Consider the following 114,547-nt stretch of genomic DNA (forward strand, 5'->3'; position numbering starts at 1 on the left):
GTCGATCGTGATGACGTCGTGCCCGGCCCAGGCCAGCCCGCCGAGCATCGCCACGAAGAGCGCGACCACCGAGCCCGCGCGTGCGAGGAGTTCGGCCGGGGCGATCACAACTGCGCCCGCCCGCAGGGACCGTAGGAAGAAGTACGACAGAAGCAGTGCGCCCACCAGGCTCACGCCCAACGGCGTGATCGTCACGGCCGTGGTCGCCTGGGCGCCGGTCAGGCCGAAGGCGGAGACGTCGCCGTTCGGAGTGACCGAACCGCCCGCGCCGAGCGCCACCACCGCCGCGGTCATCGGGCCGAGCGAGCCCGTCGCGTCGGCGCCGAGCAGGTGCAGGCCGAGCGCCGCGGTGCCCGCCATCCCTATCAACGCCCAACTCACCGCGGCGATCGCGGACAGCAGGACGTCACTCCAGGGCACCCTCGTGTCGTAGTGCGCCGTCCTGACACTCGTCGCTGAGTTCATGGGCAGACCCCCCGATCCGCGGCACGGCGTGGTGCGGACACCACGCATGTCCCCCCTCGCGTGGATTACCACTCTCCGGGTCGGTTTCCACCCCGTCAACGGAACCGTCGAACGCGGAACGGCGTGCTCTTCACAAGGCCCGACTTTCGGTCAGGGGGTGCAGCCTGAAATAGTTCCCGACGATGTTCGACATCCCTAGACTCCCTGTGATGGGGGTAACTCGGGGGACTACTCAGTGGGGCATGGAGTGCCGGAACTCGTACTGGAATTGAATGGACAAACCTGGACGCTCGACGCGTCCAGGACCTACACCCTCGGACGTGATCCGCAGGGGGACGTCGTGGTCGACGACGCCAGGGTCTCCTGGCGGCACGCCACGATCAGCTGGAGCGGCCGGAGTTGGGTCATCGACGACCACGGCAGCACCAACGGCACGTTCGTGCAGGGCCAGCGCATCCATCAGATGGAGATCGGCCCCGGCTCGTCCGTGCACCTGGGCAACGCGACCGACGGCCCGCAGCTGGTCCTGTCCGGCGCCGCCGCCTCGGTGGCGAGCCCGCAGGCCCAGCCGCAGCAACAGCCGTACGCGGCACAGGGCGCGGGCCCCGGCTGGGCCCAGCAGGCGCCGCCGCAGCAGACGCCCGAGCAGCAGCGTTTCCAGCCGCCGGCCGCCGCGCAGATTCCGCAGCAGCCGGGACCCGGTGTCGGCGCGGGGGCGCCGCCGGTCTACGGCGACCGCAGCCCGACCACGTTCCACCAGTTCTCGCTGGACCGCGTGATGCGCATCGGCCGCGCGCTGGAGAACGAGTTGGTGGTCTCCGACCTCCAGGTCTCGCGCCACCACGCCGAGTTCCACGCGACACTCGACGGCCGCTTCGAGATCCGCGACCTCGGCTCGCACAACGGGACGTACGTCAACGGTCAGCCGATCGCCAAGGGCGGCTCGGCGCTGCTCGGCCCGAACGACATCGTGGGCGTCGGCCACTCGACGTTCCGGCTGGTCGGGGACCGGCTCGAGGAGTTCGTCGACACCGGTGAAGTCTCCTTCTCCGCCCGGCACTTGACGGTGACGGTCGACGGCGGCAAGCAGATCCTCAAGGACGTCTCCTTCGGCGTACCGGAGAAGTCGCTGATCGCGGTCATCGGCCCGTCGGGCTCCGGAAAGTCGACCCTGCTCAAGGCGCTCACCGGCTACCGGCCCGCCAACCAGGGCGACGTCCTCTACGACAACCGCAACCTGTACAAGCAGTTCGCCGAGCTGCGCCAGCGCATCGGTCTGGTCCCGCAGGACGACATCCTGCACAAGGAGCTGACCGTCAAGAAGGCCCTCAAGTACGCGGCCAAGCTGCGCTTTCCCGCCGACACCACCGGCGACGAGCGCGAGGCCCGCATCGACGAGGTGCTGCGCGAGCTGAAGCTCGACATCCACAAGGAGAAGAAGATCACTTCTCTCTCCGGCGGCCAGCGCAAGCGTGTCTCGGTGGCCCTGGAGCTCCTCACCAAGCCCTCGCTGATCTTCCTGGACGAGCCCACCTCGGGCCTCGACCCGGGCATGGACCGCGATGTCATGCAGCTGCTGCGCGGCCTCGCCGACGACGGCCGCACGGTCCTCGTCGTCACCCACTCCGTGGCCGAACTGGCGATCTGCGACAAGCTGTTGGTGATGGCTCCGGGCGGTGCCGTCGCCTACTTCGGCCCGCCCGAGGAGGCGCTGAACTTCTTCGGCTACGACACCTGGGCCGATGTCTTCTCCGCCTTCGAGAACTACCGCGACTACGACTGGGCCGGCCGCTGGAAGGGCTCGCAGCACTACCAGATGTACGCCGCCGACATCGACGCGATTGCTCCGCAGTCCGTACAGATGCCGCCGATGCAGGCCATGAAACCGCCGAAGCCACAGGGCTGGATGTCGCAGTTCGTCACGCTGGTGCGCCGCTACGTCACGGTGATCGCCTCCGACAAGGGCTTCCTGGCCCTGATGGTGATCCTGCCGGGTGTGCTGGGTGCGGTGAGCCTGCTCATCGACTCGGGCAACAGCCTGCTGCCCAACCCGGCCAGGGCGAACGGCACCATCATCCCGAACGGCACGGCCACCACCGTCCTGCTGATCCTCGCGGTCGGCGCGTGCTTCGCCGGCGCGGCCAACTCCGTCCGTGAGCTGATCAAGGAACGGGTCATCTACGAACGGGAGCGCGCGACGGGCCTGTCCCGCTCCGCGTACCTGATGTCCAAGGTGTTCGTGCTCGGTGTGATCACCGCGCTCCAGGGCCTGATGGTCGGTGTCATCGGCTTCTCCAGCCGGGAGATCCCGAAGCAGGGCCTGGTCCTCGGCAGCCAGACCATGTTCGAGCTGTGCATCCCGATCATGGGCCTCGGCTTCACCGCGATGATGTTCGGCCTGATCATCTCCTCGCTGGTGAAGACGGCCGAGAAGACCATGCCGCTGCTGGTGATGTTCGCGATCATCCAGGTCGTGTTCACCGGCTGCCTGTTCACGCTGAACGGCGCGATCGGCGTCAACCAGTTCTCGTACCTGATGCCCTCGCGCTGGGCGGTCGGCGCCGCGGGCGCCACGCTGGACTTCAACAAGATCAGCCCGCCCAAGCCCGGCGACAGCAACGACCCGCTGTGGGAGCACACCGTCGGCGCGTGGGGCATGGACATGGCCGCCCTGATCGCCCTCGGCATCATCTGCGGCTTCTTCGTGTCCCGCTTCCTGCGCCGCCACGAGCCCGAGGTCATGCGCAAGTAGCAGTGCCCGTACGACGCCGAAGGGCGGCACCCCTCACACGGGTGCCGCCCTTCGGCGTCGGTACCGAGACCCAGAGGTCCGCCGGAGGTCTCAGTACACGTCTCAGTACGCGCTGTTGACGTTGTCGATCGAGCCGTACCGCGCGGCGGCGTAGTTGGCCGCGGCGGTGATGTTGGCGACCGGGTCGTAGATGTTCGTCGAGGTACCGGAGACGTGGTACGCGTTGAACGTCGGCTGGATGACCTGGAGCAGACCGATCGACGGGGTGCCGTTGACCGCGTTGACGTCCCAGCCGTTGACGGCGCTCGGGTTGCCCGAGGACTCCCGCATGATGTTCTTGTACAGGCCGTAGTACGAGCCCGGGATGCCCTTCTGCTTCATGATCGCCAGGGCGTGGTTGATCCAGCCGTTGAGGTTGTTGGCGTACGTCGTCGCGGCGACGGGCTGGAGCTTGACGCGCTGGCTGGAGCGGCTCGCGGCCTTCTTGGCCTTGCGCGCGGCCTCCGCCTTCTTCTTGGCGGCGGCTTCGGCGGCCTTCTTCTTCGCGGCTGCGTCCGCCTTGGCCTTCGCGGCCTTCGCCTTGGCGTCGGCCTTCGCCTGGATCGCCTCGGTCTTGAGGCTGGCACCGGCGAGCTGGTCGGTGACGCTGGCCTTGACGCCCTTGATGGGCTCCGTGCTGTACGTGACCTTCGCCGTGGACGCGGCGTCGGTGGTGGTCGTCCCCGCGTCGCTGGGCACCGCGGAGAAGGCGAGGGCGGCGGCGCCGAGCGTGGCGACACCGGCGAGCGCGATCCTGTGCTGCTTCGTCAGCTTGGCCAGGCGACTGCGACCGGGAGTGTTCGTGTTCTCGGGCATGGCGGATGGACCTCTTCGAATCGTGCGGAGGTCGCTCACCGTCCGGCGGGGACGCGGGTGCTTCCGGCACAAACGCCGCGGACGGGATCCGCGGCGCTGAGCGACGGCTGCAATTCTTAGCGGTCGCAAAAACCTGTGGCAAAGGTGTGACGTACGATCCCCGGTAGTGGACCAGGGAAGGGCAAAACGGGACAGACGGGACCTTCTGTCCCGCTCAAGCGGGTCGGGTTTATCTCCTATGTGTCCTAGTACGTGATCTGCGCCCTATGTGCGGGCTCACATCGGCGGCGCGACAACCTCACTCGCAGTTGCTCGCGCAACGCACAGTGTGAGGATCCTCCTCCGAGAGGATGAGGTGCACGTCCCCGAACTCGTGCCACAGGTAGAGCCCGCGCAGCGCCTCCTCATAACTGCGGTCGACGGCGGCCCGCCCGGCGACCGCCTCCAGCATCAGCAGATGCGAGGCCTCCGGCTCGTGCAGCCCCGTCAGCAGCCCGTCCACCACCCGCACCCCACGCTCCGGGGTGACGACGAGATCCGTCCACCCCGCACGCGCGCGTACGACCCCCTCACTCCCGGCGGCGGACTCGACGGCCCGCACCGCCGTGGTCCCCACCGCGATCACCCGCCCGTCCCCCGCGCGGGCGGCATTGATCAACCGGGCCGACGCCTCCGGCACCGCGAACCGCTCCGGATACGGCGGCTCGTGCACCTCGGCCGACGCGACCCCGGTGTGCAGGGTGACCGGCGCGAACTGCACCCCCCGGCTCACCAGCTCCGCCACCATCCGCGCGGTGAAGGGCCGCGCGGCACTCGGCATCTCCGCACTGCCGGTCCCGTCCTCCGACGGCAACGAGAACACCGTCTGGTAGACGGACAACGGCTGATCCCGCTCCGTATAGGAGTAGCGAATGGGGCGCCCGTGCTCACGCAACAGCGCGAGCACGCCCGCTCCCGACACCTCCGGGTCCGACGTCTCCGGCTCCGGCACCTTTGGACGCGACGCGTCGGGCGCCAGGACTCCCGTCCCGGGCACGGGCCTCGGTGTTCCCGGCCGTGTGACCCCGCGCTCCGGTGCCGAGGCCTCGGGCGTTCCTGGGCCCGCCCCTCCAGCCGATGGCAGCCCGATCCCGGACCCGCCCACTCCTACCCGTTCCACCCCGGACACCCGCGCCCACCACAACCGCTCACCCCGCGCGCTCAGGGGCTCCTCCAGGGTCAGCCGCGTGTCCCCGGGCAGCCGAACCTCCGTCCCCGCCGGGCCGCCCGCACGCGCGCGTGAGGTGCCCTTCCCGTCCGGCTCCCGCAGCTCGACCGCCCACCGGCCGTCATCGCCCCGCGTCGAGAAATGCACCACCACGCGCGCGTGCCCGACCCACCCGTCCACCGCGGCGGCCAGCGTCGGCGACGTGTTCACGACCAGCAGATCCCCGGCCCGCAGCAGCCGCGGCAACTCCCCGAACCCGTGATGCGACACCTCGGTACCCCGCGACACCAGCAGCCGTACGGCATCCCGGTCGAGTCCGGGCCCGCGCTGCTCGGCCGGAATGCGCGCGGACAGCTCCTCGGGTACGCGCACGGCCACCGTCATCGCTCCTCCAGCAGCGCCGGGGCGCCGTAGCGCCCGCTCGCCGGCCGCTCGTCCAGGAGCCGTAGGAAGGCGGGCACCACAGAAGCGGGCTTCGGCCGTGGATCGTCGTCGTCCGGTACGGCCGCCGCGTACAGGTCCGTGGCCATGTCCCCGGGGTCGACCGCCCACACCCGCAGCCCGGGCTCCTCCGCGCCGAGCACCGCCGCGAGCTGGTCGAGGGCCGCCTTGGACGCCCCGTAGCCGCCCCACGTCTCGTACGCCTCGGCCCCCGCGTCCGAACTGACCGCGATCACCGCACCGGCCCGCGAGGCCCGCAGCAGCGGCAGCGCCTCCTGGACCAGCCCGAGGGCGGCCACCACGTTCACCTCCAGCGCCCGCCGCAGCCCGTCCAGGGGCAGCTCGTCGAGCCGTACGAGCGGCTCGGCGCCCAGCGCGCTCGCGTTGCTCACCACCAGGTCGACGCCGCCCAGCTTCCCCGCCGCGGCCACCAGCTCGGCCCGGTGTCCGGCGTCCGTGACATCCCCCGGGACGGCCTCCACGCGCGTGCCGTACGCACCGACGGCCACCGCGGCCTCCCCGAGCGCGCCCTCGGTCCTGGCGTCCAGCACCAGGTCCCAGCCCCGCGCGGCCAGCGCCTCGGCGAGCGCCCGCCCCAGCCCCTTCGACGCCCCCGTGATGATCGCTACCGACATGACACACGTCCCCTCGTCCACTACGCCTCCGTCGGCGTGCCCCCAACGTAGGAACGGGACCGCCCCCGCCGCGTCGGACGCCGGCCGCAGTCCACCGGGGCCCTTCGCCCTAGGCCTTCCGGACCAGACGAGAGCCGTCACCGGCCCGATCCGCGTTGTCACACCCCGCCGGTACCGTGAGGACATGAGTCAAGGTCCACGGTCCGGCCTCGCGGCGGTGAGTTCCGCGCTGCTGGCCATGAGCAGGCACCTGGAGGTGCGCGACGTCCTCAAGACGATCGTCGCCTCGGCCCGCGAGCTGCTCGACGCCCAGTACGCCGCCCTCGGCGTCCCGGACGACCACGGGGGCTTCGCCCAGTTCGTGGTCGACGGCGTCAGCGACGCCCAGTGGAAGGCCATCGGCCCGCTCCCGCGCCAGCACGGCATCCTCGCCGCGATGCTGCACGAGGCCAAGGCCGAGCGCCTCGCGGACGTGCGCAAGGACCCGCGCTTCGAGGGCTGGCCCTCGGCCCACCCCGACATGTCCGACTTCCTGGGCCTGCCCATCCGCGACGACGACGAGGTCATCGGCGCCCTGTTCCTCGCGAACAAGAACTGCCCCAAGAGGGACGGCACTTGCGGCTTCACCGAGGAGGACGAGGAACTGCTCTCGATCCTCGCCCAGCACGCCGCCATCGCCCTCACCAACGCCCGCCTCTACGAGCGCAGCCGCGAGCTGACCATCGCCGAGGAGCGCTCCCGGCTCGCCCACGAACTGCACGACGCGGTGGCCCAGAAGCTGTTCTCGCTGCGCCTCACCGCACAGGCCGCCGCCACCCTCGTGGACCGCGACCCCTCCCGCGCCAAGGGCGAACTCCAGCAGGTGGCCGCGCTCGCCGCCGAGGCCGCCGACGAACTGCGCGCCGCAGTCGTCGAGTTGCGCCCCGCCGCCCTCGACGAGGACGGACTGAGCGCCACCCTGCGCACCCAGATCCAGGTCCTCGACCGCGCCCACACCGCGCGCGTGACCTTCACCGGCCGCGGCTTCCGCGCCCTGCCCGCCGCCCAGGAGGAGGCCATGCTGCGCGTCGCCCAGGAGGCCCTGCACAACGCGCTGCGGCACTCCGGCGCGGAGCATGTCGCCGTGACCCTGGAGCGGCACGGCTCCGGAGCGGTCCTACGGATCACCGACGACGGCCGCGGCTTCGAACCCCAGTCGATCCGCCGCGCGGGACGCCACCTCGGCCTGGTCTCGATGCGCGACCGGACGAACGGCGTCGGCGGCACGCTCACCGTGGAATCGGCGCCCGGAAAGGGCACCACGATCGAGATGGAGGTCCCCGGTGGCTGACGCAATCAAGGTGCTGATCGTCGACGACCACCAGGTCGTCCGCCGGGGCCTGCGCACCTTCCTGGAGGTGCAGGACGACATCGAGGTCGTCGGCGAGGCGGCCGACGGCGCCGAAGGGGTCGCCCGCACCGAGGAGTTGAAGCCCGACGTCGTCCTCATGGACGTCAAGATGCCGGGCATGGACGGCATCGACGCGCTGCGCAGACTCCGCGAACTCGACCACCCCGCGCGCGTGCTGATCGTCACCAGCTTCACCGAACAGCGCACGGTGATCCCGGCCCTGCGCGCGGGCGCCGCCGGCTACGTCTACAAGGACGTGGACCCGGACGCCCTGGCCGGCGCCATCCGCTCCGTCCACGCCGGCCACATCCTGCTCCAACCCGAGGTCGCCGGCGTCCTGTTGTCCCAGGAGGAGTCCAACTCCGGGCAGGGGAGAGGCGGTTCGCTCACGGAGCGGGAGCGCGAGGTGCTCGGCCTGATCGCGGACGGCCGCTCCAACCGCGAGATAGCCCGCGCCCTGGTGCTCTCCGAGAAGACGGTCAAGACCCATGTCTCGAACATCCTGATGAAGCTCGACCTGGCGGACCGCACGCAGGCGGCCCTGTTCGCCGTACGCCACGGTCTGACGCGATAGGAGTGGTCGCGGCGGCAACCTGGAACGTCCCCTTCCGGGCCGAGATTCATACCGTCGTGGGAATGTCCCCCGGATGGCGCATCCTTCGTGGATCTCCACCGTTCTCCCATGCGTGCCGCGGCGCCTGCCGCGGTGATCGCTAGGAGGGCTCAGAAGTGAAGAACCTGAAGAAGGCAGCGGCCGTGACGATGGTGGCCGGCGGGCTGGTAGCCGCCGGTGCCGGGCTGGCCTCCGCCGACAGCCTGGCGAACGGCCAGGCCGTCGGTTCGCCCGGCGTCGGCTCGGGCAACGTCGTCCAGGTCCCGGTGCACGTCCCGGTGAACGCGGTGGGCAACAGCGTGAACGTCATCGGCGTCCTGAACCCCGCCTTCGGCAACCTGGGCGTCAACCACTGACGCACGTCGCTCCGCGACAGTGACCTCCGGCCTCCCGGGCGCTCCCGGGAGGCCGGTCTGCTCGTCCGCTGGTCACCTCGTCGGCTTGTCGCGCCAATGATCCGAACGGGCAGTCAAACGCGCATTCCCGTGCCGTTTCCGGCACCACCTGCGTTGTTCAGCGCACGACCCGCGGCCGGGTCGGTCACGCAATCGCAGGAGGAACGCTTCTCATGAACATCGCCAAGAAGGCCGCCGTGGCCCTCACCGTCGCCGGTATCGCCGCTGGCGCCTCCGCCGGTGCCGCTGTCGCCGACGCGGGTGCCGACGGCGCGGCCGTGAAGTCGCCGGGTGTCGGTTCCGGCAACGTCGTCCAGGTCCCGGTCCACGTCCCCGTCAACGTCGTCGGCGACAGCGTCAACGTCATCGGCCTGCTGAACCCCACGTTCGGCAACAAGGGCATCAACGGCTGACACCCACAGCTGTAAAGAAAGGGCCCCGAGAGTCAACGACGACTCACGGGGCCCCTTCTGTGTTTTCAGCCCGCCCGGTGCCTTCAACGTGGGCCCGCACAATCAGCCCCGTCCGGCGTTTGAGGACGAGGCCCCTTCAAGGCCGACGGGGGCCTGGGGGCGGAGCCCCCGGACGCCCACACCAACACCGGACACCACACAAGCCGACGCTCACCGCACCCCCTTCTCCCGCTCCTCCACAACGGAGTTGTACGCCGCGACCTGCGCCCGCCGAGCCGTCCGCTCCACCGGCCGCAACGCCTCCGCCCGCACCGCCATCTCGGACGCGCTCACCGCACCCCCGTGCCCGCTCTCCCGGGCCAGGGACACCAGCAGCCCCACCCGCTGCGCCAGCTCCAACACCCGCACCGCGCGCGGCGGATACCCCGGCGCCAACACCTCCCGCCCCCGCTCCGCCCGCGCGCGATACGCGTCGAGCGCCGCCTCCGCGACCGGCCCCGACCCGGCCACGTCCAGCCGCGACAACACCGCCGTAGCGTCCCGCAGCGCCTCCGCGAGCTCCCGCTCGGCCTCCCCGAGCGAGGGCACATCGGCGGGCGGCGCCTCCCGCACCGGCAGGCAGTGCCAGACGACCTCGACATGCACATCGCCGGCGGGACCGGCCTCGTACACCTCGGGAACGAGGCCGAGCGCGGCGCCGTAGCAGATCACCGCCTCCTCGGCCTCCAGGGCCCGCGCGTTGAACGCGGGCGGGCCGCTCAGCCCCAGCGGGTGTCCCGAGGTGGGCAGCGCGACCCGGAGTCCGGTCACCCCGAGGGTGCGCAGTCGTCCCAGCGCGAGTGTGAGTCCGACGGGCGCCGACTCGCCCGGCAGCCCTTCCACCCGGTGCACGGCGTCCTCGCCCACGATGGCGAGTACGGCGTCGTCCGGTGAGACAAGACCGGCCAAAAGGGCGTTTCCCCAGGCGGCGAGGCGTCCTGATCGTGGTTCCGAAAGCATGCCCCCCACCCTAAGGACCGGACCGATGGGATGGACCGCCCGGCCGGTGGCGTAGATTTCTTCGAGGGCTGCGCCTACCGGCGCACGCGACAGCCGAGACAGGCCGACGATGCAATGGGAGACAGCGCGCTCATGAGCGATGTTCTGGAGCTGGAGGACGTAACCGTGGTCCGGGAGGGCCGGGCTCTGGTGGACCAGGTCTCCTGGTCGGTCAAGGAGGGCGAGCGCTGGGTCATCCTCGGCCCGAACGGCGCCGGCAAGACCACCCTCCTGAATGTCGCGTCCAGCTACCTGTTCCCCAGCAGCGGCACCGCCACCATCCTCGGCGAGACCCTCGGCAAGGTCGACGTCTTCGAACTGCGCCCCCGCATCGGCGTCGCCGGTATCGCCATGGCCGAGAAGCTCCCCAAGCGCCAGACCGTCCTCCAGACCGTGCTGACCGCCGCCTACGGCATGACCGCCGGGTGGAACGAGGACTACGAGGACATCGACGAGCAGCGCGCCCGCGCCTTCCTCGACCGCCTCGGCATGAGCGACTACCTGGACCGCCGCTTCGGCACCCTCTCCGAGGGAGAGCGCAAGCGCACCCTCATCGCCCGCGCCCTGATGACCGACCCCGAGCTGCTCCTCCTCGACGAGCCCGCCGCCGGCCTCGACCTCGGCGGACGCGAGGACCTCGTACGCCGCCTCGGCCGCCTCGCCCGCGACCCGATCGCCCCCTCCATGATCATGGTCACCCACCATGTAGAGGAGATCGCCCCCGGCTTCACCCACGTCCTGATGATCCGTCAGGGCAAGGTCCTCGCCGCTGGCCCCCTTGAGCTCGAACTCACCGCGCGCAACCTCTCCCTCTGCTTCGGCCTCCCGCTGATCGTCGAGCAGGTCGGCGACCGCTGGACCGCACACGGTCTCCCCATGTCCTGACCGAACTCCCCTGAAAAATACGGGTCGTACGGGCATATGCGCCCTGTCCGCGACCCGACCCGCCGCCCTACCATGACCTTGTGAACGACATCGGCGCATGGGTGTGGTGGCTCGTCGGCGCGGCGGCACTCGGGATCCCGCTCGTGGTGACCGCCATGCCCGAGTTCGGCATGCTCGCCGTGGGCGCGGGCGCCGCCGCGGCCACCTCCGGGCTTGGCGGGGACCCCGTCGTCCAGGTCCTCGTCTTCGCCGTCGTATCGGTGGCCCTCATCGCCGTCGTACGGCCCATCGCGAACCGGCACCGCTCCCAACGCCCCCAACTCGCCACGGGAGTGGACGCGTTGAAGGGTAAACAAGCGGTCGTCCTGGAGCGTGTGGACGGCTCGGGCCACGGCCGGATCAAGCTCGCCGGCGAGGTCTGGTCGGCCCGCGCGCTCGACACCGACCGCGCCTACGAACCGGGCCAGGAGGTGGACGTCGTGGAGATCGAGGGAGCCACCGCGATCGTCATCTGACCTCGCAGGACTCAACTGAACCGAACAGCACACGAGTTGCGTGACGGTCTGACAGACTCGACCAGCAAGATCTTCAACAACCATAAGATCTTCCGAAAGCGCCGAGGCGGAGAAGGGTACGGGGAGCACGATGGAACCGGTCATCATCGTCTTGATCATCCTGGTGGTGTTGGTCTTCATCGCTTTGATCAAGACGATCCAGGTCATCCCGCAGGCAAGTGCCGCGATCGTGGAGCGGTTCGGCCGCTACACACGGACACTCAACGCGGGACTCAACATCGTCGTCCCGTTCATAGACACGATCCGAAACCGCATCGACCTGCGCGAACAGGTCGTACCGTTCCCGCCGCAGCCGGTGATCACCCAGGACAACCTGGTCGTCAACATCGACACGGTCATCTACTACCAGGTGACGGACGCGCGGGCCGCGACCTACGAAGTGGCCAGCTACATCCAGGCAATCGAGCAGCTCACGGTCACCACGCTCCGCAACATCATCGGCGGCATGGACCTGGAGCGGACGCTGACCTCCCGCGAGGAGATCAACGCGGCCCTGCGCGGAGTCCTCGACGAGGCGACGGGCAAGTGGGGCATCCGCGTAAACCGCGTCGAACTCAAGGCGATTGAGCCCCCGACCTCCATCCAGGACTCGATGGAGAAGCAGATGCGCGCCGACCGTGACAAGCGCGCCGCGATCCTCACCGCGGAGGGCACCCGCCAGGCGGCCATCCTCACCGCGGAGGGCGAGAAGCAGTCCCAGATCCTGCGCGCCGAAGGTGAGGCCAAGGCGGCCGCCCTGCGGGCCGAGGGCGAGGCCCAGGCCGTCCGTACGGTCTTCGAGGCCATCCACGCCGGAGACGCCGACCAGAAGCTCCTGAGCTACCAGTACCTCCAGATGCTCCCGAAGATCGCCGAAGGCGACGCCAACAAGCTCTGGATCGTCCCCAGCGAAATCGGCGACGCCCTCAAGGGCTTGTCCGGCGCGATGGGCAACATGGGCCCGTTCGGCAGCGGTTCGGGAGGCGGCGGAGGCAACTCCGGCAACTCGGACGGCAATTCGGAACGCAGGGAGAAGCCGTCCATCGACTGACGGACCTGTTCTACGACACTGGGGCCCACCTCCCGCAGGAGGTGGGCCCCAGTTCAGTTCACGCGCCCTACGCCGCGGGCTGCACCAGCCACTCCGGCAAGGCGTCGAAGTCCTCGGTCCCCAGCGCCAGCAGCATCGCGTCAGCCGGCGTCGGCTCGAACGGACGCCGCAGCAACGGCATCCCGGCCTGCTCCGGAGTCCGGGCCGCCTTGCGGTGGTTGTCCTCCGCGCACGAGGCCACCGTGTTCAGCCAGGAGTCCTGACCACCCTGCGCCCTGGGCACCACATGGTCGACCGTCGTCGCCCGCCTGCCGCAGTACGCGCACCGGTGCCGGTCCCGGACCAGCACACCGCGCCTCGACCACGGAGCTTGTCTTCGGAACGGCACCCTCACATACCTGCACAACCGGATCACCCGGGGGGCCGGTATATCAACTGCGGCTCCGCGCATACGCAGTTCGGGGTGGGCCTGCTCGACGACAGCCTTGTCCTGGAGCACCAGAACGACGGCTCGATTCAACGACACCGTCGACAGCGGCTCGAAGCTCGCGTTCAGCACCAGCGTGTCCCGCATCCAGCCCACCTCCCGTGTGCAATCGGCCCACCGCCTGGCGGGCTTGGATCAACTCTGGCCGGGCACGCCGAGATGGACAACGCAATAAAAACTGCCCGCCTCTGATCAATTCCATGACCAGAGGCGGGCAAACGTTCAATGAACGTCAGTCTTCGACGGGCGCTTCGTACTCACCGATCAGCTGGGCACGTGCCAGAGCGTGGAACCGCAGGTTGAATCCGACGACCGCCGGAGAAACGTCCGAGTCCGGACCGAGCTTCTCCGAGTCCACGGCGTACACCGTGAACACATAGCGGTGCGACCCGTCCCCCGGCGGCGGAGCGGCCCCACCGAAGTCCTTCGACCCGTAGTCGTTCCGCACCTGTACGGCGCCCTCGGGCAGTCCCTCGAACTTGCCGCTGCCCGCACCCGTCGGCAGCTCGGTCACCGAGGCCGGGATGTCGAACACCGTCCAGTGCCAGAACCCGCTCCCCGTAGGGGCGTCCGGGTCGTAGCAGGTCACGGCGAAACTCTTGGTCTCGGCCGGGAAGCCCTCCCACCGCAGCTGCGGCGAGGTGTTGCCGGCCGCGTAGACCTGAGCGTCCTTGAGCGTCGCCCCCGGCTCGACGTCCTCACTCGTCACCGTGAACGACGGCACGGGCGGATGGAAGTCATGGGGGAGAGGTCGCCGCTTCGGCTCGGTCACCTTGGTACCTCCTGATCGGAATCTTCAGTACGTCCCGAGCCTAGAACCAGTTGCGCTTGCTGCCGACCTCGGAGATCCACTGGTTGAGGTACGCGGCCCAGTCGGTCCCGTGGAAGTCGTGCTGGCCCACCTGGAAGGAGCGGAAGGTGTCACTGCCCTCGCTGAACAGGCCCGGCTTCTTGTCCATCTCCAGGATGACGTCCATCGCGTTCTCGTCGGCGACGAAGGTCAGCTCGACCTGGTTCAGCCCCCGGTACTGCGACGGCGGGTGGAACTCGATCTCCTGGTAGAACGGCAGCTTCTGCCGCGTCCCACGGATGTGACCGCGCTCCATGTCCGCGTTCTTGAAGCGGAAGCCCAGCTGGATGAAGGCGTCCAGGATCGCCTTCTGCGCGGGCAGCGGGTGCACGTTGACCGGGTCCAGGTCACTGGAGTCCACGGCCCGCGCGATGGCCAGCTCGGTGCTCACCCCGATGTGCATCCCGCGCAGCGCCTGACCGTCGATCATCGTGACCGGCGTCTCCCAGGGGATCTCCAGACCGAACGGCACGGTGTGCGCGGCCCCCGCCTGCAACTCGAAGGCACCACCCAACCGCACCTTCGTGAACTCGATGTCCTGCTTGTACTCCTGGTCGCCGCTCTCGACCTCGACCTTGGCCTGAAGTCCGACCGAGAGCCCCTGGATCTCCTGGTTCACGGACCCGCCCTGGATCCGCACCTCGCCCTGGACCACACCACCAGGAACGACGTTGACCTCGGTCAGCACCGTCTCCACCGAAGCCCCGCCGGCCCCCAGGCTCGCGAGCAGCTTCTTGAACGCCATGACTCTCCCTTTACGAATGGACCCTTGATCCCTACAAACGCGATCCGACCGCGACCGGTTCCGCGCCACACCCTGGCAAGCGGACCGAACCTTGACCACCCCTTGGCACAAGCGCGTCTGGACTACGCTCGGACGCCATGATCGCGCCCCCGGACCGTAAGCCACTCCCCAGAGAGTTCTTCGACCGCCCTGTACTGGAGGTCGCCCCCGACCTCCTGGGCCGCCTACTCGTCCGCACCACCCCCGACGGTCCGATCATCCTGCGCATCACAGAGGTCGAGGCCTACGACGGCGGAAACGATCCCGCCTCCCACGCCTATCGCGGCCCGACCGCGCGCAACGGCGTGATGTTCGGCCCACCCGGGTACGTGTACGTCTACTTCACCTACGGCATGTGGCACTGCATGAACCTGGTGTGCGGCCCCGAGGGCACGGCAAGGGCGATCCTGCTCCGGGCCGGCGAGATCGTCGAGGGCGCCGAACTGGCCCGCAAACGTCGACTCTCGGCCCGAAATGACAAAGAACTGGCCAAAGGCCCCGCCCGCCTGGCCACCGCCCTGGACGTCGACCGCTCCCTGGACGGCACGGACGCGTGCACCACGGGCGAGACACCCTTGCGCGTCCTGGCCGGTACCTCCGTGCCGTCCCATCAGGTAAGCAACGGCCCTCGCACCGGAGTGTCCGGAGAGGGCGCGGTCCACCCGTGGCGGTTCTGGATCACCAACGACCCTACGGTGAGCCCTTATCGGGCCCATACGCCAAGGCGTCGGTCAAGTTGACGCGCCGTGGCGGGGTGCGTAACGTAGCCCGAGCCGCTTGACCCGGGTACGGCATTCGCCTGCAGCCGGAAGCGGCCAACCCACTACCTACGACTCCCTCTCAGCAGGGGCGCGTTCAGCATGCCCGCATGCCTGAATTCGAACTTGCGGAACTCGATTATGAGCTGGCGAGGGAATCGGCTAACGTAGTGAATGTCGAAAGGCCGACAGGCGAAAGCCCAAAGCGTTTTGACAATCCCAACCGACAGGGAATCGGGACCGGAAACGGTCTGATAGAGTCGGAAACGCAAGACCGAAGGGAAGCCCGGAGGAAAGCCCGAGAGGGTGAGTACAAAGGAAGCGTCCGTTCCTTGAGAACTCAACAGCGTGCCAAAAATCAACGCCAGATATGTTGATACCCCGTCTCGGGCCGTCGATAGTGATGGTTGGAGCGAGGTTCCTTTGAAGAAAACATACAGCGAGGACGCTGTGAACCGTCGGGCCTATTCCGCCCGGGGGTTCCGCTCTCGTGTGTGTGCACCGGATAACCGGTAAACATTCACGGAGAGTTTGATCCTGGCTCAGGACGAACGCTGGCGGCGTGCTTAACACATGCAAGTCGAACGATGAACCACTTCGGTGGGGATTAGTGGCGAACGGGTGAGTAACACGTGGGCAATCTGCCCTGCACTCTGGGACAAGCCCTGGAAACGGGGTCTAATACCGGATAATACTCCCGTACTCATGTGCGGGTGTTGAAAGCTCCGGCGGTGCAGGATGAGCCCGCGGCCTATCAGCTTGTTGGTGAGGTAATGGCTCACCAAGGCGACGACGGGTAGCCGGCCTGAGAGGGCGACCGGCCACACTGGGACTGAGACACGGCCCAGACTCCTACGGGAGGCAGCAGTGGGGAATATTGCACAATGGGCGGAAGCCTGATGCAGCGACGCCGCGTGAGGGATGACGGCCTTCGGGTTGTAAACCTCTTTCAGCAGGGAAGAAGCGCAAGTGACGGTACCTGCAGAAGAAGCGCCGGCTAACTACGTGCCAGCAGCCGCGGTAATACGTAGGGCGCAAGCGTTGTCCGGAATTATTGGGCGTAAAGAGCTCGTAGGCGGCTTGTCACGTCGGGTGTGAAAGCCCGGGGCTTAACCCCGGGTCTGCATTCGATACGGGCTAGCTAGAGTGTGGTAGGGGAGATCGGAATTCCTGGTGTAGCGGTGAAATGCGCAGATATCAGGAGGAACACCGGTGGCGAAGGCGGATCTCTGGGCCATTACTGACGCTGAGGAGCGAAAGCGTGGGGAGCGAACAGGATTAGATACCCTGGTAGTCCACGCCGTAAACGGTGGGAACTAGGTGTTGGCGACATTCCACGTCGTCGGTGCCGCAGCTAACGCATTAAGTTCCCCGCCTGGGGAGTACGGCCGCAAGGCTAAAACTCAAAGGAATTGACGGGGGCCCGCACAAGCAGCGGAGCATGTGGCTTAATTCGACGCAACGCGAAGAACCTTACCAAGGCTTGACATACACCGGAAAGCATTAGAGATAGTGCCCCCCTTGTGGTCGGTGTACAGGTGGTGCATGGCTGTCGTCAGCTCGTGTCGTGAGATGTTGGGTTAAGTCCCGCAACGAGCGCAACCCTTGTCCTGTGTTGCCAGCGTGCCCTTCGGGGTGACGGGGACTCACAGGAGACCGCCGGGGTCAACTCGGAGGAAGGTGGGGACGACGTCAAGTCATCATGCCCCTTATGTCTTGGGCTGCACACGTGCTACAATGGCCGGTACAATGAGCTGCGATACCGTGAGGTGGAGCGAATCTCAAAAAGCCGGTCTCAGTTCGGATTGGGGTCTGCAACTCGACCCCATGAAGTCGGAGTTGCTAGTAATCGCAGATCAGCATTGCTGCGGTGAATACGTTCCCGGGCCTTGTACACACCGCCCGTCACGTCACGAAAGTCGGTAACACCCGAAGCCGGTGGCCCAACCCCTTGTGGGAGGGAGCTGTCGAAGGTGGGACTGGCGATTGGGACGAAGTCGTAACAAGGTAGCCGTACCGGAAGGTGCGGCTGGATCACCTCCTTTCTAAGGAGCACTTCTTACCGATCCCTCCGGGGTGAGGTCAGAGGCCAGTTCATCGGCGAACGTCCGGTGCTGGTTGCTCAAGGGTGGAACGTTGATTATTCGGCCAGGGTCTGGGTCACAGGCTTGCGAGTACTGCTCTTCGGGGCGTGGAAAGCATGACCTGCGGACAGGGACTGGCCGGGCACGCTGTTGGGTGTCTGAGGGTACGGCCGTGAGGTCGCCTTCAGTGCCGGCCCCAGTGAACTCCGGTGGTAGCCGGGGGTGATGGGTGGTTGGTCGTTGTTTGAGAACTGCACAGTGGACGCGAGCATCTGTGGCCAAGTTTTTAAGGGCGCACGGTGGATGCCTTGGCACCAGGAACCGATGAAGGACGTGGGAGGCCACGATAGTCCCCGGGGAGTCGTCAACCAGGCTTTGATCCGGGGGTTTCCGAATGGGGAAACCCGGCAGTCGTCATGGGCTGTCACCCATACCTGAACACATAGGGTATGTGGAGGGAACGCGGGGAAGTGAAACATCTCAGTACCCGCAGGAAGAGAAAACAACCGTGATTCCGGGAGTAGTGGCGAGCGAAACCGGATGAGGCCAAACCGTATGCGTGTGAGACCCGGCAGGGGTTGCGTATACGGGGTTGTGGGATCTCTCTTTCACAGTCTGCCGGCTGTGAGGCGAGTCAGAAACCGTTGATGTAGGCGAAGGACATGCGAAAGGTCCGGCGTAGAGGGTAAGACCCCCGTAGTCGAAACATCAGCGGCTCGTTTGAGAGACACCCAAGTAGCACGGGGCCCGAGAAATCCCGTGTGAATCTGGCGGGACCACCCGCTAAGCCTAAATATTCCCTGGTGACCGATAGCGGATAGTACCGTGAGGGAATGGTGAAAAGTACCGCGGGAGCGGAGTGAAATAGTACCTGAAACCGTGTGCCTACAAGCCGTGGGAGCGTCGCGCATCAAGTTTACTTGGTGCGTCGTGACTGCGTGCCTTTTGAAGAATGAGCCTGCGAGTTTGCGGTGTGTTGCGAGGTTAACCCGTGTGGGGAAGCCGTAGCGAAAGCGAGTCCGAACAGGGCGGTTTAGTAGCGCGCTCAAGACCCGAAGCGGAGTGATCTAGCCATGGGCAGGTTGAAGCGGAGGTAAGACTTCGTGGAGGACCGAACCCACCAGGGTTGAAAACCTGGGGGATGACCTGTGGTTAGGGGTGAAAGGCCAATCAAACTCCGTGATAGCTGGTTCTCCCCGAAATGCATTTAGGTGCAGCGTCGTGTGTTTCTTGCCGGAGGTAGAGCACTGGATAGGCGATGGGCCCTACCGGGTTACTGACCTTAGCCAAACTCCGAATGCCGGTAAGTGAGAGCGCGGCAGTGAGACTGTGGGGGATAAGCTCCATGGTCGAGAGGGAAACAGCCCAGAGCATCGACTAAGGCCCCTAAGCGTACGCTAAGTGGGAAAGGATGTGGAGTCGCAGAGACAACCAGGAGGTTGGCTTAGAAGCAGCCACCCTTGAAAGAGTGCGTAATAGCTCACTGGTCTAGTGATTCCGCGCCGACAATGTAGCGGGGCTCAAGCGTACCGCCGAAGTCGTGTCATTCCAGCACATACGCCCAACGGCGGCTGGGATGGGTAGGGGAGCGTCGTGTGCCGGGTGAAGCCGCAGCGGAAGCTAGTGGTGGACGGTTCACGAGTGAGAATGCAGGCATGAGTAGCGATACACACGTGAGAAACGTGTGCGCCGATTGACTAAGGGTTCCTGGGTCAAGCTGATCTGCCCAGGGTAAGTCGGGACCTAAGGCGAGGCCGACAGGCGTAGTCGATGGATAACCGGTTGATATTCCGGTACCCGCTGTGAAGCGTCAAACATCGAGCATCGTGATGCTAAGGCCGTGAAGCCGTTCCGGACCCTTCGGGGAATGGAAAGTGGTGGAGCCGCCGGTCCAAGCGGTTAGTAGGTGAGTGATGGGGTGACGCAGGAAGGTAGTCCATCCCGGGCGGTGGTTGTCCCGGGGTAAGGGTGTAGCCCGTCATCTAGGCAAATCCGGATGACATGAGGGTGAGACCTGATGCCGAGCCGATTGTGGTGAAGTGGATGATCCTATGCTGTCGAGAAAAGCCTCTAGCGAGTTTCATGGCGGCCCGTACCCTAAACCGACTCAGGTGGTCAGGTAGAGAATACCGAGGCGTTCGGGTGAACTATGGTTAAGGAACTCGGCAAAATGCCCCCGTAACTTCGGGAGAAGGGGGGCCATCACCGGTGATCCGTTTTACACGGTGAGCTGGGGGTGGCCGCAGAGACCAGCGAGAAGCGACTGTTTACTAAAAACACAGGTCCGTGCGAAGCCGTAAGGCGATGTATACGGACTGACGCCTGCCCGGTGCTGGAACGTTAAGGGGACCGGTTAGTCACTCTTCGGGGTGGCGAAGCTGAGAACTTAAGCGCCAGTAAACGGCGGTGGTAACTATAACCATCCTAAGGTAGCGAAATTCCTTGTCGGGTAAGTTCCGACCTGCACGAATGGCGTAACGACTTCTCGACTGTCTCAACCATAGGCCCGGTGAAATTGCACTACGAGTAAAGATGCTCGTTTCGCGCAGCAGGACGGAAAGACCCCGGGACCTTTACTACAGTTTGATATTGGTGTTCGGTTCGGCTTGTGTAGGATAGCTGGGAGACTGTGAAGCCTGGACGCCAGTTCGGGTGGAGTCGTCGTTGAAATACCAGTCTGGTCGTGCTGGATGTCTAACCTGGGTCCGTGATCCGGATCAGGGACAGTGTCTGATGGGTAGTTTAACTGGGGCGGTTGCCTCCTAAAGAGTAACGGAGGCGCCCAAAGGTTCCCTCAGCCTGGTTGGCAATCAGGTGTTGAGTGTAAGTGCACAAGGGAGCTTGACTGTGAGACCGACGGGTCGAGCAGGGACGAAAGTCGGGACTAGTGATCCGGCGGTGGCTTGTGGAAGCGCCGTCGCTCAACGGATAAAAGGTACCCCGGGGATAACAGGCTGATCTTCCCCAAGAGTCCATATCGACGGGATGGTTTGGCACCTCGATGTCGGCTCGTCGCATCCTGGGGCTGGAGTCGGTCCCAAGGGTTGGGCTGTTCGCCCATTAAAGCGGTACGCGAGCTGGGTTTAGAACGTCGTGAGACAGTTCGGTCCCTATCCGCTGCGCGCGCAGGAACATTGAGAAGGGCTGTCCCTAGTACGAGAGGACCGGGACGGACGAACCTCTGGTGTGCCAGTTGTTCTGCCAAGGGCATGGCTGGTTGGCTACGTTCGGGAGGGATAACCGCTGAAAGCATCTAAGCGGGAAGCCTGCTTCGAGATGAGTGTTCCCACCCACTAGATGGGTTAAGGCTCCCAGTAGACGACTGGGTTGATAGGCCGGATCTGGAAGCCCAGTAATGGGTGGAGGTGACCGGTACTAATAGGCCGAGGGCTTGTCCTCAGTTGCTCGCGTCCACTGTGTTAGTTCTGAGACAACGAACAGTTGTCGGCTAGAGCTTGAACCACACAAAAGAAAAGTGTGCTTGTTCGCTCGAAACCATTAGGGTTTCGGTGGTCATAGCGTGAGGGAAACGCCCGGTTACATTCCGAACCCGGAAGCTAAGCCTTACAGCGCCGATGGTACTGCAGGGGGGACCCTGTGGGAGAGTAGGACGCCGCCGAACAATCTTTGGAGGACCCCTGGTCCCAGCGTTCACGCTGGGACCAGGGGTCCTTTTCTTTTTCTCGTTTTGAGCACAGGCACAGCCCGGAGCGCGCCGAGTACCTGGCTGCGCGAGAATGACTTGCGGTACCGAAGACAGGAGTCACCGATGTCCACCAACTCTCCCGAGGACCGACCGGAGCGCGACGAGCGGCGACGGGACAGTGGTGACCGCGGCGACCGTGGCGGGTACCGCGGAGGCCCGAGCCGTAGCAACGATCGTGGCAACGACAACCGTGGCAGCTACCCCCGCCGTGACGACCGTGGCGGCAGCGGTGGCGGTGGCGATCGCGGTGGGTACCGCGGGCGCGACGACCGTTCCGCCGGCCCGCGTCGCGATGACCGTTCCGCGGCTCCTCGTCGTGATGACCGGCCCTCCGGTCCCCGTCGTGATGACCGCGGCGGCGAGCGCGGCGGGCGTCCCGGTGGCTTCCGTCGTGACGACAGCCGTGGTGAGCGTCCGCCGTTCCGGCGCGACGACCGCAGCGACAGCCGAAGCGACAACAGGGGCGGCGAGCGTCGCGACGACAACCGTGGCGATCGCGGTGGCTTCCGGCGCGATGACAGCCGTGGTGAGCGTCCGCCGTTCCGTCGTGACGACAACCGCGGTGGCGGTGGTGGCGGTTTCCGTCGTGACGACAGTCGCGGTGAGCGTCCGCCGTTCCGGCGCGACGACCGTGACAACCGGGGCGAGCGTCCCGCCTTCCGGCGTGACGACGACCGCGGTGACCGTGGCAGCTACCCCCGCCGTGACGACCGTGGCGGCAGCGGTGGCGGTGGCGATCGCGGTGGGTACCGCGGTCGCGACGACCGTTCCGCCGGCCCGCGCCGTGACGACCGTCCGGCCGGTCCCCGTCGTGATGACCGCGGCGGCGAGCGCGGCGGGCGTCCCGGTGGTTTCCGTCGTGACGACAGCCGTGGTGAGCGTCCGCCGTTCCGCCGCGACGACCGCAGCGACAGCCGAAGCGACAACAGGGGCGGCGAGCGTCCTCCCTTCCGTCGTGACGACCGGCGTGACGACCGGCGTGACGACCGTAGGGACGACCGCCGTGACGGTGACCGTCCCGCTTTCCGGCGCGATGACGACCGCGGTGACCGTGGCAGCTACCCCCGCCGCGACGACCGTCCGTCCGGCCCGCGTCGTGATGACCGTGGTGAGCGTCCGGCCTTCCGTCGTGACGACAGTCGCGGTGAGCGTCCGCCGTTCAGGCGCGACGACCGTGACAACCGGGGCGAGCGTCCCGCCTTCCGGCGCGACGACGACCGTGGCGAGCGCGGCAGTTACCCCCGTCGTGACGACCGTTCTGCGGGCCCGCGTCGCGACGACCGTCCGGCCGGCCCCCGCCGGGATGACCGCGGCGGCGAGCGCGGAAGCCGTCCCGGTGGTTTCCGCCGTGACGACAGCCGTGGTGACCGTCCCGCGTTCCGCCGTGACGACGACCGCGGTGGCTACCCCCGCCGCGACGACCGTCGGGGCGACGACAGGCGCGGTGGCGGCCGGTTCCGGGACGACCGGGAGCGTGACCGCGACCGTGAGCCGATCAAGCGGCTGCCGATCCCCGAGGACGTCACGGGCGAGGAGATCGACAAGGACGTACGCCAGGAGCTGCTGAGCCTGCCGAAGGGGCTCGCGGAGGACGTGTCGAAGAACCTGGTGATGGTCGCCCGGCTCATCGACGAGGACCCCGAGGGCGCCTACGCCTACTCCAAGATCGCGCTGCGGCTGGCGTCGCGTGTCGCCGCCGTGCGTGAGGCGGCCGGGTTCGCCGCGTACGCGAACCAGAAGTACAGCGAGGCGCTGGCCGAGTTCCGGGCTGCGCGGCGGATGACCGGCAGTGTGGACCTGTGGCCCGTGATGGCCGACTGCGAGCGTGGGCTCGGGCGGCCGGAGAAGGCGCTGGAGATGGCCGGGGCCCCCGAGGTCCACAAGCTCGACAAGGCGGGCCAGGTCGAGATGCGGCTCGTCGCGGCCGGCGCCCGGCGTGACATGGATCAGCTCGACGCGGCCATCGTCACGCTCCAGAGCCCCGAGCTGGCCTCGAACACCGTGCAGCCGTGGACCGCGCGACTGCGGTACGCCTACGCCGACGCCCTGCTCGCCGCCGGGCGTGAGGACGAGGCGCGGGAGTGGTTCGCCAAGGCCGTGGAGTCCGACAAGGACGGCAGCACGGACGCGTCGGACCGGCTCGCCGAGATGGACGGTGTCGAGTTCGTCGACGCGTTCGTCGAGGACGAGGCGGACGAGGACGAGGACGTCACCGACGGCGAGACCGAGACCGAGATCGAGATCGACGACGAGGTCGAGCTCCAGGCCGAGGCCTCCGTAGCCGACGAAGTGGATGTCGACGACGAGGACGACGACCTCGAGGACGATGAGGACGACGACGAGGCCGAGCCCGTGGCCGAGCCGACCGTCGCCGTCGAGGCCAAGGACGCCGACAAGGACTGACGGCAGCGCACGTCGGCAGCAGTGACGAAAAGGGCGGGACCCCACACCGGGGTCCCGCCCTTTCGCGTTCCCGGAGTCTCAGGGCTCCAGCGCCCGCAGCACCAGCCCCGACGCCGGCTTCGGGCCGAAGGACGTCGACTTGCGGGGCATGGTGACGCCCTGGAGGGCCAGGTCGCGTACGACCTCCTCGCGGACGGGGTGCATCAACACGGCCGTACCGCCGTCGCGTTCGGCCTTGCGGACGGTGGCGGCGGTGTCGTGGATGTAGGCGATGCGGGTCGGGTCGTCCTCGGGGATGAGCCAGACGTGGTCCAGGAGGGTGGAGTGCAGGACCGTGGCGTCCAGGGTGCGCCAGGCGGCGGGGCGGTCGGCGGGGACCGTACGGGCCAGGAGGTCCGGGTCCGGATGGTCTACCAGGTGGAAGGCGCCGTCACCGGCGAGGAGGAAGGCGTTGCCCGCGCAGGCCGCGTCGGCGAGGGCCTCCAGGGCCTCCGGGAGGGGCACTTCCAGGTGCTGGACGCGGAACAGGCCGTCCAGGGCGGCCAGGGCGTCGGCGACCGGGACGCCGTGCAGGAGGCGGTGGATCGCGCGGACGCGGAGCGGGTAGCGGGCGGTGTCGACGAGGAGGACGAGGCCGTAGTCCCAGGGGCTGGGGGAGGGGTGCTCCGCGCGTAGACGTCGGTAGGTCGCCCAGCGGTGGTGGCCGTCGGCGATGAGGGCCTGGTGGTGGGACAGGTCGGTCTGGATGCGGGTCAGCTCGGCGGGGTCGGTGACCGACCAGAGGCGGTGGCTGTAGCCGTCCTCCGTGGTCGTCGAGAGCAGCGGGGGGTCCTCGGCGACGCGCTCGACGACCGTGGTCGTGTCGGACGGGGAGCCGTTGCCCCGGTAGGTCAGGAGCAGGGGTTCGAGGTTGGCGGAGGTGGCCCGCATGAGGGCCGCGCGGTCCGCGATCACGTGCGGCATGACGTCCTCGTGCGGCAGGACCACGCCCTCCGAGGGGTCCGTCAGGCGCAGGGCGCCGATGATGCCGCGCTGCAACAAGCCGTTGCCGTCGTGCTGTTCGTAGACGTACAGACCGGGCTCGGGGTCGGTGGTGAGGACTCCCTCGGAGAGCCAGCGGTGCAGGGTGTCGGCGGCCTGTTCGTTGCGGGCACTGGGGGTGACGGCCTGCGGGAGGATCAGCCGGACGATGTTGTGCGGGTCGGAGTCCTGGAGGTGGTGCAGACCGTCGGGGCGTACGACGACGTCGTACGGTGGGGACGTCACGGCGGCCAGGCTGCCGACCAGGTCGGGGTCGTAGCGAAGGCCTCGGAACGGGGTGAGTTCCAGGCCTCGGCGCTCCGTTGCTTCCGAGTGACCTGCGGTGTTCATCCCGGCATCGTACGTGTGTCAGTGGCGTGCGGGATGATCGGGCGAAAGCGATCGAACGAGGAGCGATGTGGAATGAGCCAGAGCGTCAGGACGAGTCCCGAGGGCAGTGGCCGGGCCCTGAGCGAGGCGTACGACACGGCGCTGCTCGACCTCGACGGGGTGGTGTACGCGGGGGGCAACGCGATCGCCCATGCTGTCGACTCGCTCGCCACCGCCCGCGCGGGCGGGATGCGGCTGGCCTACGTCACCAACAACGCGCTGCGGACGCCGGACGCGGTGGCCGAGCATCTCACCGAGCTGGGGATACCGACGGGGGCCGATGACGTCATCACCTCCGCGCAGGCCGTCGCCCGGCTGATCAGCGAGCAGGTGCCGGCCGGCTCCCGCGTGCTGGTGATCGGCGGGGAGGGGCTGCGGGTCGCGCTGCGCGAGCGCGGGCTGGAGCCCGTCGACTCGGCCGACGACGATCCGGTGGCGGTCGTGCAGGGCTACGGCGGCCCGGACCTGGTGTGGTCCCGGTTCGCGGAGGCCTGTTACGCGATCGCGCGCGGGGTGCCGTGGTTCGCGTCCAACACCGACCTGACGATCCCGAGCGCGCGCGGCATCGCGCCGGGCAACGGCGCGGCGGTGGAGGTCGTACGGATAGCGACCGGCGCCGAGCCGCAGGTGGCGGGGAAGCCGTTGCCGCCGATGCACAAGGAGACGATCCTGCGGACCGGCGCGGAGCGGCCGTTGGTGGTGGGGGACCGGCTGGACACGGACATCGAGGGGGCGTTCAACGGGGAGGTCGACTCGCTGCTCGTCCTGACCGGCGTGACCGACGGAGCGCAGCTCCTCGCCGCGCCGCCGCAGCACCGGCCGACGTACGTCGACGCCGATCTGCGGGGCATGCTCACCGGGCAGCCCGAGGTCACGGAGGCGGGAGACGGCTTCCGGTGCGGGAGTTGGACGGCGACGGCGGGGCGGGAGCGGCTGGAACTCGACGGTGAGGGCGAGCCCCTGGACGGGCTGCGGGCGCTCTGCGCGGCGGCCTGGACGGCGGCGGGGGACGGCTCCTGCACGCTGGACGCGGAGAAGGCGCTGGCGCGACTGGGGCTGTGAACAGGGCGCTCGGGAGCACACCTTCCGGGCGGGATGCGAGGGTAGGCTAACCTAACCTCGTGTTGGTCGACAGTCCCCCAGAACAGCGCGCGGAGACCGCCCCCGCGCCCCCAACCCGCCGGGCGGTACGAGTCCTTGGGCTCTTCATCTCGGTGGCGCTCCTGCTGCTCGTCGCCCTGGCGAGCATCGCGATCGGCGCGAAATCGCTGCCGTTGGGGGATGTGTGGCACGGCCTGTTCCATGACACGGGGACGTACGCGGACATCGTGGTCGACGACCGCATCTCCCGTACGGTCCTCGGACTGCTCGCCGGTGCCGCGCTCGGCCTCTCCGGAGCCGTGCTCCAGGCGCTCACCCGCAACCCGCTCGCGGACCCGGGGCTGCTCGGCATCAACGCCGGCGCCTCGGCCGCGGTCGTCACCGCCATCACCTACTTCGGTGTCACCTCGCTGAGCGGCTACGTCTGGTTCGCCTTCGCGGGCGCGGCGGTGGTCGGCGCGCTGGTCTGGTTCCTCGGCGGCAGCCGGGGTGCCACCCCCGTGCGCCTCGCCCTCGCCGGCACCGCGATCAGCGCCGCGCTCTACGGCTATCTCCAGGCCGTCATGATCACGGACGACGCGGCGCTCTCCAAGATGCGCTTCTGGACGGTCGGTTCACTGGCCTCGGCCACCGGATCGACCATCACCCAGGTCGCGCCGTTCCTCGCGGTCGGCACGGTCGTCTCGCTGCTGCTGGCCCGGCCGCTGAACGCGGTGGCGATGGGCGACGACACCGCCCGGGCCCTCGGCGCAAACCTCAACCGCACCCGGGCGCTCGCCATGCTCTCCGCGACCGTGCTGTGCGGGGCCGCGACCGCCGCCTGCGGGCCGATCGTGTTCGTCGGCCTGATGGTGCCGCACGTCGTGCGCTCCTTCACCGGCCCCGACCTCCGCTGGATCCTGCCGTACGCCACGATCCTGTCGCCCGTGCTGCTGCTCGGCGCCGACGTGCTGGGCCGGCTGATCGCGCGGCCCGCGGAGTTGCAGGTCGGCATCGTGACCGCGGTCCTCGGCGGTCCGGTCTTCATCTTCCTCGTGCGGCGCCGAAGGACGGCCCAGCTGTGAATCTCTCTCGTACGACGGCGGAGGACGGCCCAGCCGTGAAGGCCGCACCCACCCGAGTGCTCCGTACGAAGGCCGTGCGTGCCGGCGGTCTCTCGCTCCGCCTCGATCTCCGTGCCCTCGCGGTCGTCGTCCTTCTCCTGGTCTGCGCACTCGCCGCGAGTGTCGTGCTGATCGGTACCGGCGACTTCCCGATCCCGGCCGGTGACGTCCTCAAGACGCTGTTCGGGGGCGGTGACGCGGGCCAGGAGTTCATCGTCAATGAACTGCGGCTGCCACGGGTTCTCGTCGGGCTGCTGGTCGGGGCCTCGCTCGGGCTCGGCGGTGCGCTGTTCCAGTCCATCTCCCGCAATCCGTTGGGCAGTCCGGACGTCCTCGGCCTCTCGCAGGGGTCGACGGCCGGGGCGCTCGTCGTGATCGTGCTGTTTTCCGGCAGCGCGACCGCCGTCACCCTCGGGGCGCTGGTCGGCGGTCTGGTGACCGGGCTCGCGATCTATGTGCTGGCCTGGAAGCAGGGGGTGCACGGATACCGGCTCGTCCTGGTCGGCATCGGCGTCTCCGCCGTCGTCACGGCGGTCAACGGCTATCTGCTCACCAAGGCAGACCTCGTCGACGCGGCCCGCGCGGTCGTGTGGATGACCGGGTCCCTCAACGGCCGCGACTGGACCCAGGTCTGGCCACTGCTCGGCCTGTGCGCCGTGCTGCTGCCGCTCGTCCTCGCCAACGCGCGCGGGCTGCGGATGACGGAGATGGGCGACGACGTGTCGTACGCCCTCGGAGTGCGGGTCGAGCGGGTACGGCTGTTGCTGATGGTGGCCGCCGTGCTGCTCACCGCCGCCGCGACCGCCGCCGCGGGACCCGTCGGCTTCGTCGCGCTCACGGCGCCGCAGCTCGCCCGGCGGCTGACCCGCTCGCCGGGCCCGAACCTGGTGCCCTCGCTGTGCATGGGCGCCGCGCTCCTGGTCACCGCCGACTGGGTCTCCCAACGGGCGTTCGGCGCCGACCAGTTGCCCGTGGGCGTGGTCACCGGAGTCCTCGGCGGGGTCTACCTGCTGTGGCTCCTGGTCACCGAGCGCAAGGCGGGCCGGATATGAACCCGTCGACGAAACCAGCGACGAACGCCTCGGCGAACGAGAACGACCAAAGGAGCACAGTGAACCGCCTGTCCGCCGAGAACGTCACCCTCGCCTACGACCAGCGCGTCATCGCACGCGAGCTGTCGGTGGAGATCCCCGACAACTCCTTCACGGTGATCGTCGGCCCGAACGCGTGCGGCAAGTCCACGCTGCTGCGGGCCCTTTCACGGATGCTGAAGCCGAGCGAGGGCCGGGTGCTGCTCGACGGGCAGGTCATCCAGTCGATGCCCGCGAAGAAGGTCGCGCGGACCCTCGGCCTGCTGCCGCAGTCGTCCATCGCGCCCGACGGGATCACCGTCGGCGACCTCGTGGGCCGCGGCCGGTACCCGCACCAGGGCATCCTGCGCCAGTGGTCCCAGGAGGACGAGCGGGTCGTGCAGGAGTCGATGGCGCAGACCGGGGTCGCCGAGCTCGCCGACCGCTATGTCGACGAACTCTCCGGCGGGCAGCGGCAGCGCGTGTGGATCGCGATGGCGCTCGCCCAGCAGACGCCCCTGCTGCTGCTCGACGAGCCGACCACCTACCTGGACATCCAGCACCAGATCGACGTCCTCGACCTCTGCGCCGAACTGCACGAGGAGCAGGGCCGCACACTGGTCGCGGTACTGCACGACCTCAACCACGCGGCGCGGTACGCCACTCACCTCATCGCCCTCAAGGAGGGCGCGGTCATCGCACAGGGAGCGCCGAACGACATCGTCACGGCCGAACTGGTCGAGGAGGTCTTCGGGCTGCGCTGCCAGGTCATCGACGACCCGGAGACGGGGACGCCACTGGTGGTGCCGGCGGCGCGCAAGGCACGCGCGCGTGCGGTCACCGCAGTAGTTACAGAAGCTTCCTGAGCCGGAACAGATCGAACACGTTGGCCTCCAGCTTCACCCGGCCCGAGCCCCAGGCCTTCGCGAAGTTCAGGCCGCCGTCGACCATGGCCACCAGGTCGTCGCCGGCCATGGTCAGCCTGATCTGGGCCTTCTCCGGCGGAAGGCCCTCCACGGTCTCGTCCACCACGATCCGGCCGCCGGTCAGCCGCCCGACGAAGGTGACGTCGAGATCGGTGATCCGGCAGCTGACCGAACGGTCCATGGCCGCGGCGGCGCGGACATTCCCGTCGGCCTTCTGCATGTTGTCCGAGAGCTTTTCGAGTGCGGCGCGGCACTCCTCGATCGTTGCCATCGTGATCGACGGTACCCCAGGCCTTCGGGGTAGCGTCTGGGCATGAGCGACTCAGTTCCCGAGGCCGAGACAGAGGCAGCGCCGGAGGCCGTACCGGAGGCGGAGCCCGCGTACGACCCGGCCGCCCCCGCGCCCCTGAACGTGGACCGCGCCCCGAGCGGCAACGCGGACGTCGACGCCCAGCTCGGGCGCCTCGCCGACACCGACCACCTCGCCACGGACGGCCATGTCGAGGTGTACGAGGATGTACACCGGGGGCTGCGCGACGCGCTCACCGCGCTCGACGCCCGCCCGGGACCTCCGGCGCCCCCATCGACGTATGGCACTAGGAGCTGAACCGAACGTGGCAGGAGTGGCACGCCGCCGTCTCGACGCCGAGCTGGTGCGGCGGAAGCTCGCGCGCTCGCGGGAGCACGCGAGCCAGTTGATCGCCGCAGGGCGGGTCACCGTGGGCAGGACCGTCGCGACCAAGCCCGCCACCCAGGTGGAGACCGCGGCGGCCATCGTCGTCGTGGCGGACGACGGCGACCCCGACTACGTGTCGCGGGGCGGCCACAAGCTCGCGGGCGCGCTGGAGGTCTTCGTGCCGCAGGGGCTCGCGGTCGGGGGGCGGCGGGCGCTGGACGCCGGCGCGTCCACCGGAGGCTTCACCGATGTGCTGCTGCGGGCGGGCGCCGCGCAGGTCGTGGCGGTCGACGTCGGGTACGGACAACTCGCGTGGTCTCTGCAGAGCGATGAACGCGTCACCGTCAAGGACCGTACGAACGTACGCGAGTTGACGCTTGAAGCGATCGATGGGGAGCCTGTGGATCTTGTCGTGGGGGATCTGTCCTTCATCCCGCTCGGCCTTGTGCTGCCCGCCCTGGTGCGGTGCACGAAGCCGGACGCGGACCTGGTGATGATGGTCAAGCCCCAGTTCGAGGTGGGGAAGGAACGGCTGGGGAGCGGCGGTGTCGTCCGCAGCCCGGAACTACGGGCCGAGGCCGTGCGCGGAGTCGCCCGGCGGGCCGCCGAGCTGGGCCTCGGGGTGCAGGGTGTGACCGCCAGCCCGCTGCCCGGGCCCTCCGGGAATGTCGAGTACTTTCTGTGGCTGCGGGCCGGCGCACCCGAACTGGACCCGGCCGATGTTGACCGTGCAGTGGCGGAGGGGCCGCGTTGACACAGAACCGAGCTCGTACTGTTTTCCTGCTCGCGCACACGGGCCGCCCAGCGGCCATCCGGAGTGCCGAACTGGTCGTCAAGGGGCTGCTCCAGTCCGGTATCGGAGTGCGCGTCCTGGAGTACGAGGCACGCGACCTGCCGCTCCCGGACGAGGTGGAGACGGTCACCGAGGCCACCCCGCAGTGCCTTGAGGGCTGCGAGCTGCTCATCGTCCTCGGCGGCGACGGCACGCTGCTGCGCGGCGCGGAGTTCGCGCGGGCGTCCGGGGTGCCGATGCTCGGCGTCAACCTCGGCAGCGTGGGGTTCCTCGCGGAGGCCGAGCGGGACGATCTCGACAAGGTCGTGGACCGGGTGGTCACCCGGGCCTACGAGGTCGAGGAGCGGATGACCGTCGACGTCGTCGTGCACAAGAACGGCAACATCGTGCACACGGACTGGGCGCTGAACGAGGCGGCGGTGCAGAAGGCCGGCGCCGAGAAGCTGCTGGAAGTCGTGCTGGAGATCGACGGGCGCCCGGTGACCGGGTTCGGGTGCGACGGGATCGTCTGTGCGACGCCCACCGGGTCGACTGCCTACGCCTTCTCTGCCGGTGGGCCCGTGGTGTGGCCCGAGGTGGAGGCGTTGTTGATGGTGCCGATCAGTGCGCACGCGCTGTTCGCGAAGCCGTTGGTGACCTCGCCGGATTCCGTGCTGGCCGTAGAGGTGTTGCCGCACATCCCTCCGGGGGTGTTGTGGTGTGACGGGCGGCGGACCGTCGAACTGCCTGCCGGGGCCCGGGTCGAGGTGCGTAGAGGCGCTGTGCCGGTGCGGCTGGCCCGGCTGCACCACGCGTCGTTCACCGATCGGCTTGTCGCGAAGTTCGCGTTGCCTGTTTCGGGGTGGCGGGGGGCGCCCCACTAGCACGATCGCGCGGGGACACTCCCCCGGGTGACAGGGTGCCTCGCGCTTCTCCCGCCCTACCTCGTAAGGTCTTCACCGTGCTGGAAGAGATGCGGATACGGTCGCTCGGAGTCATCGACGACGCTGTCGTCGAGCTGTCGCCGGGGTTCACCGCTGTCACGGGTGAGACGGGTGCGGGCAAGACCATGGTCGTCACCAGCCTCGGGTTGTTGCTCGGGGGCCGGGCGGACCCGGCGCTGGTGCGGATCGGGGCGAAGAACGCGGTCGTGGAGGGGCGGATCTCCGTCCCTCCGGGCGGCTCCGCCGTGCTGCGGGCCGAGGAGGCCGGTGCCGAACTGGAGGACGGGACGCTGCTCATCAGCCGTACCGTTTCCGCCGAGGGGCGCTCCCGGGCGCACCTGGGCGGGCGTTCCGTGCCGGTGGGCGTGCTCGCGGAGCTGGCCGACGAGCTGGTCGCCGTGCACGGGCAGACCGATCAGCAGGGGCTGTTGAAGCAGTCCCGGCAGCGGCAGGCGCTCGACCGGTACGCCGGGGACGCCGTCACCGGGCCGCTCGCGAAATACGCGGAGGCGTACCGGCGGCTGCGGGCCGTCGCCGTGGAGCTGGACGAGATCACTACGCGCGCGCGGGAGCGGGCCCAGGAAGCCGACATGCTGCGCTACGGCCTCGACGAGATCGCGGGCGTGGAACCGCGGGCCGGCGAGGACGTGGAACTGGCCGCAGAGGCCGAGCGGCTCGGGCACGCGGAGGCGCTGGCGTCCGCCGCGACGGTCGCGCACGCCGCGCTCGCCGGCAACCCCGAGGACCCCGAGGGCATCGACGCGGCGACCCTCGTCGCGGGTGCGCAGCGGGCCCTGGAGGCCGTCCGGTCGCACGACTCGGCGCTGGCCTCGCTCACCGACCGGATCGGTGAGATCGGCATCCTGCTGGGCGATGTGGCGGGGGAGCTGGCGGGCTACGCCGACGACCTGGACGCCGATCCGCTGCGGCTGGCGGCCGTGGAGGAGCGGCGGGCCGCCCTCAACGCGCTCACGCGGAAGTACGGCCAGGACATCGCGGCCGTGCTCGCGTACGCCGAGCAGGGGGCCGCGCGGCTCACCGAACTCGACGGCGACGACGAGCGGATCGACGAGCTGACCGCCGAGCGGGACGCGCTGCGGGCCGAACTGGGCGGTCTCGCGCAGGCGTTGACCGACGCCCGGACGGAGGCCGCCGAGCGGTTCGCCGCGGCCGTCACCGCCGAGCTGGCGTCCCTCGCGATGCCGCACGCGCGCGTGTCGTTCGAGATCCGGCAGACCGAGGACCCGGAGGGCGTCGAGGTCGGCGGGCGCGCGGTCGCCTACGGCCCGTCGGGTGTCGACGAGGTCGAGCTGCTGCTCGCCCCGCATCCCGGTGCTCCGCCGCGGCCCATCGCCAAGGGCGCGTCCGGCGGTGAGCTGTCGCGCGTGATGCTGGCCGTGGAGGTCGTGTTCGCGGGGACGGACCCCGTGCCGACGTATCTCTTCGACGAGGTCGACGCCGGTGTCGGCGGCAAGGCGGCGGTCGAGATCGGCCGGCGGCTCGCGAAGCTCGCGAAGACCGCGCAGGTCGTGGTCGTCACGCACCTGCCGCAGGTCGCGGCCTTCGCCGACCGGCAGCTGCTGGTCGAGAAGACCAACGACGGGTCCGTGACCCGCTCGGGCGTGAAGGTCCTCGAAGGCGAGGACCGCGTACGGGAGTTGTCCCGGATGCTGGCCGGCCAGGAGGACTCGGAGACGGCCCGCGCCCACGCGGAGGAGCTGCTGGCGACGGCGAGGGCGGACGGCTAGGGCGGGCTCGTCGTTCAGGAGGCGCGCGCTCCTCACTCGTACGGGTGACATCCCCGCCCGTGTTGCCCTCTCGTACGGCCTCCGGGCTTTTCTACGTTGTCGGAACACCCGTACGTACTGGCATCCTTGAGTTGGAACGCGTAGGAAGCGTGCGGTACACCCCCACCGCGCGATCCTTCTGTACTTTCTTCGTGACCGCCCGTCGCCGAACCAGGAGCCCCGGCCACGTGACCCCCGTGAGCAGCCACTCACCGCACGGCCAGTCGCCGCTGCGCACCGTGCAGGTGCTCGGCGGGGGCAACGCCGCGAGCAGCGCGCACGTGCGCTCCCTGGCCTCCGGGCTCGTCGCGCGGGGCGTGCGGGTCACGGTGTGCGCCCCCGTCGAGGCCGATCACACCTACGACTTCACGGGCGCCGGCGCCGAACACGTGCACGTCCCGCGCAGCAGCGACCCGTCCTCCGTGGCCGCGCTCCGGGCCGCCTGCGCGGACGCCGACCTGGTGCACGCGCACGGACTGCACGCCTCCTTCCGCGCCGTCCTCGCGCTCAGCGGCCGTCGGACACCCCTCGTGGTCACCTGGCACGACCGCGCACACGTCGAAGGAGCGCGCGCCCATCTGCTGCGGCTGCTGGAGCGGCGGGTCGTGAAGGCCGCCGTCGTGGTGCTCGGAGCCACGTCCGATCTCGTCGACCGGGCACGCCGGACCGGCGCCCGGGACGCGCGGCTCGCCGCCGTCGCGCTGCCGGGACCGCGCAAGGCCGTCGAGCACGAGGATCCCGACCGGCTGCGCCCCAAGTTCCGCGCCGAACTCGGCGCCACCGACCGCCCGTTGCTCGTCGCCGTCGGCTCGCTCGACCGGCAGCGCGGCTACGACACCCTCCTGGACGCCTCGCGCGGCTGGTGCCGTCTCGATCCGGCCCCGCTGCTCGTGATCGCGGGGGAGGGGCCGCTGCGGGCCGAGTTGCAGCGCCGGATCGAGGACGAGGAGCTGCCGGTCCGGCTCGTCGGGCGCCGCGACGACGTGGGCGAACTGCTCGCCGCCGCCGACCTCGCGCTCCTGCCCAGCAGTTGGGAGTCCCGCTCGGTGATCGCCCAGGAGGCACTGCACGCCCGCGTCCCGCTCGTCGCCACCGCCGTCGGCGGCATCCCCGAACTCGTCGGAGACGCCGCCGAACTCGTGCCCTACGGCGACGCGAAGGCCCTCGCCGACGCGGTCACCCGGCTGCTGCGCGACCCCGAACGCCGGGAACTGCTCCGGGAGAAGGGCACCCGGCAGGCGGCCACCTGGCCCACCGAGGACGAGACCGTCGCCCAAGTGCTGAGTGTCTACGACGAGTTGACCCAGCCGCTCCCGCTGACCTGAAAATTCCTACGGCACCAGCCTGCGGGCGCGCAGCGCGAGGCTCAACGCCAGTACCGTCTGCGGGTCTTCGAGGTCCGTGCCCAGCAACTCCCCGATGCGGGCGAGGCGGTTGTAGAGGGTCTGCCGGTTGAGATGCAGTTCGCGGGCGGTCTCCGCCTTGCGGCCCGCGTGCGCCAAGTACGTTTCCAGCGTGGGGAGCAGCGGCGGCTTGGAGCGGTTGTCGTGGTCGCGGAGCGGGCCGATCGCGCGGTCCACGAAGGCCGCCAGGTCGGGATGGTCGCGCAGCCGCCACAGCAGCAGCTCGATGTCCAGGCGCCGCGCGTCGTACCAGGGGCGGTCCGACAGGCCCTGTGCCGCCGTCGCCGTCTCGGCCGCGTGGCGCAGCCCCGCCGACGCCGCCGCCCAGCCGCCGGCCACCCCGACGACCACGATCGGCGGCTGTGCGCCCGGGCGTTGCATCCCGGCCCGCTCCACGCCCGCGCGCAGTGCCGCCGCGACCCGGTCCGCGACGGCCGACCGCTCCGACTCCGAGCGCAGGCCGAGCAGGAGCGGGACCCGGCCCTCGACCGGTCGTACGCCCAGCAGGACCGGGACCCCCACCGAGGCCAGCTCCTCGGCGACCGCGCGGGCCAGGACCGCCCAGCCGCCGCCGGGCGCGGCCAGCGCGTCGCCGAGGCGCATCACCACGGGCAGCAGCGGGCTGGTGCCGGGCTTGAAGCCCAGTACCCGGGCCTGGGCCGGGGCGTCCTCGGCGGCGATACGGCCCTCGGCGAGGTCGGTGAGGAAGTCGCCGCGTCCGCGGGCGGCCAGCTCCTCCTCCTGGCGGGCCTGCATCAGGACCACGGCGAGGATGCCGGCGGCCCGTTCGGCGGCGATGCGGTGCACGGGGGAGAGCGGCGCCCGTACCGGGAGCAGCACGATCCGCGCGCGGACCGAACCCGTGCCGGGACCGCCCCCGGGCACGTCCACCAGCACCGAACCGGCGGGCGGCGAGCCGTCCTTGTGCTGGCCGCGGAGCCCCTCCCACACCTGGAGCGGGTCGGCGCCCTCGGGCCCGGAGCCCGCCGCGTAGAGGAGTTGGCCGTCCGGGGTCTCCAGGAAGACCGGGTTGCCGCTGAAGTCGGCCAGGATGCCCAGGACTTGGGGGATTCCGCCGCCGCCGAGCAGAGCCTCCGTACAGCGGCGGTGGACCTCCTCGGCCTGCTGGAGCAGCGCGTAGTGGCCGTTGACGATCTCGGTGTGGATCTCCTCGGTGACCGCGACGAACGGCACCTCGCGGTGAAGCTGGACCAGCGGGAGACCGGTCGCGCGGGCCGTCTCGACGAGGGTGGCGGGCAGCCGGGTGAACCGCGGGCCGAGCTCGACGACCAGGGCCGCGATGCCCCGCTCGGCCAGCGTACGGACGAAGGCGCGCTGTTCCGCCGGGCGGGTACCGAGGCCGTAGCCCGTGGTCAGGAGCAGTTCGCCGCCCTTGAGGAGGGAGGCGATGTTCGGGACCTCGCCCGCGTGCACCCAGCGCACGGTCCGCTGGAGCCGGTCGGCGCCCGCCAGGATCTCCGGCAGCCCGCTGCGCAGCCCGGGCAGCTCCAGCGCCCGCTGAACGGTGATCCCGGCGCCCTGGCTGTCGAATGTGCTGTCCGTACGGCTGTCCATGCAGCGGACGCTACCTGCGCGGATGCCCTGCGCACACCTCGGCCTAGGCCGGTGCGATGTTGTGGTTGAAACGGAAAACGTTGTCGGGGTCGTACTCCCGCTTCACCGCCGCGAGCCGCCGGGTGTTCTCGGCGCCCAGGCCCGCCGTCACGCGGTCCGTGCCCTCGTCGCCGATGAAGTTGAGGTAGACCGCTCCGGTGCTCCAGGGCTGGACCTTGGCGCGGACGTCCTTGACCCAGGCGATGCAGCGTTCGTCGTCGGCCGGGTCCTCCCAGATACCGAAGGGGTGAACGGCCCAGGGCGCGTTCCGGTACGGCACCGGGAACTCGGCGGGGCCGGAGGCGATCGCGCCGCCCTGCGGGAACAGCACGTGCTGCGTGCCCGTGGGGACCGGGAGGCTCTCGCCGAGGGCGCAGAAGACGTCCGTGAACGCGTCGGGCGCGCCGGTCAGGTACTCGGCCGACCAGTAGTTCCGCAGGTTCGCCGGATCGTCGAACATCGTCTGGAACTGGGCGTAGGGCAGGGCGGTGACGATCTCCACCTCGTGCGGCAGGGCGAGCAGCGGCTGGGCGAGCTTGCGCATGTCCTCCTCGGCGCCGGCGTAGGTGATCAGCGCGCCGCACAGCCGCTGGCCGACCAGCTGCTCGGGGATGAACTCCTCGGGCGGCGCGGTGAGATAGATGACTCCGCCGCTCGCCTCCTGGGGGCCGGTCTCGATGATCTCGCGGTAGGTGCGGATGACGTCCTGGCCGTGCTCGGGCTGGTACATCACCAAGGCGATGGAGAACTCGGGCAGTTCGTGCAGTCGCAGGGTGAGCGCGGTGGCGATGCCGAAGTTTCCGCCGCCGCCGTGCAGGGCCCAGAAGAGTTCCGGGTTCTCCTCGGCGCTCGCGTGGACCACGGTCGCGTCGGCGGTCACCAGGTCGACGCCGAGCAGGTTGTCGACGGCGAGGCCGAAGGCGCGGTCCAGCCAGCCGGTGCCGCCACCCAGGACGAAGCCGCCGACCCCCGTGGTGGAGGCCCGGCCGCCGGTCGTGGCCAGACCGTGTTCCTGGGTCGCGCCGTCCAGTTCGCTCATCGTGGCCCCGCCGGCGATCCGTACCGCCCGGGCCGCGGGATGGACCGTCACCTCGCGCATATGGCGCAGGTCCACGACGAGCGCCCCGTCGCCCAGCGCCATGCCGGCGACGCTGTGACCGCCGCCGCGCACCGCGATCGGCAGATCCAGTTCGCGCCCGAAGCGCACGGCCCGTACGACATCGGCCTCGTCCACGCACTGGGCGATCACGGCCGGACGCCGGTCGATCATCGCGTTGAAGACGACACGGGCGTCGTCGTAACCCTGATCCCCCGGGGCGAACACGTCGCCGACCAGATCCTCGCGCAACGCGGTGAGAGCCGCGCCCGCCGTCGAGAGGGAGGCCATGGCCGCCCCCTTCCAGAAAAGGGTAAATGGGACGATTCCAGCGTAGGCGTGCTCGGCCCGGCAGTCGCGCTGTGGGTTCACCCAGCCGTCCCTGACATGCCACTGACAGCCCGGATTCGAAGGTCATATCGTTGGCCGGCGATCACGGGAATTTCTTATGGAGGGGGAACGTGATGTCACGTCAGGCGTACCGAAGAACGCCGTTCCGGACGGTGGGGGCCGTCCTGCTGGCCTTGCTGACACTGCTGGCCCTGGTGACGACGGCGGGCCGCGCACAGGCGGCGGGTGTCACCGCCGCCGGTTCGTTCTCCGAGTCCGAGCTGTGGGACTCGACCGACAACGATGCCTACGCGAGTTTCCACGTGCAGGGCCTCGGGGTGGTCCCCCAGGGAATCGTGCCGCCCGCGGGAGGCGCGGCCCTGCCCGCCGACGTGGTGCTCACGTTCACCGAGGGCCGCTTCACGGTGGGGGACGGCGGACCGAAGGACCTGCTCGTGCGCCGCAGCGTGGACGCCGGGGTCACCTGGTCCGCCAGTGCCGTCGTGGTCCCGGCGGACACGGTGCAGAGCTGGGGCGACCCCACGCCGGTGGTGGACGGGCAGACCGGCCGGGTCTCCCTGTTCTGGAAGGGTGACGGCTCGAACATCTACGTCAAGCACAGCGACGACGCCGGGGCCACCTGGTCGGCCACCGAGGACCTGACCCCGCTGTTCGCCTCGAACCCGTACGGCTGGACGCGCGACGCCCCGATCCCGGGCCACGGCATCCAGCTGAGCACAGGCCGGCTGCTGATGCCCGTCATGCACCGCGCCGCCAGCACCGCCACGGACGCCAACTACGGCATGGACATGCTGTACAGCGACGACCACGGCGCCACCTGGCACCGGGGCTCCCCGCTCATGGACGCCACCTATCCCATCAACGAGAGCCGTGTCTACGAACGCTCCGACGGAGCCGTCGTCCTCAACGGCCGCTGGGGCTCGGGCGGCACCCGCTACCGCATCACCTCGACCAGCACCGACGGGGGACTGACCTGGTCCGCACCGGCGATCGACGGCGCGACCGGCACCTTCGGCTCGGTCGACGCGGGCATGCTCAACTACACCACCGGCACGGTCGACCGGCTCCTCTTCTCCCGCCCGGACTCCTCCGCCCGCGAGAACATGACCGTCTCGATCTCCTACGACGACGGAGCGAGCTTCCGCTACAGCCGCGTGATCGACCCGGGCCCGTCCTACTACTCCGACCTCGCCCGCCTGTCCGACGGCACGATCCTGCTGGTCTACGGCCGCGACGGCACCGTCGCCACCTACCCCGAGCGCATCAGCGTCGCCCGCTTCGACCTCGCCTGGCTGACCAAGGGCCGGGACAGCCTCGCCACCGGCCCCGGGTTCACCCAGCAGACCTACGAGATGGCCACCGCGGACGCGCGCACGGACACCGGCGCCGCCGTGCCGATCCTCGCCGACGCCAACGCCGTCGGCGGCAAGGCCCTGCGCTACGGGGCCTCCGCCGTGGGCAACTACATCGACGTCCCGTTCACCGTCACACAAACGGGCGGCTACCAGGTCTCCGCGCGCTTCCATCGCAGCTTCGGCCAGGGGCAGATACGCGCGAGCATCGACGGCACCACACTCGGCCAGGGCCTGTTCGACCCGACGCTGACGTCCGGCTCCGACACCTACGACATCGACGGCTACCAGGTGTACGGACTGGGGTCGACGACCCTGGCCGCCGGACAGCACACCGTCCGCTTCACCCTGGCCGCCGTCGGCCGGGCCGGCGGAAAGGCCATCGCACCCGACCAGTTGACCCTCGTCTCGGGCAGCGAGCCCGCCGACGTGCCGAACACGGTGTCGGACAACGACTTCGTCCCGGGCTTCGACACCCTCGCCGGTACCTGGACCGACGTGAACTCGCTCAGCGGCGCCTACGGCGGCAGCCATGACACGCACGCCGCCGGCACCGGCACCGCCAGTGTGGAGTTCCGGCCCGATGTGCCGATGAACGGCGTGTACGAGGTCGCCGCCTGGTTCAAGTCGGCCTCGGGCCAGGCGTCCAACGCCTCCTACGTGATCAACCACGCCGACGGCCAGTCCGCGGTGACGGTCGACGAGTCGTCCGGCGGCGGGCGTTGGGTCCGGCTCGGCGAGTTCGCGTTCACCGGTGGCGGCGACGGCACGGTGACCCTGTCGGACAACGCCGACGGCACGGTCGTCGCCGACGCCGTCCGGCTCTCCTACCGGGGCGCCGTCACCGACAACGGCTCGTCCGGCTTCAGCACGGTCTCCGGCACCTGGAACGCCGGGACCAGTGTCACCGGGTACCAGGGAGCGAACTACCTCACCCACGCCGCGGGCACCGGCACCTCGGCCGTGCGCTGGGGGACCGACGTACCGGCGACCGGGACCTACGACGTGTCCGTCTGGTACACCGACAACGCCAACCGCGCGGACAACGCGCCCTACACCGTCACGGACGCCAACGGCTCCACGCTGGTGCGCGTCGACCAGACGGTGAACGGCGGCAGTTGGATCTCCTTGGGCAAGTACTCGTTCACCGCCGGAAGCAAGGCCGTCGTCCAACTCTCGGACGACGCCGATGGATACGTCGTCGCCGACGCCGTGCGGATCACGTCCCAGGGACTGGTCGCCGACAACGACGACGCCACCAAGTTCAGTACGGTCTCCGGCACTTGGAACCCGGCATCGGGCATCGAGGGCTTCTGGGGCGCGAGTTATCGCACCCACGCGGCGGGCACCGGGACCTCGGTCGTGCGCTGGCAGTCGGACGTGCCGGCGAGCGGGGTGTACGACGTGTCCGTCTGGTACACCGACTACGCCAACCGGGCGACCAACGCCCCCTACACCGTCAGATACGCCGGCGGCTCCGCCGTCGTCCGTGTCGACCAGACCGGACGCGGCAACCGCTGGGTGTCTTTGGGTAGCTTCCCGTTCACGGCCGGAACCCCGGCCGTCGTCGAACTGTCGGACGACGCCGACGGCTACGTCGTGGCAGACGCGGTCCGTCTCATCGGGTAACCCGGGACCAGGCGCAGTACGGGGCAGGGCCCGCCGGATCGTCTCCCGATCCGGCAGGCCCTGCCCTGTGTGGTGCCGCCCTGCGTCGGCGGTCCGTCAGCTCTTCGCGGTGTCGTCGCCCGCCTGTCCGGTGGCCTCGGCCGCGGCTGCCTTCTCGCGCATCTTGCGCACCAGCTCCGCCTTCAGGTCGGCCGCGCCCTTGCGGTCGAGGTTGCGGTGCGGACCGTGGTTCTGGCGTTCGGCGCGGGACTGCTTCTTGCGCTGGCCGCCGCCCTGGCCCACGGGGTTGTTGATGTTCTTGCTGACGGTCACGGTTCTCCCGGTGGTGATGTGGAGCGGGGGTCAGCCGCCGTAGGCCCCCGAAGCCGTCAGCCGCAGCGCCGTGTCGATCAGCGGGACGTGGCTGAAGGCCTGCGGGAAGTTGCCGACCTGGCGTTGCAGGCGCGGGTCCCACTCCTCGGCGAGGAGGCCCAGGTCGTTGCGGAGCGAGAGCAGCTTCTCGAAGAGCTTACGGGCCTCGTCCACGCGGCCGATCATCGCGAGGTCGTCCGCCATCCAGAACGAGCAGGCCAGGAACGCGCCCTCGTCACCGGGGAGGCCGTCGACGCCCTCGTCCTCGCCCGAGGTCGGGTAGCGCAGGATGAAGCCGTCCGGCGTGGACAGCTCGCGCTGGATCGCCTCGATCGTGCCGATCACGCGCTTGTCGTCGGGGGGCAGGAAGCCCATCTGCGGGATGAGCAGCAGCGAGGCGTCCAGCTCCTTCGAGCCGTACGACTGCGTGAAGGTGTTGCGCTCCTTGTCGTAGCCGCGCTCGCACACGTCCCGGTGGATGTCGTCGCGCAGTTCGCGCCACTGCTCCAGCGGGCCGTCCGCGTCGCCCGACTCGATCAGCTTGATCGTGCGGTCGACCGCGACCCAGGCCATCACCTTCGAGTGCACGAAGTGGCGGCGTGGGCCGCGCACCTCCCAGATGCCCTCGTCGGGCTCGTCCCAGTGCTTCTCCAAGTAGCGGATCAGCTTGAGCTGGAGCAGGGAGGCGTAGTCGTTACGGGCCAGGCCGGTCATGTGGGCCAGGTGCAGGGCCTCGGTGACCTCGCCGTAGACGTCGAGCTGGAGCTGGTGCGCGGCGCCGTTGCCGACGCGCACCGGGCCGGAGTTCTCGTAGCCCGGCAGCCAGTCCAGCTCCGCCTCGCCGAGCTCGCGCTCGCCGGCGATGCCGTACATGATCTGGAGGTTCTCCGGGTCGCCGGCGACGGCCCGCAGCAGCCACTCGCGCCAGGCGCGGGCCTCCTCGCGGTAGCCGGTGCGCAGGAGGGAGGAGAGGGTGATGGCCGCGTCGCGGAGCCAGGTGTAGCGGTAGTCCCAGTTGCGGACGCCGCCGATCTCCTCCGGGAGGGAGGTGGTCGGCGCGGCGACGATGCCGCCGGTCGGGGCGTACGTGAGGGCCTTGAGGGTGATCAGGGAGCGGACGACGGCCTCGCGGTAGGGGCCGTGGTACGTGCACTGGTCGACCCACTCGCGCCAGAAGTCCTCGGTCGCCTCCAGCGACTGCTCCGGCTCGGGCAGCGGGGGCGGCTGCTTGTGCGAGGGCTCCCAGGAGATGGTGAACGCGATGCGGTCACCCGGCGCGACGGTGAAGTCGGCGTAGGTCGTGAGCTGCTTGCCGTAGGTCTCCGCCAAGGTGTCGAACCACACCGAGTCGGGGCCCGCGACGGCGACCGTGCGGCCCTCGTGCTTGTGCACCCAGGGGACGACCCGGCCGTAGGAGAAACGCATCCGGAGGGCCGAGCGCATCGGGACGCGGCCGGAGATGCCCTCGACGATGCGGATCAACTGGGGGGCGCCGTCGCGAGGAGGCATGAAATCGGTCACGCGGACCGTGCCTCGCGGGGTGTCCCACTCGGACTCCAGGATCAGCGAGTCACCGCGGTAGCCGCGCCGGGCCGCGGTGGGCGGCGGCGCGTCGGAGGCGTGGGCCGGGCCCAGCCGCCAGAAGCCGTGTTCCTCGGTGCCGAGCAGACCGGCGAAGATGGCATGGGAGTCGAACCGGGGCAGGCACAGCCAGTCCACCGATCCGTCCCGGCAGACCAGGGCAGCGGTCTGCATGTCTCCGATGAGTGCGTAATCTTCGATGCGCCCGGCCACGTGCAACTCCAGTCGAACGGCCACGTCGCCCCAGGGAAAAGGGGCGGTCGCTGTGTGCGGTCAAGGGATCGTTTGTAGTGCGTCGTTGAGCCATGAAGCAAATGGGGGTCGTTGCCCAACGGGCCGACGAGCTCTCGTTGTTCCGGGATGTACGGGCGGGGGTGGTGCCGTGTTCCGGACCGGCTCGGCAGCGAGTGTCCGAGCAGGATACGACGCACGTAGATGATCTGTGTGCCGCTCTCGCCAACGGACCTGGGCCGAACGGGTGAGCAGCACGTGAGAAGCAGGTAACCAGGGCGCGTCTGTGTCGACGCGAGTCACCAGTGTGTCGACGCGGGTGCGGAGCGTGGCCGGAAGCCATCTCGTCCGGGCGCTGATACCCTGGTAGCCCGTGGACCGGTGGGCACAAAACCCCCGACGACCGCACCTCGAACCGCGACCACGGGAGCCCCCTCTTGGCCATGCCGCCCGCTGCTTTCCGAAACAGCACAGCCACGACGACCAAGCACATCTTCGTCACCGGGGGTGTCGCCTCCTCTCTCGGCAAGGGCCTCACCGCCTCCAGCCTCGGCATGCTCCTCAAGGCGCGGGGCCTGCGCGTCGTGATGCAGAAGCTCGACCCGTATCTGAACGTCGACCCCGGCACGATGAACCCCTTCCAGCACGGTGAGGTCTTCGTCACCAACGACGGTGCCGAGACCGACCTGGACATCGGCCACTACGAGCGTTTCCTCGACCGCGACCTGGACGGCAGCGCCAACGTCACCACCGGCCAGGTCTACTCGACGGTCATCGCCAAGGAGCGGCGCGGCGAGTACCTCGGCGACACCGTGCAGGTCATCCCGCACATCACCAACGAGATCAAGCACCGCATCCGCCGGATGGCGACCGACGAGGTCGACGTCGTCATCACCGAGGTCGGCGGCACGGTCGGCGACATCGAGTCGCTGCCGTTCCTGGAGACGGTCCGCCAGGTCCGCCACGAGGTCGGCCGGGACAACGTGTTCGTGGTCCACATCTCGCTCCTGCCGTACATCGGCCCCTCGGGAGAGCTGAAGACGAAGCCGACCCAGCACTCGGTTGCGGCGCTGCGGAACATCGGTATCCAGCCGGACGCGATCGTGCTGCGCTCCGACCGCGAGGTGCCGACCGCGATCAAGCGCAAGATCTCGCTGATGTGCGACGTCGACGAGGCCGCGGTGGTCGCCTGCCCCGACGCCCGCTCGATCTACGACATCCCCAAGACCGTGCACAGCGAGGGCCTGGACGCCTATGTCGTCCGCAAGCTGGACCTGCCGTTCCGCGATGTGGACTGGCGGACCTGGGACGACCTCCTCGACCGCGTCCACAACCCGCTGCACGAGATCAACCTCGCGCTGGTCGGCAAGTACATCGACCTGCCCGACGCCTATCTCTCGGTCACCGAGGCCCTGCGCGCCGGCGGCTTCGCCAACAAGGCCCGCGTGAAGATCAAATGGGTCACCTCGGACGACTGCAAGACCCCGGCCGGCGCCGCCAAGCAGCTCGGTGACGTCGACGCGATCTGCATCCCCGGCGGCTTCGGCGACCGCGGTGTCTCCGGCAAGGTCGGCGCCATCCAGTACGCCCGCGAGCACAAGATCCCGCTGCTCGGCCTGTGCCTGGGCCTCCAGTGCATCGTGATCGAGGCCGCGCGCAACCTGGCCGGCATCGAGGACGCCAACTCCACCGAGTTCGACGCGGCCACCGGCCACCCCGTCATCTCCACCATGGCCGAGCAGCTCGACATCGTCGCCGGCGAGGGCGACATGGGCGGCACCATGCGCCTGGGCATGTACCCCGCCAAGCTCGCCGAGGGCTCCATCGTGCGCGAGGTCTACGACGGCAAGGAGTACGTCGAGGAGCGCCACCGCCACCGCTACGAGGTCAACAACGCCTACCGCGCCGAACTGGAGAAGAAGGCCGGACTCCAGTTCTCCGGCACCTCCCCGGACGGCAAGCTCGTGGAGTACGTGGAGTACCCGCGCGAGGCGCACCCCTACCTCGTCGCCACCCAGGCCCACCCCGAGCTGCGCTCCCGCCCGACCCGGCCGCACCCGCTCTTCGCGGGCCTGGTCAAGGCGGCCGTGGCACGCAAGACGGGCAAGTAGTACGAGGGTTGTACGGTGACCGGGGTGCGCGCCTTCAAGAGGTGTGCACCCCGGCTTCTTTTGTCATGCAGGTCGTAATGCAGGTCTTTGCAATGCAGGCACGTGCGCGGGAGGACAGGGCATGACCATCAAGGACACCCCGGAGGAGTGGGAGGTCCGGGCGACCGCGACCCCCTTCGTCGGCAACAAGACCTCCGTGCGCACCGACGACGTGGTGATGCCCGGCGGCGCGGTCGTGCACCGCGACTACCAGGTCCACCCCGGCTCCGTGGCCGTCCTCGCCCTCGACGGGCAGGACCGGGTGCTGCTCATCAAGCAGTACCGCCACCCCGTGCGGCAGAAGCTGTGGGAGATCCCGGCCGGGCTCCTCGACATCCCCGGCGAGAACCCGCTGCACGCGGCCCAGCGCGAGCTGTACGAGGAGGCGCACGTCAAGGCCGAGGACTGGCGGGTGCTGACCGATGTCTACACCACGCCCGGCGGCTGCGACGAGGCCATCCGCATCTTCCTCGCCCGCGATCTCTCCGAGGCCGAGGGAGCGCGCTTCGAGGTCGAGGACGAGGAGGCCGACATGGAGCACGCGCGCGTGCCCCTCGACGACCTGGTCCGCGGGGTCCTCGCCGGCGAGCTGCACAACAACTGCCTCGTCGTCGGCGTCCTCTCCCTGGTCGCCGCCCGGCACGGCGACGGCGTCGACGCGCTGCGCCCCGCCGAGGCGCCGTGGCCCGCGCGTCCCTTCGAGTCCTGAACCCACCCCGCTCCCGGACTCGCGCCTCATCCTTTCCGCCTCTTTCGGCGTCTTCCGGTGTGACCATCGGCTGATCCGATCGGGGGATGTGCCCGCCGCGCTCCGCACGATTCGTCGCAGAGCGTGAACTAGGCTCTGGAATCACCCGATCCGGAGTCCCGGCGGGCTATGCGCGTGCAGTGGGACGGGAGTGTGGCCCGTGACGGATCAGGCGGTGGACACAGATGGCGTGAAGCTGTCCGAGGACACTTCTTCCGAGGGCCAATTCCTGGGCCGCGCAAGAGAGTTGAAGGAACTGCGGGCCGACATCGAGCGCGCCGGCCTCGACACCATCGCCGGCCGGAAAGCACCCCGCGCGCGCGTCCTCCTCATCGCGGGCAAGCCCGGCTCGGGCCGTACCGCCCTCGCCGGCGAACTCGTCCGGCAGGTCGCTGACCGTTACGACCACGGTGTGCTCCGGGCCCGGCTCAGCGAGCCCGACGGAACCCCCGTCCCCACCGAGCGCACCGCCCGCGAACTGCTCACCGCCCTGGAGCTGCCCACCCCGGCCGGCGCCTCCGAGGACGACCTCTCGGACATCCTGCGCGCCGCCCTCGCCGACCGGCGGGCCCTGCTCCTGCTCGACGACGCGGCCGACGCCGAACAGGTCGACGCGCTCCTTCCGGACACGCCCGACTGCCTGGTCGTCGCCGTCTCCGGCGGCCCGCTCACCGGCATCGCCGACGTCCGCCCCTGCACCCTGGGCGGCCTCGACACCAAGTCCGCGCTGGAACTCCTCACCCGCTACACCGGCGCGGTCCGCATCACCGTCGACCCCCTTGCGGCCGAGGGCCTGGTCGAGGTCTGCCGGGCCCAGCCCGCCGCGCTGACCCTGGCCGGCGGCTGGCTCGCCGCCCGCCCGCAGGCCGCCGTCGCCGACCTCGCCAAGCACCTGCACGCCGAGAGCGACGACGGCACCCCGCTGAGCCGCGTCTTCCGGCTCGTCTACGGCTCGCTGCCCAGCCCCGCCGCCCGGATACTGCGACTGCTCTCCCTCGCCCCGGCCGGCCAGGTCGATCCGCAGACCGCCTCCGCGCTCGCCGGCTGCTCCGTCAACGGCGCCCGCGCCGCCCTGGACGACTTCGTCACCGCGGGCCTGCTGCGCGCCCTGGACTCCCCGCTGCCGCAGTACGAGGTCCCCGGCTGCCTCCAGCCCCTGCTGCACGCCCTCGCCGAGGCCCAGGACCGCCCGGCCGAACTCCAGCTGGCCCGCGCCCGCATGCTGGAGCGGACCGTGCGACTGCTCCAGTCCTGCCGTGCCATCACCGAGACCGACAGCCCCCAGGCCCGCGAGAAACTCCTCGGCCTGCCCAGCTCGCTGCGCTTCCCGAACCCCCGGGCCGCCGCCGACTGGCTGCGCCTCAGCCGGCCCGCCCTGCTGGCCTCCGCCCGCCTCGCGGTCGCCGACGGCGAACTCGACACGCTGGCCCGCCGGTTGATGTCCCAGCTGGTGCGCGCGATGGTCGCCCACTTCGGCACCCAGGCCGCCGCCCCCGAGCTCTACGGCATCCACCGCCTCGTCCTGGACGTGGCCGAGCGGCGCGATCTGCCCCGCGAGAAGGCCGCCGCGCTGCTCAACCTCGCCGATCTGGACGCGCAGACCGGCCGTACGACCGAGGCACTGGCCCGCTATCGGGCGGCTCTGGACGCCGGACGGGAAGCAAATGACCCGTATGCGACCGGTCGCGCGATGGAATCCGTAGGCGGCGCGCACCAGGAGCTCGGGGACTACGACCGGGCCGCCGACTGGTTCGGCCGCGCGCTGGCCCAGCGGCTGGCCCGGGACGAGCGCGCGGAGGCCGCCCGGCTGTACGGCCGGATCGGCGCCGCGCACACCTACGCGGGCCGCTACGGCGAGGCGCTGCGGAACTGGCGGGCCGCCGTCGCCGGGTACCGCAAGGACGGCGATGTGCCCGCCCAGGCACGGGCGTTGAGCGAGCTGGCCCGGGTCCAGGAGTACGCGGGCCGCCCCGAGGAGTCGCTGCTCACCTGCCACGAGGCCGTCGAGTGGGCGCGCCGCGCGGAGGACGTACGGCTCCAGGCGGCGCTCCAGCTGCGGCTGGCCGACACCCTCGACCGGCTGGGCGATCCGGCGTCCGCCGCGCTGCACCGCGGCACGGCCGAACGGATGCTCGGTGAGGAGCTCCAGGAGGGTGATCCGGCCCCCGAATCCCTGGAACATGACGCTAACGCCTGCGAAATCCGTAGTACATCCGCTGAAGATTGATGCATTGAAAGGCTAGACACCGAGAACACCTTCATTAAACTGGCTCTGCCGCACCTTCTCCTGCGGTCTCCCGGTGCGCTCACGCATGTCCGGGTATGAGATGTATTGCCCCACATCCTCTGAGTCAAGGACCGTGATCCACGTGAAGGTCGGCATCCCCCGCGAGGTCAAGAACAACGAGTTCCGGGTGGCCATCACACCCGCCGGCGTGCACGAGCTGGTGCGCCACGGCCACCAGGTCGTCATCGAGCGGAACGCCGGCGTCGGCTCCTCGATCCCGGACGACGAGTACGTGGCGGCCGGCGCGAAGATCCTCGCCACCGCCGACGAGGTCTGGGCCACCGCCGACCTGCTGCTCAAGGTCAAGGAGCCCATTGCCGAGGAGTACCACCGCCTCCGCAAGGACCAGACGCTCTTCACCTACCTGCACCTGGCCGCCTCCAAGGAGTGCACCGACGCGCTCATCGAGTCCGGCACCACCGCGATCGCCTACGAGACCGTCGAGTTGCCCGGCCGCGCCCTCCCGCTGCTCGCCCCGATGTCCGAGGTCGCGGGCCGCCTCGCCCCGCAGGTCGGCGCCTACCACCTGATGCGCTCGGTCGGCGGCCGCGGTGTGCTCCCCGGCGGTGTCCCCGGCACCCAGCCCGCGCGGGCCGTCGTCATCGGCGGCGGGGTCTCCGGCTGGAACGCCACGCAGATCGCCGTCGGCATGGGCTTCCACGTCACGCTGCTCGACCGCGACATCAACAAGCTCCGCGAGGCCGACAAGGTCTTCGGCACCAAGGTCCGGGCGATCATGTCCAACTCCTTCGAGCTGGAGAAGGCCGTCCTGGACGCCGACCTCGTCATCGGCGCGGTGCTCATCCCGGGCGCCAAGGCCCCGAAGCTGGTCACCAACGAACTCGTGTCGCGGATGAAGCCCGGAAGTGTGCTTGTCGACATCGCGATCGACCAGGGCGGCTGCTTCGAGGACTCCCGTCCGACCACCCACGCCGAGCCGACCTTCCCGGTCCACGACTCGGTCTTCTACTGCGTCGCCAACATGCCCGGCGCGGTGCCCAACACGTCGACCTACGCGCTCACCAACGCCACGCTCCCGTACATCGTGGAGCTCGCGAACCGCGGCTGGGTCGAGGCGCTGCGACGTGATCCTGCTCTCGCCAAGGGTCTCAACACCCATGACGGCAAGGTGATTTACCGCGAGGTCGCGGAGGCGCACGGACTGGAGCACGTCGAGCTGGAGTCGCTGCTCAACTGACCTTCCGGGCACCCGTGTCGACTAAGTCACCGTTCAGCAAAAGGCGATACGTCAACACAGGTCGTCAACACCGCGCACCCGGCCGGACCTTGCTCGACAGGTCCGGCCGGAAGTGTGTGTATGGTCACTTTGCGGCGATCGGTCAACTCGCGCCGAACATAACCCTTGAACCGATTCGTGCACCGGTGAAACCTGCCGTGCGACGGCCGTACGCCCTTGACAGAGGGATGTTTCATTGCCGACACATCGGGCCGGGTCCGGCGGATTGTGTTGCTGCGAACACCCGACACGCCATAGAGTCGCCAACCGTCGGCATGGTGCCACGCTGACCTATCGAGAAGTTCCCTGGTCACCAAGGAGGTAAGACGACTTGTGAATGAGTCGACATTTTCTCCCGGGGGTGGTCAACCAGGAATGCCGGCAAGGGGCCAGGAGCCCGCGGGGTTCGAGGCTGTCGGCTCCGTCGCTGTGCGCACCTTCGCAGCCCACCAGGGTCACCACAAGCCAGGGGTGACCCAGCCAGCACACCAGAGCATGGATGGCCATCACGTGAACGCCATGGCCGGCGACGGAAGGGGCGCGCCCCACAACCATTTCGCCGACTACGACGAACTGCCCGACGGGCACTTCTACGACCCCGACGCCGAGTACGAGCCCGATCCCGAGTACGCGGCCACACTCGCGCCCGACGCGGCCCGCCAGCGCCGTGAGCGCGTGGGCCCGACCGGACGCCCGCTCCCGTACTTCCCGATCCCGGGCCCGCTGACCAGTCACGGCCCCGCGACGATCATCGCGATGTGCAACCAGAAGGGCGGCGTCGGCAAGACCACGTCGACCATCAACCTGGGTGCCGCGCTCGCGGAGTACGGACGACGCGTACTGCTCGTCGACTTCGACCCGCAGGGCGCGCTGTCGGTCGGACTGGGCGTCAATCCCATGGAGTTGGACCTCACCGTCTACAACCTGCTCATGGAGCGGGGCATGTCGGCCGACGAGGTGCTCCTCAAGACAGCGGTCCCGAACATGGACTTGCTGCCGAGCAACATCGACCTGTCCGCCGCCGAAGTGCAGTTGGTGAGCGAGGTCGCGCGCGAGTCCACCCTGCAAAGGGCGTTGAAGCCGCTGATGGCCGACTACGACTACATCGTGATCGACTGTCAGCCCTCCCTCGGCCTGCTCACCGTGAACGCCCTGACGGCGGCTCACAAGGTGATCGTGCCGCTGGAGTGCGAGTTCTTCGCGCTGCGCGGTGTCGCGCTGCTGACCGAGACGATCGAGAAGGTCCAGGAGCGGCTCAACCCCGAGCTGGAGCTCGACGGCATCCTCGCCACGATGTACGACTCCCGGACCGTGCACAGCCGTGAGGTGCTCGCCCGCGTCGTCGAGGCGTTCGACGATCACGTCTACCACACGGTCATCGGGCGCACGGTGCGCTTCCCGGAGACCACGGTCGCCGGCGAGCCGATCACCACGTACGCCTCCAACTCCGTCGGTGCCGCCGCCTATCGCCAGCTCGCCAGGGAGGTGCTCGCCCGGTGTCACGCCGAGTGAGTCTGCCGGGGGCCGACGAACTGTTCCGTACGACAGGGGGGATGGCGCTCCAGGCGTCCACCCCCAGGCGCCAGGCCAACGGAGAGGCACGGGTGCCGGCTCCGGCGGGGGAGAGCGACGGTGCCGCCGCCGGGGAGGACGCCCCGCAGTCCGTACCCGCACAGGGCGGTGACGGCGAGGGCGCGGAGCACGTGGCGGCCGACGCGGACGCGGGAGAATCCCGCAGCCGGGCCGCAGACGGCTCCGTACGGCGCCAGGAGGCGCAGGAAGGTTCTGCCTCCCCTCAGCCGCGCAAACGCGGCCGACAGCCCGCTCAGCGGCGTCCCAGCGGGCGGGAGCGGCACGACGAAAAGATCACCGTGTACGTCTCCGCCGAGGAACTGATGGACCTGGAGCACGCCCGGCTGGTGCTCCGGGGCGAGCACGGCCTCGCGATCGACCGCGGGCGGATCGTCCGCGAGGCGGTCGCCGTCGTCCTGGCCGATCTGGAGTCCCGGGGGGACGCGAGCATTCTCGTCCGCCGGCTTCGCGGGCGGTAGCGGTAGCCTGCGGGGGCCATGACCTCGAACGACGCTCCCGCCGCCGGCGCACCCGCCGGACGTCGGCGTGCGCTCGGGAAAGGGCCGGGTGCGGCTGCTCCGGAGTCGGAGCCCCAGCCCGAGGTGGCCGTAGAAGAAGCGGTTGTCGACGAAGTTGCTGAAGAACCCGACGACGGGGTCTTCAAGGTGCGGCTCGCGAACTTCGAGGGGCCTTTCGACCTTCTCCTCCAGCTGATCTCGAAGCACAAGCTCGATGTCACCGAGGTGGCGCTGTCCAAGGTCACCGACGAGTTCATGGCGCACATCAGGGCGATGGGGCCCGACTGGGACCTGGACCAGACGACCGAGTTCCTCGTCGTCGCGGCCACCCTGCTGGACCTGAAGGCGGCCCGGCTGCTGCCCGCCGCCGAGGTCGAGGACGAGGCCGACCTGGCGCTGCTGGAGGCCCGGGACCTGCTGTTCGCGCGGCTGCTCCAGTACCGGGCGTACAAGCAGATCGCCGAGATCTTCAACCGGCGCCTCGACGAGGAGGCCCGGCGCTATCCCCGTACCGTCGGACTCGAACCGCACCACGCCGAGCTGCTGCCCGAGGTGGTCATCAGGATCGGCCCGGAGGGCTTCGCCAGGCTCGCCGTGAAGGCGATGCAGCCCAGGCCCAGGCCGCAGGTCTACGTCGACCACATCCACGCGCCGCTGGTCAGCGTGCAGGAACAGGCCGGGATCGTGGTGGCGCGGCTGCGGGAGCTCGGCGAGGCCAGCTTCAGCGTGCTCGTCGACGACACCGACGACACCCTCACCGTCGTGGCGCGCTTCCTGGCGCTGCTGGAGCTGTACCGGGAGAAGGCCGTCGCCCTCGACCAGGAGACCGCGCTCGGTGATCTGATCGTGCGCTGGACGGGCGGGGAGGGGGAGGTCGAGCCCGTGGTCACGGACGAGTTCGACCGGCCGCCCGAGGTGCCCAAGGAGACCAAGGAGGAGTCGGCGTGAGCGAGGAGTCCACGGGAGTACCGGCGAGCCCGTCCGGCGTCGCGGAACTCGACCTCAAGCCCGCCCTGGAGGCCGTGCTCATGGTCGTGGACGAGCCCGCGACCGTGGAGCACCTCGCGAAAATACTCCAGCGGCCCAAGCGGCGGATCGCGGACGCGCTGCGCGAGCTGGCCGACGAGTACACGGTTCAGGGGCGCGGTTTCGAGCTGCGGCTGATCGCCGGGGGCTGGCGTTTCTACTCCCGCCCGGAGTTCGCGCCGGCCGTCGAGGGCTTCGTCCTGGACGGGCAGCAGGCCCGGCTCACCCAGGCGGCGCTGGAGACCCTGGCGGTCGTCGCGTACCGCCAGCCGGTCAGCCGCAGCAGGGTCTCGATGGTCCGCGGAGTCAACTGCGACGGTGTGATGCGCACCCTCTTGCAGCGGGGTCTGGTCGAGGAGGCGGGCACGGAACCCGAAACAGGTGCGATCCTGTACGTGACGACGAACTACTTTCTGGAGCGGATGGGCCTGCGAGGCCTGGACGAGCTCCCGGAGCTCGCGCCCTTTCTCCCTGAGGCCGAGGCGATCGAGGCGGAGACGCTGGAAGGGGTCCCGTCGTTCGATCCGGATGCACCGGATGCAGATGCAGATGCAGACGACACGACGACGACGGAACTTTGATGCGAAGCAGTGGCAGTGGCAGCAGTGGTGGCGGTAGGAGCGGCGGGCGCGGCAACCCCCGCGGGACCGGCGGGGGCGGCAGTCCCCGGGGTTCCGGTGGGGGCGGCGGCGGTCGTGGTTCCGGCGCGGGCAACTCCCGGGGTTCCGGCGGGGGCGGCTCCCAGCCGAGGGGCGCGGGAGGCCGCGACGACAAGCCGAAGCGCGCCGGAAAGCCGCGTCCCGAGGAGCGGCGCTACGACGTAGGCCCCACGGGGTCCCACGAAGGCCCCAAGACCGGGCGCGGTGCCTCCGCGCGCGGTGGTGCCAAGGGCGGCCCCAAGCAGGGCCAGAGCACGGGGCGCGGGCGCTGGGCGCCGGCGACCTCGCGTGAGTACGACGCCCGTGCCGAGGAGCGCAACCGGGAGCGTTACGCGGGCAAGAAGGACGTCAAGCTGCCCAAGACCTTCCCGGGCGCCGAGCAGGAGGGCGAGCGCCTCCAGAAGGTCCTCGCGCGCGCGGGCTACGGCTCCCGGCGCTCCTGCGAGGAGCTGATCGAGCAGTCCCGTGTCGAGGTCAACGGCGAGATCGTCGTCGAGCAGGGGCTGCGTGTCGACCCCGAGCACGACGAGATCAAGGTCGACGGGCTGACGGTGGCGACGCAGTCGTACCAGTTCTTCTCGTTGAACAAGCCCGCCGGTGTCGTCGCCACGATGGAGGACCCCGAGGGCCGGCAGTGCCTCGGCGACTACGTCACCAACCGGGAGACGCGTCTCTTCCACGTCGGCCGGCTCGACACCGAGACCGAGGGTGTGATCCTGCTCACCAACCACGGCGAGCTGGCGCACCGGCTGACCCACCCCAAGTACGGCGTGAAGAAGACCTACCTCGCGCACATCGTGGGCCCGATCCCGCGCGACCTGGGCAAGCAGCTGAAGGACGGCATCCAGCTGGAGGACGGGTACGCGCGTGCGGACCACTTCCGGGTCGTCGAGCAGACCGGCAAGAACTACCTGGTCGAGGTGACCCTCCACGAGGGCCGCAAGCACATCGTCCGCCGGATGCTCGCGGAGGCCGGCTTCCCGGTCGACAAGCTGGTGCGGGTCTCCTTCGGCCCGATCACCCTGGGCGACCAGAAGTCGGGCTGGCTGCGACGGCTGTCGAACACCGAGGTCGGCATGCTGATGCAGGAAGTCGATCTCTAGAAGCACGAGTTGGTGCGGCCGGTTCCGGGTTCTCCGGGGCCGGCCGTTTCGTTTTCGTCGGGTGCGGGGGGTTGCGCGGAGCAAGGGTCGCTCTTTATAGTCGAACTGACTATTAACGGGGTTGATCACCATGACCGCAACACCGGCCTACGACAAGTACGCCTTCGAACCTTTCGCCGTCACCGCCGACCTGGCCGTCCTCACCATCCGCGCGGGCGCCCTGCACGTCCTGCTCGTCGAGCGCGGACAGGAGCCCTACGCCGGACACTGGGCGCTGCCCGGTGGCTTCGTGGCGCCCGACGAGTCCGCCGAGAGCGCCGCCCGGCGTGAACTCGCCGAGGAGACCGGCCTGTCGGACGTCTCCGGGCTGCACCTGGAGCAGCTGCGCACCTACAGCGAACCCGACCGCGACCCCCGCATGCGGGTCGTCACCGTCGCCTTCGCCGCACTGCTCCCCGACCCGCCCGAGCCGCGCGCGGGCAGCGACGCGGCACAGGCCCGCTGGCTGCCCTGCGACGCGCTCGGGCCGCTCGCCTTCGACCACGACCGGATCCTGGCCGACGCGCACGAACGGGTGGGCGCCAAGCTGGAGTACAGCTCCCTCGCCACCGCCTTCTGCCCGGCCGAGTTCACGCTCGGGGAGCTGCAACAGGTCTACGAGACCGTGTGGGGCGCCGAGTTGGACCGCCCCAACTTCCGCCGCAAGGTGCTCGCCACGCCGGGTTTCGTCGAACCGGTGCCGGGCGCCGCGAAGTTGACCGGCGGTCGCGGCAAACCCGCCGCGCTGTACCGCGCCGGGACCGCCACCACCCTGTATCCGCCGCTGCTCCGCCCGACCCGGGAAGGAAGCCCCGCATGATCATGACCAGTGTCCGCAAGCGCGCCGCCACCGGAGCCCTGACGGGCCTCGCCCTCGGGGACGCGCTGGGCTTCCCGACCGAGTTCAACGCCGTGCCCGACATCCTCGCCAAGTTCGGTCCCTGGCGGGAGATGGAGCTGCCGAGGCCCGCGATCGTCACCGACGACACCCAGATGACCCTGGCGTTGGGGCGCGGGCTGCGAACCGCCATGGACCGGGGGCTGCTCGGTCCGAAGCGGATGGAACGGCCGGTGCGCGAGGAGTTCGTGGACTGGTACCAGTCGCCGGACAACAACCGTGCCCCCGGCCGGACCTGCCTCGTCGCCTGCAACCTGCTGAAGGCCGAGGACCGGCTCTGGCAGGACGCCAGCCAGATCGGCTCGAAGGGCTGCGGGGCCAACATGCGCGTCGCGCCGATCGGGCTCGTCCCGGGTCTGAGCGACGAACAGCGGTCCGGCGCCGCCCAGTTGCAGTCCGCGCTCACCCACGGCCACCCGACCGCGCTCGCCGCCTCCGACCTCACCGCGCACGCCGTACGGCTGCTCGCGCAGGGCGCCGAGCCGACCGGACTGGTCGGGCTGCTGCGGTCGTACGCCCTGGAGAACCGCACCCGCTACCACCACCGCTGGCTCGGCGACCTGTGGATCCGGAGCCAGGACCCCACGCCCGAGCACTTCATCGCGCGCGGCTGGGACGACTGCCTGGAGATCCTGGACCGCCTTCAGGACGCCGTCCGTGCCAACTCCCCGGAGACCGACCCCTGTCTGGCCACCGGCGCCGGCTGGATCGCCGAAGAGGCCCTGGCGACCGGCCTGTTGTGCTTCCTGCTGTTCGTGGAGGAGCCGGTGACCGCGCTGCGGCGCGCGGCCTGCACCTCGGGCGACTCGGACTCGATCGCCTGTCTCACGGGGGCCTTCGCGGGCGCGCACCTCGGCGCGGACGCCTGGCCCGGGGAGTGGGCGGAGCGGATCGAGTACCGGGGGGAGCTGCTGACGCTCGGGGCGCTCTGGGACGCCTGACGATTCGCGGTGGCGCATGACATCGGTGGTTGGTGTCATGCGCCAGGAGTATCGTGGCAGGCATGGGCGAAACGAAGCGCAGGCGAGTCCCGGCCCGAGAGCTGGCTCGGCACACGGCGGCTCTGCTGGACGCGGTGGCGGCGGGTGAGTCGATCGAGGTCACTCGGGACGGTGTACCGGTCGCCATACTGTCTCCGCTGGAGCCGGCCGAACGGGACATCCGTGCCGCGATCGCCATCGGCCTGCTCGACGCTGCGGTCATGGACGAGAGCCACGGCGCCGAGGCCGCGGACGCGCTGGAGCGGCTGCGCGCGGTCAGGCGGGACGCGGAGGGACGCGGCCCCACCGCGGAACTGCTCGCTCAGCGCGAGGAGGAGACGCGGTGACGCTGCTCTACCTCGATGCCTCGGCGATCGCCAAGCTGCTGCGGGCCGAGGCCGAGACGACCGCGCTGGAGCAGTGGATCGGGCGGCACGGCGGGATGCGTCGCGTGGTCACCTGCGACCTCGCGCAGACCGAAGTGCGGCGACTGCTGCACCGGCTCGGCGCGGACGAGGTCGAGCGATCGGCTGCGGACGCCCTGCTGAACGCCATCGCCCGTGTTCGTCTCACGCCTGAACTGATGCTGGAAGCGGGGGAGTTGGCGCCGGGCACCGCACTGCGGAGCCTCGACGCGATCCACACCGTGGCGGCCCTCAAGCTCGGTCACGGCGTCAGCTGGTTCGTGACGTACGACAAGCGGCAGGGCGAGGCCGCCGCCGACGCCGGACTGCCGGTGGCGTCACCCCGCTGACGCCCGCCGCACCCCGATCAGGAAGTCCTCCACGCGGGCGCGGTCCGGTTCCGCCGGGAGCGGCGTGCGGGTGGCCGCCTCGTCCGTGTCCGTTGCCAGGCGGGTCATCCACAACTCGACCTCCGGCCAGGGGACTTCGCCGCGTTTGACGGAGAGCAGGGGGTCGCGCCGGTCGCCCACGTCGATCGTCAGGGTGCCCGTGCGGAGGACGTCGCGGGCGCTCATCAGCAGGCGGAGCAGATGCATCGCGTGCTTCCAGCGGGGCGCTCCGTGCAGGCGGATGTCCGCCTCCAGCTTCTTGCGCTGGCCCAACGCGTAGCGCGTGAACGTCTCGTGGACCCGGCGGGAGAGGAACGCGCCGCGCAGGGACAGGAGTTCGCGGCCCGTGGCGTCGATGTGCTCGACGACGGGGGAGTGCAGGCACTCCAGGATGTTGGGGTTGGCGCGCAGGGCCAGTTCGCAGAAGCGCTCCAGCTCCCAGCTGAACTGCTCATCCGCCGGCCCCTCCACATGCGTCGGCGGCTTCTCGAAGCGCCAGAACAGGGGAGTGGGGGCGAGGAACACGCCCCGGCGGTCGGTGTCGCTGCCCTCCGTCGCCAGGCCGAAGGCGCGCGACCCCATCACACAGGCGTAGATCGTGTGGTCGCGGACCAGGGACTCGGGGTCCACGACGGGAGTGTCGGGGTGCATTCCGGGAGCGTACGCGGCAGTTCACGCCAGGCGGATCGAATTTCCCTCCACCGTGATCTGCTCCGCCGGGAGCGGCTTGGGCGCCGGGCCGCCCGCGACCGTACCGTCCGCGATGTTGAACTTGCTGCCGTGGCACGGGCAGTTGATCGTGCCGTTCGCGACGGTGCTCACCGTGCAGCCCTGGTGGGTGCAGATCGCCGAGAAGGCCTTGAACTCGTCCTTCTTCGGCTGGGTCACCACGACCTTCTGGGCCTTGAGGATCTTGCCGCCGCCGACCGGGATGTCGGCGGTCTTCGCCAACTCCTGGCCGCCGGAGGCCTTCACGGACGACGAGCCCGAGGAGTTGTTGCTGTCGCCGTACTTGCTGCAGCCGGCGGCGAGCGCGGCGGCCGCACCCGTCGCGAGAACCGTGCGGCGCGTCGAGCTGTCGGTCATGTACTCACTCCGAAGGTGCGGAAGAACCAGAGGGCGGACGTCAGCCAGAGCAGGGTGAGGCCGGTGAAGACCAGCCCGCCGACGAGCGGCAGCAGCCAGCCGGGGAGGCGCTCCGAGCGGAGCAGCAGCATCTTGGCACTGAAGGCACCGAAGAACAGGCACCCCAGGAGGGAGTGCCACATCACGCGTGTCGAGTACGTCTGGTAACCGAACGCGTAGAGGCAGTGCACCGCGACCGGCACCGCGACCAGGAACGCGATCCGCCCCGACCAGCGGTGCAGGGTCCCCGACCAACTCGGGCCGGGCAGCTTGCCGTAGACCATGAAGGCCGAGACGACCTGGACGAGGGCGAAGAAGAACGCGGTCGTCGCGAGCCAGGACTTCACCGCGCCCGTGCTGCTGAAGCCGGCGAGGTTGAAGGCGGTGCCGGCCGGGTCGTGGACCTTGCCGTAGACGCCGAGTCCGACGGCCACGGCGGCGGCCACCAGGGCGGGGACCAGATAGCGGGCGGGGCTGTCGCGGCGGCGCGGGGGCGGTGGGAAGGCCTGGGTGGCGGCGTTCGGGTCGGCGGTCATGATCGGCTCCCTGAGGCGGATGGTGGGTCAGGGGGTGACGGGCTGTGCCGTGAGCTGTTGTCCGTCGACCGTGACCGCACCGGTCTCCGGGTCGATACGGGGTGCGGCGGCGGCCTTGCCGTCGCGGGTGACGATGCCGGTCTGGCGGCCGTTCGGCAGCACGATCCAGCCGCCGTCGATCTTGGCGCCGCGCACCTTGGCGGTGGCCCGCCACAGTCCGGACGGCTTGACGGCCTTGTCGGCGGTGAAGGCGTAGTTGCGGCCCTCGTCCTTGACGGTGCCGCGGATCTTCGTGCCCTGCTGGAGCTTTCCGTCGAGTACGGCGCCGTTCGGGGCGGTGAGCTTCATCGTGCCGTCGTCCGCGACCGGGCCGCGCAGCCAGGCCTCCTTGTAGCGGCCGTCGCAGAAGTACGCGACCGCCTTGCCGTCGCGGATCGTCACGGCGACCGAGGCGGTGTCGTCGTCGGTGCGGCCGGCGTAACTGGCGTTCGGCACGGCCGACTTGGACGGTGTCGGGCTGGGCGTGGCCGTCGGCGTCGGCGACGCGGGTGCCGACTTCTTCGGTGACGCCGACGCCGACGGCGATGCCTCGCTGTACGAGGACGACGCGGTCTTCGTCCCCGACGTCACATTGAGCGTCAGCATGAACAGGCCCAGCACCAGACCCGCCAGAAGTGTGAGCAGTGGTCCAGGACGCTTCATTACTGTCCTCCCCCGAGGCGAGCTTCCAGCCCATGAGAGCGGACTCGGGGCCGTGCGTAAAGAGGCATACCGGGATGATCTCACCACCTGTAGCGGACCAGTAGCGGAACAGAGTGATTCAGGTGACATTGGCAGGGTTCGCGAGGCCCGCTCCGGCCCGTCTCAGGGGGCGGGCGCCGGGCACCCGCACCGGACGGGCTGACTAGGCTGGATGCGCAGAGCCGGGTTGTCCATCAGCGAGGAGCAGAGCAGTGGCGGTACGAGCGGTCCGGGGCGCCGTCCAACTCGACAGGGACGAGGCCGGTCACATGGACGAGCGGGTCGGTGAGCTGCTCACCGCCGTCCTGGAGCGCAACGGCCTCACCGCCGACGACCTGATCAGCGTCTGGTTCACGGCCACACCCGACCTGCACAGCGACTTCCCGGCGGCCGCCGCCCGCAAGCTCGGCAGCGACTTCGCCGACGTACCGCTGATCTGCGCGCAGGAACTCGACATCGCCGGTGCCATGCCCCGGGTGGTCCGCGTCCTCGCGCACATCGAGTCCGACAAGCCCCGCGCCGACATCGCGCACGTCTACCTCGGTGCCGCCGCCGCCCTCCGCAAGGACATCGCCCAGTGAGAACCGCGCTCGTCATCGGCACCGGCCTCATCGGCACCTCCGCCGCGCTCGCCCTCGCCTCCCGGGGCGTCGTCGTCCACCTCACCGACCACGACCCCGAGCAGGCCCGTACGGCCGCCGCGCTCGGCGCCGGTACGGAGGGGGAGCCGGAGGGGCCCGTCGACCTCGCGATCATCGCCGCGCCGCCCGCGCTGGTGGCCGGGGTGCTCGCCGACGCGATGCGCCGGGGCGTGGCCCGTGGCTACCTCGACGTGGCCAGCGTCAAGGGCGGCCCGCGCCGCGAGCTGGAGGCGCTCGGCCTGGACCTCTCCTCGTACATCGGCTCGCACCCCATGTCCGGGCGCGAGAAGTCGGGCCCGCTGGCCGCGACCGCCGACCTCTTCGAGGGCCGCCCCTGGGTGCTGACGCCCACCCGCGACACCGACACCGAGGTGCTGAACCTCGCGCTGGAACTGGTCTCGCACTGCCGTGCCGTACCGGTCGTCATGGACGCCGACGCGCACGACCGCGCGGTCGCCCTCGTCTCCCACATGCCCCACCTGGTCTCCAGCATGGTCGCCGCGCGGCTGGAGAACGCCGAGGAGGCCGCCGTACGGCTGTGCGGGCAGGGCATCCGGGACGTGACGCGGATCGCCGCGTCCGACCCACGCATGTGGATCGACATCCTCTCCGCGAATCCGGGGCCGGTCGCCGACCTGCTCACCGATGTCGCCGGGGACCTGGAGGAGACGGTACGGGCGCTGCGCGCGTTGCAGTCCGCCGACGACGTCAAGCGGGGTGAGGGTGCCGCCGGCATCGAGGACGTGCTGCGGCGCGGCAACGCAGGGCAGGTCCGCGTTCCCGGCAAGCACGGGTCCGCTCCGCGGGTGTACGAGGTCGTGGCCGTGCTGATCGACGACCAGCCGGGTCAGCTGGCCCGGATCTTCGCGGACGCGGGGATGGCCGGGGTCAACATCGAGGACGTCCGCATCGAGCACGCGACCGGGCAGCAGGCGGGTTACGTGCAGCTGATGGTGGAGCCGAAGGCGGCGGGGGCGCTGATCGCTGGATTGCGGGAGCGGGGCTGGGCGATCCGGCAGTAGGGGTGCGGGTGCCTGGTGTTGATGCGGGCGTCTCCCTGGGGGCTGCGCCCCCAGACCCCCGCTTCGGCCCTGAAGGGGCCTCGTCCTCAAACGCCGGACGGGCTGATTTCGCGGGCCTGCGTTGAAAGGCGCCGGGCGGGCTGAGGATTGGCGGCCTGGGTTGGCAAGGCGCGGGACGGGCCGGATGTGCGGGCCTGGGTTGGAGAGGTGCCGGGCGGGCCGGATGTGCGGGCTTGCGTAGGAGATGTGCCGGGCGGGCTGGGGATTGGCGGCCTGGGTTGGCAAGGCGCGGGGCGGGCCGGATGTGCGGGCTTGGGTTGGAGAGGTGCTGGACGGGCCGGATGCGCGAGCTTGCGTTGTAAGGCGCCGGGGCGGGCCGGATGTGCGGGCCCGTGTCGGAGAGGTGCTGGACGGGCTGGGGATTGGCGGCCCGCGTCGGCCGGGCTCCGGACGGGTTGGTCATGCCGGACCGGTGTCGACAAGGCGCGGCCGGACGAGTGACGCGCACCCAGTAACCTTGTGCGGGGCGCACTCGCGTCCTCACCTCGCCCACCACCCTTCACCAGGAAGGTGTCCTCCCGTGGAAAACGGCGCCGCCCGGACCGCCCAGGCAGTGATTGTCGCCATCGACGGCCCCTCCGGCACGGGCAAGTCGAGCACGTCGAAGGCCGTGGCCGCGCAGCTCGGGCTGAGCTATCTGGACACCGGCGCCCAGTACCGGGCGATCACCTGGTGGATGGTGAACAACGGGATCGACCTCACCGACCCCATCGCGATCGCCGACGCGGCGGGCAAGGCGGAGATCGTCTCGGGCACCGACCCGGCGAACCCGACGATCAGCGTCGACGGCGTGGACGTGGCCGGCCCGATCCGCACCCAGGAGGTCACCTCCAAGGTCAGCGCGGTCAGCGCGGTGCCCGAGGTGCGGGCCCGGATCACCGAGTTGCAGCGGTCGCTGGCCGCCGACGCGGAGCACGGGATCGTGGTGGAAGGGCGGGACATCGGTACGACCGTGCTGCCCGACGCCGACCTGAAGATCTTCCTCACCGCCTCCCCGGAGGCGCGGGCCGCCCGCCGCAGCGGTGAGCTGAAGGGCGCCGACGTCCAGGCCACCCGCGAGGCGCTGCTCAAGCGGGACGCGGCCGATTCCTCGCGCAAGACCTCGCCGCTCGCGAAGGCGGACGACGCGGTCGAGGTGGACACCTCCGACCTCACGCTCCAGCAGGTCATCGAGTGCGTGGTCACCCTGGTCGGGGAGAAGCGGGCCGCCAAGTGACAGCTCCAAAAGCTTCAACAGGTCCAACAGGTTCAACAGCTCAAACCGTTGCATCGGAGCGGGGAGCCGAGGTGGGTCGGCGCATCGGCGTCGGCCTGATGTACGGGCTGTGGAAGCCGCGCGTGCTGGGTTCCTGGAAGGTGCCCGCCGCCGGTCCGGTGATCCTCGCCGTCAACCACTCCCACGGCGTCGACGGCCCCATGGTCATGGGCGTGGCACCCCGGCCGACGCACTTCCTGATCAAGAAGGAAGCCTTCGTCGGCCCGCTGGACCCCTTCCTGCTGCGCATCGGCCAGCTGAAGGTGGACCGTTCGGTCGCCGACCGCACGGCGATCACCGGGGCGCTGGACGTCCTGGCGGCCGGCGGCGTCCTCGGGATCTTCCCCGAGGGCACCCGCGGCGAGGGCGACTTCGCCTCGCTGCGCGCGGGGCTCGCCTACTTCGCGGTCCGCAGCGGCGCCCCGATCGTGCCGGTGGCCGTACTGGGCACCGCCGAGAAGAGCGGGCGGCTCATAAAGGCGCTGCCTCCGCTGCGCTCCCGCGTCGACGTCGTCTTCGGCGACCCGTTCGACGCGGGCGACGGCTCCGGCCGCCGTACGCGCAAGGCACTGGACGAGGCGACCGAGCGGATCCAGAAGCAGCTCGCCGCCCACCTGGACGATGCCAGGCGCCTCACCGGGCGCTAAGAGACACTTGAGTACTTGAGTAGTGGATCACCCGAAATCCGGGGGGCTCCACCGATCACCACGATGAACGAGGTACGGACTTCATGAACGACCAGATCCAGCCCGACGGCTCCGGCGAGGAGCACGAGCACGGGGCGCTCGGCGACGCCGAGTACGCGGAGTTCATGGAGCTCGCCGCCGTAGAGGGCTTCGACATCGAGGACGTCGAGGGTGCCATCGAGGAGGCCGGTCACGGGCCGCTGCCCGTGCTCGCCGTCGTCGGCCGGCCGAACGTCGGCAAGTCGACGCTCGTCAACCGCATCATCGGGCGGCGCGAGGCCGTCGTGGAGGACAAGCCGGGCGTCACCCGCGACCGGGTGACCTACGAGGCCGAGTGGGCGGGCCGCCGCTTCAAGGTCGTCGACACCGGCGGCTGGGAGCAGGACGTCCTCGGCATCGACGCCTCCGTGGCCGCCCAGGCCGAGTACGCGATCGAGGCCGCCGACGCGGTCGTCTTCGTCGTCGACGCCAAGGTCGGCGCCACCGACACGGACGAGGCGGTCGTACGACTGCTGCGCAAGGCCGGCAAGCCCGTCGTGCTGGCCGCCAACAAGGTCGACGGCCTCAGCGGCGAGTCCGACGCGGCCTACCTGTGGTCCCTGGGCCTCGGCGAGCCGCACCCCGTCTCCGCGCTGCACGGCCGCGGCACCGGCGACATGCTGGACGCGGTTCTGGAGGCGCTGCCCGAGGCGCCCGAGCAGACCTTCGGCGGTCCCGGCGTCGGCGGCCCCCGCCGGATCGCGCTCATCGGCCGCCCGAACGTCGGGAAGTCCTCGCTGCTGAACAAGGTCGCGGGCGAGGAGCGTGTCGTCGTCAACGAGATCGCGGGCACCACCCGCGACCCGGTCGACGAGCTCATCGAACTCGGCGGTGTCACCTGGAAGTTCGTCGACACCGCGGGTATCCGCAAGCGGGTCCACCTCCAGCAGGGCGCCGACTACTACGCCTCGCTGCGCACCGCCGCCGCCGTCGAGAAGGCGGAGGTGGCGGTCATCCTGATCGACGCCTCCGAGACCATCTCGGTGCAGGACCAGCGCATCGTCACCATGGCCGTCGAGGCGGGCCGCGCGATCGTCCTCGCCTTCAACAAGTGGGACACCCTCGACGAGGAGCGCCGCTACTACCTGGAGCGCGAGATCGAGACCGAGCTCGCCCAGGTCGCGTGGGCGCCCCGGGTGAACATCTCGGCGCGCACCGGCCGCCACATGGAGAAGCTGGTCCCGGGCATCGAGACCGCTCTCGCCGGCTGGGAGACCCGCGTCCCCACGGGCCGCCTGAACGCCTTCCTCGGCGAACTGGTCGCCGCCCACCCGCACCCGGTCCGCGGCGGCAAGCAGCCCCGCATCCTCTTCGGCACCCAGGCCGGCACCAAGCCCCCGCGCTTCGTGCTCTTCGCCTCCGGCTTCATCGAGGCGGGCTACCGCCGCTTCATCGAACGCCGGCTGCGCGAGGAGTTCAGCTTCGAGGGCACCCCGATCCACATCTCGGTGCGGGTCCGCGAGAAGCGCGGCAACAAGAAGAAGTAGCCGTAAGGCAGTTGTACGACGAGGAGGGCGGCCCTTGTGGGAACAGGGGCCGCCCTCCTCGTGTGCGTGCCGCGTCAGATGCCCCGGCGCGGGCCGGGCGGCAGGGCCGGGATGTGGTGCATCCCGGTGTGGCCGTGCTGCTGGCCGACGTGACCGAGCTGCCCGACGCGCTGCCACTGCGACTGCTGCCGGGCGCTGTAGGCCCCCGCGCTGTACGCGCTGTACGAACTCCCGCCGAAGGAGCCGCCGAACGAGCCCGTGCTGTGCGGGCTGTGCCCGAAGGCCGTGAAGCCCAGCTCCTCCTCGCCGCTGCGGTCGCCCGGCAGCGAGCGGAAGGTCTTGACCCACTCCGAGTAGAGCCGGTCGTAGATCGGCGTGGCCGATGGGCCTCCGGGGCTGTCCCGGTCCGATCGCGAGGACGGGATCGGCTGGTAGGGCCGGCTGCGGGGAACGTCGTAGGTGTGCACGTATGTCCAAACGACGGGTGATCTGAAGGGATGCGGCTCAGGTGCCCGCGAGCGGGAGCGCGGAGCCGACCAGCTTGCCGCCTGCTGCCGCCTTGTCGAGCGCGCTGCGCAGCAGGTCCTCACGGGGCTGGCGGCCGATGGACCCCACCGGCGCCGCGAACATCAGTACCTGCTGGTGCTTGTTGGCGGCGGCCCGCCAGCTGTCGGTGACCTGGAGCGGCTGGTGCGCCTGCCACCAGGCCACCGGGGAACCGCCGTTGGAGCTCGGCTGGAGGACCGCGTGCAGCTGGCCCGCGGCGAGCAGCACCGACCAGCCGTGCAGCACCGGCGGCACGGTGGTGATCTCGCTGAGCGGCATGAAGCCCTGCTCGATCAGCAGCGGCAGGAAGTCGTCGCCGGCGCCGGTCGAGCCGGGCCGCACGATGGCCGCGGTCGGCTCGACCACCAGGGCGGGGTGCAACTCCCCCGAGATCAGGACGAGTCCGCTGGTCACACCGAGCACGGCCTGCTCGGGTACGGCCTTCTCCGGTTCGCCGGCCGGGGCGTGCGCGTTGCCGCTGATGGAGCGGACGGCGCCCTGCAACTGCTCCTCGGTGACCTGGACGATCTGGGAGGGCAGGCAGGTGGCGTGGGCGAAGGCGAGGACGGCGGTCTCGTCGCCGATGAACAGGACGGTGCTGGTGCGCTCCTGGTCGGAGTCGCCCTGGGTGCGGCACGACGTGCAGTCGTAACTGCCCGGGGCGTTGTCTCCGGCGAGCAGCCGGTCGGCTTCTTCGTCGCCGATCTCGGCGCGTACGTCGTCGCTGACGTCGAGCATGCGCGGCACGGGTGGCTCCCTCGGAATGCGGTGCCCGGTGGGTCCCGGGCTCATGAAGAAGACAACGGAGGATCTGTGGCGGGAGTCACGCTCCGGAGCGGACCGAATCGAACCGACCGACGCGGACGGTCACGGCTGGTACGGAATCGGACACTCCCTGTCAACTCTTTGAAAGGTCAAGGGAGTTGGTTGCGTGAACCGAGTCACAGCGTTTGTCGGCAACTGGTCGAAAAATCGTGAAATCAGCGAATGTAGTGGGTGGCCGAAAAATGCCGATACCCGCGGTAACAGTCAACTGGCCTGCGGCGACGGGCAGTTGGTCGACATCGGCTCGTCCACCTCCGTACATTCCTCCGCCGTGTGCAACGAGCACCGCTCGGGACACGTCCGCCGGCCGAACAAGCCAGCAAGCCGCACCACCTCCGGCGGACGGGGAGGAGCGCGAGGACCACGTCGATGCGTGGGAGCCGCGAACCGCCTTGGGGACCCCGAGTTGTTGGAGAGGGAACTACATGTCCGAATGTGCCGATACCACTCGCGACAACACGCCTGAGACCCACCGCAAGGGTCAGGCACGGACGACGGCGGTCCTCGCCGGAGCGGCCCTGCTCGCCCCCCTGGGCGTGCTCGCGGCCACCGGCAACGCCGCGGCGGCCGACAGCGGGGTGTGGGACCGCATCGCCCAGTGCGAGAGCGGCGGCAACTGGCACATCAACACCGGCAACGGCTACTACGGAGGACTCCAGTTCTCCGCCGGCACCTGGCGCGCCTACGGCGGCTCGGCCTACGCGGCCACCGCCGACCAGGCCTCGCGGTCCGCGCAGATCGCCGTGGCCACCAAGGTCCAGCACGCCCAGGGCTGGGGCGCCTGGCCGGTCTGCTCGGTCAGGGCCGGAGCGAGCGGCAGCGCACCCGCGGCCTCCTCGGGCACGGTGACCAAGAAGTCCACCAAGCCGAAGACGACGAAGAAGACGAAGTCGTCCACCGAGTCGACGGTCAAGTCGACCAAGAAGGCCGCCCCTTCGAAGACGCCGGACCGCGGCACGAACGACGTCTCGCGCGGCACGTCCCGCGGCGACTACACGGTCCGCAAGGGCGACACCCTCAGCGGCATCGCGGCCGAGCACGGGACCACCTGGCGGAAGATCTACGCCGCCAACAAGGCCGTCATCGGCGGCGACCCCGATCTGATCGTGCCGGGCCAGCAGCTCGACCTCTGAGCCGACTCGGCCGCCTGGCCGGCTCGATCCTTGGGCCGACCCGGCCACTGGTTCGACTCGGTCTCCTGGCCGAATCGCTCCCGCGCCGCCCCCGCCCGGTCCTCCGACCGGGCGGGGGCGTGCCCGTTACGCCAGTTCGGCCGCCTCGCCGCCGAACACGACCGCGCCGCGCCGCAGTTCGTACACGAGGGCGGCCCGGCCGCGCAGCACCGGCGGGAGCCGCTGCTCGGCGACGACCACGCACGCGTCCAGCCCGCCCAGCAGTTCGTACGTGCGGTCCGCAACCGCCGGTGACATGCCCTGAGCGGGCTCGTCGACGAGCACCACGCGCGCGCGTGCCAGCAGGGCGCGGGACAGGGCCAGCATGCGCTGCTCGCCCCCGGAGAGGGTGCCGGCCCGGCGGGGGAGCAGTGGGCCCAGCTGCGGGTACGCGTCGAGGGCCACGGAGTAGTCCCGTGCCGTGAGTTCGAGGTTCTCGTGGACGGTGAGGGACCCGAACACGGCCCGCCGCTCCGGCACCAGACACAGCCCCTGGCGGGCCCGTTCGTAGGCCGGCACACGGGTCACATCGGCGCCGTCCCACACCACCGCGCCGCCCGACAGCGCGACCGTACCGGCGAGGGCGCGCAGCACGGTCGTACGGCCGGAGCCGTTGCGCCCGAGCAGGACGGTGAGGCCGTGGGCCGGGGCGGCGAGGGTGACGCCGTGCAGGGCTTCCAGGGGGCCGTAGCGCACGCGCGCGTGGCGCAGGGAGATGGTCATGCGGGGCTCTCCCAGGCGCTGGGCGTGTCGAGGACACGGTCCGGCGGCCCGGAGGCGACGACGCGCCCCGCCGTCAGCACATGCACCACGTCCGCGAGGTCGGCGACCAGATCGAGGTCGTGCTCCACGACGAGCAGCGCGGTGCCCTCGGCGGCCAGCGCCCGCAACACCAGGGTCAGCGCGGCCACTTCGGCGGTGTCGAGCCCGGCGGCGGGCTCGTCGAGCAGCAGCACGCGCGGACTTCCGGCGAACGCCCGCGCCAGCTCGACCCGGCGCAGCGTCCCGGTCGGCAGCCCGGCGGCGGGCAGCGACCGCAACTCCCCGTCGAGCCCGAAGAGCCGCAACGCCCGCTCCACGGCCCCCGGTTCCTCGACCCGCCCCTGCTCGGCACCCACCCGCACGTTCTCGGCGACGCTCAACGAGGGGAAGACGGCCAGCTGTTGAAAAGTCCGGGCGACCCCGAGCCGCGTCCGGGCGTGCGCGGGAAGCCGAGTGACATCCCGTCCGCTGAACCGGACCCGTCCACGCACGGGCCGCACGGTCCCGGCCAGACAGTGGAACAGAGTACTTTTTCCAGCCCCGTTGGGCCCGACGACAGCGGTCACCTGCCCCGCCCGCACGACGAGATCGACGCCGTCGAGGGCGGTGAAGCCGCCGTAACTCGCGTACAGGGCATGGGCGGTGAGGAGGGGTGGGGCGGGCTGGGGAGAGGGTGTCCGCTTGGGCCGGTGCGTGGACTCAAGAACGTGCGTCCGCCCGGCGTAGGCCTCCGCCGGGCCCGCAACGCTCGTGCGCGCAGCAGCCGTTGACCCTGTTCGTACCGGCCCGCCCACCTTCCGCAACCTCCGCCGCACCCGCACCCCCAACGGCGTGAGCCGCGCCCGACGTTGGGGGCGCAGCCGCTCGGCTCCTGCCCGTAGCGCCTCGTACGGCCCCCCGGGGAACCGCCCAACGCACACCGCCAGTACCCCGATCAGTGCCGCCGCCACTCCGCCGCGCGCGCCCGCGTCGAGGCCCACCAGGAGGGCCGCGGCCGTCAGGGCGCCCAGCGGGCTGTCGGCGCCCAGGACGACCACCGCGGCGAACCAGAGGAGGCCGCGGACGGGGTCGTAGGCCGAAGGGTCGAAGGCGCGGAGGCCCATGCCGAGCAGGCCGCCGCCGAGGGCGGCCAGGGCGGCGCCCGTGACGAAGGCCAGGAGTTTCAAGGAGGGGACCTGGACGCCCGCCGCCGACGCGCCCGCCTCGTGGTCGCGCATCGCGGCGAGGGCGCGGCCCGTGCGACCCCGGCGCAGGGCGTGGGTGGCCAGCAACGCGCAGGTCAGGAGGGCGAGTTCGAGGACGTAGTACGCGCGGTCCCCGTCGAAGCCGGACGGGCGGTCCAGTGACAGGCCCGCCGTGGCGTACGGCTGGGCGAAGACGAAGCGGCTGACCCCGACGCCGACCGCGAAGGTCGCGAGGGCCAGGGACAGCCCGTGGCGGCCGATCGCGGGCCAGCCGGTGAGCAGGCCCAAGGGGGCGACCAGGAGGACGGCGACCGCGAGCGCGGCCAGTTCCGGGAGGCGTGGCAGGCCCGGGAAGCGGCCCGCCGCCAGCAGCGCCGTGAACAGGGCGCCCAGGCCCGCGTACGCCGCTTGCCCGAGCGAGAGTTGGCCGCCGCGCCCGGTGACCACCACCAGGGACAGCAACACCACGCCCAGCGCCGGGACCTGGACCGAGGTGTGCAGGTCCGAGCCCGCGAAGCCGAGGGGGAGCAGGAACAGCACCCCGGCCACGATCCAGGCGCCGGGAGGCGTCGCGACGCGCGCGGAAGCCGTACGGGGGAGGGCGTCCCTCGCACCGACACCCGGTAGCACCAGCGCCGCGACCAACAGCGCGACCACGAACAGGTTCGCGCCCACCGCCTGCACCAACTGCCCACCCCAGCCGGACAGATGGACCCGCGTCAACTGGCTCTGCCCGACCCCGATCCCCAGCGCCACGACCACGGCGACCGGCAGGCTCCGCATCCGGGCGGCCACCGCGACCGCCACCACCTCCATGACGAGCAGGGGCAGGCCGTACGGGTCCAGGCGTACGTAGGGGGCGAGGAGCACGCCCGTAAGCCCCGCCGTGAAGGACCCGAACGCCCAGCCCGCCGCCGCGACCCGGTCCGCGTCCACCCCGGCCAGCACCGCGAGTCGGCGGTCGTCGACCACGGCCCGCAGCTCCCGCCCGAAACGCGTCCAGCGGATCACCGTCCCCACACCCGTCGCGAGTACGAGCACCACCGCCAACTGCCCCCAGGGATCGGCCGACACCAGCTCCGGCGCGTCGTCCCGCGCCCCCTGTCCCCACACCAGCGCCGCCCCGCCGACCAGCAGCACGAACACGCCGATCGACGCGACCACGGTCTGCGCCGGATCGCCGCCGAGGACCGACAGCGGCCGGAAGACGAACCGTTCCAGCGCGACCCCGACACCCGGTGCGAGGAACAACAGCGTCACCACCGCACCCAGCCACAGCGGCCAGCCCCACCCCACCACGCACTGCCGCAGCGCGTACGCGCACACCATCGCGACCGCGCCGTGCGCGAAGTTGAGGACGCCGGTCGCCCGGTACGTCACGATCAGGCCGATCCCGGTGAGTGCGGCGGCGCTGCCGACGGACAGTCCGGCGAGGGTGAGGTCGTAGGTCAGCGAGGACATCAGTCGTCGGCTTCGGCGGGCTCGCAGATCGGGCAGGGGCTCAACTCGCCGTTCGCCACCAGCTTCGAGTCCACCGGCACCGCCTCCGCCTTCCCGGCGACCAACGGGCAGTCCGCGCGGTGCCACAACGTGCCGCCCGGCACCATCAACAGGTCTCCGCTGACCGCCAGGGGCGCGGCGGCGGCCTCCGCGGACTCCTCGGCGTCGTCGGGTTCGGAGGCCACGAGAAGGGCGTACAGCTCCTCCACGCGCGCGGTGGCGAGGGCGCCGCGGCCATGGGTGAGCAGGATCGCGCCGGCGACGATCAGCGCGGCGCCGGGGATCGTGCAGGAGGCCAGGTAGGGGAGCTGCCGTTCGGCGTAGCGCTCGCCGGAGACGCCGTACCAGCCGAGCACGCACAGCACCGCACCCGCGGCGAGCGCGGCCCAGCCGGCCCACAGGACGGGACGCACGGTCCGCAGTCGGGCTGTCCGCATTTACGGCTCCCACATGTCATGTGTCTGTCCATGCCGGCCAATGGCTTGCACTATGCCTTCTGACACCCGACCTGAAAACACCGGGCGCGCACGGCCCGGACCGACACCCGGCGGTGAGCCAGATGGTTCTCGGGAGCGATCTCAGGCGAAGGAACACAAGGCGCGCGCGGGGCACGGCAGTCACGGCCGCCGCCCTGATGCTCGCGCTCGGCCCCGCCCTGGCGGCCTGTAGCGACGACAGCGGGGGAGGGAGCAGCGAGCCGCCACCCACCCCGTCCGTCGAGCGGACGACGAGCGCACCGGCCACCGCGCCCGCCGACCCGGTCGCCGCCACCGCCCAGATCAAGGCCAACTGGAAGAAGTTCTTCGACCCTGCCAGCTCCACCGCGGACAAACAGGCAGTCCTGGAGAACGGCGACAAGATGGGCTCCGTCCTGAAGGCCTTCAACGGCGACAAACGCGGCGGGCAGGTCCAGGCGGAGGTCACCAAGGTCGTGTTCACCAAGGCGGACAAGGCGACCGTGACCTACACGCTGACCCTCAACGGCGCCACCGCTCTGCCGGACGCCTCCGGGACCTCCGTCGAACAGGGCGGCACCTGGAAGGTGTCAGTCAACACCCTGTGCGCGCTGGTGGCGTTGAGCGGCGATGCCTCGTCGTCGCCCGGGTCGGGCTGCTGAGGCCGCTGCCGCGGTGCTGCTGCTCCTGGTGGGCACGGCCTGCGGCAGCCGTCTCCCGGAGAGCGACTTCGAGCACGGCGACACCCGGACGCCCGCGCCGAGCACCGGCACGCCGATCCGGGTCGGCATCATCACCAGCGCGACCAGCCCGGTCGGCGGCGACACCTTCACCGGCCCCCGCGACGGCGCCCAGGCGTACTTCGACCGCCTCAACGCGCGCGGGGGCATCGCCGGGCGCCGGGTCGAGGTGCGCCTGTGCGACGACGGCGGCAGCGGGGTCGGCGACAACGAGTGCGTGCACCAACTGGTCGACGAGGACAAGGTCGTCGCCCTGGTCGCCACCACCGCCCTCGACTACGCGGGCGCCTCCCGCGTCTCCCACGCGCGCGTGCCCGACGTCGGCGGCCAGCCCATCGGCGCCGCCTACGACACCTGGCCGCACCTCTACGGCATCTACGGCAGCCTCGCGCCCCGCGCGGGCACCCCCGGCTGGGGCGGGAAGCTGTACGGCGGCACGGAGGTCTACCGCTACTTCAAGCGCGAGCAGGGCGCCCGTACCGCAGCCGTCGTGTCGTACAACCAGGCCGCGTCCGCCGCCTACGCCCGGCTCGTCGAACAGGGGCTGAAGGCCGAGGGCTACAAGGTCGTCCCCGAGCAGGTGGACTTCGCGCTGCCCAACTTCCGCGCGGCGGCGGCCGATCTGAAGCAGCAGGGCGCCGACCTCGTCTTCGACGCCCTCGACACGCACGGGAACGCCCAGTTGTGCGCGGCGATGGACCAGGTCGGCGCGAACGTCGTCGCCAAGGTGACGAACGTACAGAACTGGACATCCACCGTCCCGGAGGACTACAAAAACTCTCCGCGCTGCCGCAACGCCCTGTGGGCGACCGGGTCCAGCCGTGACTTCGACGACGTGTCGCAGCCGGCCGTACGGGAGTTCCGGGACGCCACCGAGGGGCTGAAGACGCATTCCCAGTGGCAGTTGGAGGGCTGGGCGGCGGCGATGTGGTTCACGGACGCGGCGAAGGCATGCGCGAAAACGGGTGTCACGCGCGCGTGCGTCGACGGCTTCATGAACCGGAGCGAGCACTACACCGCCGACGGCCTGCTGGTTCCCGTCTCCTTCGAGCGGCTGGCGGAACCGCCGAAGACGCGCAGGACGTGTCTGTCGGTCGCGCGGTGGCAGGACGGCAAGGGATGGGTCCCGCAAGGGGACATGAACAGCACGTGCTTCGAGGTGCCCCAACTCCCGTACAGCCCTTGATACAGACTTCGACCATGTTGGAGACCTCGGCACGACTCCTGCGGCTGCTCTCGCTGCTCCAGGCCCACCGCGAATGGTCCGGCGCAGATCTGGCCGACCGGCTCGGGGTCACCCCGCGCACCGTGCGCCGGGACGTCGACCGGTTGCGCGAGCTGGGCTACCCCGTCAACGCCAGCCCCGGCACGGGCGGCGGCTACCAGCTGGGCGCGGGCGCCGAGTTGCCGCCGCTGCTCCTGGACGACGACGAGGCGGTCGCCGTGGCGGTCGGCCTGCGCACCGCCGCCGGGCAGGGCATCGAGGGCATCGGCGAGACCTCCGTACGCGCCCTCACCAAGCTGGAACAGGTCCTGCCGAACCGGCTGCGCCGCCGGGTCGGCGCCCTCAACGCGTTCACCGTGCCGATGCTGCGCAACACCCTGCCGTCCGCCGTGGACCCGGCCGTACTGACCGAGCTGGCCGCCCTGTGCCGGGACGCCGAGCGGCTGCGCTTCGACTACGAGAGCCACGACGGAGCCCCCACCCGCCGTACCGTCGAACCGCACCGCCTGGTGTGCACCGAGCGCCGCTGGTACCTGGTCGCCTGGGACCTGGACCGCGAGGACTGGCGCACCTTCCGCGTCGACCGCGTCACGCCCAGGCCGCCGCACGGGCCGCGCTTCACCCCGCGCGAGCCGCCGGCCGAGGACCTCGCCGCGTACGTCTCGAAAGGGGTCTCCACGCGCGCGTACGCCTCGCAGGCCGTCGTCCGGCTGCTCGTGCCCCTGGAGCGGGCCGCCGAGCGGATCTCACCGTCCGCCGGGACGCTGGAGGCGGACGGGCCGGACGCCTGTCTGCTGCGGACCGGGGCGCCGAACCTCGATGTGATGGTGATCCATGTGGTGATGATGGGCTTCGAGTTCGAGGTCCTGGAACCTCCGGAGCTGACCGGGGCGATCAGGACCGCGCGGGACCGGCTGTCCCGTGCGCTGGAGCGGGACGGCCGGGGCCCGCACGGCGATTCTGTGCCGGAACGGTGAAACTCTTATGCGGCGTCAGCTCCCGCCGTACGGCACGGAATCCGAATGGAATGGGGCGCCCGGCCGGTTCTCGCGGAACTTTCCGCCGGGCTATTCGACGGGCCGGACCGACGGGCGGGAATTACGTTCGAATGCCCGCGTAAGGCGTACGGAACCGCTCATACGTGTGAGCCGGCCGGAACAAAACACACGTCCTGATCCTGTGACAGAAGTGTGACCGGAGAGGGTCATGGAGAGCGGGAGAAGGGCTAGCGTGGCGGGCATGGCACCCATTCCGACTCCACCGGCCAAGCCCCAGGACAGCCCCAACACCTACGTCGGCCTCGACGCGCCCGAGGCCGAACGGCTCGCGCGGGAACGGGGGTGGTCGACCGTGCGGTCGCTGCCGCCGGGGGCGATCATCACCATGGAGTACCGCGAGGGCCGGCTCAACTTCGAGGTCAAGGACGGCACGGTGGCGCGCGCCTGGAAGGGCTGAACGCGCACGTCACGAAGGCCCCGGTTCCGCAGGAGGAACCGGGGCCTTCGTCGTGCGGGGATGGGTTGTGCGTACCGGCCCCGCGGTTCGGTGGGGTCAGCCGCCCGCAGCCGGACGGGCCGTCGCCGAGGCGGTGCCACGTGCCACCCGGTCCGGATGGGGCGGGCGGCGGCTGCCGATCGGGGTGACCGGGGTGCGCTCCGAGCGGGTCGTGTGCGGGCTCGGAGCGAGATGGGCGGGCGGACGCGCCGAACGGCTCGCGGTGACCGTCTCGCGGGCCGCCGGGACCTCGTCGCCCGAGGCGGAGGCGCGCGGCTTGAGCAGCACGGGCGCGGTGACCGGGGACGTAGGCACCGGGGCGGGTGCCGTACCGCCGCGGCGGGCGCGCCAGCGGTCGCGGTAGTCGAAGATGCGGGTCTCGGCCAGCGCGATCAGCGGCTCGCACCACGGGAGGGCGAGCAGCACCAGCAGACCGGCGGCCCAGCCGAGCAGGACGTCGCTCAGCCAGTGCGTACCGAGGTAGACCGTGGCGAGACCGACGCCGAGCGAGGTCACGGCGGACGCGGCGGACAGCCAGCGGCGGGCTCTCGGTGTCGAGGCCAGATACGCCAGAATCCCCCAGGTCACGACCGCGTTGGCGGTGTGGCCGCTGGGGAATATATCGCCGCCGAGGCCCATCTCGTTCGAGCCGATGACGGTGGCGTAGTGCGGGCCGAGGCGGCCCATGCCGAGCTTGGCGGCGCCGACCGTGATGTTCAGGAGCAGCAGCAGGGTGCCCAGGGTCAGCAGCGGACGGAGCGTGTGCTGCCGCCACGAGCGCCAGCCCAGCCAGGCCGCGACCATCACCGCGGTGGGGCCGCGCTGGCCCAGCACCACGTAGTAGTCGACGAACCAGTGGATGCCGGCCCATTGCTGGTACGGCCGGAAGAACATGACCTGCCAGTCGAACCGGACCAGCCAGGAGGTGGTCACGACAAGCCACACGATCGCCAGATAGAAGGCCAGGGTCGCCGCGAACAGCACGACCCTGTGCCGGCTCATCTTCGGCACATCGATGTTGGCCGGCCGTTCCGGTTCCCGGTCCAGCCTCGCGAACACCCGGTCCAGACGGGTGAGGTTTCGTTCGGTACGCACCCAATCGACGTTACAGCGAGTGAGTGTGGATGCCCGTCGAATCAGCGGCTTTGTGATGACGATGTGATGTGGGAAAGCTCTCAGGGACAGGTTTATTTCCGAGGATTCCGCAATCCCCGACGGCTCCGTCCTTCAATTCCTTTGATCATGCTGGGCCCGAGTTTTATGGCACTTATGAATTAGTTCACCAAACGCTGGGGTGAAATTAGCCGGACGCTCACCGGTCGCCGGAGCGGATCATGGCGGACCGGTGCCGTTCAGCCAGAACGCCCCGTACACGGCCGATGCCACCGCGACACCGCCCACCACCCACGCTGACCTGGAGATACGCAAGCGCGCCAGGGCGAGCGCGAGGGGGAACAACAAGGGGAACGCGGGCATCAGCAGGCGCGGTTTCGAGCCGAAGTAGCTCGACGCGCACAGCGCGAGCGCGGTGACGACCCCGGTGAACACCAGGAGCGGCAGCGGCTGCCCCTGCCGGACGCCCACGACGTACAGCCACAGCACCAGCCCGACCCCGACGATCAGTCCGACCCCGGCCAGGGCGGACGGGAACGAGGTGAACTTCTCGCCGACGAAACGGGCGAAGGCGGCGCCCCCGTCGAAACCGTTGCGCCAGCCCGCCTGCACGTCGAGATAGCCCAGCGGACCCTTGCCGGTGCGGTGGCCGACCCACAGGACGTACCCGGCGGCGCCCAGGGGCGCGAGCGCCATACCGAGGGCGCACCGCCAGTTCCGTGCGCCGGGCGCGGGCGCCGTGCTGCGGTCCCGCACGAAAGAAGTCACCGAAGGGGCCATGAACGAGGTGACGCCGGCGACCCACACCGCGGCGACCACCGCGAGCCCCACGGGCCGGGTCAGCCCCGCCAGCAGCGCCAGGGTGCCCGCCGTCAGCCAGCGGCCGGTCAACACGGCGTACAGCGACCAGGCGGCGAGCGCCGTGAACAGCGACTCGCTGTACGCCATCGACTGCACGATCCCCACGGGGAGCACGGCCCACAGCAGCACGGCACACACGGCGGCCCTACGGCCGTGGACATGCTCCGCGACCGCGAAGATCCCCCAGGCCGCCGCGAGGGACGCGAGCAGGCTCACCACGAGCCCTCCGTCGGCGAACGACAGTGGGGAGATCGTGTGCAGGAACCTTTCCAGCCAGGGCAGCAGCGGGAAGAAGGCGAGGTTCGAGTGGACGTCGCCGTTCGGGAGCCGCACCTCGTAGCCGTAACCGAGGTCGGCGACCCGGGTGTACCAGAGGGCGTCCCACCGCGCGGTCAGCAAGGTGTGGGCGCTCTTGCCGCGCGCCGCGCTCCACACCGCGAGCACCACCAGACCCAGGGCGCGGACGGCGGCGTACCCGAGGAGGGCCGGGGCCGCCCGGCGCAGGGGTGCTTCAAGATCGGTCACGGGCTCGATTATCGAGGGCGCGGGGAACCGGCAGGCCCGGCGGGGCGTGGTCCACAGGAGGGGGAGTGGTGTACGCCACACGTGTTGTCCGGGGAGTGTGAGAGGTCCGCCACGTGGCATTGGCGTGAACTCGCGTACGCTGACGGCTCACTCGCCTTCGTTGCGCGGGTCGGAGACACCGCTCCTCTCCGGCCGTAGTCATGGGGAGTCCCCACCCCGTGAGCCCCGCCGAACGCGAGGGAACATCTGGGAGGTAGTACATGTCCGGGACGACCACGGCCGCCGCAGCGCTGCGGCGTCGGGCGGCCGGGGCCGGTGCCAACCGCTGGGTCGTCCTGGTCGTCCTCTGCGTGAGCCTGCTCCTCGTCGCGCTCGACGCCACCGTGCTCCATGTCGCGGTGCCCGCCGTCACCGAGGACCTCAAACCCGGCGCGATAGAGCTGCTCTGGATCGTCGACGTCTATCCGCTGGTCTGCGCCTCGCTCCTCATCCTCTTCGGCACGCTCGGCGACCGCGTGGGCCGCAGGCGCGTCCTGCTCCTCGGCTACGGCCTCTTCGGCATCGCCTCCGGCCTGGCCGCCTGCGCCCACTCCGCCCAGGTCCTGATCCTCGCGCGGGCGCTGCTCGGCGTCGGCGGCGCGATGATCATGCCGGCCACGCTGTCGATCCTCCGCCAGGTCTTTCCCGACCGGCGCGAGCGCGCGGTGGCGATCGGCGTGTGGAGCGCGGTCGCGGCGGTCGGCGCGGCGGTGGGCCCGCTGCTCGGCGGTTTCCTCCTCGAACACTTCTGGTGGGGCTCGGTCTTCCTGGTCAACATCCCCCTGATGCTGATCAGCCTGCCGATCGGCCGCCTCCTGCTCCCCGAGTCCCGCGGCGACCGCGACGGCCCGTGGGACGTCGTCGGCGCCCTGATGGCCGCCGGCGGCCTCTTCGGAGTCGTCCTGGGCGTGAAACGGCTCGGCGGCGGGGAGCCGGTCGAGAGCGCCTGGACCGTGGCCCCGCTGCTCGTGGGCGCGGTGCTGATGGTTCTCTTCGTACGACGGCAACGGCGCCGTACGCATCCGCTGGTGGACCTGGGCATGTTCCGCAGGCCGGCGTTCAGCACCTCCGTCGGCTGCATCGTGCTGGCGATGCTGGCCCTGGTGGGCCTTGAACTGATCGCCGCCCAGTACCTGCAACTGGTCCTGGGCCTCTCGCCCCTCCAGACGGGTCTACGACTGCTGCCGCTGACGTTCGCGGCGATGGCGGCCGGGCTGTTCGGGGCGCGGATGCTCCGGCGTTTCGGCCCGCGCCGGATGGTGTGCTTCGGCTTCTGCCTGACCGCGTTCTCGGTCCTGACGCTCACCATGATGGGCGGCCGGGACAACACCGGGCTGCTGCTCTTCGGGTTCCTGCTGCTCGGGTTCGGCCTGGAGATGACGCTCTTCGGGGCGTACGAGTCGATGCTCAGCGAGGCACCGCCGGCCCAGGCGGGCGGCGCGGCGGCGATCGGCGAGACCTCCTACCAACTCGGCGCCGGTATCGGCATCGCGCTCCTCGGCAGCGTCATGAACGCGGCGTACGCGCCCGGGCTGCGGTCCGTGCCCGGGGTGCCGACCTCGGCGTCGGCCTCGGCGGGCCATTCACTGGGTGAGGCGTACGACGTCGCGTCGCGCCTCGGTGGGGTCCGTGGCGCCGCCCTGCGCGACGCGGCCCGGCACGCCTTCGTGCACGGGCTGCACGTCACGCTCCTCGTCAGCGCGGGCCTGCTGCTGCTGGGCGCGGTGATGGCGTTGCGCCTGCCGCGAGTCATGCAGTGCGAGGCGCCTTTGGCCAAGGTGCCCGCGCCTCGCGAAGTCACACAGCCCCGCGTCTCCGCCTGAAAACCTTCTCCCACCCGCGCACCACCCGTGGCGGGCACTTGAAGAGTGGACGCGAGTGGACGTTTCCCGTGGGGGTTCCGCGCCGTCGGCGGCTGCCCGTTCGCGTCGGCCGACACCCTCCGCGCTATCGTAACTAGCAGTGGTAGTTTTCCTAGATTTCGGAGGCTCTGCATGGCTGCGTCCTCGTCCTCGAAGTTGCCCCCCTTCGACCCCGCCGACCCTCTCGGCATCGACGACCTGCTCGACCCCGAGGACCTGGCGATCCGCGACACCGTTCGCGCGTGGGCCGCCGACAAGGTGCTGCCGTACGTCGCCGAGTGGTACGAGAAGGGGGAGTTGCCCGGGATCCGGGAGCTCGCGCGGGAGTTGGGCGGGATCGGGGCGCTCGGGATGTCGCTCGACGGGTACGGGTGCGCCGGTGCCTCCGCCGTCCAATACGGGCTCGCCTGCCTGGAGTTGGAGGCGGCCGACTCCGGGATCCGGTCGCTCGTGTCCGTGCAGGGGTCCCTCGCCATGTACGCCATGCACCGCTTCGGCAGCGAGGAGCAGAAGCAGGCGTGGCTGCCGCGGATGGCCTCCGGTGAGGTCATCGGCTGCTTCGGGCTGACCGAGCCCGACCACGGCTCCGACCCGGGCGCGATGCGGACGTACGCCAAGCGCGACGGCGGCGACTGGGTGCTCAACGGGCGGAAGATGTGGATCACCAACGGGTCCGTGGCCGGTGTCGCCGTCGTGTGGGCGCAGACCGACGACGGGATCCGGGGGTTCGTCGTGCCCACCGATGTCTCCGGATTCTCCGCGCCGGAGATCAAGCACAAGTGGTCACTGCGCGCGTCCGTCACCAGTGAACTCGTTCTCGATGATGTGCGATTGCCCGCCGATGCGGTGCTGCCCGAGGTCGTGGGACTGAAGGGGCCGCTGAGCTGTCTGTCGCACGCTCGTTACGGAATCGTGTGGGGTGCGATGGGCGCGGCGCGCGCTTCCTTCGAGTCCGCCGTCGAATACGCGAAGACCCGGGAGCAGTTCGGGCGGCCCATCGGCGGCTTCCAGCTCACCCAGGCCAAGCTCGCCGACATGGCGGTCGAACTGCACAAGGGGATTCTGCTCGCCCATCACCTGGGGCGGCGCATGGACGCCGGGCGCCTGCGTCCCGAGCAGGTCAGCTTCGGCAAGCTCAACAACGTACGGGAGGCCATCGAGATCTGCCGTACGGCACGGACGATCCTCGGTGCCAACGGGATCTCGCTGGAGTACCCGGTGATGCGGCACGCGACGAACCTGGAGTCGGTGCTCACGTACGAGGGCACCGTCGAGATGCACCAGCTCGTGCTGGGCAAGGCGCTCACCGGACTCGACGCCTTCCGGTAGGAAGACCCGAGGACCCTGATCGACGTTGATCAACCCTGCGGGAGGCAGGGCCGGTAAGCGGCCCTGCCTCAGCTCTGGTTGAAGAAACCGTCCTCGCGGCGCGCGACCGGGTCGCCGCTGACGATCTCGGTGTTGGCGGGGGTCAGCAGGAAGACACGGTTGGCGACCCGCTCGATCGTGCCGCGCAGGCCGAAGGTCAGGCCGGCCGCGAAGTCGACCACGCGCTTGGCGTCGGTCGCCTCCATCGCCGTGAGGTTCACGATCACCGGAACCCCTTCCCGGAACAGCTCACCGATGGCGCGGGCGTCCCGGAAGCTGTCCGGGGTGACCGTGCCGATGCGCCGGCCCTTCACCTCGGCCACGTCCGTGGCCACCTTCACTCGCGGGTCCGTCACCCAGGCATCCCCGGGCTGCTCGGTCCCTTCGGAGTAGTCGTCGTCGTAGTAGCGCTCGTCATCGTTGTCGTCAACGAGCCCAAGCCAGGCACTCGCCTTGCGTACCGATCCCATGGACGCCTCCTCTCACAGCGGTCTTTATTGCTATCCGCATCCCTATGGTCATCCATGATGCGGATCGCGCGCCAAGTGGATAGACGCCGCGCGGGGGGTTTGTGACGCTACTGGTGCACAGCCAATACGTCGAGGGCCCCCGTGTATCAAGGGTGTTGCCGCATATGGCTGCTGACTGAGAGTGAAATATGATTCTTCCCGGCGTCCGGGTGACGGCTGGTGCGTACGGGTGAACGGAGTGGTCGATACGCTGCGGCTGCTCAACGCACCTCCGGGTGTCGTAGCGAACGCCACGTCAGATGTCGTACACGCCACGGGGGATCGTCGTGTTCGGAATGGTCAGGCCCTGCAGTCATCGGCTCGGAGAGAGCCTCAAGGCCCAGTGGATGGCGCACTTGTGCGGGTTGTGCCTCGCGCTGCGCGGAGACCACGGGCAGCTCGCGCGGGTGGTCACCAACTACGACGGGCTGCTGCTCTCGGTCCTGACGGAGGCTCAGGTCGAGGGCGGTGGCCGGCGGCGTACGGCCGGGCCGTGCCCGTTGCGCGGGATGCGGACCGCGTCCGTCGCACAGGGCGAGGGGGCGCGCCTCGCGGCGGCCGTCTCGCTGGTGCTTGCCTCCGCCAAGGTGCGTGACCATGTCGCCGACGGGGACGGGCTGCTGGCCCGCAGGCCGGTGGCGCTGGCCGCGCGGCGGGTCGCCGGGAGCTGGGGGCGGGCCGGGGCGCGGACCGGTTCCGACGTCGGGTTCGACGCCGGTGTCCTCGTCGACGCCGTGGAGCGGCAGTTCGGCATCGAGGCGCTCGCCGGGCCCGGCACACCGATCCTGACCGTCACCGAACCGACCGAGACGGCCACCGCGGCCGCCTTCGCCCACACCGCCGTCCTGGCCGGACGGCCCGGCAACGCCGTACCGCTCGCCGAGATCGGGCGCCTCTTCGGTCGCCTCGCGCATCTCCTGGACGCCGTGGAGGACCGGGAGTCCGACGCGGCGTCGGGCGCCTGGAACCCGCTCACCGCGACCGGCACCCCGCTCACCGAGGCCCGGCGACTGGCCGACGACGCGCTGCACGGGATACGGCTCGCGCTGCGGGAGACGTCCTTCACGGACGGCAAGTTGGCGCATCTGCTGCTCGCGCACGAACTCGGGCGCTCGGTGGACCGGGCCTTCGGGACACAGTCCTGCGGACATGTACCGGAGGCCGCCTTCGGGCCGCCGCAGACGCCCTACCTGCCGGGCGATCCGCGCCACGACGGCAATCCCTACGGCGGGAATCCCCACGGCGGCAACCCCTTCGGCGGTGAGCCCCCGCGGCCCGGCGGACGCGGCTTCTGGGCCGGGTGTGCCGCCGCGCTCGGGCTGTGCTGCACCTGCAAGGTGTGCTGCGCCGACGAGTTCGAGGGGCCGTGGTCGCGGCAGCGGCGCGAGGGATGCTGCTCCAGCTGCGACTGCGACTGCTGCGACGCCTGTGAATGCTGCGAGTGCTGTGAATGTCTCTCGTGCTGTGACTGCTGAGCGTGACGGTGACGCGTAGTCACCACCGTTGTATACGACCGTCTCGCGGGGTATTGCCGACCTGCGAAGCCGGGAGGCCCGTGTTTCGGCGCGGTAAAACAAAAACATGATCCGGTGACCGGTGTGCCGTGAGGGTCGTTGGGCGGGAGCAGAACCATTTCTGCCTCAGGTTCGACTCTTGATCAACTCGCCACCCACTTAAGGCACTTCAGTGGACGTCACAACAAAAGCGACCACCAGCATCCGCGCCAGGCTGCTGAGGATTCTGGTCCTCGCCCTCGCGGTCCTGCTCGCTCTGCTCGGCATCGCGGCCACCGAGCAGATCTCCGCCTACCGCAACGCCTCCGCGACCGCCGACAACGCCCGTCTGGAGATCACCCTCCAGGGACTCGTGCACGAGCTCCAGAAGGAGCGCGGGCTCACCACCGGATACGTCGGCGGCGTCCAGCAGTTCAGCGTCAAGCTGCCCGCGCAGCGCAAGGCGACCGACGCCGCGCGCGAGCAACTGGACGTGGCCCTGAAGGGGCGCGAGGACTCGGCCGCCGGTTCCGTGCGCGAGTCCCTCGGCCGGCTCGACGGCCTGGCCGGGATCCGCAAGGACGCCGACGACGGCACCGGCGTGGTGAAGGACACCTTCGACTACTTCACCACCACCATCACCGTCCTCGACCGGCTCGACCTCGGCCTCGGAGACGTCCACGACGGCACCCTGCGCGACGCCTACCAGGCGCTCCAAGTCCTCGGCAACGCCAAGGAGTTCACCGGCGAGGAGCGGGCCATCGTGCTCGGCTCGGTACGCGCCGGGAGGTTCCGCGGCGACGACTACGGCCGGTTCATGGAGATCCGCGCCGGACGCCTCGCCGCCCTCGACGCCTTCCCGCGGTCGGCCACCGCCGTGCAGGTACGGCGGCTGGACACCGCCCTGACCACGCCCGACGCCGAGCGCGCGCTGTCGTACGAGAGCAAGGCGGTGCACGGCAGCGGGAAGCTGAAGTCGAGCGCCGTTCCGCCCATGGCCTGGTGGGACTCGATGACCTCCACCATCAACGGGATGCGTGACGTACAGATCAGCCTCGGCACCGATGTCGAGAACCGGGCCGCGCAGCTGGAGAGTTCGGCCCAGCGCGACCTGCTGCTGTTCCTGCTGCTCGCGCTCGGCACGGTCGCCGCGCTCGGTGCGCTGGCCCTCGACTGCGTCCGGTCCGTCTCCTCGCCGCTGGTCGAACTCGCCCGGCAGGCACGGGAGGTGGCCGGGAGCCGGCTGCCGCAGGCCGTGGCCGCCGTACAGGACGGCTCGTCCGGTGCGGCGCCGCGGCCGCCCGCTCCGCTGGCCGTCAACGGCAGGGCCGGGGCCGAAGTCCGGGAGGTGGCCGAGGCGTTCGACCGGGTGCAGCGGTCCGCCTTCGATCTCGCCACCGAGCAGGCCGTGTTGCGGCGCAACGCCACCGACTCGCTGGTGAGCCTGGGCCGTCGCAACCAGAACCTGGTGCGCCGTCAGATCAGCTTCATCAACAAGCTGGAGCACGAGGACGCCGACCCGGCGACCCTCGCCAACCTCTTCGAACTCGACCACCTGGCCACCCGTATGCGCCGCAACGCCGAAAGCCTCCTCGTGCTCGCCGGGGAGTCCAGCCCCCGCCCCTGGTCCACCCCGCTGGCCGTCAACGACGTGCTGCGCGCGGCTCTTTCGGAGGTCGAGGAGTACCGCCGGGTCACCCTGCGCCGGATCGAGCCCGCGTTCGTCACCGGCTCCGTCGTCGTCGAAATCGCCCACCTGCTGGCCGAGTTGGTGGAGAACGCGCTGAGCTTCTCGCCCCCGGACTCCGACGTGGAGATCGAGGGACGGCGCACCAGCGCCGGCTATCTGGTCGCGATCGTCGACCACGGCTTCGGCATGGACAACCAGGCCATCGCCGAGGCCAACGTACGGCTGTCGGGCACCGCCAGCTTCATGGCCGAACCCACCCGGTTCCTGGGCCACTTCGTGGTCGGCGCACTGGCCCGCAAGTGCGGTATCGAGGTACGGCTCGGCGAGGCGCCGGCGGCCGGTGTGGTCGCGCGGGTGCTGATCCCCGCGGCGCTGCTGACGGAGAAGGCGGTCGAGGCGAAGCCCTCGCTCCCGGCACCGAGGAAGGCGGAGACGGACATGGAGCCCCAGCCCGAACCGGCAGCGGTCGCCCCGGTGGCCGCCAAGGGCGGTTCGTCCGCCGCGCGCACCCGCAACGGCCTGGTCAAGCGGCCCCAGCGGAGCGGTATCGCGGCGGCGGTGAGCGAGACCGACCGCACCGACCGCACCACGCCCGCCGCACCGCCCAACCCGGAACGGACCCCCGAACAGGTCTCCGGGATGCTCTCCACCCTGCGCAGCGCCCATATGCGGGGCGGGATCAGCGTCGAGAAGGAGAAGCAGCAGAACGCCGAGACGAACGAGGGTGCCGCCAAGTGACCGCCGTCGACACCCAGCACGACTCGCAGACCTTCAACTGGCTGCTCGCCAACTTCGTCAAGAGCACCGACGGCGTACGGGACGCGGTCGCCGTCTCCTCCGACGGGCTGCTGATCGCCGTGTCGGACGGGCTCGGACGGACCGAGGCCGACCATCTCGCCGCGATCGTCTCGGGGTTGAGCAGCCTGGCCCGCAGCGCGTCCAAGCGGTACAGCTTCGACGGGGTCAAACTCATCATGATCGAGATGGGCCGGGGCTTCCTGCTCGTCTCCGCGATCCGGGACGGCAGCTGTCTCGGTGTCCTCGCCGACAGCAGCGGTGAACTGGGCCTCGTCGGCTACGAGATGGCGGTGCTCGCGGAGCGGGCGGGTGATCTGCTCACCCCGACGCTCATCGCCGATCTGCGGCAGGCGTTGCCACGGTGAACGGTGAACAGTCCAGGGACGTAGAACCTGACGAGGACGCGACGTTCGTCCGGCCGTTCATCATCACCGGCGGCCGGTCCGAGCCCCTCCAGGCCGATCTCCGGCTGGAGACGCTGGTCGTCGCCGTCGGCGTGCCGGATCCGTCGCTCGCTTTCGAGCGGCGCCACATCGTCGCGGTGTGCGAGCGGCCGACGACCGTCGCCGAGGTGGCACACCGGGTCGGTGTGCCACTCGGAGTGGCGAAGGTGCTGATCTCCGACCTCGTCGTCGCCGGGCAACTCGCCTGCCGGCAACCCGCGGAGCTGCCGCTCCCGATGCTCGAAAGGATCAGGGACCATGTCCGGGCGCTCTGACAAGATCGTGCCGCTGGCCGTGAAGATCGTGGTCAGCGGCGGCCTCGGGGTCGGCAAGACCACGTTCATCGGGGCCATTTCGGAGATCGAACCCCTCGACACCGAGGCGGCGATGACCCAAGTCTCCGTAGGAGTCGACTCGTTGGTGGGGGTCGAGGCGAAGACCACCACGACCGTCGCCCTCGACTTCGGGCGGATCACGCTCGATCCGACGATGACGCTGTATCTGTTCGGGACCCCCGGACAGGACCGGTTCTCGTTCCTCTGGGACGACCTGGTGGAGGGCGCGCTCGGCACGGTGGTCCTTGTGGACACCCGGCGGATCGAGGACTGCTTCCCGGCGGTCGACTACTTCGAGTCGCAGGGCGCGCCGTTCGTCCTCGCCGTGAACCGCTTCGACGGCGCCGACCGGTTCGACGTGGAGGAGGTCCGGGAGGCGCTCGGGCTGAGCCCGGACGTGCCCGTGCTGGAGTGCGACGCGCGGAGCCGGGACTCCGTACGGGACGTGCTCGGTGCGCTGATGGACCGGGTGATCGGGGTCCGGGCGACACCACGACGGCGTACGGCCGCGCTGACCCGGTAGGCGGGGTGGAGGAGATACGGACGGAACCCGAGGGGAGGGGTGCGTGTGAAGGCGGAACGGGTGGAGCGGGAGATCGCGTGAGGCGCACGGTCAGAGGGAGATTCCGGCGACCGGGACGCGCAGTGGGTCAGCTCAACAGGAGGAGGACCACACTCGACCGAGGTCGATGTGGGAGCGCTTGACCAGCCACTGCTGCGGATGCATGGACCAAGTGGAACAGGCATCCGGTGGGGCGTCAACCGAGATGAGACGTACTGCTCACAGTGTGGACGTCCTTGACAGTGAGGGGAAACGGCGCCGTACAGTCGGTGGACGGCCCTGCTGAGGGGCTCGGCCGTACGGTGCCGCGAGGCGCCCTGTGTGAAGGCATTCGCCCGTGTTGCTCACGTCACGGAGTCTTCGCATGCCTTCCGACATACCCACCCCCGTTTCCGCCGCCCCGGGCACCAGGTCCTCACTCGTGATCGTCGGAGCCGGGCCGCGGGGGACCGGTCTCATCGAGCGCATCGCCGCCAACGCGCCCGAGCTGTACGCCGGTTCGGGCATCGCGGGTCTCGACATCCACCTCGTCGACCCGCATCCGCCGGGTGCCGGACGCATCTGGCGCGCGGCCCAGTCGCCGCTGCTGTGGATGAACTCGCACGCCGAGGACGTCACCATGTTCACCGACGAGACGGTGGTCATGGAGGGGCCGGTACGCCCCGGCCCCACGCTGCACGAATGGGCGGAGATCGAGGGCTCCACCTTCGCCGACCGGCAGCTCCAGGGCGCCTATCTGCGCTGGGTGCACGAGAAGGCCGTGGCCGCGCTGCCGCCGGGCGTCACCGTCCACCACCACCAGCGGCGCGCCCTGCGGGTGAACGGTCCGCGCGAGGGGCGCCAGCAGGTGTGGCTGGAGGGCCGCCCGCGCCCGCTCCTCGCCGACCTCGTCGTCCTCGCAATCGGCCACCTCGACGCCGAACTCGACACCGAGCAGCGCGAGTTGGCGGCCTACGCCCGCGCCCACGACCTGGTCCATCTGCCGCCCGACTTCACCGCCGACAGCGACCTGACCTCCCTCGCGCCCGGCGAGAGCGTCATCGTCCGCGGCTTCGGGCTCGCCTTCGTCGACCTGATGGTGCTGCTCACCGAGGGGCGGGGCGGACGCCACGAAGGCGACACCTACATACCCTCGGGGCAGGAGCCGGTGCTGTACGTCGGCTCGCGGCGCGGGGTGCCGTACCACTCGAAGATCGGTTACGAGTGGACCGGTGAACGGCCGCCGCTGCCACGGTTCTTCGGGCCCGCCGAGGTCGACGCGGTACTCGCGCGGCCGGACGGCTTCGACTTCCGGCGGGACGTATGGCCGCTGGTCGAGAAGGAGTTGGGGTTCGCGCACTACCACCGGCTGTTCGGTGTGCACCCGGAGCGGACGGCGATCGCCTGGACCGACTTCGAGGAGAAGTACGCGGCCGGGGAGGCGGCGGAGCGCGAAGCGCTCGTGGCGTCCGCGGTGCCCGACCCGGCCGACCGGCTCGACCTCGCGGCGCTGGACCGTCCGCTGGACGGCGTGCGGTATCCGTCGCCGGAGGCGTTCCAGGAGGGCCTGCGCGCGTATGTCGATGCTGATCTGAGCCACCGTCACGATCCTTCCCGCAGCCCCGACTTGGCGGTCTTTCTCGGACTGCTCTCCGTCTACGGGCAGTTGATCCGGCTCGGTGACATCGGGCCCTGGTGGCACGGCTTCTTCAGCTACCTCGCCTCCGGGCCGCCCGGACCCCGGCTGCGCCAACTCCTCGCGTTGTCGCGGGCCGGCATCGTGCGGTTCGTCGGCGCGGACATGGCCGTGACCGCCGAGGACGGGGTGTTCCGGGCGTCCAGCCCGACCGTGCCGGGCGCCACCGTCGAGGCGCGGGCGCTCGTCGAGGCACGGCTGCCCGAACCCACCGTCGGGCGCGCCCTCGACCCGCTGCTGCGCGAACTGCACGCCGACGGAGCCGTGGAGACCCCGGAGGGGCTGCTGCGGGTGGACCGCGCCGACGGCCGCATCCTCGACGCGGCCGGCCGCCCGCACCCCCGGCGCTTCGCGCTCGGCCCCTACACCGAAGTCCGCACCCCCGGCGCCTTCACCCGGCCGCGCACCGGCGGCCCCGCCTTCCGGCAGAACGACGCCACCGCCCGGGCCGTACTGACATTTCTTCGGGACCTCGCGTGTCGGGCCGCGGCGTAGCCCCGAGCAGGTCGGTGAAGTCCCGGGCTTCATCGAGGACTTGGCCCTCTCCGAGGTGCTCCCGAACGACAGGAAGGCTTTCCTCCCATGACCTCCTCGCACGGCCGGGGCCTGCATCTGGCTACCGCCGTCGACCAGCGGTCGGCTTATGACGCCGGCTCCTACGTCGAGTTGGCGCGGCTCGCCGAGAGTGGCGGACTCGACTTCGTGACGCTCGACGACACCTTCGCGCGCCCCGGCCCCGACGCCCTCGCCGTGTTGTCCCGGGTCGCCCCGGCGACCGGCCGCATCGGCCTGGTGCCCACCGTGACCGTCACCCACACCGAGCCCTTCCACGTCCAAGCCGCGGTCGCGACCCTCGACTGGGTCAGCCGGGGCCGGGCCGGCTGGCGGATCGACGTGTCGACCACCGAGGGCGAGGCCCGGCTCTTCGGCCGCCGCCATGCCGCGCCCGCCGACGCGCTGTGGCAGGAGGCGGGCGAAGTCGCCCAGGTGGCAGCCGAGTTGTGGGACAGCTGGGAGGACGACGCCGAGATCCGGGACGCCGCGACCGGCCGCTTCGTCGACCGCGACAAGCTGCACCACGTCGACTTCCAGGGCTCCGAGTTCTCCGTCAAGGGCCCGTCGATCGTGCCCAGACCCCCGCAGGGCCACCCGGTCCGCGTGGTCGACGCCACCGAGGGTCAGGCCCGGCGGACGGCCGCCCGGTACGCCGACGTGGCCCTCGTCCGGGCGGCGAGTTCCGCGCAGGCCGGTGCCGTACGGGCCGAACTGCGGGCGTCCGCCGAGAAGTTCGGGCGCGATCCCGACACCCTGCGGGTCCTGGTGAGCCTGGTCGTCGACCTCGGCGACGGCGAGCACGCGGCCGAGCCGGGCCACGGCGGGGGCGGCCCCCGGCAGACCGCGCACGGCCCGCTGTACCGGGGCGGCCCGGTCGACCTCGCCGAACTCATCGCGGCCTGGCACGGCGACCGCACCGTCGACGGCTTCCATCTCACGCCCGTCGAACCCCGACGCGACCTGGAACGGCTGGTCAACGGCACGGTCGCGCTGCTCCAACACCGGGGCCTGTTCCGCACGTTCTACCCGGGCAGCACGCTCCGCGAGCACCTGGGCCTGGCCCGGCCCGCCAACCGGTACGCCGTGACCGGGGGAGCGTCATGAGCGCAGGAGCACGCAACTCTCGTAAAGAGATCCATCTGGCCGCGCACTTCCCCGGCGTCAACAGCACCACCGTATGGGCCGATCCGCGGTCGAAGTCCCAGATCGCCTTCTCCTCCTTCGAGCGCCTCGCGCGCACCGCCGAGCGCGGACTCTTCGACTTCTTCTTCCTCGCCGAGGGGCTGCGGCTGCGCGAACACAAGGGCCGTATCCACGACTTGGACGTGGTGGGACGGCCGGAGTCCCTCACCGTGCTCAACGCGCTCGCCGCCGTCACCGAGCGGATCGGTCTTGCCGCCACGGTCAACGCGACCTTCAACGAGCCGTACGAACTCGCCCGCAGACTGGCCACGTTGGACCATCTCAGCGGCGGCCGGGCGGCCTGGAACGTGGTGACCTCCTCCGACGCCTTCACCGGTGAGAACTTCCGGCGCGGGGGATACCTCGACCGCGCGGACCGCTACCCACGGGCGGCCGAATTCGTGGACGTGGCAAGGGAGTTGTGGGACTCCTGGACCCCGGACGGACTCTCCCGCCCCTTCGCCCACAAGGGTCGACACTTCGATGTCGCGGGCGAGTTCACCGTGCCGCGCTCACCGCAGGGGCACCCAGTCGTCATCCAGGCCGGGGACTCGGGGGAGGGGAGGGAGTTCGCCGCCCGGTCGGCCGACGTGCTCTTTCCCTGCTGGGGGTCCGGGGGTTATCCCCCGGGAAGACACAGCACGAGGCACGGCACGCTGGAGGACGGCCGCACCTTCTACGCCGACGTGAAGGGGCGCCTCGCCAGGTACGGCCGTAGCGCCGACGACCTCAAGATCATGCCCGGGGTCACCGTCGTCCTCGGCGACACGGCGGCCGAGGCGCAGGAGCGGGCCGCCGGGATCCGGCGGCAACAGGTCTCCCCGCAGAACGCGATCCTCGCCGTGGAGCAGATCTGGGGCACGGACCTCTCCTCCTACGACCCCGACGGACCGTTCCCCGACTTCGACCCCGAGCCGGACCCCTCGCTCACCCAGGGGCGGACCCGGCGGGGCGACAGCGTCGCGACGGCCGAGAAATGGCGGGCGCTGTCCCGGCAGAAGGGCCTGTCCATCCGGCAGACCCTGATCGAGGCGAGCGGCCGGCAGTCCTTCATCGGCACCCCGGAGGCGGTCGCCGCCGAACTGGAGACATTCGTACGGCAGGAAGCCGCCGACGGCTTCGTCCTCGTACCGCATCTCACGCCGGGCGGGCTCGACGAGTTCGTGGACCGGGTGGTGCCGCTGCTCCAGGAACGCGGCGCGTTCCGCACGGAATACCGGGGCGCCACCCTGCGCTCACATCTCGGGCTCGCCGAGCCGTGAGAGAAGGGGTGACCGGGATGCCGTCGGACGCGGTGGCCGAGTGGAAGCAGTGGCACGAGCACCGCGTCGAGTCGGTGTCCGCGCCCTACGGCCCGCTCGCCGTGACCGGCACGCACTGGCTGGAGGACCATCCGGACGGGCGCCTTCCGGGCATCCCCGGGGTGTGGCTCCTCGACGGTGACGCGGTCGTCCTCAGTGCACCGGAGGACGGGCGGACCGGACTGACCCTCGACGGGGAGCCCTTCACCGGCTCGGTCCGCCTCGGCGCCGACACCGGCCCGGTGGCCGCGGCCCGCGTCGGTCTCGGCGGGCGCCGGCTGGCCGTCCTGATCCGCGAGGGCGGTTGGTGCGTGCGCGACCACGACCCCGGGTCGGCCGCGCGCCGCGCGTTCCGGGGCATCGAGACCACGCCCTACGACCCCCGCTTCTCGGTGCCGGGGCGCTTCACGCCGTACGAATCCCGGCGCCTCGTGCGCGTGGACGCGGTGGACGGTGTCCGGCGCGGGCTCGGGCTCTCGGGCGAACTCGCCTTCCGGCTCGGCGGGTTGGAGGTGACGCTCCAGGTCGCGGTGCAGGACGACGGCAGGTTGTGGGCGGTGTTCGCCGACTCCACGAGCGGGAACGGCAGTTACCGTTTCCGCTTCCTGTATTCGCACGCGCCGGATGCGGAGGGGCGCACGACGGTGGACCTCAACCGGGTGGTGCTCCCGCCGTGCGCGTTCGCCGACCATTTCATCTGCCCTTTCCCGCCGCCGGGGAATACGCTGGGCGTCGCGATCGAGGCGGGGGAGCGCACCCTTCGGTAGACGGGCCATCGGCCCTGGTGGGCGGGGACGTGGCTGTCTGCGGTGGGGTGATCAACTCGCGTAGATCGTGGGCCAGTTGAAGGCTGCACGGCCGAAAGGCGCCCTTGCGCCAGCCGGTTGGGCAGCCGAATACTCCCCCACAGCGCTTGTCAGGGACACGGCGTGTTCGAAAACCGGATGCCCGCCCCCGACTGCGCCTCACGGGCCCCGACCCCACGCGGGCCCCCGAATTCCCCTAGGAGGGAACGAAACGTGAGGATCAAGCGCACCACCCCCCGCAGCGGAATCGCGAGACGGACCGGGCTGATCGCCGTGGCCACCGGATTCATCGCCGCTGCAGCGTTCGCCGTCCCCACCGCGAACGCGAGCGAAGCCCAGACGTTCAGCGCGACCCAGCTCTCCGCGGCCAACTCGTCCGTGCTCAAGGCCGATGTCCCGGGCACCGCCTGGGCGGTCGACGCCAAGACGAACCGTGTCGTCGTCACCGTCGACAGCACGGTCTCGCAGGCCGAGATCGCGAAGATCAAGTCGCAGGCGGGCAGCACCGCGGGCGCGCTCACCATCAAGCACACGGCCGGCCAGTTCAAGAAGCTGATCACCGGTGGTGACGCCATCTACGGTGGCGCCTACCGCTGTTCACTCGGCTTCAACGTGCACAGCGGGAGCACGTACTACTTCCTGACCGCCGGCCACTGCGGTGAGGTCGCCTCCACCTGGTACTCCAACTCGGGGCACACCACGACGCTGGGCACGAACGTCGGCTACAGCTTCCCGACCAACGACTTCGCGCTGGTCAGGTACACCAACACCTCGATCGCCCACCCGAGCGCGGTCGGCAGCCAGACCATCTCCAGCGCGGCCACCCCGGCCGTGGGCACGACCGTCTACCGGCGCGGTTCCACCACCGGCACGCACAGCGGCCGGGTCACCGCCCTGAACGCCACCGTCAACTACGGCAGCGGCGACATCGTGTACCAGATGATCCAGACCACCGTCTGCGCCGAGGGCGGCGACAGCGGCGGCCCGCTCTACGCCGGCACCGTGGCCTACGGTCTGACCTCGGGCGGCAGCGGCGACTGCACCTCCGGCGGCACGACCTTCTTCCAGCCGGTCACCGAGGCGCTGAGCTACTACGGCGTGAGCGTCGGCTGACGCCCGCCTGAACGTCCTCCGCTCCGGACTGCAGCCGGCAGCGGGTGAGCCCCCGTACGCAACTGGCGTGCGGGGGCTCGCTCTTGGGCGTCGCCTGGAGTTACCGTCGTCGTATCGGAGAAGGCACCTGATGCGCCACGTCGGACCCTGGGGGGCCGTGATGGTCGAGGAGCTGGTGACGGCGGGAGTGACGCTCGCGTCCGTCGGAGCGGTGTACGCGATGGCGGCGGCACGGGTCGTCAAACAGTACGAGCGGGGCGTGGTGTTCCGGCTCGGCAGGCTCAGGCCCGAAGTCCGCGGGGCCGGCTTCACGATGGTCGTCCCGTTCGTGGACAAGCTCCGCAAGGTCAACATGCAGATCGTCACGATGCCGGTGCCCGCGCAGGAGGGCATCACGCGTGACAACGTGACGGTCCGGGTGGACGCGGTCGTCTACTTCAAGGTCGTCGACGCGGCGGACGCGTTGGTGCAGGTCGAGGACTACCGGTTCGCCGTCTCACAGATGGCCCAGACGTCCCTGCGCTCGATCATCGGCAAGAGCGACCTCGACGACCTCCTCTCCAACCGCGAAAAGCTCAACCAGGGCCTGGAGTTGATGATCGACAGCCCCTCCATCGGCTGGGGTGTGCAGATCGACCGCGTCGAGATCAAGGACGTGTCCCTGCCCGAGACGATGAAGCGCTCGATGGCCCGCCAGGCCGAGGCCGACCGCGAACGCCGGGCCCGGATCATCAACGCGGACGCCGAGTTGCAGGCCTCCAAGAAACTCGCCGAGGCCGCCGAGCAGATGTCCGAGCAACCCGCGGCACTCCAACTCCGGCTCCTGCAAACGGTGGTTGCGGTCGCGGCCGAGAAGAACTCGACCCTGGTCCTCCCCTTCCCGGTGGAACTGCTGCGCTTCCTGGAACGAGCCGCCCCGGCCGCGCCCGCGGCGCCTGCGGCACCCGTTGCCCCTGTGGCACCGCAACCGGTGCAGGAGCAACTCCCGCCCGCCGAGCCCCACTCGGATCCGGAACCCGAGGGGTCGATTTCCGGACAGGACTAGTCCTCACCGGTTGATGGCCGCCGCTCGCACGCGGTGTTTGCAGTGCGAACGGCCTGGGGTGACAGTGAACAGTCAAAGCGATGAGGGCGTACGGCCCTGCCCCGCGCGCGACCTGAAGTCGACCTTGTGCGCCCCCTGTGAGGTTGGGAAGAGTGGGTGCCCGTCAACCTACCTTTCGGCCTGCCGGGCCCTCTGACCTGCCGGGCCGACCCCCCACAGGAGGACACGAGTTGAAGCACCGACGCATATCCGGGCGACGGGCGGTCGTGGCGGGCGCTGGCACAGCCGCACTGGTCGTCGCGGGAGTCACCTTGCAGAGTGCGAACGCCAGCGAGGCGTCCAAGCCGGCCGCACTCCGCGCCCTCTCGGCCCCGGCGGCCGGAAAGCTCGCCTCGACACTCGGCGAGGACCTCGGCGCCGACGCGGCCGGCACGTTCTACGACGCGAAGACCAAGAGCCTCGTGGTCAACGTGCTCGACCGGGCCGCCGCCGACACCGTCGAGGCGGCCGGCGCCAGGGCGAGAATCGTCGAGCACTCCCTCGCCGAACTGACCGGCGCCCGTACGACCTTGAAGCGGGACGCCACGATCCCCGGCACCTCATGGGCGACCGACCCCACCAGCAACAAGGTCGTCGTCACCGCCGACCGCACGGTCTCCGGTGCCGAGTGGGCCAAGCTCACCAAGGTCGTCGACGGCCTCGGCACCAAGGCCGAACTCCAGCGCACCACAGGGGAGTTCAAGCCCTTCATCGCGGGCGGCGACGCCATCACCGGCTCGAGCGGCCGCTGTTCGCTCGGCTTCAACGTGGTCAAGGACGGCGCGCCCTACTTCATCACCGCCGGGCACTGCACCGAGGCCATCTCCACCTGGTCCGACGCCGGTGGGAACGAGATCGGCACGAACGAGCAGTCCAGCTTCCCGGACAACGACTTCGGCCTGGTCAAGTACACCTCGGACGTCGCCCACCCGAGCGCGGTCGACCTCTACGACGGCTCCTCGCAGCCCATCACCCACGCCGCCGACGCCACCGTCGGCGAGAAGGTGACCCGCAGTGGCTCGACCACCCAGGTGCACACCGGCACGGTCACCGGCCTGGACGCCACGGTGAACTACGGCAACGGCGACATCGTCAACGGTCTGATCCAGACCGACGTCTGCGCCGAGCCCGGCGACAGCGGCGGCTCGCTCTTCGACGGCGACGCGGCGATCGGCCTCACCTCGGGCGGCAGCGGCGACTGCACCTCGGGCGGCGAGACCTTCTTCCAGCCGGTCACCGAGGCGCTGTCGGCGTTCGGGGCGCAGATCGGCTGACCTGTCGTACGACGCCGTTCGCGCGATGTCGTTCGCGCGATGCCGTGAAGTCCCGCCCTCGCGCGAGGGCGGGACTTCACCATGTCAGCGGGCCTGTGGCGAAGGGTGGTTACGGGCCGGCCGCCCCCGGCCGGTCCAGGAGGTCCTCGTGCTTTCGCCGCAGCGTCGCCGCCAGCAGGGTGACCAGGATCCCGGCGAGCGCCCACGCGGACAGCACCAGCAGCGGCCCGGTCACGGCGTTGCCCTTGAAATAGGCGATCGAGCGGGCCACCCAGGTCCCGGCGCCCGGGGGCAGCGCGGGCCCGATCGCGTTCCAGAACGGCGGCAGCAGCGGCAGCGGGAAGGCGCCGCCCGCGCTCGGGTTGCCCGCGATCACCACCAGCAGGATCGCCAGCCCGATGCCCACGACCCCGAAGACCCCCTGGAGGGCTAGGGTCGCGGCCCCGACGGCGAAGGTGATCAGCGCGCCGAGTCCCCAGAACGCCATCACGCTCCCCGGCAGCGCGCCGAGGACCGGCCCGACGATCACCGCGCCGCCGAGCCCGCCGACGATCGCGACCAGCGCCATGGTGACCAGCCGGATCACCGCGCGGCGCGGGTCGGCGGGCCGGGCGCCGGTGCTGATCGCCAGGATCGAGGCGCACAGATAGCCGCCGACGCACCAGCCGACGACCAGGTAGAAGGACGACAGCCCGTCGAAGTCCTGCGCGGAGGCCGGGGCCACGTCCACCACCCTGATCGTGCGCTGCTCGGCCCTCTCCAGGGTGGTGGTGATCGTCTCCAGGGTGGTGGCGAGGACCGTGCCGCCGCCGGTCGCGACCAGGAGCGTGTCCTTGATGCCGCGCGAGTCGATGACGAGAGCGCCGTCGATGTCCCGGTTCAGGATCTGCTTCCGCGCGCTGGCCGCGTCCGGCACCGTGCGCGGATCCAGCGGCGAGCCGGGCAGCTGCTTCAGCCGGGTCACCGTCTGCTCGGCCGTGACCCCGGGCGCGACAACCCCGAAAGCCACATCCCTGGGCTTCGGGTTGTGGAGCGCGCCCACATAGGAGGCGATGAAGAGCAGCTGAAGGGCGACCACGCCGATGACGAGCAGGGTGGCCCGGGGGCTGACCGCGTCCTTCACCTCACCGAGGAAGGACGTACGGGACGTACCGGCACCGGGCGGCTCTGTCATGTCCCCACGGTCTCGGTGGCCGGGCGTTTGCGCAGGTGGGAAGGGTCCGAACGGATGTCGCACACGCGTTCGAGATTGGGGGTATGGTGGGGCTGAGGCAGTTGGGAACAGATGTTCGATAGCCCTTAGGGGCCACGAGTGCGGGAGGTGCGTGTGCCGGGTTTCACGCATCTGCACACCGTCTCCGGGTACTCCCTGCGCTACGGCGCCTCGCACCCCGAGCGGCTCGCCGAGCGCGCCTCGGAGCGGGGCATGGACGCCCTCGCCCTCACCGACCGCGACACCCTCGCGGGCACCGTCCGCTTCGCCAAGGCCTGCGCGAAGGCGGGCATACGGCCCCTGTTCGGCACCGAACTGGCGGTCGGCGAACCGGTACGGGGCGAGCGGCGCCGGGCCCCGGTGCGCGGCGGTGCCTTCATCGACGAGTCGACACCCCGGGTCACCTTCCTGGCCCGCGACGGCGCGACCGGCTGGGCCGACCTCTGCCGGCTCGTCACCACCGCCCACACGGCAGAGGGCACCCCCCTCCTGCCCTGGCCCGCCAACCACGGCGACGGCCTGACCGTCCTGCTCGGCCCCGCCTCCGACGTCGGCCGCGCCCTCACCGCGGGCCGCCCCGACCGCGCCGCGAAACTCCTCGCCCCCTGGCGCGAGATCTACGGCGACGCCCTGCGCCTCGAAGCCGTCTGGCACCACCGCGAGGGCACCGGCCCCGGCTCTCTGCGGCTGGCCGCCCGCACCGTCGGCTTCGCGGCCGAACAGCGCGTCCGGCCCGTGCTCAGCAACGCCGTACGGTACGCCGACCCCGGCATGGGCCCGGTCGCCGACGTCCTGGACTCCGCGCGCCGGCTCGTCCCCGTCGACCCCGCCAAAGGGCTGGACCCGGGGGAGGCCTGGCTCAAGGACGCGGGCACCATGCTCGATGTCGCCGAACGGATCGTCGAGGCCGCCGGCTACCGCCGCGACACCGCCCACCGCCTGCTGGAGCAGACCCGGGCCACGGCCGCCGAGTGCCTCGTCGACCCCGAGGACGACCTCGGCATCGGCGCCGTCCACTTCCCCGAACCGCACCTCGTCGGCGCCGGCCGCCGCACCGCACAGCGCGCGCTGGCCTCACGGGCGGCGGCGGGGATGGTGCTGCGCGGCCACTCCGGCAAGCACGCGTACTGGGAGCGGATGCACCGCGAGCTGGACATCATCGCCCATCACAACGTCGCCTCCTACTTTCTGACGGTCGCTCAAGTCGTGGACGATGTGAAGGAGATGGGCATCCGGGTCGCCGCGCGCGGCTCCGGTGCGGGCGCACTCGTCAACCACCTCCTGGGCATCGCGCACGCCGACCCCGTCGAACACGGGCTGCTGATGGAGCGGTTCCTGTCCAAACGCCGTTCCGTGCTGCCCGACATCGACATCGACGTGGAGTCCGCGCGCCGCCTGGAGGTCTACCGCGCGATCATCGCCCGCTTCGGCACCGAACGGGTCGCGACGGTCTCGATGCCGGAGACGTACCGGGTGCGGCACGCGATCCGCGACGTCGGCGCGGCCCTGTCCATGGACCCCGCCGACATCGACCGCATCGCCAAGTCCTTCCCGCACATCCGCGCCCGGGACGCCCGTGTCGCGCTCGACGAACTGCCCGAACTCCGGGCGCTCGCAGGGGAGAAGGAGAGATACGGCAGGCTCTGGGAACTGGTCGAGGCCCTCGACGCGCTGCCGCGCGGAATCGCCATGCACCCCTGCGGGGTCCTGCTCTCCGACGCCACGCTCCTTGCCCGCACACCGGTCGTGCCGACCAGCGGCGAGGGCCTGCCCATGTCGCAGTTCGACAAGGAGGACGTCGAGGACCTCGGACTGCTCAAACTCGATGTGCTGGGCGTGCGGATGCAGTCCGCGATGGCGCACGCGGTCGCCGAGGTGGAGCGGGCGACGGGGGAGCGGATCGACCTGGACGCGGTACCGCCGGGCGACCAGGCGACGTATCGACTCATCCGTTCCACCGAGACGTTGGGCTGCTTCCAGATCGAGTCGCCGGGACAGCGGGACCTGGTCGGACGGCTGCAGCCGGCCACCTTCGACGACCTCGTGGTGGACATCTCCCTCTTCCGGCCGGGGCCGGTCGCCGCCGACATGGTGCGGCCGTTCATCGAGGCGCGGCACGGGCGGGCGCCGGTCAGATATCCGCACCCGGACCTGGAGGAGCCGCTGCGGAGCACCTACGGAGTCGTCGTCTTCCACGAGCAGATCATCGACATCGTGGACATCATGACCGGCTGCGGACGCGACGAGGCGGACCGGGTGCGGCGCGGGCTGTCCGACCCGGAGTCGCAGGGGCGGATCAGGTTCTGGTTCGCGCAGCACGCGGCGGCCAGGGGATACAACGCAGAAACGATTCAGCGGACCTGGGAGATCGTCGAGGCCTTCGGTTCCTACGGCTTCTGCAAGGCGCACGCGGTCGCCTTCGCCGTGCCGACGTACCAGTCGGCGTGGCTGAAGGCGCACCATCCGGCGGCCTTCTACGCCGGGCTGCTCACGCACGACCCGGGGATGTATCCGAAGCGGCTGCTGCTGGCGGACGCGCGGCGGCGCGGGGTGCCGATCCTGCCGTTGGACGTGAACCGGTCGGCGGTCGCCCACCGTATCGAACTGGTGTCTGAATCGCCTGGTTCTTTCGAACGCTGGGGCCTGCGGCTCGCGCTCTCCGACGTGCACGGCATCAGCGAGGCCGAGGCGGCGCGGATCGCGGACGGGCAGCCGTACGCCTCGCTGCTGGACTTCTGGGAGCGGGGGCGGCCGAGCCGTCCACTGGCCGGGCGGCTCGCGCAGGTCGGGGCGTTGGACGCCTTCGGTGCCAACCGGCGTGATCTGCAACTGCACTTGGCCGAACTGCACCGGGGTGCCCGGGGCGCGGGCGGTGGTCAACTCCCGTTGTCCGGTGGGCGGAAGACGGCCCCGGCCGGACTGCCCGACCTGTCCTCGGCGGAGCGGCTCAGCGCCGAGCTGGGTGTGCTGTCCATGGACACCTCGCGCAATCTGATGGACGACCACCGGGCGTTCCTCGACGAGTTGGGCGTGGTGTCGGCGAGACGGCTGCGGGATGCCGGGCACGGGGAGACGGTGCTGGTCGCGGGTGCCAAGGCGGCCACCCAGACCCCGCCGATCCGGTCCGGCAAGCGGGTCATCTTCACCACCCTCGACGACGGTACCGGCCTGGTCGACCTCGCCTTCTTCGACGACTCCCACGACGCCTGCGCGCACACCGTCTTCCACTCCTGGCTGCTGCTGGTGCGCGGAGTGGTGCAGCGGCGCGGCCCGCGCAGCCTCAGCGTGGTGGGCGCCGCCGCGTGGAACCTCGCCGAACTCGTCGAACTGCGCGCCGAGGGCGGGCTCGACGTGGTCGCGGCCCGGCTGGCGGAGCCCGCGCCGGAGGGGCCGGCGGGGGAGGAGCCCGGCGGTGACGCGGCGCGGGAGCGCCGTATCCGGCTGCCCACCGGGTTCGAGCTGCATCCATGGGCCGATCTGCGTCCGGCGGGCGAAGAGCCCGCGAAGGTACGGAAGTTGTGGCACCAGAGTCCGGGGAGTGCGGGATGACCATCCTCTGCGTACGTTTCCAACTGCCTCCTGCGAGTGAGGCGGCCCTGCCCGGGCTGCTCGGCCTGCTGGAGGAGTTCACCCCCGTCGTCGAGGCCCTGCCACCGGACGGCGCGCTGGTCGATCTGCGGGGCGCCGAACGGTACTTCGGGCGCGGCGCCGTCGAACTGGCCGCGGTGATCCGGGTACGGGCGCTCGCCTTCTACGGCGTCGACTGCGTGATCGGCGCCGGGCCCGGCCCGATGCTGGCCCGCATGGCGCTGGGGGACGCTCACCCCGGCGTGACCCGCGCCGTACCCGAGGACGCCGTAGCGGAGTTCCTCGCCGAACGGCCCGTCTCCGCGCTCCCCGGCGTCGGCACCGCGACCGCCCGCACCCTGTGCGAGTACGGCCTCGACACCCTCGGCCGGGTCGCCGCCGCACCTTTGTCCACGCTCCAGCGCCTGATCGGTGCCAGGGCCGGCCGCGAACTGCACGAGAAGGCGAACGGCGTCGACCGCGGCCGGGTCGTCCCCAACGCGGTCTCCCGCTCTCTCGCGACCGAACGCCCCTTCACTCGCGACGAGTTGGACCCCGACCGGCACCGCCGCGCGCTCCTCTCGGCCGCCGGGGAACTGGGCGCCCGGCTGCGCGCCCTGGACAAGGTCTGCGGCGGGCTGACCCTCGCCGTCCGCTACGCCGACCGCTCCTCCACCACCCGCAGCCGCACCCTCAAGGAACCGACCGCGCACTCCGCCGCGTTGACCAGGGCGGCGTACGACATGTACGAGGCGCTCGGCCTGCAACGCGCCCGCGTGCGCTCGCTCACCCTGCGCGCCGAAGCCCTCGGCCCCGCCGAACAGGCCTCCTACCAGCTCACCTTCGACCCGGTGGACGAGAAGGTCCGCCGTATCGAGGAGGTCGCGGACCGGGCACGGGCGAAGTTCGGACCGCACGCGGTGATGCCGGGGACGTTGGCGGCGTAACTCTCCCTGCCTCTACGTCAGTTGGCCCACGGCGGAACGATCCGCGTCCCGTCGGCCAGCTCCGCCTCCAGCCCGATGGACGTGGTGACCCAGGTGATCACGGCGCGGTCGGTGGGGTTCTCGGCACCGAAGGTCGCGCCGGGGTTGATGATCAGCGTGTCGCCGGCCGTGACCCGGTCGGTGCGGCCGTCGAGCGTGATGACCAGCTCGCCTTCGAGGATGTGCAGGATCTCCTCGCGGTTGACGGTGTGCAGGGGCGCCTTGGTGCCGGCCGGGATCTCGCCGCGCCAGGCGCACAACTCCTTGCTGCCGGTGCGGGGATGGGCGTACGAGACGAAGCGGGCGCCGTGGATCTCGTGGGTGACGGCTTCGGTCGAGCGGATGACGGGCATGGACGGACCCCTCTCAAGATGGTCAAGTAACTTGACTACATCGCTCCATGGTCAAGCCGCTTGACCAGTTCGTCAAGGCTGTTTCAATGCCCCCATGGAGAACTCCGAGGCCATCGCCCTGACCGCCGCCCTGCTCGCCGCCGCGGGGGACCTGACGCGGCGCATCAACGACGGGGTCGTGGCCCGCGGATTCGAGGCGCGCCCGGCGTTCGGCTTCGCCTTCGTGCGGCTCGCCCCGGACGGCGCGACGGTCACCGAGCTCGCCGCCCATCTCGGGGTGACCAAGCAGGCGGCGAGCCAGCTCGTCGAAGAGCTGGTGCGCAAGGGGTATGTCGAGCGGCGTCCGCATCCCGTCGACGCGCGCGCCCGGCTGGTCGTGCTCACCGAGCTGGGCTGGGCCTGTACGCGCGCGGCGGAGGAGGCCGCCGCCGACGCCGTGCGGCCGTGGGTCGAACTGCTGGGCGAGAGTGAAGTGCGCGTGTTGTGTGACCGTTTGCTGCGTATTGCGCCCTACGGTCCCATCAGGCCGACCTGGTGACTGGTTATCACTGGAAGTTTTTACTGACGCGTAACTTCACGCTTCACCTACTCGCTCGTAACTTGATGAGAGAACAGCATTCTTGTGATCCGGATCACAGGGCGTAAGGCCGTCGCAACTCCCTTGAGCCGCAAGGAGATCACACGATGCTGCCCTGGAAACGAGTGCTCAGACCCCTGACCGCACTGCTCCTGACCGCCGCGGTCGCCGCTCTCCCCACCGCCGCCCACGCGGCGAGCGCCCCGAGCACCGGCTGGAACGATTACACGTGCAAGCCCTCCGCCGCCCACCCCGACCCGGTCGTCCTCGTACACGGAACGTTCGCCAACAGCACCGACAACTGGCTGGTTCTCGCGCCCTACTTGGAGGCCCGCGGCTACTGCGTCTTCTCCCTCGACTACGGCCAGCTCCCCGGGGTCCCCCTCATCTACGGCCTCGGCCCCATCGACAAGTCGGCAGAGCAACTCCAGGCCTACGTCGACAAGGTGCTCGCCGCGACCGGCGCCGCCAAGGTCGACCTCGTCGGGCACTCGCAGGGCGGCATGATGCCCCGCTACTACCTCAAGTTCCTCGGCGGAGCCGCCAAGGTGGACACCTTCGTCGGCATCGCGCCCGACAACCACGGCACCACCCTGGACGGCCTCACCAAACTCCTGCCGTACTTCCCGGGCGCCGAGGACGTGATCTCCGCGACCGCCCCGGGCCTCGCCGACCAGATCGCCGGCTCGGCCTTCCTCGCCAAACTGAACGCGGGCGGCGACACCGTCCCCGACGTCCACTACACGGTCATCGCCACCCGGTACGACGAGGTGGTCACGCCGTACAGCAGCCAGTTCCTGAGCGGGTCCGACGTGCACAACGTGCTGATCCAGAACCTGTGTTCACTCGACCTCTCCGAGCACGCCCTGCTCGGGCTGTCGGACCGGATCGCCTTCCACGAGGTCGCCAACGCCCTCGATCCGGCGCACGCCACCACCACCAACTGCCTGTCGGCACTGAGCTGATACCTGATTCGCGCACCGCGGGGTCTGTCCGACCTGAGCCGCCGGACAGACCCCGCCCCCTGGACGGCCGTACTAACGGCCGTGCCGTCCACCGCCGTTGGCCGCGCGGCGGCGGACCGAGGCGAACAGGGCCGCGGCGCCGAGCGCCAGGGAGGCCGCGCCGCCGATGACGAGAAGCGGCGAGCTGTCATTGCTGCCGGTCGCCGCGAGACTCCGCGAACTGCCCGCGGGCTGCGGCTCGTTGACCTGGTCCGTGGCGGCGACCGGTTCCGCCGAGGTGCTCGCGTCCGCGTCCCCGTGACCGTGGTGCTCTACGGTCGACTTGTCGGCACCGGCCGCGATCTGCTCGTCGGACGGGGCGGAGGCGGCGGGCGCGGGAGTGGCCGGGGTGGCAGTCGACGGGGCGGGAGCGGACGGGGTGGGCGTCGGTGCCGAACTGCCCGCCGTACCACCGCCGTTGGACCCCGTACCGCCCCCGCCGAAACTGACGTCCGAGCAGGAGTAGAACGCCTCCGGGCTGTCCGAGCGCTGCCAGATCGCGTACAGGAGCTGCCTGCCGGAGCGCTGGGGGAGGGTGCCGGAGAAGGTGTAGAAGCCGCCCGAGGCGACCGGGTCGGTGGCCGTCGCGACCGGGTGCTCCAGGTCCAGGTCCGCCCAGGCGAGCGGCTGCGAAGGGTCGTAGCCGGACTTGGTGAGGTACACCTTGAAGGTGCCCTTGTGCGGCGCGGTCACGCGGTACTTGAAGGTGTACGAGCCGCTGCTCACGCTGGTCGCCGGCCAGTCGGCGCGGGCCAGGTCGAGGCCCTTGAACTCGTCGTTGTTCGCGCTGCACAGCCTGCCGTCCGGGATCAGCGTCCGGTGCTGCCCGTTCGCGTCGCCGATCCGGATGCCGTTCCAGTCGTAGAGCGCCTGTGTGCCACCGGCCGCGACCGCGGCCTTGCACGCGGCCGACTTCGGGTTCTCCGGGCCCTCCGCGTAGCACTGCGCGACCCTGCTGACCGGATCCCCCATCGAACCGTGGGCCACCGCGGGTGCCGCGGCGAGCGCGGTCAGTACGAGGGGAGCCATGCCGAGGACGGCGGCAGCGGCGGCCTTGCGGCGTGCGAGCATGGCGGAACTCCAACTCCTCGGACGGTTCGCGGCGCGGGGCACGGATCCCGTGGGGTGATCAGAAGCTAGCCGCTGGAAACCGCGAAATCGCCTGCTGGAGACGGGGGAGGGAGATCCTTATGGTCGTGTTAAGGCAGGGCTAACCGAGGGCTCAGGGAGGGGTGGGTGTCGTGAGGGCGGAGAGGTGTCGCAGATGAGCAGACCGCAGTCCGAGTTCCATCGTCCCGAGGCGGCCTGGCGGCGGCCGGCCGGGGCGGCCGCCGGAGTGTGGGAGCAGGAGCTGGCCGTGGATCCGGTCACCGGGGACTCCACCGTGCTCCAGCGCTACGAGCCGGGGACCGACACCAGTGCCCAGGGTGCCGTCCGGCACGACTACTTCGAGGAGGTGTACATCCTTGAGGGCGACCTCACCGATCTGCGCCTCGGCGAGACCTTCACCGCGGGCATGTACGCGTACCGCCACCCGGACATGGAGCACGGGCCGTGGACGAGTGCCGAGGGTGTCCGGATGCTCGTGATCAGTACGCACACCGTGGGGACCCGCCCATGACCACCGACGTCCGCGCGGCCGTCCCCGCCGATGTACCGGCCGTGAAGGCCGTGACCGACATGGCGTACCACCACTACATCGCGCGCATCGGTGTGGTGCCGCAGCCCATGGAGGCGGACCACATGGCGAATGTGGTCGCCGGGCGCGTCTTCGTGACCGGCGACCCCGTGACCGGGCTCGTGGTGATCGAGGAGCGCGCCGATCACCTGTTCCTCGACAGCATCGCCGTCCACCCCGACGCGCACGGCACGGGGGTGGGACGGCGGCTGCTGGAGTTCGTGGACGCACGCGCGCGTGCGCTCGGGCTGCCCGAGGTCAGGCTCTACACGAACGCGCTGATGTGGGAGAACCAGCGGATCTACCCGAAGTTCGGCTACGAGGTCGTCGAGCGGCGCACGGACGGGCCCTACGACCGCATCCACTACCGCAAGCCGCTGGACTGACCGGGCTCAGCCGTCCGGCCACCAGGTGCGGGCGATGTCCTTTCGGACCTCGGGGCGCTCGACTGGGCGCTCGTCGGCCTCGTCCCGCACCCGACGGGCGTCCGACTTCTTCAGGGGCTTCTGCACGGTTACGCGGCGCATGGCTGCCTCCTTGTGTCCACCCGGGTTCGTGTTCTCACGAGGTGGACCGTTCCCGGGAGGGTGACTCATCGACGCGGGTCTGTCTGTGGTGGCTGTCACGATGGGACTGTCAGTGGCGGGTGTCACTCTGGGCCCATGAGCGAATCCGAAGCGAACGTGGACTGGGACGCGGAGGCTCCGACCTTCGACGAAGAGGCTGATCACGGCCTGCGCGACCCGGAGATCCGGCGGGCCTGGGCGGACCGGCTGCGCGGCTGGCTGCCCGCCGGCCCGGCCGACGTCCTCGACCTCGGCTGCGGCACCGGCACCCTGTCGCTGCTCGCCGCCGAGCAGGGACACCGGGTCACCGGCGTCGACCTCTCCCCGGCGATGATCGGCCTCGCCCGCGCGAAGCTGGCCGGCCGTGACGCGGTGTTCCTGCTCGGCGACGCGGCGGCACCTCCGGTGGGCGAGCAGCGCTATGACGTCGTCCTCGTCCGGCATGTGCTGTGGGCGCTGCCCGACCCCGCCCGGGTCCTGCGGCACTGGCACGACCTGCTGCGCCCCGGCGGGCGGCTGGTGCTGATCGAGGGCCGCTGGGGGACGGTGAGCCCGGTCGGCATACCCGCCGACCGCCTCACCGGGCTCCTGGCGCCCGTCGCCGGGCACGTGCGCGTGGAGCGGCTGTCGGACGACCCGTTGCTGTGGGGGAAGACCGTGGCCGACGAGCGGTACGCGGCGGTCGCCATGGACTGAGCGGACCTCACCGCAGCAGCGCGCCGAACCCGCCCGCACGGGCCAGCCCCTCCAGCTCGTCGAGCGCCCGCACGGCCGCCGCCGCGGCCGCGGGGTCCGAGGCGGCCAGCCCGCTCTCCTCGAACTCGTCCTCGTCCAGGCGCAGTACGTCCGCGCCGTCGGCGGACACCCACAGGTCCAGATCGAGGTCCTCCACGACGAGTTCGGCGCCGGAGCGGGTCGCGGGGCGGGTGATGTCGCAGTACCAGCCCTTCAACTCCCCGGTGCCGTACCGGACTTCCTTCACCGCGAACCAGCGGTCCCGCCAGTAGTACTCGGTGAACACGTCGCCGGGCTCGAAGCGCACGAAGCCGAAGTCGCGGACGCCGTCACCCGCCCACGGGGCACGGACGGCGAGGCGGACGCCGTCGTCGAAGAGCAGCTCGGCCGGGTAACGGATCTTCGTGCGGCCCGCCTTGACAAGGACGACGTCCAACTGGTCTGCGGAATCAGGTGAGTTCACGGACATGGCGCACCTCCGTGGCGCAGATCTCGTAGCCGAACCACTTGTTGATCGCGAGCATCGGGGCGTTGCCGGCGTCGTTGCCCGTGAACGCGTCCGTGCAGCCGGCGGCGCGGGCGCGGTGCAGGGAGTCGTTCTTGGCGAGCTTGGCGAGGCCCCGGCCGCGGTGTGCGCGGGCGGTGCCGGTCATGGCCGTGCCGTAGCGGGTGGCGCCGTCCGTGCGGGCGGCGCTGAAGGCGGCCGGGCGTCCGTCGACGAGGGCGACGGAGGTCAGCTCGCCACTGAACAGCGGGTGTCGCCAGGTCTCGTCCAGCCAGGCCTCGAAGTCCGTGAACTCGGTGTCGATGTCGCCGGGTTCGTCCAGCGTCACCTCCGTGTCCAGCTCGAACAGGGGGCGCGGGTCCGCGGAGAAGTCCGAGCCCGGGCGGACCTCGACGCCGGGCGGCGGGGTCTGGAGCGGGGGCAGGACGCCGTGTGCCAGGTCCAGCCGGAGGAGATGCGCGGGGCGGCTCGCGGTGTAGCCGGACCGTTCGGCGAAGGCGCGGTTGCCCGGTTCGTCCAGGACCCAGGAGTAGAGCCTGGTCGCGCCGTGGGCGACGAGGTGTTCCTCGGCCGCCCGGACCAGCAGCGAGCCCGCGCCCAGGCGCGTCCGCCCCGGATCCACGAACACGTTGAGCATGCCCTGGCCGGGTTCCGGACTGTCGTGGGCGATGTCGACCTGGGCGGTGCCGATGATCTCGCCGTTCGCCTCCGCGATCAGCTTGCGCGAGTGCGCGTCCGGGTGGGCATGGGCGAGGTCGTGGGCGATGGACTCCGGGGTGCACAGCATGAAGGGGAAGGCCCGGGCGAGGACCTGGACGTAACCCTCCAGGTCGGCTCGGACGTCGGGGCGCAGGTCGCGCACGCTCACTGTCATGTCGCCGCACGCTACGGCCGAGCCGCGCCGTAGTGCCTCTCATTTTCCGGCCGGTGCGGGACAATCGGGCCGTGACCTTGAAGATCCACATCGATGACAGTGCCGCGCCCTACGAGCAGATCCGCGCCCAGATCTCGGAGCAGGCCCGGTCCGGAGCGCTGCCGGTCGGCCACCGGCTGCCCACGGTACGGGGACTGGCCGAGTCGCTCGGTCTCGCCGCGAACACCGTCGCCAAGGCGTACCGGGCGCTGGAGAGCGACGGCGTGATCGAGACGCGGGGGCGCAACGGCACGCTGATCGCTGCCGCGGGCTCGGCGGCGGAGCGGGAGGCGGCGTCGGCCGCGCAGGCGTATGCGGAGCGGGTACGACGGCTCGGCCTCACGGAGTCCGACGCGCTGGCCGCCGTGGGGGATGCCCTGCGGGCGGCCTACACGGCGGGCTGAGCGCCGTTGCGGCGGAGACAAATGGCGGCCGGACGCAGGAGCTGAACTGCCTTGCAGAGGTGTTGAGTTGCCTACAAGTACAAGCCCGCGTCCGCACCCTCCCTCTGGTCCGGTACCGACGTCGGCTGGGTGCCCCGGCGCAGCGCGTACAGCTCCGCCAGGGTCGCGCCCTCGCGGCCGATGCCCTCCTCCGTGCCGAGCCAGGCGGTCGCCTCGCGGCGGGTGAGTGCGCCGACCTCGATGCGGGCGAGGCAGCGGCCGGGGCGGACCACGGCGGGGTGGAGGCGCTCCAGGTCCTCGTTGGTGGTGACGCCGACCAGGACGTTGCGGCCCTGGCCGAGGAGGCCGTCCGTGAGGTTCAGGAGGCGGGAGAGGGCCTGGCCCGCCGTGTGCTTTGCCTCGCCGCGGATCAGTTCGTCGCAGTCCTCAAGAAGGAGGAGTCGCCAACGCCCTTTCCCCGTCGTGTCGTCCTCGCCGATCGCGATGTCCATCAGATAGCCGACGTCGGAGAAGAGGCGCTCGGGGTCCAGGACGCAGTCCACCTGGCACCAGTCCCGCCAGGAACGGGCGAGCGTGCGCAGCGCCGAGGTCTTGCCGGTGCCGGGCGGGCCGTGCAGCAACAGCAGCCGGCCCGCGATGTCCTCCGGGGTCGTCTTCATCAGGCGGTCCATGGCGTCGGCCACCGGGCCCGTGTAGTTGGGCCGCACCTCGTCCCACGTGCCCGCCGAGATCTGCCGGGTCGTACGGTGCGGGCCGCGCCTGGGGGAGACGTACCAGAACCCCATCGTCACGTTCTCCGGCTGCGGTTCGGGCTCGTCCGCCGCGCCGTCGGTCGCCTGGCCGAGGACCTTCTCGGCGAGCTCCTCGCTGGTCGCCGTGACCGTGACGTCGGCGCCGCGGTTCCAGCGGGAGATCAGCAGGGTCCAGCCGTCGCCCTCCGCGAGTGTCGCGCTGCGGTCGTCGTCGCGGGCGGCGCGCAGCACGCGGGCGCCCGGCGGGAGCAGGGTCGCCCCGGACCGTACGCGGTCGATGTTCGCCGCGTGCGAGTACGGCTGCTCGCCCGTCGCGAAGCGGCCGAGGAACAGCGCGTCGACGACATCGGACGGGGAGTCGGAGTCGTCGACGTTGAGCCGGATCGGCAGTGCGTCGTGTGGGTTAGCGGACATGGGGCCATGATCCGGCACGCGGAGGCCGTGTGCACCCGCTTTCCGCAGTGCGCCCCCGAGTGTCGGCTGCGCCCGGTCCATCCGATGTGTCCGCTCCGTGTCGGCCGTGTATCCCCTCGGTCCTGTTACAAGCCTGTGCATGTGGAGCCCTGCCCCACCATGGGGCACCGACGTTACTGTTGCCCTTGATGGGACGTCATGGGTGGAATTCGGGGGCACGACGGTGGCGGCTCACCGCGCTGCTCGGCGTGGGTGTGGCCGCACTGGCTCTGATCGTGACCCTGATCAACACGCTTCCCGGCGGCGGAAGCACCGCGGGCACCTCGCGCGACGGCGACAAGGTGCACGGCACCCCGGCGAGCCCGCCCGACGAGGACCGGCCCGAGGTCGGCTGGGGCTTCACCCACACCCAGTACAGCGCCGACGAGGGCAGCAGCGCCGCGACCGAACGCGTCGAGGGACTGCTCGCGAAGTCCCAACTCCCGCAGGACCAGGCCATCATGGGCTGGGGCGCCGACAACCCCGAGCCGGTGAAGGGGCGTTACGACTTCGGCGCCCTCGACCGCCGGATCGACTTCGTCCGCAAGTCGGGCGGCACCCCGGTGATCACGCTGTGCTGCTCGCCCGACTGGATGAAGGGCGGCAAGTCGGGCGTCGACAACACCGATTGGAGCCAGTCCGCGCTGGAGACGGCTCCACAGCCGGACCACTACGCGGACTTCGCCGCGCTCGCCGCGACCGTCGCCAAGCGGTACCCGGACGTCACCCACTTCATCGTGTGGAACGAGTTCAAGGGCTTCTGGAACAACGCCGAACAGCGCTGGGACTACGAGGGTTACACCCAGCTCTACAACCTGGTCTACAAGGCGCTGAAGAAGGTCAACCCGAAGATCATGGTCGGCGGTCCGTATCTGGTGATGGACAGCGTCGACCCGCGCGACGCGAACGCCTCCAGTACCTTCAAGGGCAGTTGGGGCGCGATGGACCAGCGGATCATCGACGCCTTCGACTACTGGAACAAGAACAAGGTCGGCGCCGACTTCGTGGTCGTGGACGGCTCCAGCTACACCAACGACGACGAGCTGCTGCCCAACGAGTTCGCGGCCACCGACAAGCTCACCGCCGTGAGCGAGTGGGTACGGCAGCAGACGCATGACCTGCCCCTGTGGTGGGCCGAGTACTACGTCGAGCCCGCCGACGGCAACGACGACCGCAAGGGCTGGTCCGAGACCCACCGTGTCGCCGTCCAGGCCGCCGGCATGATCGCCATGGCCAAGGGCGGCGCCACCTCCGGCTTCTACTGGAACCCGGAGACCGAGAAGGGCGCGAACTGCGCGGGCTGCCTGTGGACGCCGACCGACAGTTCCGACGGCGGGAAGCAGCTGCCGATGTACGACCTGGTCTCCCGCTTCGACGCGGCCTTCGGGCCCGGTGCGAAGTTCGAGACCGTGTCGATCGCGGCGGACGACGTGCCCAACGTGAAGGTCCTCGCCACCGACAAGACGGTCCTGGTCGTGAACACCCTGGACCGGCAGATCAGCGCGAAGGTCGACGGTCAGGACTTCGACCTGGCGGCCTACGGGGTCAAGTGGCTGACGCGCTGAGCCACTTGACCCCGTAAGACCTTGTTACTTCATCGTCAGGAACCGCTGCACCAGCGAGGCCAGCAGCACCGCCAGCAGGGGCAGCGAGAACCAGAAGCTGCTCTGGAGCCACCGCAGTTGACGCACGCTCGGCCGCACCGCGACCCGGACGATCTCGCGGGCCGTCAGCATCAGGATCAGCGCGAGGGCGGCGAGCGCGCCCACCACCGACCACGGCGTCCAGGTGATCTGCGGTCCGATCGGCCCGGGGTCGGGCTTGGGGACCGCGCCGGCCGGCTGCTTGCGCAGCGCGTACATGGTGACGTCGTCGTTGACGAGGACCTTCTTCAACTCCTGCCGGTTGTCCAGGTTCTGGATGAGCCGGGACTCCCAGGTCGCCGAGTAGCCCGCGTCCAGCTGGAGCGAGACGACCTGGCTCTTGTTGAGCATCAGATACGAGTTCGGGCCCGCGTCCTTGAGCGCCTTGACCAGGCCGGACACCAGCACCGGGTCCGAAGGGGCCAGTGTGGGAACGTAGTTGACCCGTTCCATGTCCTTCGCGCCCCACGGCATCGCCGGTGTCACGTCGTTGACGGTGTCGTTGCTCAGCCACAGCAGCCGTACGGTCGGCTTGTCGTGGGCGTACACGTAGTTCATGGCGGCGACCTCGCCGGGCCGCACCCGCTCGAAGCCCTCGTTGCCCCAACGGGCCACCAGGAAGCCGCCCATGAGCACCAGGCCGGCGACCAGCGCGGCCAGCGGGGCGAGGCTCATGCGGTCCTTCTCGCGCTCCTTGGCGGTGACGCCGGTGCGCGGGAAGAGGGCGAGGCCCGCGAGCAGGGCCGCGCCCGGCACCGCGAACATGAAGACGCGCAGCGCCATCTCGCCGCCGTAGGACTGCATGCCGAAGCCCAGGAACGGGACGAAGGTGAGGACGAGGAGGGAGCGTTCGCGGTACTTGTGGTCGCGGCGGCGCCACCAGCCCCAGCAGGCGAAGGCCATGACGCCGCCGGCCAGCAGGACGCGGGTGTAGAGGACCAGTTTGTGGGTCGAACTGCCGCCCTGGATACGGCCGGAGACGGACGTCGAGACATTGCTGCCGACGCCGCCGACCCCGCCGAAGAGGTCGTTGAAGTGCCCGGACCAGTACGGCTCGGCCATGAAACCGATCCACACCGCGACCAGCACCGCGAACAGGATGGGCAGGCCGCGCAGTTCGGAGCGGCCGATCAGGACGAGGACCGTGAGGACGCCCAGCATCACGAACGGGGTGAGCTGGTGGGCCGGGACGCTCGCCGCGAAGAGTCCGATCAACACCAGGAGCAGAACGGCCTGTTGGCGCCGGTCGGTCGGTTCTACCTCCGCCTCGCCGGGGCGCATCCTCGTCCACAGGACCCCGGGCGCCCGGAACCAGACCAGGAGGATCGCCACGAAGGCCAGATAGAGCAGGAAGGTGAAGCCCTGCGGCGAGAAGTAGTCCTGGCCGACCCAGCCGCTGAGCACGAAGATCCAGACGCCGGTCCACTTCGCCCGCCAGCTCGCCCGCAGCGAGCGGACCAGCAGGAACATCGGTGCCAGATAGGCGAGTTGGATGGCGGTGGGCCACCAGCGGATGACCTCGGTCCAGTCGGTGATCCCGCAGGCCCTGCCGATGAACGCCGCCGCTGCGAAGAAGCCCGGCCAGCTCCAGCGCGCGTCCAGGTCGGGTACGGCCGACCCGGTGCGGTCGATGTAGTCGATGAACCCGAGGTGCTGCCAGGCCGTCGGGAAGCGCGGCTCGGGCTCGATCACCGCGGGCAGCGCGTGCAGCGAGACCACGGTCGCGAGCAGGGTGATCAGCAGCAGCGCCTTGTGCTCGCGGCCCAGCCACAGCAGCGCGGCGAACACCGTGACCAGCAGCGCGGCCCCGACCAGCGTGGGCAGCGGCAGCACCGAGATCAGGCCCAGCCCGCCCATGCGGTCGAGGTCGGACTCGCCGAGCCGCAGCGCGGGCACCCAGTACAGGAGCAGCGCGGCGACCAGCAGACAGCCGATGACGACACCGGGCCGGGTGGGCACCAGGCGCTCGCGCAGCGACAACGGGCGGGCGGGCGGCGGCACTTCGGCCTCCCGGGCCTCCGCCTCCCGGGCCTCCGCCGCCACGAGCGCCGCCTCCGGTACGACCACCCGGTCGGAGCCGTTGGCCGGTTCGAACGGCGCGTCCACCTCGGGCTCCGCGACCGGACTCACCGAGGACTCCGAGCCGGGTTCCCGCTCCTCCACCGGCAGTCCCACGATCTCGGACCGCTTGATGCCGAGCGCCCAGGTGGGCCGCTGCTCGCCGGACACGATGGGCGTGCCGGCGGGCGGGGTGCCGGGACCAGGGCGCACGTCGGGCCGCCGCTCCAGGTGGTCGAAGTCCACGTGGATGCCGAGCGCGAGGGTGTCGGAGTCGAGCGCCCAGGCGGGGCCGCGCCGGCGTGTGGCGGTCGGGACCTCGCGGGCCCCCAGGTCGGCGAGGTCGCCGTCCGGTGCCGCGTCCGCGGGCAGTTCCACGGGCGCCGCCCTGAGCGTCCGGAAGAGTCTGGGCGCGGCGATCGTCACGATCACCGCGAGGCTGGAGATCTCGGCGACGCCCGCGCCGGTCAGGCCCATGCGGGGGAGCAGCAGCAGGGTCAGACCGAGCACCAGGACGCACAACAGGCCCTGGAGCCAGGCGAGTCCACCGGTCCGGCTCTGGGCGCGCAGCACCGCGAAGTACGTCTCCATGACGACCCGCAGCAGCGCGCCCACCGCGAACCAGCGCAGCAGCGGGGTCGCCGCGTCCGCGTACCCCGCGCCGAACACGCCCAGGATGTACGGCGCCCCGATGAACAGCAGCCCGCAGATCGGCAGCATGATGCGGGCCATGCGCTTGAGCGCGGCCCGGGTGTTGGCGGCGATGCGCGCCGGGTCGTGGGAGCCCTCGACGGTCAGTGAGGCGCCCATGTTGATGGCGAGCAGGTTGACCGTGCCGCCTATCGTCGTGGTGATGTAGAAGTACGCGTTGTCCTCGGAGCTGACCTGCGAGGCGATGATCACCGGTACGAGATAGACCACGGCGAGCGAGAACAGCGAGCCCGTGTAGTCCCCGGCGAGGAACCGCCCGATCTCCCTCAGTGTCGGCGGCTTCGCGTGGTCCTCGGTGGCCTTGACGTGCCGGGGCACCAGCCGCCGGAACACCAGCCAGCCGAGCGGCACCACGGAGAACGCGATCGCGGCGACCCACGACACGAAGACACCGCTCATGGTGAAGACCGACGCGAGCCCGACCAGCAGCCCCAGCTTCACCGCCGAGAACACGGTGTTGCCCACCGGCACCCAGGGCGCGCTGCGCAGTCCGGTCAGTACCCCGTCCTGGAGCGTGAGCAGGTTCCAGGCGACGACGGCGACGACGAAGCCGAGCGCGGGGAGCGGCCCGTGCAGGAAGCGGTACGAGGGTCCCCAGTCGCTCAGGGTCAGCAGGAAGATCCCGGCGCCGAGCGCGACGACCAGCGAACTGCCCGCGTACGTACGGAAGATGAGGCGTCCGGTGGCGCGGCCGGCGACCGGGATGAAGCGCGCCAGAGCCCCCGTCAGGGTCACCGCGGTGAGTCCGGCGAGCAGCTTCATCGCGGCGATCGCCGCCGAACCCTGTCCGACGGCGGAGGCCGAGTAGTAGTGGGCCGCGATCAGCCAGTAGCCGAGGCCCAGCACCGCGGAGATCCCGGTGTTCAGCATCAGGGCGTAGGCGTTGCGGAACAGCGGGCTGCCGCCGGGGGACTTGCGCCTCCCCGGCAGGCGCAGACGGCGCCCGGACTGCTGGGGCGCTTGGGTCTCGGGCACTGCGTCCTGGGTGGTGGTCGTCGTGTCAGACACGGGAACGGCTGGCCTTCCGGCGGACCTGTCGGGCTCTGCGGACCAAGGCGTACCCCTGGGTGAGGACCCGGTCCCTGGCGAAGTTGCGGGCGATCGCACGGCCCTCGACGAGCCGCTCGAACTCCTCGACACCCGTACTGCGGCGCACGGTCACCCGCCGCAGGG

At 70.4% G+C, this 114,547-nt stretch carries 101 protein-coding genes and 3 rRNA genes (2 of these 104 running past the window's edge); 69 read left to right on the forward strand and 35 right to left on the reverse strand.

The genetic code is table 11. The annotated features are described in order from the left end of the window. Nucleotides 1-465, reverse strand: the 5' portion of a protein-coding gene (locus tag ACQHII_RS36915) for a streptophobe family protein (RefSeq protein WP_427923333.1). Its footprint begins 1,830 nt before the window's first position; the window shows 465 of its 2,295 coding nt (coding positions 1-465); it begins with the start codon at nt 463-465; its stop codon lies off the left edge, out of view. A gap of 247 nt (nt 466-712) precedes the next feature. Between ACQHII_RS36915 and ACQHII_RS36920 the strand changes: the two genes are divergently transcribed. Beyond that, nucleotides 713-3,217, forward strand: coding sequence for an FHA domain-containing protein (locus ACQHII_RS36920; protein WP_427923334.1), 2,505 nt, complete (start codon nt 713-715; stop codon nt 3,215-3,217). Nucleotides 3,218-3,319: 102 nt separating this feature from the next. Here the strand turns inward: ACQHII_RS36920 and ACQHII_RS36925 are convergent, their stop codons facing one another. From ACQHII_RS36925 to ACQHII_RS36935, 3 genes are all read right to left on the reverse strand, one after another. Further along, nucleotides 3,320-4,072 (reverse strand): transglycosylase SLT domain-containing protein, encoded by a 753-nt coding sequence (locus tag ACQHII_RS36925; protein ID WP_427923335.1) that lies wholly within the window; start codon nt 4,070-4,072, stop codon nt 3,320-3,322. A gap of 298 nt (nt 4,073-4,370) precedes the next feature. Continuing rightward, nucleotides 4,371-5,663, reverse strand: coding sequence for an S-adenosylmethionine:tRNA ribosyltransferase-isomerase (locus ACQHII_RS36930; RefSeq protein ID WP_427923336.1), 1,293 nt, complete (start codon nt 5,661-5,663; stop codon nt 4,371-4,373). Continuing rightward, nucleotides 5,660-6,355, reverse strand: a complete 696-nt coding sequence (locus ACQHII_RS36935; protein WP_427923337.1) for an SDR family NAD(P)-dependent oxidoreductase — start codon at nt 6,353-6,355, stop codon at nt 5,660-5,662. The genes ACQHII_RS36930 and ACQHII_RS36935 overlap by 4 nt, the downstream gene beginning before the upstream one ends. Before the next feature lie 184 nt (nt 6,356-6,539). On the opposite strand from ACQHII_RS36935, the gene ACQHII_RS36940 reads away from it, so the two are divergent. The 4 genes from ACQHII_RS36940 to ACQHII_RS36955 all read left to right on the forward strand — a co-directional run bounded on the left by ACQHII_RS36940 (nt 6,540) and on the right by ACQHII_RS36955 (nt 9,166). Then, complete coding sequence (locus ACQHII_RS36940; protein WP_427923338.1) at nt 6,540-7,685, forward strand: GAF domain-containing sensor histidine kinase; 1,146 nt, start codon at nt 6,540-6,542, stop codon at nt 7,683-7,685. Next, entirely contained in the window at nt 7,678-8,319 is a 642-nt protein-coding gene (locus tag ACQHII_RS36945) for a response regulator (RefSeq protein ID WP_019067391.1), read from the forward strand. The genes ACQHII_RS36940 and ACQHII_RS36945 overlap by 8 nt, the downstream gene beginning before the upstream one ends. A gap of 155 nt (nt 8,320-8,474) precedes the next feature. Continuing rightward, nucleotides 8,475-8,714, forward strand: a complete 240-nt coding sequence (locus tag ACQHII_RS36950) for a chaplin (protein WP_427923339.1) — start codon at nt 8,475-8,477, stop codon at nt 8,712-8,714. A 212-nt stretch (nt 8,715-8,926) separates the two neighbouring features. Further along, the gene (locus ACQHII_RS36955) at nt 8,927-9,166 is read left to right on the forward strand and encodes a chaplin family protein (RefSeq protein WP_019067389.1); all 240 of its coding nucleotides are present in this window, start codon (nt 8,927-8,929) and stop codon (nt 9,164-9,166) included. Nucleotides 9,167-9,376: 210 nt separating this feature from the next. On the opposite strand, the gene ACQHII_RS36960 is transcribed toward ACQHII_RS36955, so the two are convergent. Beyond that, nucleotides 9,377-10,165, reverse strand: coding sequence for a hypothetical protein (locus ACQHII_RS36960; protein ID WP_427923340.1), 789 nt, complete (start codon nt 10,163-10,165; stop codon nt 9,377-9,379). A 132-nt stretch (nt 10,166-10,297) separates the two neighbouring features. Here ACQHII_RS36960 and ACQHII_RS36965 point away from each other — a divergent pair, with 132 nt between their 5' ends. The 3 genes from ACQHII_RS36965 (at nt 10,298) to ACQHII_RS36975 (ending at nt 12,694) form a co-directional block, all read left to right on the forward strand. Further along, nucleotides 10,298-11,089 carry an ABC transporter ATP-binding protein gene (locus ACQHII_RS36965; protein ID WP_356059125.1) on the forward strand — a complete coding sequence of 264 codons (792 nt, stop codon included), beginning with the start codon at nt 10,298-10,300 and terminating at the stop codon, nt 11,087-11,089. Nucleotides 11,090-11,169: 80 nt separating this feature from the next. Beyond that, entirely contained in the window at nt 11,170-11,604 is a 435-nt protein-coding gene (locus tag ACQHII_RS36970) for an NfeD family protein (protein ID WP_427923341.1), read from the forward strand. Nucleotides 11,605-11,734: 130 nt separating this feature from the next. Then, complete coding sequence (locus ACQHII_RS36975) at nt 11,735-12,694, forward strand: SPFH domain-containing protein (RefSeq protein WP_427923342.1); 960 nt, start codon at nt 11,735-11,737, stop codon at nt 12,692-12,694. Nucleotides 12,695-12,761: 67 nt separating this feature from the next. Here ACQHII_RS36975 and ACQHII_RS36980 read toward each other — a convergent pair whose 3' ends face one another. The 3 genes from ACQHII_RS36980 to ACQHII_RS36990 form a co-directional block, all read right to left on the reverse strand. Continuing rightward, nucleotides 12,762-13,268: an HNH endonuclease gene (locus ACQHII_RS36980; RefSeq protein ID WP_427923343.1), complete on the reverse strand. Its 507-nt coding sequence runs from the start codon at nt 13,266-13,268 to the stop codon at nt 12,762-12,764. 145 nt (nt 13,269-13,413) lie between these two features. Next, on the reverse strand, nt 13,414-13,953 hold the full coding sequence (locus ACQHII_RS36985; protein ID WP_427923344.1) for a YbhB/YbcL family Raf kinase inhibitor-like protein: 540 nt from the start codon (nt 13,951-13,953) through the stop codon (nt 13,414-13,416). 40 nt (nt 13,954-13,993) lie between these two features. Then, nucleotides 13,994-14,776, reverse strand: a complete 783-nt coding sequence (locus ACQHII_RS36990) for a sporulation protein (RefSeq protein WP_427923345.1) — start codon at nt 14,774-14,776, stop codon at nt 13,994-13,996. A 137-nt stretch (nt 14,777-14,913) separates the two neighbouring features. Between ACQHII_RS36990 and ACQHII_RS36995 the strand changes: the two genes are divergently transcribed. The 5 genes from ACQHII_RS36995 to ACQHII_RS37015 all read left to right on the forward strand — a co-directional run bounded on the left by ACQHII_RS36995 (nt 14,914) and on the right by ACQHII_RS37015 (nt 23,766). Further along, on the forward strand, nt 14,914-15,555 hold the full coding sequence (locus ACQHII_RS36995; protein ID WP_427923346.1) for a DNA-3-methyladenine glycosylase: 642 nt from the start codon (nt 14,914-14,916) through the stop codon (nt 15,553-15,555). A 537-nt stretch (nt 15,556-16,092) separates the two neighbouring features. Then, nucleotides 16,093-17,618: ribosomal RNA gene (locus tag ACQHII_RS37000) — 16S ribosomal RNA — on the forward strand. A gap of 315 nt (nt 17,619-17,933) precedes the next feature. Continuing rightward, a 23S ribosomal RNA gene (locus tag ACQHII_RS37005) occupies nt 17,934-21,056 on the forward strand. Between the two features lie 106 nt (nt 21,057-21,162). Then, nucleotides 21,163-21,279: ribosomal RNA gene (gene rrf, locus ACQHII_RS37010) — 5S ribosomal RNA — on the forward strand. The 16S, 23S and 5S rRNA genes sit together here, the layout of an rRNA operon. 1,587 nt (nt 21,280-22,866) lie before the next feature. Continuing rightward, nucleotides 22,867-23,766, forward strand: coding sequence for a hypothetical protein (locus ACQHII_RS37015; RefSeq protein ID WP_427925494.1), 900 nt, complete (start codon nt 22,867-22,869; stop codon nt 23,764-23,766). Between the two features lie 78 nt (nt 23,767-23,844). Here the strand turns inward: ACQHII_RS37015 and ACQHII_RS37020 are convergent, their stop codons facing one another. After that, nucleotides 23,845-25,137 carry a DUF1015 family protein gene (locus ACQHII_RS37020; RefSeq protein WP_427923347.1) on the reverse strand — a complete coding sequence of 431 codons (1,293 nt, stop codon included), beginning with the start codon at nt 25,135-25,137 and terminating at the stop codon, nt 23,845-23,847. A 72-nt stretch (nt 25,138-25,209) separates the two neighbouring features. On the opposite strand from ACQHII_RS37020, the gene ACQHII_RS37025 reads away from it, so the two are divergent. Genes ACQHII_RS37025 through ACQHII_RS37040 form a run of 4 tightly spaced genes read left to right on the forward strand, consistent with a single transcriptional unit; the run spans nt 25,210 to nt 29,316 of the window. Continuing rightward, nucleotides 25,210-26,238, forward strand: a complete 1,029-nt coding sequence (locus tag ACQHII_RS37025) for an HAD hydrolase-like protein (protein WP_427923348.1) — start codon at nt 25,210-25,212, stop codon at nt 26,236-26,238. A 59-nt stretch (nt 26,239-26,297) separates the two neighbouring features. After that, entirely contained in the window at nt 26,298-27,341 is a 1,044-nt protein-coding gene (locus ACQHII_RS37030) for a FecCD family ABC transporter permease (protein WP_427923349.1), read from the forward strand. Nucleotides 27,342-27,376: 35 nt separating this feature from the next. Next, nucleotides 27,377-28,432 carry a FecCD family ABC transporter permease gene (locus tag ACQHII_RS37035; protein WP_427925495.1) on the forward strand — a complete coding sequence of 352 codons (1,056 nt, stop codon included), beginning with the start codon at nt 27,377-27,379 and terminating at the stop codon, nt 28,430-28,432. Beyond that, complete coding sequence (locus ACQHII_RS37040) at nt 28,429-29,316, forward strand: ABC transporter ATP-binding protein (RefSeq protein ID WP_427923350.1); 888 nt, start codon at nt 28,429-28,431, stop codon at nt 29,314-29,316. Before ACQHII_RS37035 ends, ACQHII_RS37040 begins: the two co-directional genes overlap by 4 nt. Here ACQHII_RS37040 and ACQHII_RS37045 read toward each other — a convergent pair. Continuing rightward, nucleotides 29,300-29,647, reverse strand: coding sequence for an SCP2 sterol-binding domain-containing protein (locus ACQHII_RS37045; RefSeq protein WP_427923351.1), 348 nt, complete (start codon nt 29,645-29,647; stop codon nt 29,300-29,302). The genes ACQHII_RS37040 and ACQHII_RS37045 overlap by 17 nt on opposite strands. Nucleotides 29,648-29,689: 42 nt before the next feature. Here ACQHII_RS37045 and ACQHII_RS37050 point away from each other — a divergent pair, with 42 nt between their 5' ends. The 5 genes from ACQHII_RS37050 (at nt 29,690) to ACQHII_RS37070 (ending at nt 34,880) form a co-directional block, all read left to right on the forward strand. Continuing rightward, on the forward strand, nt 29,690-29,983 hold the full coding sequence (locus tag ACQHII_RS37050) for a hypothetical protein (protein WP_427923352.1): 294 nt from the start codon (nt 29,690-29,692) through the stop codon (nt 29,981-29,983). A gap of 7 nt (nt 29,984-29,990) precedes the next feature. Beyond that, nucleotides 29,991-30,806 carry a TlyA family RNA methyltransferase gene (locus tag ACQHII_RS37055; protein WP_427923353.1) on the forward strand — a complete coding sequence of 272 codons (816 nt, stop codon included), beginning with the start codon at nt 29,991-29,993 and terminating at the stop codon, nt 30,804-30,806. Beyond that, on the forward strand, nt 30,803-31,708 hold the full coding sequence (locus ACQHII_RS37060; protein ID WP_026179466.1) for an NAD kinase: 906 nt from the start codon (nt 30,803-30,805) through the stop codon (nt 31,706-31,708). The genes ACQHII_RS37055 and ACQHII_RS37060 overlap by 4 nt, the downstream gene beginning before the upstream one ends. Before the next feature lie 89 nt (nt 31,709-31,797). Next, a complete protein-coding gene (gene recN / locus ACQHII_RS37065) occupies nt 31,798-33,516 on the forward strand; it encodes a DNA repair protein RecN (protein WP_427925496.1) in 1,719 nt (572 codons plus the stop codon). A 227-nt stretch (nt 33,517-33,743) separates the two neighbouring features. Then, nucleotides 33,744-34,880 (forward strand): glycosyltransferase family 4 protein, encoded by a 1,137-nt coding sequence (locus ACQHII_RS37070; protein WP_427923354.1) that lies wholly within the window; start codon nt 33,744-33,746, stop codon nt 34,878-34,880. A gap of 6 nt (nt 34,881-34,886) precedes the next feature. Here ACQHII_RS37070 and ACQHII_RS37075 read toward each other — a convergent pair whose 3' ends face one another. Further along, nucleotides 34,887-36,533, reverse strand: a complete 1,647-nt coding sequence (locus ACQHII_RS37075; protein ID WP_427923355.1) for a PucR family transcriptional regulator — start codon at nt 36,531-36,533, stop codon at nt 34,887-34,889. A gap of 43 nt (nt 36,534-36,576) precedes the next feature. Beyond that, nucleotides 36,577-37,959, reverse strand: coding sequence for an FAD-binding protein (locus ACQHII_RS37080; RefSeq protein WP_427923356.1), 1,383 nt, complete (start codon nt 37,957-37,959; stop codon nt 36,577-36,579). 173 nt (nt 37,960-38,132) lie between these two features. Here ACQHII_RS37080 and ACQHII_RS37085 point away from each other — a divergent pair, with 173 nt between their 5' ends. After that, complete coding sequence (locus tag ACQHII_RS37085) at nt 38,133-41,000, forward strand: exo-alpha-sialidase (protein ID WP_427925497.1); 2,868 nt, start codon at nt 38,133-38,135, stop codon at nt 40,998-41,000. Between the two features lie 96 nt (nt 41,001-41,096). Here the strand turns inward: ACQHII_RS37085 and ACQHII_RS37090 are convergent, their stop codons facing one another. After that, nucleotides 41,097-41,312: a DUF6243 family protein gene (locus tag ACQHII_RS37090; RefSeq protein WP_427923357.1), complete on the reverse strand. Its 216-nt coding sequence runs from the start codon at nt 41,310-41,312 to the stop codon at nt 41,097-41,099. A gap of 30 nt (nt 41,313-41,342) precedes the next feature. Then, complete coding sequence (locus ACQHII_RS37095; protein WP_427925498.1) at nt 41,343-43,145, reverse strand: glycoside hydrolase family 15 protein; 1,803 nt, start codon at nt 43,143-43,145, stop codon at nt 41,343-41,345. Nucleotides 43,146-43,606: 461 nt separating this feature from the next. Between ACQHII_RS37095 and ACQHII_RS37100 the strand changes: the two genes are divergently transcribed. From ACQHII_RS37100 to ACQHII_RS37160, 13 genes are all read left to right on the forward strand, one after another. Continuing rightward, the gene (locus ACQHII_RS37100; RefSeq protein ID WP_427923358.1) at nt 43,607-45,274 is read left to right on the forward strand and encodes a CTP synthase; all 1,668 of its coding nucleotides are present in this window, start codon (nt 43,607-43,609) and stop codon (nt 45,272-45,274) included. A gap of 121 nt (nt 45,275-45,395) precedes the next feature. Next, the gene (locus ACQHII_RS37105; protein ID WP_427923359.1) at nt 45,396-46,022 is read left to right on the forward strand and encodes an NUDIX domain-containing protein; all 627 of its coding nucleotides are present in this window, start codon (nt 45,396-45,398) and stop codon (nt 46,020-46,022) included. Nucleotides 46,023-46,221: 199 nt separating this feature from the next. Further along, nucleotides 46,222-48,288, forward strand: a complete 2,067-nt coding sequence (locus tag ACQHII_RS37110; protein WP_427923360.1) for a tetratricopeptide repeat protein — start codon at nt 46,222-46,224, stop codon at nt 48,286-48,288. A gap of 142 nt (nt 48,289-48,430) precedes the next feature. Beyond that, the gene (gene ald, locus ACQHII_RS37115; protein ID WP_427923361.1) at nt 48,431-49,546 is read left to right on the forward strand and encodes an alanine dehydrogenase; all 1,116 of its coding nucleotides are present in this window, start codon (nt 48,431-48,433) and stop codon (nt 49,544-49,546) included. 414 nt (nt 49,547-49,960) lie between these two features. Continuing rightward, the gene (locus ACQHII_RS37120; RefSeq protein WP_078532803.1) at nt 49,961-51,097 is read left to right on the forward strand and encodes a ParA family protein; all 1,137 of its coding nucleotides are present in this window, start codon (nt 49,961-49,963) and stop codon (nt 51,095-51,097) included. After that, the gene (locus ACQHII_RS37125) at nt 51,082-51,636 is read left to right on the forward strand and encodes a hypothetical protein (RefSeq protein WP_427923362.1); all 555 of its coding nucleotides are present in this window, start codon (nt 51,082-51,084) and stop codon (nt 51,634-51,636) included. The genes ACQHII_RS37120 and ACQHII_RS37125 overlap by 16 nt, the downstream gene beginning before the upstream one ends. 18 nt (nt 51,637-51,654) lie before the next feature. Next, entirely contained in the window at nt 51,655-52,623 is a 969-nt protein-coding gene (locus ACQHII_RS37130) for a segregation and condensation protein A (RefSeq protein WP_427923363.1), read from the forward strand. Next, the gene (scpB, locus tag ACQHII_RS37135; protein WP_427923364.1) at nt 52,620-53,282 is read left to right on the forward strand and encodes an SMC-Scp complex subunit ScpB; all 663 of its coding nucleotides are present in this window, start codon (nt 52,620-52,622) and stop codon (nt 53,280-53,282) included. Before ACQHII_RS37130 ends, scpB begins: the two co-directional genes overlap by 4 nt. Continuing rightward, entirely contained in the window at nt 53,282-54,463 is a 1,182-nt protein-coding gene (locus ACQHII_RS37140) for a pseudouridine synthase (RefSeq protein WP_427923365.1), read from the forward strand. Before scpB ends, ACQHII_RS37140 begins: the two co-directional genes overlap by 1 nt. A 130-nt stretch (nt 54,464-54,593) precedes the next feature. Further along, on the forward strand, nt 54,594-55,322 hold the full coding sequence (locus tag ACQHII_RS37145) for an NUDIX hydrolase (protein ID WP_427923366.1): 729 nt from the start codon (nt 54,594-54,596) through the stop codon (nt 55,320-55,322). Further along, entirely contained in the window at nt 55,319-56,341 is a 1,023-nt protein-coding gene (locus ACQHII_RS37150; protein ID WP_427923367.1) for an ADP-ribosylglycohydrolase family protein, read from the forward strand. Before ACQHII_RS37145 ends, ACQHII_RS37150 begins: the two co-directional genes overlap by 4 nt. A gap of 62 nt (nt 56,342-56,403) precedes the next feature. Further along, nucleotides 56,404-56,727, forward strand: a complete 324-nt coding sequence (locus ACQHII_RS37155; RefSeq protein WP_427923368.1) for a type II toxin-antitoxin system Phd/YefM family antitoxin — start codon at nt 56,404-56,406, stop codon at nt 56,725-56,727. After that, nucleotides 56,724-57,134: a type II toxin-antitoxin system VapC family toxin gene (locus tag ACQHII_RS37160; RefSeq protein ID WP_427923369.1), complete on the forward strand. Its 411-nt coding sequence runs from the start codon at nt 56,724-56,726 to the stop codon at nt 57,132-57,134. Before ACQHII_RS37155 ends, ACQHII_RS37160 begins: the two co-directional genes overlap by 4 nt. Here the strand turns inward: ACQHII_RS37160 and ACQHII_RS37165 are convergent. From ACQHII_RS37165 to ACQHII_RS37180, 4 genes are read right to left on the reverse strand one after another with little or no spacing between them, the layout of a single operon-like run. After that, nucleotides 57,123-57,824 (reverse strand): nucleotidyltransferase domain-containing protein, encoded by a 702-nt coding sequence (locus ACQHII_RS37165; RefSeq protein ID WP_427923370.1) that lies wholly within the window; start codon nt 57,822-57,824, stop codon nt 57,123-57,125. The genes ACQHII_RS37160 and ACQHII_RS37165 overlap by 12 nt on opposite strands. 21 nt (nt 57,825-57,845) lie before the next feature. Next, nucleotides 57,846-58,259, reverse strand: coding sequence for a Rieske (2Fe-2S) protein (locus tag ACQHII_RS37170; RefSeq protein WP_427923371.1), 414 nt, complete (start codon nt 58,257-58,259; stop codon nt 57,846-57,848). Next, entirely contained in the window at nt 58,256-58,834 is a 579-nt protein-coding gene (locus tag ACQHII_RS37175) for a DUF6529 family protein (RefSeq protein WP_427923372.1), read from the reverse strand. Before ACQHII_RS37175 ends, ACQHII_RS37170 begins: the two co-directional genes overlap by 4 nt. Nucleotides 58,835-58,861: 27 nt before the next feature. After that, nucleotides 58,862-59,536 (reverse strand): hypothetical protein, encoded by a 675-nt coding sequence (locus tag ACQHII_RS37180; protein ID WP_427923373.1) that lies wholly within the window; start codon nt 59,534-59,536, stop codon nt 58,862-58,864. Between the two features lie 251 nt (nt 59,537-59,787). On the opposite strand from ACQHII_RS37180, the gene aroH reads away from it, so the two are divergent. The 5 genes from aroH to der all read left to right on the forward strand — a co-directional run bounded on the left by aroH (nt 59,788) and on the right by der (nt 64,765). After that, nucleotides 59,788-60,156, forward strand: a complete 369-nt coding sequence (gene aroH / locus ACQHII_RS37185; RefSeq protein ID WP_427923374.1) for a chorismate mutase — start codon at nt 59,788-59,790, stop codon at nt 60,154-60,156. Beyond that, nucleotides 60,153-61,238 (forward strand): prephenate dehydrogenase, encoded by a 1,086-nt coding sequence (locus ACQHII_RS37190; protein WP_427923375.1) that lies wholly within the window; start codon nt 60,153-60,155, stop codon nt 61,236-61,238. Before aroH ends, ACQHII_RS37190 begins: the two co-directional genes overlap by 4 nt. A 580-nt stretch (nt 61,239-61,818) precedes the next feature. Further along, the gene (cmk, locus tag ACQHII_RS37195; protein WP_427923376.1) at nt 61,819-62,514 is read left to right on the forward strand and encodes a (d)CMP kinase; all 696 of its coding nucleotides are present in this window, start codon (nt 61,819-61,821) and stop codon (nt 62,512-62,514) included. Then, on the forward strand, nt 62,472-63,200 hold the full coding sequence (locus ACQHII_RS37200) for a lysophospholipid acyltransferase family protein (RefSeq protein ID WP_427923377.1): 729 nt from the start codon (nt 62,472-62,474) through the stop codon (nt 63,198-63,200). Before cmk ends, ACQHII_RS37200 begins: the two co-directional genes overlap by 43 nt. 83 nt (nt 63,201-63,283) lie before the next feature. Continuing rightward, nucleotides 63,284-64,765 carry a ribosome biogenesis GTPase Der gene (gene der / locus ACQHII_RS37205; RefSeq protein WP_427923378.1) on the forward strand — a complete coding sequence of 494 codons (1,482 nt, stop codon included), beginning with the start codon at nt 63,284-63,286 and terminating at the stop codon, nt 64,763-64,765. Nucleotides 64,766-64,839: 74 nt separating this feature from the next. Here the strand turns inward: der and ACQHII_RS37210 are convergent, their stop codons facing one another. Together ACQHII_RS37210 and ACQHII_RS37215 are read right to left on the reverse strand one after the other, a co-directional pair. Next, nucleotides 64,840-65,232, reverse strand: a complete 393-nt coding sequence (locus ACQHII_RS37210; protein WP_427923379.1) for a hypothetical protein — start codon at nt 65,230-65,232, stop codon at nt 64,840-64,842. Nucleotides 65,233-65,269: 37 nt separating this feature from the next. Next, complete coding sequence (locus tag ACQHII_RS37215) at nt 65,270-66,058, reverse strand: hypothetical protein (protein ID WP_427923380.1); 789 nt, start codon at nt 66,056-66,058, stop codon at nt 65,270-65,272. A gap of 503 nt (nt 66,059-66,561) precedes the next feature. Here ACQHII_RS37215 and ACQHII_RS37220 point away from each other — a divergent pair. Further along, nucleotides 66,562-67,269, forward strand: a complete 708-nt coding sequence (locus ACQHII_RS37220) for a transglycosylase family protein (RefSeq protein WP_427923381.1) — start codon at nt 66,562-66,564, stop codon at nt 67,267-67,269. 126 nt (nt 67,270-67,395) lie between these two features. Here ACQHII_RS37220 and ACQHII_RS37225 read toward each other — a convergent pair whose 3' ends face one another. Genes ACQHII_RS37225 through ACQHII_RS37235 form a run of 3 tightly spaced genes read right to left on the reverse strand, consistent with a single transcriptional unit; the run spans nt 67,396 to nt 71,191 of the window. Continuing rightward, the gene (locus ACQHII_RS37225) at nt 67,396-68,031 is read right to left on the reverse strand and encodes an ATP-binding cassette domain-containing protein (RefSeq protein WP_427923382.1); all 636 of its coding nucleotides are present in this window, start codon (nt 68,029-68,031) and stop codon (nt 67,396-67,398) included. Further along, nucleotides 68,028-70,715 carry an ABC transporter permease subunit gene (locus tag ACQHII_RS37230; RefSeq protein ID WP_427923383.1) on the reverse strand — a complete coding sequence of 896 codons (2,688 nt, stop codon included), beginning with the start codon at nt 70,713-70,715 and terminating at the stop codon, nt 68,028-68,030. The genes ACQHII_RS37225 and ACQHII_RS37230 overlap by 4 nt, the downstream gene beginning before the upstream one ends. After that, entirely contained in the window at nt 70,715-71,191 is a 477-nt protein-coding gene (locus tag ACQHII_RS37235) for a hypothetical protein (RefSeq protein ID WP_427923384.1), read from the reverse strand. Before ACQHII_RS37235 ends, ACQHII_RS37230 begins: the two co-directional genes overlap by 1 nt. A gap of 122 nt (nt 71,192-71,313) precedes the next feature. On the opposite strand from ACQHII_RS37235, the gene ACQHII_RS37240 reads away from it, so the two are divergent. The 4 genes from ACQHII_RS37240 (at nt 71,314) to ACQHII_RS37255 (ending at nt 74,629) form a co-directional block, all read left to right on the forward strand. Further along, nucleotides 71,314-71,871 (forward strand): hypothetical protein, encoded by a 558-nt coding sequence (locus tag ACQHII_RS37240; RefSeq protein ID WP_427923385.1) that lies wholly within the window; start codon nt 71,314-71,316, stop codon nt 71,869-71,871. Beyond that, complete coding sequence (locus ACQHII_RS37245; protein ID WP_427923386.1) at nt 71,840-73,135, forward strand: ABC transporter substrate-binding protein; 1,296 nt, start codon at nt 71,840-71,842, stop codon at nt 73,133-73,135. The genes ACQHII_RS37240 and ACQHII_RS37245 overlap by 32 nt, the downstream gene beginning before the upstream one ends. Before the next feature lie 14 nt (nt 73,136-73,149). Continuing rightward, complete coding sequence (locus ACQHII_RS37250) at nt 73,150-74,151, forward strand: helix-turn-helix transcriptional regulator (protein ID WP_427923387.1); 1,002 nt, start codon at nt 73,150-73,152, stop codon at nt 74,149-74,151. A gap of 262 nt (nt 74,152-74,413) precedes the next feature. Next, nucleotides 74,414-74,629 carry an I78 family peptidase inhibitor gene (locus ACQHII_RS37255; RefSeq protein WP_427923388.1) on the forward strand — a complete coding sequence of 72 codons (216 nt, stop codon included), beginning with the start codon at nt 74,414-74,416 and terminating at the stop codon, nt 74,627-74,629. 96 nt (nt 74,630-74,725) lie between these two features. On the opposite strand, the gene ACQHII_RS37260 is transcribed toward ACQHII_RS37255, so the two are convergent. After that, on the reverse strand, nt 74,726-75,763 hold the full coding sequence (locus ACQHII_RS37260) for a phosphatase PAP2 family protein (protein WP_427923389.1): 1,038 nt from the start codon (nt 75,761-75,763) through the stop codon (nt 74,726-74,728). A gap of 237 nt (nt 75,764-76,000) precedes the next feature. Further along, nucleotides 76,001-77,167 carry a mannosyltransferase family protein gene (locus ACQHII_RS37265; RefSeq protein WP_427923390.1) on the reverse strand — a complete coding sequence of 389 codons (1,167 nt, stop codon included), beginning with the start codon at nt 77,165-77,167 and terminating at the stop codon, nt 76,001-76,003. Nucleotides 77,168-77,427: 260 nt separating this feature from the next. Here ACQHII_RS37265 and ACQHII_RS37270 point away from each other — a divergent pair, with 260 nt between their 5' ends. After that, nucleotides 77,428-79,029, forward strand: a complete 1,602-nt coding sequence (locus ACQHII_RS37270; RefSeq protein ID WP_427923391.1) for an MFS transporter — start codon at nt 77,428-77,430, stop codon at nt 79,027-79,029. Between the two features lie 171 nt (nt 79,030-79,200). Then, nucleotides 79,201-80,397: an acyl-CoA dehydrogenase family protein gene (locus tag ACQHII_RS37275; RefSeq protein ID WP_427923392.1), complete on the forward strand. Its 1,197-nt coding sequence runs from the start codon at nt 79,201-79,203 to the stop codon at nt 80,395-80,397. A gap of 68 nt (nt 80,398-80,465) precedes the next feature. On the opposite strand, the gene ACQHII_RS37280 is transcribed toward ACQHII_RS37275, so the two are convergent. Further along, nucleotides 80,466-80,906, reverse strand: a complete 441-nt coding sequence (locus ACQHII_RS37280) for a cell division protein SepF (RefSeq protein WP_427923393.1) — start codon at nt 80,904-80,906, stop codon at nt 80,466-80,468. Between the two features lie 299 nt (nt 80,907-81,205). Here ACQHII_RS37280 and ACQHII_RS37285 point away from each other — a divergent pair, with 299 nt between their 5' ends. From ACQHII_RS37285 to ACQHII_RS37340, 12 genes are all read left to right on the forward strand, one after another. Continuing rightward, entirely contained in the window at nt 81,206-82,420 is a 1,215-nt protein-coding gene (locus ACQHII_RS37285; protein ID WP_427923394.1) for a DUF5685 family protein, read from the forward strand. A 211-nt stretch (nt 82,421-82,631) separates the two neighbouring features. After that, the gene (locus tag ACQHII_RS37290; RefSeq protein ID WP_427923395.1) at nt 82,632-84,866 is read left to right on the forward strand and encodes a sensor histidine kinase; all 2,235 of its coding nucleotides are present in this window, start codon (nt 82,632-82,634) and stop codon (nt 84,864-84,866) included. After that, nucleotides 84,863-85,291: a roadblock/LC7 domain-containing protein gene (locus tag ACQHII_RS37295; RefSeq protein ID WP_019074895.1), complete on the forward strand. Its 429-nt coding sequence runs from the start codon at nt 84,863-84,865 to the stop codon at nt 85,289-85,291. The genes ACQHII_RS37290 and ACQHII_RS37295 overlap by 4 nt, the downstream gene beginning before the upstream one ends. Beyond that, nucleotides 85,288-85,644, forward strand: coding sequence for a DUF742 domain-containing protein (locus tag ACQHII_RS37300; protein WP_019074894.1), 357 nt, complete (start codon nt 85,288-85,290; stop codon nt 85,642-85,644). Before ACQHII_RS37295 ends, ACQHII_RS37300 begins: the two co-directional genes overlap by 4 nt. Beyond that, nucleotides 85,628-86,227 carry a GTP-binding protein gene (locus ACQHII_RS37305; RefSeq protein WP_388106090.1) on the forward strand — a complete coding sequence of 200 codons (600 nt, stop codon included), beginning with the start codon at nt 85,628-85,630 and terminating at the stop codon, nt 86,225-86,227. Before ACQHII_RS37300 ends, ACQHII_RS37305 begins: the two co-directional genes overlap by 17 nt. A gap of 403 nt (nt 86,228-86,630) precedes the next feature. Next, the gene (locus ACQHII_RS37310) at nt 86,631-88,436 is read left to right on the forward strand and encodes an FAD/NAD(P)-binding protein (RefSeq protein WP_427923396.1); all 1,806 of its coding nucleotides are present in this window, start codon (nt 86,631-86,633) and stop codon (nt 88,434-88,436) included. 87 nt (nt 88,437-88,523) lie between these two features. Then, the gene (locus ACQHII_RS37315; RefSeq protein ID WP_427923397.1) at nt 88,524-89,600 is read left to right on the forward strand and encodes an LLM class flavin-dependent oxidoreductase; all 1,077 of its coding nucleotides are present in this window, start codon (nt 88,524-88,526) and stop codon (nt 89,598-89,600) included. Then, nucleotides 89,597-90,940 carry an NtaA/DmoA family FMN-dependent monooxygenase gene (locus ACQHII_RS37320; RefSeq protein ID WP_427923398.1) on the forward strand — a complete coding sequence of 448 codons (1,344 nt, stop codon included), beginning with the start codon at nt 89,597-89,599 and terminating at the stop codon, nt 90,938-90,940. Before ACQHII_RS37315 ends, ACQHII_RS37320 begins: the two co-directional genes overlap by 4 nt. Before the next feature lie 17 nt (nt 90,941-90,957). After that, nucleotides 90,958-91,746: a DUF1684 domain-containing protein gene (locus tag ACQHII_RS37325; RefSeq protein WP_427923399.1), complete on the forward strand. Its 789-nt coding sequence runs from the start codon at nt 90,958-90,960 to the stop codon at nt 91,744-91,746. A gap of 252 nt (nt 91,747-91,998) precedes the next feature. Then, nucleotides 91,999-92,898, forward strand: coding sequence for a S1 family peptidase (locus tag ACQHII_RS37330; RefSeq protein WP_427923400.1), 900 nt, complete (start codon nt 91,999-92,001; stop codon nt 92,896-92,898). Between the two features lie 160 nt (nt 92,899-93,058). Further along, the gene (locus tag ACQHII_RS37335) at nt 93,059-93,943 is read left to right on the forward strand and encodes a slipin family protein (protein ID WP_427925499.1); all 885 of its coding nucleotides are present in this window, start codon (nt 93,059-93,061) and stop codon (nt 93,941-93,943) included. A gap of 230 nt (nt 93,944-94,173) precedes the next feature. Then, entirely contained in the window at nt 94,174-95,256 is a 1,083-nt protein-coding gene (locus tag ACQHII_RS37340) for a S1 family peptidase (RefSeq protein ID WP_427923401.1), read from the forward strand. A gap of 109 nt (nt 95,257-95,365) precedes the next feature. On the opposite strand, the gene ACQHII_RS37345 is transcribed toward ACQHII_RS37340, so the two are convergent. Further along, the gene (locus ACQHII_RS37345) at nt 95,366-96,430 is read right to left on the reverse strand and encodes a DUF3533 domain-containing protein (RefSeq protein WP_427923402.1); all 1,065 of its coding nucleotides are present in this window, start codon (nt 96,428-96,430) and stop codon (nt 95,366-95,368) included. A 153-nt stretch (nt 96,431-96,583) separates the two neighbouring features. Between ACQHII_RS37345 and ACQHII_RS37350 the strand changes: the two genes are divergently transcribed. Next, nucleotides 96,584-100,018 (forward strand): DNA polymerase III subunit alpha, encoded by a 3,435-nt coding sequence (locus ACQHII_RS37350; protein ID WP_427923403.1) that lies wholly within the window; start codon nt 96,584-96,586, stop codon nt 100,016-100,018. Continuing rightward, complete coding sequence (locus tag ACQHII_RS37355; RefSeq protein ID WP_427923404.1) at nt 100,015-100,983, forward strand: DNA polymerase Y family protein; 969 nt, start codon at nt 100,015-100,017, stop codon at nt 100,981-100,983. Before ACQHII_RS37350 ends, ACQHII_RS37355 begins: the two co-directional genes overlap by 4 nt. A gap of 17 nt (nt 100,984-101,000) precedes the next feature. On the opposite strand, the gene ACQHII_RS37360 is transcribed toward ACQHII_RS37355, so the two are convergent. Then, entirely contained in the window at nt 101,001-101,375 is a 375-nt protein-coding gene (locus ACQHII_RS37360) for a cupin domain-containing protein (protein ID WP_427923405.1), read from the reverse strand. A gap of 94 nt (nt 101,376-101,469) precedes the next feature. On the opposite strand from ACQHII_RS37360, the gene ACQHII_RS37365 reads away from it, so the two are divergent. After that, nucleotides 101,470-101,913 carry a MarR family winged helix-turn-helix transcriptional regulator gene (locus tag ACQHII_RS37365; protein WP_427923406.1) on the forward strand — a complete coding sequence of 148 codons (444 nt, stop codon included), beginning with the start codon at nt 101,470-101,472 and terminating at the stop codon, nt 101,911-101,913. A 146-nt stretch (nt 101,914-102,059) separates the two neighbouring features. Beyond that, nucleotides 102,060-102,917 (forward strand): esterase/lipase family protein, encoded by an 858-nt coding sequence (locus ACQHII_RS37370; RefSeq protein WP_427923407.1) that lies wholly within the window; start codon nt 102,060-102,062, stop codon nt 102,915-102,917. 72 nt (nt 102,918-102,989) lie between these two features. Here the strand turns inward: ACQHII_RS37370 and ACQHII_RS37375 are convergent, their stop codons facing one another. Then, on the reverse strand, nt 102,990-104,027 hold the full coding sequence (locus ACQHII_RS37375) for a lytic polysaccharide monooxygenase auxiliary activity family 9 protein (protein ID WP_427923408.1): 1,038 nt from the start codon (nt 104,025-104,027) through the stop codon (nt 102,990-102,992). A gap of 193 nt (nt 104,028-104,220) precedes the next feature. Between ACQHII_RS37375 and ACQHII_RS37380 the strand changes: the two genes are divergently transcribed. Then, nucleotides 104,221-104,577, forward strand: a complete 357-nt coding sequence (locus ACQHII_RS37380) for a cupin domain-containing protein (protein WP_427923409.1) — start codon at nt 104,221-104,223, stop codon at nt 104,575-104,577. Next, the gene (locus ACQHII_RS37385; protein WP_427923410.1) at nt 104,574-105,020 is read left to right on the forward strand and encodes a GNAT family N-acetyltransferase; all 447 of its coding nucleotides are present in this window, start codon (nt 104,574-104,576) and stop codon (nt 105,018-105,020) included. Before ACQHII_RS37380 ends, ACQHII_RS37385 begins: the two co-directional genes overlap by 4 nt. A gap of 6 nt (nt 105,021-105,026) precedes the next feature. Here the strand turns inward: ACQHII_RS37385 and ACQHII_RS37390 are convergent, their stop codons facing one another. Beyond that, nucleotides 105,027-105,161: a hypothetical protein gene (locus ACQHII_RS37390; RefSeq protein WP_019066207.1), complete on the reverse strand. Its 135-nt coding sequence runs from the start codon at nt 105,159-105,161 to the stop codon at nt 105,027-105,029. Between the two features lie 135 nt (nt 105,162-105,296). Here ACQHII_RS37390 and ACQHII_RS37395 point away from each other — a divergent pair, with 135 nt between their 5' ends. Beyond that, nucleotides 105,297-105,896 (forward strand): class I SAM-dependent methyltransferase, encoded by a 600-nt coding sequence (locus ACQHII_RS37395; RefSeq protein ID WP_427923411.1) that lies wholly within the window; start codon nt 105,297-105,299, stop codon nt 105,894-105,896. A 7-nt stretch (nt 105,897-105,903) separates the two neighbouring features. On the opposite strand, the gene ACQHII_RS37400 is transcribed toward ACQHII_RS37395, so the two are convergent. Together ACQHII_RS37400 and ACQHII_RS37405 are read right to left on the reverse strand one after the other, a co-directional pair. Next, nucleotides 105,904-106,404: a DUF402 domain-containing protein gene (locus tag ACQHII_RS37400; RefSeq protein WP_427923412.1), complete on the reverse strand. Its 501-nt coding sequence runs from the start codon at nt 106,402-106,404 to the stop codon at nt 105,904-105,906. Next, entirely contained in the window at nt 106,385-107,314 is a 930-nt protein-coding gene (locus ACQHII_RS37405; protein WP_427923413.1) for a GNAT family N-acetyltransferase, read from the reverse strand. The genes ACQHII_RS37400 and ACQHII_RS37405 overlap by 20 nt, the downstream gene beginning before the upstream one ends. Before the next feature lie 71 nt (nt 107,315-107,385). On the opposite strand from ACQHII_RS37405, the gene ACQHII_RS37410 reads away from it, so the two are divergent. Beyond that, nucleotides 107,386-107,757, forward strand: a complete 372-nt coding sequence (locus ACQHII_RS37410; RefSeq protein WP_427923414.1) for a GntR family transcriptional regulator — start codon at nt 107,386-107,388, stop codon at nt 107,755-107,757. 71 nt (nt 107,758-107,828) lie between these two features. On the opposite strand, the gene ACQHII_RS37415 is transcribed toward ACQHII_RS37410, so the two are convergent. After that, a complete protein-coding gene (locus tag ACQHII_RS37415; RefSeq protein WP_427923415.1) occupies nt 107,829-108,923 on the reverse strand; it encodes a DUF5925 domain-containing protein in 1,095 nt (364 codons plus the stop codon). A 188-nt stretch (nt 108,924-109,111) separates the two neighbouring features. Between ACQHII_RS37415 and ACQHII_RS37420 the strand changes: the two genes are divergently transcribed. After that, nucleotides 109,112-110,527, forward strand: coding sequence for a GH39 family glycosyl hydrolase (locus tag ACQHII_RS37420; protein WP_427923416.1), 1,416 nt, complete (start codon nt 109,112-109,114; stop codon nt 110,525-110,527). Nucleotides 110,528-110,551: 24 nt separating this feature from the next. On the opposite strand, the gene ACQHII_RS37425 is transcribed toward ACQHII_RS37420, so the two are convergent. Continuing rightward, complete coding sequence (locus tag ACQHII_RS37425; RefSeq protein ID WP_427923417.1) at nt 110,552-114,382, reverse strand: lipopolysaccharide biosynthesis protein; 3,831 nt, start codon at nt 114,380-114,382, stop codon at nt 110,552-110,554. Continuing rightward, on the reverse strand, nt 114,375-114,547 hold the final stretch of the coding sequence (locus tag ACQHII_RS37430) for a polysaccharide deacetylase family protein (protein ID WP_427923418.1). The gene runs 628 nt beyond the window's last position; only the last 173 of its 801 coding nucleotides appear in the window; the start codon falls outside the window, past its right edge; the stop codon is at nt 114,375-114,377. Before ACQHII_RS37430 ends, ACQHII_RS37425 begins: the two co-directional genes overlap by 8 nt.

Source organism: Streptomyces sp. cg40, assembly GCF_050320165.1.
Taxonomy (GTDB): domain Bacteria; phylum Actinomycetota; class Actinomycetes; order Streptomycetales; family Streptomycetaceae; genus Streptomyces; species Streptomyces hokutonensis.

Excerpts from the sequence above, each read along its gene's own strand:
- ACQHII_RS36925 (WP_427923335.1), bottom strand. The coding sequence starts at position 4,072 with ATGCCCGAGAACACGAACACTCCCGGTCGCAGTCGCCTGGCCAAGCTG.
- ACQHII_RS36930 (WP_427923336.1), bottom strand. The coding sequence starts at position 5,663 with ATGACGGTGGCCGTGCGCGTACCCGAGGAGCTGTCCGCGCGCATTCCG.
- ACQHII_RS36935 (WP_427923337.1), bottom strand. The coding sequence starts at position 6,355 with ATGTCGGTAGCGATCATCACGGGGGCGTCGAAGGGGCTGGGGCGGGCG.
- ACQHII_RS36940 (WP_427923338.1), top strand. The coding sequence starts at position 6,540 with ATGAGTCAAGGTCCACGGTCCGGCCTCGCGGCGGTGAGTTCCGCGCTG.
- ACQHII_RS36955 (WP_019067389.1), top strand. The coding sequence starts at position 8,927 with ATGAACATCGCCAAGAAGGCCGCCGTGGCCCTCACCGTCGCCGGTATC.
- ACQHII_RS36960 (WP_427923340.1), bottom strand. The coding sequence starts at position 10,165 with ATGCTTTCGGAACCACGATCAGGACGCCTCGCCGCCTGGGGAAACGCC.
- ACQHII_RS36965 (WP_356059125.1), top strand. The coding sequence starts at position 10,298 with ATGAGCGATGTTCTGGAGCTGGAGGACGTAACCGTGGTCCGGGAGGGC.
- ACQHII_RS36975 (WP_427923342.1), top strand. The coding sequence starts at position 11,735 with ATGGAACCGGTCATCATCGTCTTGATCATCCTGGTGGTGTTGGTCTTC.
- ACQHII_RS36980 (WP_427923343.1), bottom strand. The coding sequence starts at position 13,268 with ATGCGGGACACGCTGGTGCTGAACGCGAGCTTCGAGCCGCTGTCGACG.
- ACQHII_RS36990 (WP_427923345.1), bottom strand. The coding sequence starts at position 14,776 with ATGGCGTTCAAGAAGCTGCTCGCGAGCCTGGGGGCCGGCGGGGCTTCG.
- ACQHII_RS36995 (WP_427923346.1), top strand. The coding sequence starts at position 14,914 with ATGATCGCGCCCCCGGACCGTAAGCCACTCCCCAGAGAGTTCTTCGAC.
- ACQHII_RS37020 (WP_427923347.1), bottom strand. The coding sequence starts at position 25,137 with ATGAACACCGCAGGTCACTCGGAAGCAACGGAGCGCCGAGGCCTGGAA.
- ACQHII_RS37025 (WP_427923348.1), top strand. The coding sequence starts at position 25,210 with ATGAGCCAGAGCGTCAGGACGAGTCCCGAGGGCAGTGGCCGGGCCCTG.
- ACQHII_RS37040 (WP_427923350.1), top strand. The coding sequence starts at position 28,429 with ATGAACCCGTCGACGAAACCAGCGACGAACGCCTCGGCGAACGAGAAC.
- ACQHII_RS37045 (WP_427923351.1), bottom strand. The coding sequence starts at position 29,647 with ATGGCAACGATCGAGGAGTGCCGCGCCGCACTCGAAAAGCTCTCGGAC.
- ACQHII_RS37050 (WP_427923352.1), top strand. The coding sequence starts at position 29,690 with ATGAGCGACTCAGTTCCCGAGGCCGAGACAGAGGCAGCGCCGGAGGCC.
- recN (WP_427925496.1), top strand. The coding sequence starts at position 31,798 with ATGCGGATACGGTCGCTCGGAGTCATCGACGACGCTGTCGTCGAGCTG.
- ACQHII_RS37075 (WP_427923355.1), bottom strand. The coding sequence starts at position 36,533 with ATGGACAGCCGTACGGACAGCACATTCGACAGCCAGGGCGCCGGGATC.
- ACQHII_RS37080 (WP_427923356.1), bottom strand. The coding sequence starts at position 37,959 with ATGGCCTCCCTCTCGACGGCGGGCGCGGCTCTCACCGCGTTGCGCGAG.
- ACQHII_RS37085 (WP_427925497.1), top strand. The coding sequence starts at position 38,133 with ATGTCACGTCAGGCGTACCGAAGAACGCCGTTCCGGACGGTGGGGGCC.
- ACQHII_RS37100 (WP_427923358.1), top strand. The coding sequence starts at position 43,607 with ATGCCGCCCGCTGCTTTCCGAAACAGCACAGCCACGACGACCAAGCAC.
- ACQHII_RS37105 (WP_427923359.1), top strand. The coding sequence starts at position 45,396 with ATGACCATCAAGGACACCCCGGAGGAGTGGGAGGTCCGGGCGACCGCG.
- ACQHII_RS37120 (WP_078532803.1), top strand. The coding sequence starts at position 49,961 with ATGCCGGCAAGGGGCCAGGAGCCCGCGGGGTTCGAGGCTGTCGGCTCC.
- ACQHII_RS37130 (WP_427923363.1), top strand. The coding sequence starts at position 51,655 with ATGACCTCGAACGACGCTCCCGCCGCCGGCGCACCCGCCGGACGTCGG.
- ACQHII_RS37140 (WP_427923365.1), top strand. The coding sequence starts at position 53,282 with ATGCGAAGCAGTGGCAGTGGCAGCAGTGGTGGCGGTAGGAGCGGCGGG.
- ACQHII_RS37145 (WP_427923366.1), top strand. The coding sequence starts at position 54,594 with ATGACCGCAACACCGGCCTACGACAAGTACGCCTTCGAACCTTTCGCC.
- ACQHII_RS37150 (WP_427923367.1), top strand. The coding sequence starts at position 55,319 with ATGATCATGACCAGTGTCCGCAAGCGCGCCGCCACCGGAGCCCTGACG.
- ACQHII_RS37155 (WP_427923368.1), top strand. The coding sequence starts at position 56,404 with ATGGGCGAAACGAAGCGCAGGCGAGTCCCGGCCCGAGAGCTGGCTCGG.
- ACQHII_RS37165 (WP_427923370.1), bottom strand. The coding sequence starts at position 57,824 with ATGCACCCCGACACTCCCGTCGTGGACCCCGAGTCCCTGGTCCGCGAC.
- ACQHII_RS37170 (WP_427923371.1), bottom strand. The coding sequence starts at position 58,259 with ATGACCGACAGCTCGACGCGCCGCACGGTTCTCGCGACGGGTGCGGCC.
- ACQHII_RS37175 (WP_427923372.1), bottom strand. The coding sequence starts at position 58,834 with ATGACCGCCGACCCGAACGCCGCCACCCAGGCCTTCCCACCGCCCCCG.
- ACQHII_RS37180 (WP_427923373.1), bottom strand. The coding sequence starts at position 59,536 with ATGAAGCGTCCTGGACCACTGCTCACACTTCTGGCGGGTCTGGTGCTG.
- der (WP_427923378.1), top strand. The coding sequence starts at position 63,284 with ATGAACGACCAGATCCAGCCCGACGGCTCCGGCGAGGAGCACGAGCAC.
- ACQHII_RS37220 (WP_427923381.1), top strand. The coding sequence starts at position 66,562 with ATGTCCGAATGTGCCGATACCACTCGCGACAACACGCCTGAGACCCAC.
- ACQHII_RS37225 (WP_427923382.1), bottom strand. The coding sequence starts at position 68,031 with ATGACCATCTCCCTGCGCCACGCGCGCGTGCGCTACGGCCCCCTGGAA.
- ACQHII_RS37230 (WP_427923383.1), bottom strand. The coding sequence starts at position 70,715 with ATGTCCTCGCTGACCTACGACCTCACCCTCGCCGGACTGTCCGTCGGC.
- ACQHII_RS37235 (WP_427923384.1), bottom strand. The coding sequence starts at position 71,191 with ATGCGGACAGCCCGACTGCGGACCGTGCGTCCCGTCCTGTGGGCCGGC.
- ACQHII_RS37240 (WP_427923385.1), top strand. The coding sequence starts at position 71,314 with ATGGTTCTCGGGAGCGATCTCAGGCGAAGGAACACAAGGCGCGCGCGG.
- ACQHII_RS37245 (WP_427923386.1), top strand. The coding sequence starts at position 71,840 with ATGCCTCGTCGTCGCCCGGGTCGGGCTGCTGAGGCCGCTGCCGCGGTG.
- ACQHII_RS37250 (WP_427923387.1), top strand. The coding sequence starts at position 73,150 with ATGTTGGAGACCTCGGCACGACTCCTGCGGCTGCTCTCGCTGCTCCAG.
- ACQHII_RS37255 (WP_427923388.1), top strand. The coding sequence starts at position 74,414 with ATGGCACCCATTCCGACTCCACCGGCCAAGCCCCAGGACAGCCCCAAC.
- ACQHII_RS37270 (WP_427923391.1), top strand. The coding sequence starts at position 77,428 with ATGTCCGGGACGACCACGGCCGCCGCAGCGCTGCGGCGTCGGGCGGCC.
- ACQHII_RS37275 (WP_427923392.1), top strand. The coding sequence starts at position 79,201 with ATGGCTGCGTCCTCGTCCTCGAAGTTGCCCCCCTTCGACCCCGCCGAC.
- ACQHII_RS37280 (WP_427923393.1), bottom strand. The coding sequence starts at position 80,906 with ATGGGATCGGTACGCAAGGCGAGTGCCTGGCTTGGGCTCGTTGACGAC.
- ACQHII_RS37285 (WP_427923394.1), top strand. The coding sequence starts at position 81,206 with ATGTCGTACACGCCACGGGGGATCGTCGTGTTCGGAATGGTCAGGCCC.
- ACQHII_RS37305 (WP_388106090.1), top strand. The coding sequence starts at position 85,628 with ATGTCCGGGCGCTCTGACAAGATCGTGCCGCTGGCCGTGAAGATCGTG.
- ACQHII_RS37310 (WP_427923396.1), top strand. The coding sequence starts at position 86,631 with ATGCCTTCCGACATACCCACCCCCGTTTCCGCCGCCCCGGGCACCAGG.
- ACQHII_RS37315 (WP_427923397.1), top strand. The coding sequence starts at position 88,524 with ATGACCTCCTCGCACGGCCGGGGCCTGCATCTGGCTACCGCCGTCGAC.
- ACQHII_RS37320 (WP_427923398.1), top strand. The coding sequence starts at position 89,597 with ATGAGCGCAGGAGCACGCAACTCTCGTAAAGAGATCCATCTGGCCGCG.
- ACQHII_RS37325 (WP_427923399.1), top strand. The coding sequence starts at position 90,958 with ATGCCGTCGGACGCGGTGGCCGAGTGGAAGCAGTGGCACGAGCACCGC.
- ACQHII_RS37335 (WP_427925499.1), top strand. The coding sequence starts at position 93,059 with ATGGTCGAGGAGCTGGTGACGGCGGGAGTGACGCTCGCGTCCGTCGGA.
- ACQHII_RS37345 (WP_427923402.1), bottom strand. The coding sequence starts at position 96,430 with ATGACAGAGCCGCCCGGTGCCGGTACGTCCCGTACGTCCTTCCTCGGT.
- ACQHII_RS37355 (WP_427923404.1), top strand. The coding sequence starts at position 100,015 with ATGACCATCCTCTGCGTACGTTTCCAACTGCCTCCTGCGAGTGAGGCG.
- ACQHII_RS37360 (WP_427923405.1), bottom strand. The coding sequence starts at position 101,375 with ATGCCCGTCATCCGCTCGACCGAAGCCGTCACCCACGAGATCCACGGC.
- ACQHII_RS37365 (WP_427923406.1), top strand. The coding sequence starts at position 101,470 with ATGGAGAACTCCGAGGCCATCGCCCTGACCGCCGCCCTGCTCGCCGCC.
- ACQHII_RS37370 (WP_427923407.1), top strand. The coding sequence starts at position 102,060 with ATGCTGCCCTGGAAACGAGTGCTCAGACCCCTGACCGCACTGCTCCTG.
- ACQHII_RS37375 (WP_427923408.1), bottom strand. The coding sequence starts at position 104,027 with ATGCTCGCACGCCGCAAGGCCGCCGCTGCCGCCGTCCTCGGCATGGCT.
- ACQHII_RS37380 (WP_427923409.1), top strand. The coding sequence starts at position 104,221 with ATGAGCAGACCGCAGTCCGAGTTCCATCGTCCCGAGGCGGCCTGGCGG.
- ACQHII_RS37385 (WP_427923410.1), top strand. The coding sequence starts at position 104,574 with ATGACCACCGACGTCCGCGCGGCCGTCCCCGCCGATGTACCGGCCGTG.
- ACQHII_RS37390 (WP_019066207.1), bottom strand. The coding sequence starts at position 105,161 with ATGCGCCGCGTAACCGTGCAGAAGCCCCTGAAGAAGTCGGACGCCCGT.
- ACQHII_RS37395 (WP_427923411.1), top strand. The coding sequence starts at position 105,297 with ATGAGCGAATCCGAAGCGAACGTGGACTGGGACGCGGAGGCTCCGACC.
- ACQHII_RS37400 (WP_427923412.1), bottom strand. The coding sequence starts at position 106,404 with ATGTCCGTGAACTCACCTGATTCCGCAGACCAGTTGGACGTCGTCCTT.
- ACQHII_RS37405 (WP_427923413.1), bottom strand. The coding sequence starts at position 107,314 with ATGACAGTGAGCGTGCGCGACCTGCGCCCCGACGTCCGAGCCGACCTG.
- ACQHII_RS37415 (WP_427923415.1), bottom strand. The coding sequence starts at position 108,923 with ATGTCCGCTAACCCACACGACGCACTGCCGATCCGGCTCAACGTCGAC.
- ACQHII_RS37420 (WP_427923416.1), top strand. The coding sequence starts at position 109,112 with ATGGGACGTCATGGGTGGAATTCGGGGGCACGACGGTGGCGGCTCACC.